General features: G+C 62.4%; 91 protein-coding genes and 1 pseudogene (2 of these 92 running past the window's edge). 60 read left to right on the top strand and 32 right to left on the bottom strand.

All coding sequences use genetic code 11. The features are described from left to right. Both C8J98_RS10015 and glpK read left to right on the top strand, forming a co-directional pair. On the top strand, positions 1–607 hold the 3' portion of the coding sequence (locus C8J98_RS10015; protein ID WP_107913072.1) for an MIP/aquaporin family protein. Its footprint begins 242 nt before the window's first position; 607 of the gene's 849 nt are visible here — the last part of the coding sequence; the start codon falls outside the window, past its left edge; its stop codon occupies positions 605–607. An 8-nt stretch (positions 608–615) separates the two neighbouring features. Next, positions 616–2,130 (top strand): glycerol kinase GlpK, encoded by a 1,515-nt coding sequence (gene glpK, locus C8J98_RS10010; RefSeq protein WP_107913036.1) that lies wholly within the window; start codon positions 616–618, stop codon positions 2,128–2,130. A gap of 205 nt (positions 2,131–2,335) precedes the next feature. Here the strand turns inward: glpK and C8J98_RS10005 are convergent, their stop codons facing one another. Then, complete coding sequence (locus tag C8J98_RS10005) at positions 2,336–3,271, bottom strand: carbohydrate kinase family protein (RefSeq protein WP_107913035.1); 936 nt, start codon at positions 3,269–3,271, stop codon at positions 2,336–2,338. A gap of 269 nt (positions 3,272–3,540) precedes the next feature. Here C8J98_RS10005 and C8J98_RS10000 point away from each other — a divergent pair, with 269 nt between their 5' ends. The 19 genes from C8J98_RS10000 (at position 3,541) to C8J98_RS09905 (ending at position 28,635) form a co-directional block, all read left to right on the top strand. Then, a complete protein-coding gene (locus tag C8J98_RS10000; RefSeq protein ID WP_107913034.1) occupies positions 3,541–4,587 on the top strand; it encodes a rod shape-determining protein in 1,047 nt (348 codons plus the stop codon). A 41-nt stretch (positions 4,588–4,628) separates the two neighbouring features. Beyond that, positions 4,629–5,648, top strand: a complete 1,020-nt coding sequence (gene mreC / locus C8J98_RS09995; RefSeq protein WP_107913033.1) for a rod shape-determining protein MreC — start codon at positions 4,629–4,631, stop codon at positions 5,646–5,648. Continuing rightward, a complete protein-coding gene (gene mreD / locus C8J98_RS09990) occupies positions 5,645–6,136 on the top strand; it encodes a rod shape-determining protein MreD (RefSeq protein WP_107913032.1) in 492 nt (163 codons plus the stop codon). Before mreC ends, mreD begins: the two co-directional genes overlap by 4 nt. Continuing rightward, the gene (mrdA, locus tag C8J98_RS09985) at positions 6,133–8,148 is read left to right on the top strand and encodes a penicillin-binding protein 2 (RefSeq protein WP_107913031.1); all 2,016 of its coding nucleotides are present in this window, start codon (positions 6,133–6,135) and stop codon (positions 8,146–8,148) included. Before mreD ends, mrdA begins: the two co-directional genes overlap by 4 nt. Positions 8,149–8,150: 2 nt before the next feature. Continuing rightward, complete coding sequence (gene rodA, locus C8J98_RS09980; RefSeq protein WP_107913030.1) at positions 8,151–9,266, top strand: rod shape-determining protein RodA; 1,116 nt, start codon at positions 8,151–8,153, stop codon at positions 9,264–9,266. A 45-nt stretch (positions 9,267–9,311) separates the two neighbouring features. Continuing rightward, the gene (locus C8J98_RS09975; protein ID WP_107913029.1) at positions 9,312–10,919 is read left to right on the top strand and encodes a hypothetical protein; all 1,608 of its coding nucleotides are present in this window, start codon (positions 9,312–9,314) and stop codon (positions 10,917–10,919) included. A 150-nt stretch (positions 10,920–11,069) separates the two neighbouring features. Beyond that, a complete protein-coding gene (gene mltB / locus C8J98_RS09970) occupies positions 11,070–12,017 on the top strand; it encodes a lytic murein transglycosylase B (RefSeq protein ID WP_107913071.1) in 948 nt (315 codons plus the stop codon). Between the two features lie 316 nt (positions 12,018–12,333). Then, positions 12,334–13,431: a septal ring lytic transglycosylase RlpA family protein gene (locus tag C8J98_RS22290; RefSeq protein WP_233260180.1), complete on the top strand. Its 1,098-nt coding sequence runs from the start codon at positions 12,334–12,336 to the stop codon at positions 13,429–13,431. 37 nt (positions 13,432–13,468) lie between these two features. Beyond that, positions 13,469–14,692, top strand: coding sequence for a D-alanyl-D-alanine carboxypeptidase family protein (locus C8J98_RS09955; protein ID WP_107913028.1), 1,224 nt, complete (start codon positions 13,469–13,471; stop codon positions 14,690–14,692). 12 nt (positions 14,693–14,704) lie between these two features. Beyond that, a complete protein-coding gene (locus C8J98_RS09950) occupies positions 14,705–14,995 on the top strand; it encodes a DUF493 family protein (RefSeq protein ID WP_107913027.1) in 291 nt (96 codons plus the stop codon). Between the two features lie 246 nt (positions 14,996–15,241). Beyond that, entirely contained in the window at positions 15,242–15,910 is a 669-nt protein-coding gene (gene lipB / locus C8J98_RS09945; protein ID WP_107913026.1) for a lipoyl(octanoyl) transferase LipB, read from the top strand. A 13-nt stretch (positions 15,911–15,923) separates the two neighbouring features. Next, the gene (gene lipA, locus C8J98_RS09940; protein WP_107913025.1) at positions 15,924–16,922 is read left to right on the top strand and encodes a lipoyl synthase; all 999 of its coding nucleotides are present in this window, start codon (positions 15,924–15,926) and stop codon (positions 16,920–16,922) included. Between the two features lie 31 nt (positions 16,923–16,953). Beyond that, positions 16,954–19,281 carry a carboxy terminal-processing peptidase gene (locus tag C8J98_RS09935; RefSeq protein ID WP_107913024.1) on the top strand — a complete coding sequence of 776 codons (2,328 nt, stop codon included), beginning with the start codon at positions 16,954–16,956 and terminating at the stop codon, positions 19,279–19,281. A gap of 304 nt (positions 19,282–19,585) precedes the next feature. Beyond that, on the top strand, positions 19,586–20,434 hold the full coding sequence (locus tag C8J98_RS09930) for a mechanosensitive ion channel domain-containing protein (RefSeq protein ID WP_107913023.1): 849 nt from the start codon (positions 19,586–19,588) through the stop codon (positions 20,432–20,434). 373 nt (positions 20,435–20,807) lie between these two features. Further along, positions 20,808–22,514 (top strand): dihydrolipoyllysine-residue acetyltransferase, encoded by a 1,707-nt coding sequence (gene aceF / locus C8J98_RS09925; protein WP_107913022.1) that lies wholly within the window; start codon positions 20,808–20,810, stop codon positions 22,512–22,514. Between the two features lie 15 nt (positions 22,515–22,529). Next, positions 22,530–24,380: a dihydrolipoyl dehydrogenase gene (gene lpdA, locus C8J98_RS09920; RefSeq protein WP_107913021.1), complete on the top strand. Its 1,851-nt coding sequence runs from the start codon at positions 22,530–22,532 to the stop codon at positions 24,378–24,380. Positions 24,381–24,442: 62 nt separating this feature from the next. Next, positions 24,443–24,901 (top strand): transposase, encoded by a 459-nt coding sequence (locus C8J98_RS09915; RefSeq protein ID WP_107913020.1) that lies wholly within the window; start codon positions 24,443–24,445, stop codon positions 24,899–24,901. A 231-nt stretch (positions 24,902–25,132) separates the two neighbouring features. Further along, entirely contained in the window at positions 25,133–26,461 is a 1,329-nt protein-coding gene (locus C8J98_RS09910) for an amino acid permease (protein ID WP_107913019.1), read from the top strand. 68 nt (positions 26,462–26,529) lie between these two features. Next, positions 26,530–28,635, top strand: a complete 2,106-nt coding sequence (locus tag C8J98_RS09905; protein ID WP_107913018.1) for a beta-agarase — start codon at positions 26,530–26,532, stop codon at positions 28,633–28,635. Here the strand turns inward: C8J98_RS09905 and C8J98_RS09900 are convergent. The 4 genes from C8J98_RS09900 to C8J98_RS09885 form a co-directional block, all read right to left on the bottom strand. Next, positions 28,618–28,800 carry a DUF2061 domain-containing protein gene (locus tag C8J98_RS09900; RefSeq protein WP_107913017.1) on the bottom strand — a complete coding sequence of 61 codons (183 nt, stop codon included), beginning with the start codon at positions 28,798–28,800 and terminating at the stop codon, positions 28,618–28,620. The two genes, C8J98_RS09905 and C8J98_RS09900, sit on opposite strands and share 18 nt — an antisense overlap. A gap of 99 nt (positions 28,801–28,899) precedes the next feature. Next, positions 28,900–29,310 (bottom strand): hypothetical protein, encoded by a 411-nt coding sequence (locus C8J98_RS09895; protein ID WP_107913016.1) that lies wholly within the window; start codon positions 29,308–29,310, stop codon positions 28,900–28,902. Positions 29,311–29,320: 10 nt separating this feature from the next. Beyond that, positions 29,321–29,788 carry an Mpo1-like protein gene (locus C8J98_RS09890; RefSeq protein WP_107913015.1) on the bottom strand — a complete coding sequence of 156 codons (468 nt, stop codon included), beginning with the start codon at positions 29,786–29,788 and terminating at the stop codon, positions 29,321–29,323. A 34-nt stretch (positions 29,789–29,822) separates the two neighbouring features. Next, complete coding sequence (locus C8J98_RS09885; RefSeq protein ID WP_107913014.1) at positions 29,823–30,719, bottom strand: phosphoribosylaminoimidazolesuccinocarboxamide synthase; 897 nt, start codon at positions 30,717–30,719, stop codon at positions 29,823–29,825. A 290-nt stretch (positions 30,720–31,009) separates the two neighbouring features. Between C8J98_RS09885 and C8J98_RS09880 the strand changes: the two genes are divergently transcribed. The 10 genes from C8J98_RS09880 to C8J98_RS09835 all read left to right on the top strand — a co-directional run bounded on the left by C8J98_RS09880 (position 31,010) and on the right by C8J98_RS09835 (position 41,534). Next, on the top strand, positions 31,010–31,321 hold the full coding sequence (locus C8J98_RS09880) for a c-type cytochrome (RefSeq protein ID WP_107913013.1): 312 nt from the start codon (positions 31,010–31,012) through the stop codon (positions 31,319–31,321). Beyond that, entirely contained in the window at positions 31,318–32,133 is an 816-nt protein-coding gene (djlA, locus tag C8J98_RS09875) for a co-chaperone DjlA (protein ID WP_107913012.1), read from the top strand. Before C8J98_RS09880 ends, djlA begins: the two co-directional genes overlap by 4 nt. Positions 32,134–32,411: 278 nt before the next feature. Beyond that, on the top strand, positions 32,412–33,086 hold the full coding sequence (rpe, locus tag C8J98_RS09870; RefSeq protein WP_063573953.1) for a ribulose-phosphate 3-epimerase: 675 nt from the start codon (positions 32,412–32,414) through the stop codon (positions 33,084–33,086). Between the two features lie 88 nt (positions 33,087–33,174). Continuing rightward, positions 33,175–33,918 carry a hypothetical protein gene (locus C8J98_RS09865; RefSeq protein ID WP_107913011.1) on the top strand — a complete coding sequence of 248 codons (744 nt, stop codon included), beginning with the start codon at positions 33,175–33,177 and terminating at the stop codon, positions 33,916–33,918. 48 nt (positions 33,919–33,966) lie between these two features. Then, complete coding sequence (locus C8J98_RS09860) at positions 33,967–34,752, top strand: hypothetical protein (protein ID WP_107913010.1); 786 nt, start codon at positions 33,967–33,969, stop codon at positions 34,750–34,752. A gap of 639 nt (positions 34,753–35,391) precedes the next feature. Next, on the top strand, positions 35,392–36,081 hold the full coding sequence (pdsR, locus tag C8J98_RS09855) for a proteobacterial dedicated sortase system response regulator (RefSeq protein WP_107913009.1): 690 nt from the start codon (positions 35,392–35,394) through the stop codon (positions 36,079–36,081). Positions 36,082–36,211: 130 nt separating this feature from the next. Further along, positions 36,212–38,209: an ATP-binding protein gene (locus C8J98_RS09850; protein WP_107913008.1), complete on the top strand. Its 1,998-nt coding sequence runs from the start codon at positions 36,212–36,214 to the stop codon at positions 38,207–38,209. Positions 38,210–38,418: 209 nt separating this feature from the next. After that, the gene (gene trpE / locus C8J98_RS09845; protein ID WP_107913007.1) at positions 38,419–39,894 is read left to right on the top strand and encodes an anthranilate synthase component I; all 1,476 of its coding nucleotides are present in this window, start codon (positions 38,419–38,421) and stop codon (positions 39,892–39,894) included. Between the two features lie 163 nt (positions 39,895–40,057). After that, on the top strand, positions 40,058–40,732 hold the full coding sequence (locus C8J98_RS09840) for a hypothetical protein (protein WP_107913006.1): 675 nt from the start codon (positions 40,058–40,060) through the stop codon (positions 40,730–40,732). Positions 40,733–41,048: 316 nt separating this feature from the next. Then, a complete protein-coding gene (locus C8J98_RS09835) occupies positions 41,049–41,534 on the top strand; it encodes a DUF4019 domain-containing protein (RefSeq protein WP_107913005.1) in 486 nt (161 codons plus the stop codon). A gap of 140 nt (positions 41,535–41,674) precedes the next feature. On the opposite strand, the gene C8J98_RS09830 is transcribed toward C8J98_RS09835, so the two are convergent. Beyond that, positions 41,675–42,679: an alpha/beta hydrolase gene (locus tag C8J98_RS09830; RefSeq protein WP_107913004.1), complete on the bottom strand. Its 1,005-nt coding sequence runs from the start codon at positions 42,677–42,679 to the stop codon at positions 41,675–41,677. Positions 42,680–42,883: 204 nt separating this feature from the next. Between C8J98_RS09830 and C8J98_RS09825 the strand changes: the two genes are divergently transcribed. Then, positions 42,884–43,216: a hypothetical protein gene (locus tag C8J98_RS09825; RefSeq protein ID WP_107913003.1), complete on the top strand. Its 333-nt coding sequence runs from the start codon at positions 42,884–42,886 to the stop codon at positions 43,214–43,216. A 433-nt stretch (positions 43,217–43,649) separates the two neighbouring features. Here the strand turns inward: C8J98_RS09825 and C8J98_RS09820 are convergent, their stop codons facing one another. From C8J98_RS09820 to C8J98_RS09795, 4 genes are all read right to left on the bottom strand, one after another. After that, positions 43,650–45,026, bottom strand: coding sequence for a leucyl aminopeptidase family protein (locus C8J98_RS09820; protein WP_107913002.1), 1,377 nt, complete (start codon positions 45,024–45,026; stop codon positions 43,650–43,652). Positions 45,027–45,095: 69 nt separating this feature from the next. Further along, a complete protein-coding gene (locus C8J98_RS09815) occupies positions 45,096–45,794 on the bottom strand; it encodes an HAD family hydrolase (protein ID WP_107913001.1) in 699 nt (232 codons plus the stop codon). A gap of 5 nt (positions 45,795–45,799) precedes the next feature. Then, positions 45,800–47,326, bottom strand: a complete 1,527-nt coding sequence (locus tag C8J98_RS21955; protein ID WP_233260179.1) for a substrate-binding domain-containing protein — start codon at positions 47,324–47,326, stop codon at positions 45,800–45,802. A gap of 368 nt (positions 47,327–47,694) precedes the next feature. Further along, a complete protein-coding gene (locus C8J98_RS09795) occupies positions 47,695–49,047 on the bottom strand; it encodes a Do family serine endopeptidase (RefSeq protein ID WP_107913000.1) in 1,353 nt (450 codons plus the stop codon). A 362-nt stretch (positions 49,048–49,409) separates the two neighbouring features. Here C8J98_RS09795 and C8J98_RS09790 point away from each other — a divergent pair, with 362 nt between their 5' ends. The 4 genes from C8J98_RS09790 to C8J98_RS09775 all read left to right on the top strand — a co-directional run bounded on the left by C8J98_RS09790 (position 49,410) and on the right by C8J98_RS09775 (position 54,959). Then, the gene (locus tag C8J98_RS09790) at positions 49,410–51,557 is read left to right on the top strand and encodes an adenosylcobalamin-dependent ribonucleoside-diphosphate reductase (RefSeq protein WP_107912999.1); all 2,148 of its coding nucleotides are present in this window, start codon (positions 49,410–49,412) and stop codon (positions 51,555–51,557) included. 119 nt (positions 51,558–51,676) lie between these two features. Then, positions 51,677–52,750, top strand: a complete 1,074-nt coding sequence (locus tag C8J98_RS21950) for a hypothetical protein (RefSeq protein ID WP_199229868.1) — start codon at positions 51,677–51,679, stop codon at positions 52,748–52,750. A gap of 59 nt (positions 52,751–52,809) precedes the next feature. Then, positions 52,810–53,595 (top strand): NrdJb, encoded by a 786-nt coding sequence (locus C8J98_RS09780; RefSeq protein WP_107912998.1) that lies wholly within the window; start codon positions 52,810–52,812, stop codon positions 53,593–53,595. 389 nt (positions 53,596–53,984) lie between these two features. Further along, positions 53,985–54,959 carry a site-specific DNA-methyltransferase gene (locus tag C8J98_RS09775; protein ID WP_199229867.1) on the top strand — a complete coding sequence of 325 codons (975 nt, stop codon included), beginning with the start codon at positions 53,985–53,987 and terminating at the stop codon, positions 54,957–54,959. On the opposite strand, the gene C8J98_RS09770 is transcribed toward C8J98_RS09775, so the two are convergent. The 3 genes from C8J98_RS09770 to C8J98_RS09760 are packed head-to-tail and all read right to left on the bottom strand — an operon-like array spanning position 54,956 to position 58,463. Beyond that, positions 54,956–55,738 (bottom strand): hypothetical protein, encoded by a 783-nt coding sequence (locus C8J98_RS09770; protein ID WP_107912997.1) that lies wholly within the window; start codon positions 55,736–55,738, stop codon positions 54,956–54,958. The two genes, C8J98_RS09775 and C8J98_RS09770, sit on opposite strands and share 4 nt — an antisense overlap. Beyond that, entirely contained in the window at positions 55,735–56,892 is a 1,158-nt protein-coding gene (locus tag C8J98_RS09765; protein ID WP_107912996.1) for a DEAD/DEAH box helicase, read from the bottom strand. Before C8J98_RS09765 ends, C8J98_RS09770 begins: the two co-directional genes overlap by 4 nt. After that, positions 56,889–58,463 carry an ATP-binding protein gene (locus C8J98_RS09760; RefSeq protein ID WP_107912995.1) on the bottom strand — a complete coding sequence of 525 codons (1,575 nt, stop codon included), beginning with the start codon at positions 58,461–58,463 and terminating at the stop codon, positions 56,889–56,891. The genes C8J98_RS09765 and C8J98_RS09760 overlap by 4 nt, the downstream gene beginning before the upstream one ends. Before the next feature lie 1,192 nt (positions 58,464–59,655). Between C8J98_RS09760 and C8J98_RS09755 the strand changes: the two genes are divergently transcribed. Continuing rightward, complete coding sequence (locus tag C8J98_RS09755; RefSeq protein ID WP_107912994.1) at positions 59,656–61,101, top strand: hypothetical protein; 1,446 nt, start codon at positions 59,656–59,658, stop codon at positions 61,099–61,101. 3 nt (positions 61,102–61,104) lie between these two features. Next, positions 61,105–62,856, top strand: coding sequence for a hypothetical protein (locus tag C8J98_RS09750; RefSeq protein WP_146171618.1), 1,752 nt, complete (start codon positions 61,105–61,107; stop codon positions 62,854–62,856). Between the two features lie 545 nt (positions 62,857–63,401). Here C8J98_RS09750 and C8J98_RS09745 read toward each other — a convergent pair. Together C8J98_RS09745 and C8J98_RS09735 are read right to left on the bottom strand one after the other, a co-directional pair. Further along, complete coding sequence (locus tag C8J98_RS09745) at positions 63,402–64,343, bottom strand: DUF3427 domain-containing protein (protein ID WP_107912992.1); 942 nt, start codon at positions 64,341–64,343, stop codon at positions 63,402–63,404. A 1,032-nt stretch (positions 64,344–65,375) separates the two neighbouring features. Then, positions 65,376–66,230, bottom strand: a complete 855-nt coding sequence (locus C8J98_RS09735) for an alpha/beta hydrolase (protein WP_107912990.1) — start codon at positions 66,228–66,230, stop codon at positions 65,376–65,378. 568 nt (positions 66,231–66,798) lie between these two features. Between C8J98_RS09735 and C8J98_RS09730 the strand changes: the two genes are divergently transcribed. The 9 genes and pseudogenes from C8J98_RS09730 (at position 66,799) to C8J98_RS09690 (ending at position 77,592) form a co-directional block, all read left to right on the top strand. Further along, entirely contained in the window at positions 66,799–67,041 is a 243-nt protein-coding gene (locus tag C8J98_RS09730) for a hypothetical protein (protein ID WP_107912989.1), read from the top strand. 154 nt (positions 67,042–67,195) lie between these two features. Next, positions 67,196–68,515: a hypothetical protein gene (locus tag C8J98_RS09725; RefSeq protein WP_107912988.1), complete on the top strand. Its 1,320-nt coding sequence runs from the start codon at positions 67,196–67,198 to the stop codon at positions 68,513–68,515. A 17-nt stretch (positions 68,516–68,532) separates the two neighbouring features. Further along, positions 68,533–70,710 carry an XVIPCD domain-containing protein gene (locus C8J98_RS09720; protein ID WP_107912987.1) on the top strand — a complete coding sequence of 726 codons (2,178 nt, stop codon included), beginning with the start codon at positions 68,533–68,535 and terminating at the stop codon, positions 70,708–70,710. A 23-nt stretch (positions 70,711–70,733) separates the two neighbouring features. Next, positions 70,734–71,324, top strand: coding sequence for a hypothetical protein (locus C8J98_RS09715; protein ID WP_146171617.1), 591 nt, complete (start codon positions 70,734–70,736; stop codon positions 71,322–71,324). Between the two features lie 117 nt (positions 71,325–71,441). Continuing rightward, positions 71,442–73,091, top strand: a pseudogene (locus C8J98_RS09710) (type IV secretory system conjugative DNA transfer family protein); the annotation flags it as partial. A gap of 658 nt (positions 73,092–73,749) precedes the next feature. After that, positions 73,750–75,456 (top strand): hypothetical protein, encoded by a 1,707-nt coding sequence (locus C8J98_RS22150; protein WP_199229866.1) that lies wholly within the window; start codon positions 73,750–73,752, stop codon positions 75,454–75,456. A 527-nt stretch (positions 75,457–75,983) separates the two neighbouring features. Next, the gene (locus C8J98_RS09700; RefSeq protein WP_107912984.1) at positions 75,984–76,271 is read left to right on the top strand and encodes a hypothetical protein; all 288 of its coding nucleotides are present in this window, start codon (positions 75,984–75,986) and stop codon (positions 76,269–76,271) included. Positions 76,272–76,293: 22 nt separating this feature from the next. Beyond that, complete coding sequence (locus C8J98_RS09695; RefSeq protein ID WP_107912983.1) at positions 76,294–76,965, top strand: hypothetical protein; 672 nt, start codon at positions 76,294–76,296, stop codon at positions 76,963–76,965. 159 nt (positions 76,966–77,124) lie between these two features. Next, complete coding sequence (locus C8J98_RS09690) at positions 77,125–77,592, top strand: lysozyme inhibitor LprI family protein (protein ID WP_158272668.1); 468 nt, start codon at positions 77,125–77,127, stop codon at positions 77,590–77,592. 25 nt (positions 77,593–77,617) lie between these two features. Here C8J98_RS09690 and C8J98_RS09685 read toward each other — a convergent pair whose 3' ends face one another. Further along, complete coding sequence (locus tag C8J98_RS09685; RefSeq protein ID WP_107912981.1) at positions 77,618–78,277, bottom strand: hypothetical protein; 660 nt, start codon at positions 78,275–78,277, stop codon at positions 77,618–77,620. Between the two features lie 145 nt (positions 78,278–78,422). On the opposite strand from C8J98_RS09685, the gene C8J98_RS09680 reads away from it, so the two are divergent. Then, entirely contained in the window at positions 78,423–79,067 is a 645-nt protein-coding gene (locus C8J98_RS09680) for a hypothetical protein (protein ID WP_107912980.1), read from the top strand. 116 nt (positions 79,068–79,183) lie between these two features. Here C8J98_RS09680 and C8J98_RS09675 read toward each other — a convergent pair whose 3' ends face one another. The 4 genes from C8J98_RS09675 to C8J98_RS09665 form a co-directional block, all read right to left on the bottom strand. Next, positions 79,184–80,014 (bottom strand): OmpA family protein, encoded by an 831-nt coding sequence (locus C8J98_RS09675; protein ID WP_158272667.1) that lies wholly within the window; start codon positions 80,012–80,014, stop codon positions 79,184–79,186. A 41-nt stretch (positions 80,015–80,055) separates the two neighbouring features. Then, positions 80,056–84,093 (bottom strand): YadA-like family protein, encoded by a 4,038-nt coding sequence (locus C8J98_RS09670; protein WP_107912978.1) that lies wholly within the window; start codon positions 84,091–84,093, stop codon positions 80,056–80,058. Next, the gene (locus tag C8J98_RS21945) at positions 84,062–84,331 is read right to left on the bottom strand and encodes a hypothetical protein (RefSeq protein ID WP_146171615.1); all 270 of its coding nucleotides are present in this window, start codon (positions 84,329–84,331) and stop codon (positions 84,062–84,064) included. Before C8J98_RS21945 ends, C8J98_RS09670 begins: the two co-directional genes overlap by 32 nt. A gap of 494 nt (positions 84,332–84,825) precedes the next feature. Next, on the bottom strand, positions 84,826–85,461 hold the full coding sequence (locus C8J98_RS09665) for an AraC family transcriptional regulator (protein WP_107912977.1): 636 nt from the start codon (positions 85,459–85,461) through the stop codon (positions 84,826–84,828). 678 nt (positions 85,462–86,139) lie between these two features. Between C8J98_RS09665 and C8J98_RS09660 the strand changes: the two genes are divergently transcribed. Both C8J98_RS09660 and C8J98_RS09655 read left to right on the top strand, forming a co-directional pair. Next, positions 86,140–87,075: a hypothetical protein gene (locus tag C8J98_RS09660; RefSeq protein ID WP_107912976.1), complete on the top strand. Its 936-nt coding sequence runs from the start codon at positions 86,140–86,142 to the stop codon at positions 87,073–87,075. Positions 87,076–87,283: 208 nt separating this feature from the next. Continuing rightward, the gene (locus tag C8J98_RS09655) at positions 87,284–87,709 is read left to right on the top strand and encodes a YetF domain-containing protein (protein WP_158272666.1); all 426 of its coding nucleotides are present in this window, start codon (positions 87,284–87,286) and stop codon (positions 87,707–87,709) included. 118 nt (positions 87,710–87,827) lie between these two features. On the opposite strand, the gene C8J98_RS22565 is transcribed toward C8J98_RS09655, so the two are convergent. From C8J98_RS22565 to C8J98_RS09625, 5 genes are all read right to left on the bottom strand, one after another. Further along, positions 87,828–88,169 (bottom strand): copper-binding protein, encoded by a 342-nt coding sequence (locus tag C8J98_RS22565; protein WP_107912974.1) that lies wholly within the window; start codon positions 88,167–88,169, stop codon positions 87,828–87,830. A gap of 11 nt (positions 88,170–88,180) precedes the next feature. Beyond that, positions 88,181–91,339 (bottom strand): CusA/CzcA family heavy metal efflux RND transporter, encoded by a 3,159-nt coding sequence (locus C8J98_RS09640; RefSeq protein ID WP_107912973.1) that lies wholly within the window; start codon positions 91,337–91,339, stop codon positions 88,181–88,183. Then, the gene (locus C8J98_RS09635; RefSeq protein WP_107912972.1) at positions 91,336–92,637 is read right to left on the bottom strand and encodes an efflux RND transporter periplasmic adaptor subunit; all 1,302 of its coding nucleotides are present in this window, start codon (positions 92,635–92,637) and stop codon (positions 91,336–91,338) included. Before C8J98_RS09635 ends, C8J98_RS09640 begins: the two co-directional genes overlap by 4 nt. Continuing rightward, complete coding sequence (locus tag C8J98_RS09630) at positions 92,634–93,890, bottom strand: TolC family protein (protein ID WP_107912971.1); 1,257 nt, start codon at positions 93,888–93,890, stop codon at positions 92,634–92,636. Before C8J98_RS09630 ends, C8J98_RS09635 begins: the two co-directional genes overlap by 4 nt. 67 nt (positions 93,891–93,957) lie before the next feature. Next, positions 93,958–94,371 carry a hypothetical protein gene (locus C8J98_RS09625; protein WP_146171614.1) on the bottom strand — a complete coding sequence of 138 codons (414 nt, stop codon included), beginning with the start codon at positions 94,369–94,371 and terminating at the stop codon, positions 93,958–93,960. 441 nt (positions 94,372–94,812) lie between these two features. Here C8J98_RS09625 and C8J98_RS09620 point away from each other — a divergent pair, with 441 nt between their 5' ends. The 3 genes from C8J98_RS09620 to C8J98_RS21940 are packed head-to-tail and all read left to right on the top strand — an operon-like array spanning position 94,813 to position 101,526. After that, on the top strand, positions 94,813–100,041 hold the full coding sequence (locus tag C8J98_RS09620) for a hypothetical protein (protein WP_158272665.1): 5,229 nt from the start codon (positions 94,813–94,815) through the stop codon (positions 100,039–100,041). After that, positions 100,031–100,951, top strand: coding sequence for an RHS repeat-associated core domain-containing protein (locus C8J98_RS09615; RefSeq protein WP_158272664.1), 921 nt, complete (start codon positions 100,031–100,033; stop codon positions 100,949–100,951). Before C8J98_RS09620 ends, C8J98_RS09615 begins: the two co-directional genes overlap by 11 nt. Continuing rightward, positions 100,948–101,526 (top strand): hypothetical protein, encoded by a 579-nt coding sequence (locus C8J98_RS21940; RefSeq protein WP_146171613.1) that lies wholly within the window; start codon positions 100,948–100,950, stop codon positions 101,524–101,526. The genes C8J98_RS09615 and C8J98_RS21940 overlap by 4 nt, the downstream gene beginning before the upstream one ends. Positions 101,527–101,979: 453 nt before the next feature. On the opposite strand, the gene arsC is transcribed toward C8J98_RS21940, so the two are convergent. Both arsC and arsH read right to left on the bottom strand, forming a co-directional pair. Further along, entirely contained in the window at positions 101,980–102,378 is a 399-nt protein-coding gene (gene arsC / locus C8J98_RS09610; protein ID WP_107913067.1) for an arsenate reductase (glutaredoxin), read from the bottom strand. Between the two features lie 2 nt (positions 102,379–102,380). Continuing rightward, complete coding sequence (gene arsH / locus C8J98_RS09605; RefSeq protein ID WP_233260186.1) at positions 102,381–103,070, bottom strand: arsenical resistance protein ArsH; 690 nt, start codon at positions 103,068–103,070, stop codon at positions 102,381–102,383. 109 nt (positions 103,071–103,179) lie between these two features. Between arsH and C8J98_RS09600 the strand changes: the two genes are divergently transcribed. Together C8J98_RS09600 and C8J98_RS09595 are read left to right on the top strand one after the other, a co-directional pair. Beyond that, the gene (locus C8J98_RS09600; protein ID WP_107912966.1) at positions 103,180–103,548 is read left to right on the top strand and encodes a metalloregulator ArsR/SmtB family transcription factor; all 369 of its coding nucleotides are present in this window, start codon (positions 103,180–103,182) and stop codon (positions 103,546–103,548) included. 80 nt (positions 103,549–103,628) lie between these two features. Beyond that, complete coding sequence (locus tag C8J98_RS09595; RefSeq protein ID WP_107912965.1) at positions 103,629–105,587, top strand: M61 family metallopeptidase; 1,959 nt, start codon at positions 103,629–103,631, stop codon at positions 105,585–105,587. Positions 105,588–105,674: 87 nt separating this feature from the next. Here the strand turns inward: C8J98_RS09595 and C8J98_RS22480 are convergent, their stop codons facing one another. Further along, the gene (locus tag C8J98_RS22480) at positions 105,675–105,803 is read right to left on the bottom strand and encodes a hypothetical protein (RefSeq protein WP_255417733.1); all 129 of its coding nucleotides are present in this window, start codon (positions 105,801–105,803) and stop codon (positions 105,675–105,677) included. A 220-nt stretch (positions 105,804–106,023) separates the two neighbouring features. Between C8J98_RS22480 and C8J98_RS09590 the strand changes: the two genes are divergently transcribed. Next, entirely contained in the window at positions 106,024–107,310 is a 1,287-nt protein-coding gene (locus C8J98_RS09590; protein ID WP_158272663.1) for a retropepsin-like aspartic protease, read from the top strand. A 6-nt stretch (positions 107,311–107,316) separates the two neighbouring features. Here C8J98_RS09590 and C8J98_RS09585 read toward each other — a convergent pair whose 3' ends face one another. Continuing rightward, on the bottom strand, positions 107,317–108,189 hold the full coding sequence (locus tag C8J98_RS09585; RefSeq protein WP_107912963.1) for a DMT family transporter: 873 nt from the start codon (positions 108,187–108,189) through the stop codon (positions 107,317–107,319). A gap of 150 nt (positions 108,190–108,339) precedes the next feature. Here C8J98_RS09585 and C8J98_RS09580 point away from each other — a divergent pair, with 150 nt between their 5' ends. Next, complete coding sequence (locus C8J98_RS09580) at positions 108,340–109,698, top strand: PLP-dependent aminotransferase family protein (protein ID WP_199229865.1); 1,359 nt, start codon at positions 108,340–108,342, stop codon at positions 109,696–109,698. Between the two features lie 33 nt (positions 109,699–109,731). Here C8J98_RS09580 and C8J98_RS09575 read toward each other — a convergent pair whose 3' ends face one another. The 3 genes from C8J98_RS09575 to C8J98_RS09565 all read right to left on the bottom strand — a co-directional run bounded on the left by C8J98_RS09575 (position 109,732) and on the right by C8J98_RS09565 (position 112,407). Continuing rightward, on the bottom strand, positions 109,732–110,238 hold the full coding sequence (locus C8J98_RS09575; protein ID WP_107912961.1) for a hypothetical protein: 507 nt from the start codon (positions 110,236–110,238) through the stop codon (positions 109,732–109,734). Positions 110,239–110,376: 138 nt separating this feature from the next. Continuing rightward, a complete protein-coding gene (locus tag C8J98_RS09570; RefSeq protein ID WP_107912960.1) occupies positions 110,377–111,936 on the bottom strand; it encodes an XVIPCD domain-containing protein in 1,560 nt (519 codons plus the stop codon). A 24-nt stretch (positions 111,937–111,960) separates the two neighbouring features. Further along, positions 111,961–112,407, bottom strand: a complete 447-nt coding sequence (locus tag C8J98_RS09565) for a lysozyme inhibitor LprI family protein (protein ID WP_233260178.1) — start codon at positions 112,405–112,407, stop codon at positions 111,961–111,963. 258 nt (positions 112,408–112,665) lie between these two features. On the opposite strand from C8J98_RS09565, the gene C8J98_RS09560 reads away from it, so the two are divergent. The 3 genes from C8J98_RS09560 to C8J98_RS09550 all read left to right on the top strand — a co-directional run. After that, complete coding sequence (locus C8J98_RS09560) at positions 112,666–114,180, top strand: FAD-dependent oxidoreductase (RefSeq protein ID WP_107912958.1); 1,515 nt, start codon at positions 112,666–112,668, stop codon at positions 114,178–114,180. A gap of 257 nt (positions 114,181–114,437) precedes the next feature. Then, entirely contained in the window at positions 114,438–114,623 is a 186-nt protein-coding gene (locus C8J98_RS09555; protein WP_107912957.1) for a hypothetical protein, read from the top strand. Between the two features lie 15 nt (positions 114,624–114,638). Then, positions 114,639–115,343 carry the 5' portion of a HEAT repeat domain-containing protein gene (locus tag C8J98_RS09550; protein WP_107912956.1) on the top strand. Its footprint extends 177 nt past the window's final position, so only the first 705 of its 882 coding nucleotides appear in the window; it begins with the start codon at positions 114,639–114,641; its stop codon lies beyond the right edge, outside the window.

Genomic DNA, 115,343 nt, shown 5'->3' with positions numbered 1-115,343 from the left:
CTTCTCATGGAAGAAGGTGGTCCCGTACTGGATCGCCCAGGTTATCGGCGCCTTCCTGGGTGCGGCCATCGTCTACGTCCTGTTCGGACCGGTCATCGACCATTTCAATGCAACGCATAACCTCACCCGTGAGGCCGGCGGTGCGGCCGGCGTGTTCTTCACGCATCCGGGCCTGGCCATCACGCCGATGCACGCGCTGCTGGATCAGGTCATCCTGACCGCGTTCCTGCTGTTCGGCATCTTTGCGATCACCGAGCAGTACAACGAGACGGCACCGGGCGCCAACAGCGGCGCACTGATCATCGGCCTGCTGGTGGCGACCATCGGCGCGTCGATGGGTTACCTCGAAGCGTGGGCGATCAATCCTGCGCGCGACTTCGGCCCGCGTCTGTTCGCGTTCTTCGCGGGCTGGGGTTCCTCGGCCCTGCCTTCGCCGGACAACTACTGGTGGGTACCGATTGTCGGCCCGCTGATCGGTGGTGTCGTCGGTGGTGGCGCGTACCAGCTGCTCGTGCATCCCTTCCTGCCGGCACGCCAGCGTGCGCTTGAAGAAGCGCGCCAGGCCGCGGCCGTCAATCGCAATTCTCCCAACCAAACCACTCGGTGAGGCCAGCAATGGACAAGTCCAAGGACAAGCGTTACATCCTGGCGATCGACCAGGGAACCACCAGCTCGCGCACGATGCTCTTCGACCACGACGGCAACATTGCCGGCACCGCCCAGCGCGAGTTCCCGCAGATCTTTCCGCAGCCGGGCTGGGTCGAACACAACCCGCGCGAGATCATGACCAGCGTGCTGTCGACGATGACCGAGGTCATCAGCAGCTCGGGCATCGACGCCAGCGCCATCGAAGGTATCGGCATCACCAACCAGCGCGAGACCGCGGTGGTATGGGAGAAGAGCACCGGGCAGCCCATCTACAACGCGATCGTGTGGCAGTCACGGCAGACGATGGATATCTGCGACAAGCTCAAGGCCGACGGTTTCGACCCGATGGTGCGCGAGAAGACCGGCCTGCTCATCGACGCGTATTTCGCCGGTACCAAGGTGCGCTGGATCCTCGACCACGTGGAAGGCGCTCAGGAGCGGGCGGAGAAGGGCGAACTGCTCTTCGGCACGATCGACACCTGGGTCATCTGGAACCTCACTGGCGGCAAGGTACACGTCACTGACTACACCAACGCCTCGCGCACGCTGATGTACGACATCTTCAAGCGCGAGTGGGACGACGAGCTGCTCAAGATGCTCAACGTGCCGCGCGCCATGCTGCCGGAAGTGAAGTCGTCCAGCGAGGTGTACGGCAACACGTTGGCCAAGCACTTCTTCGGCCGCGAAGTACCGATCGCCGGTATCGCCGGCGACCAGCAGGCAGCGCTGTTCGGACAGGCCTGCTTCGAGCCGGGCCTGGCCAAGAATACGTACGGCACGGGCTGTTTCATGCTGATGAACACCGGCGAGAAGGCCGTGCGTTCGAAGAACGGCCTGCTGACCACGATCGCGTGGGGCCTTAACGGCAAGGTGGAGTATGCGCTGGAAGGCAGCATCTTCGTTGCCGGTTCGGTGATCCAGTGGTTGCGCGATGGTCTGCGCATGTTGGGCAAAGCGTCGGATTCTCAGTCGTATGCGGAGCGCGCGAAGGACAACGACGGCGTGTACTTCGTGCCTGCGTTCGTCGGTCTGGGTGCGCCGTACTGGCGAAGCGATGTACGCGGCGCCGTCTTCGGTCTCACACGCGGCACGACGAAGGAACAGTTCATCCGCGCCGCGCTCGAGTCGATGGCTTACCAGACACGCGACGTTCTCGAAGCAATGCAGATCGATTCCGGCATCGAACTGAAGGAGCTGCGCGCCGATGGTGGTGCGATCGCCAACGACTTCATGGCGCAGTTCCAGGCAGACATCCTCGGTGTGCCTCTGCTGCGTCCGAAGGTGCAGGAAACCACCGCGCAGGGTGCGGCGTACCTCGCCGGTCTCGCGGTCGGGTTCTGGAAGGACCAGACGGATATCACCAAGCGCTGGGCGGTGGATCGCGAGTTCAAGCCGTCGATGACGAAGGAAACGCGCGACGATCTGTACGAAGGCTGGCAGCAGGCGGTCAACGCGACGATGGGCTTCAAGCCGCGCAAGTAGTGTGCTTTGTGCGGGAGCCGATTCATCGGCGACTGGGTGCTTGCGGCAAGATTGCCCGCTGTCGCGGGCTTCGCCGCTGAAGCGGCTCCTACAATCGCCGGCATAGCCGGCTCCCACACGTGGTGGCACAAAAAAAGGGGCGGCGCAGTGATGCGCCGCCCCTTTTTTTGTGCCTTTCGCCGATGAATCGGCTCCTACAAGAAACTTAGGCCAGCTCGTAACCGAACTGATCCTTGAACTCCGTGGCGAACTGCTCGTACGTGAAGTACTGGTTCTGCGTGCCGGGATGTTCGACCTTCAGTGCGCCCATGAGCGAGGCCATGTTGCCGATGGTCTTCCAGTCGTAGTTCTTCATGATGCCGAAGATCAGGCCGGCGCGATAAGCGTCGCCGCAACCGGTCGGGTCGACGACCTTGCGCTCGCGTGCCGGCGGCACCGTGATGATCTCGCCACCGACGTGGATGAGCGAGCCGCGCGGGCCCTGCGTGATGATGTACGCGGTGACCTTCGACGCGATGTCGTCCGCGCTCCAGCCCGTGCGCTGCTGCAGCAGCTGCGACTCGTAATCGTTGACGATGACGTACGTCGACTTTTCGATCATCGAGCGGAATTCGTCGCCATTGAACAGCGGCATCGCCTGGCCCGGATCGAAAATGAAGGGCACGCCACGCGCGGCGAATTCGTCCACGTGCTGCAGCATCGCTTCGCGACCGTCCGGTGCGACGATGCCGAACGAGTAGTCCGGGATGTCACGCACGTGGTTCTCGTGTGCGCTGGACATCGCACCGGGATGGAAAGCGGTGATCTGGTTGTTGTCCAGGTCGGTGGTGATGAAGCACTGCGGGGTGAACTGGTCGTCGAACTGGCGAACGCCGTCGAGGCGGATGCCGAACTTCTCCAGGTGCGCGCGATACGGCGCGAAATCCTGGCCGACGGTGGCCACCGGCATCGGCGCGCCGCCGAGCAGCTTCAGGTTGTACGCGATATTGCCGGCGCAGCCGCCGAATTCACGGCGCATGGCCGGCACCAGGAACGACACATTCAGGATATGGACCTGGTCCGGAATGATGTGATTCTTGAACTGGTCCTGGAACACCATGATGGTGTCGTAGGCGAGCGATCCGCAGATAACGGCAGTCATGGTTGGTGACCCTGGAAGAGATAGTGGTGCGACCGTGACCCGGTCGCAGCGGGCGCCGGACGCGACGGGTCCGGCAAACCGACGGATCGTACCCAAAATCGGGCGCGGAGGCGACTACCGGAGTCGTACAGAATTACGGGAATGGAACAGAATCCCTTCGCATCACCCGGACTTACAAGGCTTTCTTAACTTCTCCGCCCTTGCGTGGGGGATAAGGCCAATCTAGACTCGCACGCTAACTTTTTCTTGCTAATGGCGTCCGCCGCATCATGTTTAAGAAGTTCCGCGGTCTCTTTTCGAACGACATTTCCATCGATCTCGGCACGGCCAACACGCTCATTTATGTGCGCGGCCAGGGAATCGTCCTCAATGAACCGTCGGTCGTCGCGATCCGCCAGGATCGTGGCCCGGGCGGCCCGCGCGCTGTTGCCGCCGTCGGTACCGACGCCAAGCGCATGCTGGGTCGTACCCCGGGCAATATCGCCACGGTACGCCCCATGAAGGACGGCGTCATCGCCGACTTCACCATGACCGAAGCGATGCTGCAGCACTTCATCAAGCAGGTGCACCGTTCGCGCATGCTCCGCCCGAGCCCGCGCGTGCTGGTCTGCGTGCCCTGCGGTTCCACCCAGGTGGAACGCCGTGCGATCAAGGAATCGGCCGAGGGCGCAGGCGCCCGCGACGTCTTCCTGATCGAGGAACCCATGGCAGCGGCCATCGGCGCCGGTATTCCGGTGCACGAGGCGCGTGGCTCGATGGTCCTGGACATCGGCGGCGGTACCTCCGAAGTCGCGGTCATCTCGCTGAACGGCATCGTCTACTCGCAGTCGGTCCGCGTCGGCGGCGATCGCTTCGACGAAGCCATCATCAACTACGTGCGCCGTAACCACGGCACGCTGATCGGCGAATCCACCGCCGAGCGCATCAAGATCGAAGTCGGCTGCGCCTTCCCGCAGAGCGAAGTCCGTGAGATGGAAATCTCCGGCCGTAACCTCGCCGAGGGCGTGCCGCGCATGTTCACGATCAACTCCAACGAAGTGCTGGAAGCCCTCCACGAGCCGCTGTCGGGCATCGTGGCGGCGGTCAAGGCCGCGCTGGAGCAGACCCCGCCGGAGCTCTGCTCCGACGTGGCCGAGCGCGGCATCGTACTTACCGGTGGCGGCGCGTTGCTGCGCGATCTGGATCGTCTCATCTCCGAGGAAACCGGCCTGCACGTCCAGGTGGCCGATGACCCGCTCACCTGCGTCGCCCGTGGTGGCGGCAAGGCGCTGGAGATGATCGACCAGCACGGCAGCGACTTCTTCGCGTTCGAATGATGGCCGCGCGCGACGGCGCGCTGGCCGGAACGCGCTGAGCCATGGCCCTCAATCGCGACGAGCAGTCGCCGCTGTTCGCGCCCGGTGTGGCGGGGACCCTGCGTCTTATCGTCTATCTCGTGCTCGCCTGCGTGCTCATGGTGCTCGATCACCGCGGCGGCTGGCTCAGTAACGTCCGTTACGGGCTGTCCATCGTGGTCGAACCGATCTACCGGATCGCCGGTCTGCCGTCGCAGGGCTTCCAGGCGGCGACGGTGGCGTTCGCCGATCGCCAGCGCCTCACCGAGGCCAACCAGCGCCTGCGTGAAGACCTGCTGCTGGCCAATGCCAAGCTCAACCGCATGGCCTCGGTGGCCGAGCAGAACCAGCGCCTCAAGGAACTGCTCGATACCCAGCATAGCCTCTCGCTCAACGTGCAGCTCGCGCGCCTCATCGGAGTGGACGTGGGGGCCTTCCGGCACCGGATCGTGCTCAACGTCGGTGCGCGCGACAAGGTGCAGGCCGGCCAGGTGGTGATCGACGCGCGTGGCGTGATGGGCCAGGTCGTCGAAGTGATGCCGACCACCTCGGTGGCCATGCTGATCACCGACCCGAACCATGCCATCCCCGTGACCGTGGAACGCACCGGCCTGCGCACGGTGGCCTATGGCTCACGTGGCGGCGACATGCTGGTGCTGCCCAATATTCCCGTCTCCGCCGATGTGCAGGCAGGCGACAAACTGGTCACCTCCGGCCTGGGCGGGCGTTTCCCGCCGGGATTCCCCGTGGGTGAGGTTCGCGACGTGGCGCAGACCCCGTCAGGCACCTTCCTGTCCGCACAGGCCAAACCCGCCGCCGATCTCGATCGCAGCGAGGACGTCCTTCTCCTGCACGACCTGGCCGAGCAGGACGGTCCGCCGCCGCTCGCCCCGAATGCGGGACCGCCGGCCGGCCTGGCGCCGGATCCGAACGCGCCGACGGTGCCCGTCGCCCCGACTTTGCCAAAGGTGACCTCGCCGACCGCGACACCGGTGCCCGCACGCGCTACGTCGTCGACACCCGCCGCGGGGACGAAGCCATGAACAAGCTGCGTGTCCGCCAGCTGTGGTTCGCCGCGACGTTGTTGCTGTCGCTGTTCCTGATGCTGATCCCGCTGCCGGGGCCGCTCACGCCGTTCAAGCCGTACTGGCCGGCGCTGATCCTGTTGTACTGGTGCCTGCAGTCGGGCGACCGCGTCACCCTCGGCCTGGCGTTCTGCCTTGGCGTGGGCGCGGATCTGTTCGACGGCGTGCTGCTGGGTGAGCAGGCGCTGCGCCTCACGGCGATGGTCTTCATCGCGCTGCGTTTCCGCTCGCGGCTGCGCTTCTTCCCCATGTGGCAGCAGTCGCTGGCCGTGCTTGCCCTGCTGCTGAACGACCGCGTGCTCCTTCTGCTCATCCGGATATTCGGCGGCGATCCGCTGCCGCCGCCGGAGTACTGGATCTCGCCGCTGGTCGGCGCGGCGCTGTGGCCGTTCGTCTTCCTGATCCTCGACGACCTGCGCGCCCGCCTGCGCATCCACGACACATGAGCCGGCGGCGCGCCTCGATCAAGGAGGTCCGTGGCGAGGTGGCGCTGTTCCGTCGGCGCGCCCTGGCCGGCTTCTTCCTGCTCCTGCTCGGCCTCATCGCCGTGTGCAGCCGCTACGTTTACCTGCAGGTGTTCCATCACGACGAGTTCGCGACGCGCTCCGAACAGAACCGCGTGAAGCCGCGTTCGATCCCACCCGCGCGCGGGCTTATCTACGATCGCAACGGCGTCCTGCTCGCCGACAACGTGCCCGCCTTCCGCCTCGAAGTGACGCCCGAGCAGGTCGCCAACATGGACGACATGTTGCAGAAACTCGGCGCGGTGGTGCCGATCAGCGACGACGACATCGTGACGTTCAAGAAGCAGGTGAAGCTCGGTCGTCGCTTCGAAGGCATTCCGCTCAAGCTCAAGCTCACCGAGGACGAGATCGGTCGCTTCGCCGTGAATCGCTGGCGTTTCCCTGGTGTCGATGTCGTGCCTTACCTCACGCGGCGCTATCCGCTGGGAGCCGCACTCGCGCATGTCATCGGCTACGTGAGCCGCATCGACGTGGACGATCTGGACAACATGGACGATGACGAGGAGGCCAGCTACAAGGGCACCACGCACATCGGCCGCATCGGTATCGAGAAGTCGTACGAAAAGCTGCTGCACGGCGAGCCGGGCTACGAGCTGGTCGAGGTGAATGCGGACGGGCGCACCCAGGCCGTGCTCGACACCACGCCACCGACGCCGGGCAAAAACATCTACCTCAGCATCGACGTGCGCCTGCAGAAGGCCGCGCTGGACGCGATGGCCGGTCGCTCCGGCGCGGCGATCGCCATCGACCCGCGCAATGGCCAGGTGCTCGCCTTCGCCAGCGTCCCCGACTTCGACCCCAACCTGTTCGTCAACGGGATCAGCTCGGTCGACTACAAGAACCTGATGACGGCGCCGGACAAGCCGCTGTACAACCGCGCCTTGCGCGGCGTCTACCCGCCGGGCTCCACGGTGAAGCCGTTCCTCGCGCTGGGTGGCCTAACCATGGGTATCCGCCGCCCATCGGATACGGTGCTGTCCACGGGTGAGTTCTGCATTCCGGGACAGAGTCGCTGCTACCGCGACGACGTTCGCGGCGGCAACGGCACGGTGAACATGGTTCGCGCGATCGAACTGTCCACCAATACCTATTTTTACCGGCTCGCGCTCGACATGGGCATCGACCGCCTTGCGCACTGGATGGGTAGCCTGGGCTTCGGCAGTAAGACCGGTATCGACCTCACCGGCGAAGTCGAGGGCGTGCTGCCCTCGCGCGAATGGAAGGCGAAGCACAGCAAGGCGGGCTGGTACCCGGGCGAAACGATTATCTCCGGCATCGGCCAGGGCTACTGGGCGGTGACACCGATCCAGCTGGCCCATGCCGTCGCGACCTTTGCTGGCCATGGCGTGCCTTATGCGCCGCATTTGCTGATGGATACGCAGGACGGCGTGGATGCCGCGCGTGTGCCGCAGTCGTTCCCGCCGACGGGACCTTCGGTCATCCGCAAACCGCAAGATTGGGACACCGTGAACGAGGGCATGATCGCGGTGATCAACTCAGGCGCCGGTACGGGCAAGAAGCTGGGCATCGGCTTCCCTTTCGTCATCGCCGGCAAGAGCGGCACGGCCGAGCGCTTCTCGCGTAAATCGGACGCGTACGACACCAACAAGAACACCGCCTACCTGGCGACCCGCCATCGCGCGCTGTTCATCGCCTATACGCCGGCGGAAGATCCGAAAATCGCCGTGGCCGTGGTGCTCGAGGCGGGTGCCTGGGGTGCCGCCGACTCCGGCCCGATCGCCCGCAAGATCCTCGACCAGTGGGTCGTCGACTCGGGCGGCGCCCGTCCCACCGCACTTCCGCCGGGGCCGATTACCCTGTCCGACGCACCGGCCGAGGCCGCGCCGCCGAGCGCAAGCTCCGTGCAGGGCGTGCAGCCTGCCGCGCCGTCGAGCAGCGAGCTGCCGCCGGACGATAACGGCGAGGACCAGTAATCATGTTCGCCAACTTCTCCGTCCGCCTCAAACGCTTCGGCATGCGCCTGCTCACGCGGCCGCGCCTGGACCTGCCACTGCTGCTGGCGCTGTTCCTGCTGGCCTGCGCGGGACTGGCCACGCTCTACAGCGCCGGCAACGCCAATCTGTCGTTGGTCGGAGGGCAGGCGGCGCGCTTCGTGCTCGGCGCGGTGCTGCTCGTGGTGATTTCGCGTATTCCGCCGCCCGTGCTGCGCTCGTGGACGCCGTGGCTCTACATGGGCAGCACCGCCTTGCTCGTGGTCGTCGCGGCGCTAGGCGAAGGGCGCGGCGCGTATCGCTGGCTGGATCTCGGCTTCATGCGCTTCCAGCCGTCCGAGCTGCTCAAGCTCACCATGCCGATGATGGTCGCCTGGTACCTGCATCCGCGGCAGCTGCCGCCGGGCTGGAAGGACATCATCGTGGTCGGCCTGATGATCGCCGTGCCGGCGGCACTCATCGCCGAGCAGCCCGACCTGGGCACCGCCCTGCTGGTCGCGGCCGCAGGCGCCTTCGCCTTGTTCCTTTCGGGCATGGCCTGGTGGCGCATCGGCCTGCTCGTCGGCGGCGCCGGTGGGGCGATCCCGGTGGCCTGGCAGTTCCTTCACGAATACCAGCGCAACCGCGTGCGCACGCTGCTCGATCCCGAGTCGGATCCCCTGGGTAACGGCTGGCACATCATCCAGTCGAAGATCGCGGTGGGTTCGGGCGGTGTATTCGGCAAGGGCTGGCAGCACGGGACGCAGTCGCGCCTGGAATTCCTGCCCGAGCACACCACCGACTTCATCTTCGCGGTTTTCTCGGAAGAGTTCGGCCTGGTCGGCGTTATCACCATCATGCTGCTCTACGCCTTCATCATCGGTCGTTGCCTGTGGATCGCGATGAACGCGCGCGATACCTATTCACGCCTGCTCGCCGGTGCGATCGGCATGAGCTTCTTCGTCTACGTGGCGGTGAATGGCGGCATGGTCGCGGGCATCCTGCCGGTGGTGGGCGTGCCGATGCCGCTGATCAGTTATGGCGGTACGTCGGCGGTGTCGCTGCTCACCGGCTTCGGTGTGCTGATGTCGATCCATGCCAACCGTAAACTGCACGATTAGGAAGGCTGTTTAGGATTTCCAGCAACGCAAAAAGGAGATTGCCGCATGAAATTCAAGGGATTCACAAAGCTACTCCAGTACTCAGTCGCCGTCGTAGTGATAGGCGTTGCCACGGTGATTCCCGTGGCGGTCGCGGGCACCCAGGTTTCCTCGCCGGTTATCGTCGCGACATCCGCCGACCTGACGCAGGGGATGCTGGCCAATTCGCAGCCGGATGCACCGCTGTCCTCGTACACGGTGGCGGGAACGCGCTACTGGATCGGTTCTCAGTGGAATTATTCGGGGAAGATTACGCAGTCGCTCATGCAGGGCGACATCGAGCATCCGTTCACTTCGATCGCGTGGACCAAGGAAACGTGCAATCTCAGCGCCGCCACGGGCTACTGCATCGACGGTCCCAATACGGCCTTCACAAAGGTGGTGCCCGGTGACGTGCACAGCCTCTGGTTCGTGGGTCTTTACCAGCCGCAGCCGAGCGATGGCGGCTTGCTGGGTATCATTCATGAGGAAAAAGTCGGCACGTCCAGTCGCAATCGCATAGGTCTTGCATGGTCGGCGGACAACGGTAATACGTGGACTTATCTGGGGCGCATCCTCAGCGCATACGGTGATCCCGATGGCGGCAACATCCAGGGCGCGCCTTATCTGGTTAAGGACGGCTTCCTCTATGTCTATTACACGGATCTGGGAGACGGCACCCTGCCAGCAGGCTCGAATGGCCTTTCGGTGGCGCGTGCCAATCTTTCCGACGTGCTGACCGCGGCACGCGCCGGCAGCGTGGGATCCAATCTTTGGCACAAGTACTACGTCGGCGGATTCGTCGAGCCCGGCCTGGGTGGCCGTTCGACCTTGCTGGGGCCTTATGGCATCACTCATACCCAGGCCGTGCATAGCCAGTACACCGGCAAGTACTACGTGCTGCTGACCGTGATGGCGTGGGGTGATTCGGATTCGTTCGTGAAGCTATATGAATCGATCGATGCGATCAACTGGACGCCGACAGTGACCCTGGCCGATGAGGCTGCTTCGAACCTTCGGCCAGACGGTGGCTACCAGTACTGCAGCATTGTCGATCCGGAAGGCCGGCCCAATGCGGAGGCCGGCGCGTATCTGAATGTGTATTGCGTCAAGGATCCGCTCTCCGCAACGACGCCACATGTCGGTGTATACCGGTGGTGGGTGGACCTCTCCGGCACGACGCAAATGTATCGTCAGTCCACCGATTACTCCGCCCAGCAGGGCCCTTACTGGTGGTATCAGTCGGGCCACAACTCGGTCATCTACGATATGACCTACGAGGGTTTCTGGCACGGCACCGATCGCTGGTCTGCTATTTACGGCGATGCGATGCATCCCGCGGCGGATGAGATTCCCGTTCTGAAGTGGGTTGCCCCCAGGGCAGGCACTATCAGGATCGAAGGGACGGTGAGGGACGCGGACATCGGCTGCGGCAATGGTGTCAACACGTCCATCGTGCATAACGGAACCCAGATATTTGCTGCAGATATCGACAATGGGGATACCGTCGGGCGGAGCATTGATACCGTTCGCCAGGTGGCGGCGGGCGATGGGATCTTTTTCATGGTCGCGGCCCGTGGAACGGATTACTACTGCGACAGCACCCGCTGGGATCCGTCGATCCGGTATCAATGATTCCTGCCTGAATTCGGCCCGGAACACGCCATGGCTCACGCCATGGCGCGTGTTACGCTTCGGCGCATGGATGAAGTTCTCGCCGCGCGCCGCGCACGTAACGCACGTTTATTCCCGCGCCTCGCCAGCGCGATGATCGCCTTCCCCCTGATGTTCGCCCCCGCGGTGTTCGCCGAGACCCATCCGGGTCAGGCAGAGCTCGTTCGCGAAGTGGCGAAGGACACCGGCAAGAGCAAGGCGTCGCTCAATGCGATCCTCGACGGCGCGAAGATGCAGCAGTCGATCATCGACGCGATGAACCGCCCGGCGGAAGGCAAGCCCTGGCGCGACTACCGGCCGATCTTCCTGACCGAGCAGCGGATCCAGGCCGGTGCCGACTTCTACCAGACACATCGCGCGTTGCTCGACGCGATCGGCAAGAAGTACGGCGTGCCGCCGGAATACATCGTGGCCATCGTCGGTGTGGAGACCTTCTACGGGAAGAACACCGGCAAGTACAAGGTGCTCGATGCGCTGACCACGCTGGCGTTTTACTACCCCAAGCGTGCGCCGTTCTTCCGCGAGCAGCTGAAAACCCTGCTGGAACTGCCGCCGAATCACCTCGCCGGTCCGCTGGATACGCTCACCGGTTCGTATGCCGGTGCGCAGGGCTGGGGCCAGTTCATGCCCTCGTCCGTTCGCGACTGGGGCGTGGATTACGACGGCGACGGCAAGATCGACATGAAGGGCTCGATGGGCGACATCTTCGCCAGCGTGGCAAACTATTTCTCCGAGCACGGCTGGGAAACCGGCGGTCCGCTCGCCGTGCGCGCCCAGCCGGATGCGCGCGTCCGTGATCCTGACGTGCCGAAAGACTGGCGCCCCGTGGCGCCGGTGGAATCGTTCGTGGCCGAGGGTTTCGCACCGCTGCAGCATTTGAATCCGGGGCGTGATGCGCAACTGGTCCGTCTGGATGGCCCGTCGGGGCCGGAATACTGGTTTGTTTTCCAGAATTTCTATGTGATTACGACGTACAACCGCAGCCCGATGTATGCGATGGCCGTGAATCAGCTGGCGCAGGCGATTCGGGAGCGGACGCATGGGTCGGCGGCGCAATGAGCTGGGTGGCCGGGGGGCATGTCACTGATTTGACCTTCGCGCTTCGCAGGGATCGCCGATGAATCGGCTCCTACATAGAGCCGGTGCACGGCAGGCTATGGCGCGCTCTGTGTGGGAGCCGCTTCAGCGGCGAAGGGTGCTCGCGACACAACTCACCTTTATCTGCCTCATCGCCATGCTCCTGGCCGCCTGCGGCGGCTCAAAGAACTCCCGCCCCTCATCACGCAGCGGCGGTGGCTCATCGTCCTCTTCGCGAGGCGGCCACGACGACATCAGCCGTTCCCAATCCTCCCGCTATCGCTCCAGCTCCGACAGCGTGCCGACTGAAATCCCGGATGTCAGCAAGCTGCCGGAGCCGGTGCCGAAGGTCGAGCCGCGCGCCCTCTACGGCAACAAGTCGCCGTACTCGGTGCTCGGCCAGACCTACAACGTGCTGCCCACGCCGCGCGGCTACGTGGAGCGTGGCATCGCCTCGTTCTACGGCAACAAGTTCCACGGTTACAAGACCTCGAGCCTCGAGGAATACGACATGTACCAGTTCTCGGCCGCGCACAAGACGCTGCCGTTGCCGAGCTACGCGCGTGTCACCAACCTTGAGAACGGCAAGAGCGTCATTGTCCGCATCAACGACCGTGGTCCCTTTCACGAGAACCGTATCATCGACCTGTCGTTCGCGGCGGCGGTGAAGCTGGGTGTGTGGCCGAAGGGCACCGGACTGGTCGAAGTCCGCGCTATCGACCCGAGTGAAGCGAACAGCGATCGCGGCGCCCCTTACGTGAACACCGCGCCCAAACCGGCCCCCGTGACCGCGCCGTCACCGCCGCCGCGTCCGGCCTATGCCGCCGCGTCGCCGGCCGCACGCACGGCGCCGACGCCGGACATGGCGACCTCGTCGCCGCCGTCGTCGTCACGCTTCGTTGGGGCCGGAGCCGTCGCCACGGCGCCGATCGTCGTTTCCGGTACGCGCGCGCCGAGCGCCGCCATATCTGCGCCTGTCGGAACGGCCCCGGTGCGCGCAACGCCGAGTGGAACACCGCCCGCGAGCGCCGTGGCCGACGGCGACGGCGATGACGGCCCCGTACCCGGCATGACCGGTGTTTCCGCCGCTGAGGCATTGCCGCCAATGCCGCGCCCCGCAACGTCCGCACAGGGCCCGACGGTCGCTTCGGTGCCGGGTAAACCCACGATTTATCTCCAGGTCGGCGCGTTTTCCGACGTGGCCAATGCCAACCGTGTGGCCGACCAGCTGAACAAAGCGGGTCTGGGCCCTGTCAGTGTTATCGAGACCTCCGTGGGCGGTCGCAGCGTGCGCCGCGTGCGCGTGGGCCCCCTGGCCGACGTGGACACCGCGGACCGCGTGACCGACCAGATATCCGGCATGGGCCTGCCCCGGCCGTCGGTCGCGGTAGACTGACCTCCTTTTTTGTTGCTTTGACTGGATCGCTGAAACGATGAAGCTCTTCCCACGCTCCCTGTTCGCTTTCGCCGCCGCTGCGCTCGTCGCCGGCGTCACCATGGCGCAGCAGACCCCGCCGCATCCCGCACCCGTTCCGCGCCCGGTTGTTCCCGAAGCGCCGGTGCCGCCGCCGCCGGACGTGGAAGGCAAGAGCTGGGTGCTGATGGATTACAACACCGGGCAGATCATCGCCTCGAAGGATCCGGACGTGCAGCTGGAGCCGGCCTCGATCACCAAGATCATGACCGACTACGTGGTTTCGGCCGAACTGGGCAACGGCAAGATCCACAACGCCGATCCGGTCACGATCAGCGAGAACGCGTGGCGCGGCGGCGGTGCGAGCACCGACGGCTCGACCAGCTTCCTCAAGCTCAACAGCCAGGTGCCGCTGAAAGACCTGCTCTACGGCATGATCATCCAGTCCGGTAACGACGCCGCCATCGCGCTGGCCGAACACACCGCGGGCTCCGAGCCGGCGTTCGCCAACCTGATGAACGCGTACGCCAAGCAGCTGGGCATGACGCATTCGCAGTTCCAGAATGCTTCCGGTTACCCGGTAGCCAACCACTACACGACCGCCCGCGACATCGCGATCCTGTCGCGCGCGCTGATCCACGACTTCCCCGAGGATTACGCGATCTCGGCCGTGAAGGAGTTCGAGTGGAACGGCATCAAGCAGCACAACCGTAACCTGCTGCTCTGGCGCGACAACACCGTCGACGGCATCAAGACCGGCCATACCGCGGCCGCCGGCTACTGCCTCGCCGCTTCGGCCAAGCAGGGCGATGCCCGCATGATCGCCATCATCATGGGTGCCAACAGCGAGAAGGGCCGTGCCGACGCCGCGCTGGCGCTGCTCAACTACGGCTTCCGTTTCTACGAATCGCACAAGCTCTACGAAGCCAACAAGCCGCTCGCCACGCCCAAGCTGTGGAAGGGTGCCGAGAACACCATTCCGCTCGGTGTCGCCGAAGACGCGCTGGTTTCGGTCAAGCGCGGCGATTACGACAAGCTCAAGGCCAACCTCGACATCCCGGCCACGCTGATCGCCCCGTTCAAGAAGGGCCAGCAGGTCGGCACGCTGCGCGTGACGCTCGACGGCCAGCCGGTGCTTACCACCCCGTTGGTGGCCCTGAACGATGCGCCGGAAGGCGGCTTCTTCTCGCGCCTCTGGGACACGATCATGCTGTGGTTCCACAGCGACAGCGACAAGAAGTAAGAGGGCTTCACCATGCGTGAAATCGACTTCGGCGATGCGCAGAAAGACGGCAAGGGCTTCCAGTTCCCGGGCGAGTTCGAGATAACGGCCATCGGCAGCGCCGCGGCCGACCTCGACAAGCACGTCCCTGCGCTGCTCCACGCCATCGGCCTGGAAGTGCTCCACGAGACGCTGTCGACCAAGCTCACCCCGGCGGGTAATTACCAGTCGGTCACGGTGAGCTTCGTCGCACCGAGCCGTGAGAAGTACCTGGAGGCGCACAGCGCGCTGCGGGCTGACGAGAACATCCGCTTCACGATGTGATCGGATGGGCTCCTGCCGGGGGGCTCTTTGTGGGAGCCGATTCATCGGCGACTGGGTGTTCGCGGCAGGCTTGCCCGCTGCCGCGGGATCGCCGCTGAAGCGGCTCCCACAATCGCCGGCGTAGCCGGCTCCCACAGTGGGCATCCCACAGTGGCATCCCACAGTGGCATCCCACAGTGGCGTCCCACACTTGTATCGTTGCGCCGACGCCCACAACTCCTCGACATCCCCTCCGACCCGATCCCGATGACCCTCCCGCTCAACGTCCGCCGGCTGGGGCGCGTCCCCTACGAATCCACCTGGAAGGCCATGAGCGCCTTCACCGACAACCGCACCGACGACACCGTCGACGAGCTGTGGCTGCTGGAGCATGACCCGGTGTTCACCCTGGGCCAGGCGGGTAAGGAAGAGCACGTGCTGGCGGCGGGGGATATCCCCGTGGTGCGCGTGGACCGAGGCGGCCAGGTGACCTATCACGGTCCCGGCCAGATCGTGGCCTACCCGATGATCGACCTGCGCCGCGTGGGCGTTGGCGTGCGCGAGCTGGTCAACCGGATCGAGCAGGCCATCATCGACACCATGGGCGAATGGAATATCGGCGCCGAACGGCTCGAGGGCGCCCCGGGCGTCTACGTGGCCGGGGCCAAGGTCGCGGCCCTCGGGCTGCGTATTCGCCGGGGCTGCAGCTTCCACGGGCTGGCCTTCAACGTGGACATGGACCTCGAGCCCTATCACCGCATCAATCCCTGCGGCTACAAGGGTTTGGAGGTCACCCAGGTGTTAGACTTGGGCGGTCCGTCACGGTTGGCGGACGTGGAAGACGTCCTGGTACAGGAATTCTGTAAGCAGTTTGGCTTCCACGCCGTGCCAGCCGAACCCTCCCTCCCCGAACTCCCCGCCCGCATTGCGGTCTGAGGTCGTAGCCGTTATGAGCCAAACCTCCACTTCCCCCTCCCGCAGCATTCCCATCGCCGTCGTCGACAAGCCCGGCGAGAAGATGCTCGGTAACGACAAGATCGCGCTCAACCGCGCGAACTTCGATACCGACGTGCCCACGCTGCGCAAGCCCAGCTGGATCCGCGTGCGCCTGCCCCAGGGCAATGCCGTGCAGCAGCTGAAGGCGCGCCTGCGCGAGAATTCGCTGGTCACGGTGTGCGAAGAAGCGTCCTGCCCGAATATCCACGAGTGCTTCTCCAAGGGCACCGCCACCTTCATGATCCTCGGCGAGGTCTGCACCCGCCGTTGCTCGTTCTGCGACGTGGCCCACGGTCGCCCGCAGCCGCCGGATCCGCTCGAGCCGGCACGCCTGGCCGAGACCATCCGCGACATGCGCCTGAAGTACGTGGTGATCACCTCGGTCGATCGCGACGATCTCCGCGACGGTGGTGCCGAGCATTTCGCCTCGTGCATCCGCGCGGTGCGCCACGCCAGCCCGAACATCCGCATCGAGATCCTCACCCCGGATTTCCGCGGCAAGGGCCGTATGGAGCGCGCGCTGGAAGTCATGAAGGACTTCCCGCCGGACGTCTTCAACCACAACCTCGAAACGGTCCCGCACCTGTACCGCGAAGTCCGTCCGGGCGCCGACTACCAGTGGTCGCTCGACCTGCTCAAGCGCTTCAAGGCGCAGCATCCGGAAGTCCCGACCAAGTCCGGCATCATGCTGGGCCTGGGCGAGACCCTGGAGCAGGTGCTCGAGACGATGCGGGATCTACGCGCCCATGACGTCGACATGATCACCATCGGCCAGTACCTGCAGCCGACGGCGCATCACCATCCGGTGGTCCGTTACTGGACGCCGGACGAATTCGAGGCGCTGCGCGTCGCCGGTGAAGAGATGGGCTTCGGCCATGTCGCTTCCGGCCCGTTGGTGCGATCCTCCTACCATGCCGACCTGATGGCTCACGCCGCCGGCGTCGTCGAATAAACGCCCCAAAGCAATCCGAGGCTTCGACTACATGACCCTTCGCCCCGCGTTCGCCCTCCTGCTGGCCCTTGCCGCCGCGGGTGCCCAGGCACAGACAGCCGCCCCGCAGCAGCCGGGTGCGGCTGCGCCGGCGACCAAGCCCGCGGCGCCCCAGCCGAAGGACGCCTCCGAAGCGGCGACCTCGCCGGAGCCGCAGCGCAAGGAGTCGAGCCTGCCGTTGAAGCCCACGGCAGCCGAGGCCCAGGCCTCGCAGCTGTCGGCGCGTTTCCTCACGCGTTTTCACTACCAGGCCCAGCCGCTCGACGACGCCATGTCGGCGAAAATCTACAAGGCCTACTTCGACGCGCTCGATAGCGAGAAAGTCTTCTTCACCCAGGAAGACATGGACAAGTTCGCGCCACTGAAGTCGCAGTTCGACGACGCGATCTGGAACCAGGACCTCACCGGTCCGTTCTCGGTGTTCAACCTGTACGTGTCGCGCGCCGTCGACCGCATGAACTATGCGCGCGGCCTGCTCAAGAAGGGCTTCGACTTCAGCGGCAACGACAGCTTCAACTTCGACCGCAAGAAAGCCGCGATCCCGAAGAACCAGGCCGAGCTCGACGACGTCTGGCGCAAGCGCACCATGAACGACTGGCTGCGCCTGAAGCTGGCCGGCAAGAGCGACGACGACATCCGCAAGACGCTCGACAAGCGCTACGCCACCTACATCAGTCGCGTGCGCCAGCTCGACGACGAAGACGCGACGCAGGCCTTCATGACCGCGTACGCCAACTCCACCGACCCGCACACCGATTACCTCGGCCCCCGTGCTGCGGACGCCTTCGATATCGCCATGCGCCTGTCGCTGGAAGGTATCGGCGCCGTGCTGCAGGCGCGCGACGACTACACCACCATCCGCGAACTCGTTCCGGGCGGTCCGGCGATCAAGTCCGGCAAGATGAAGGCGGGCGACCGCATCGTCGCGATCGGCCAGGGCGAAACCGGCCCGATGGTCGACGTCGTCGGCTGGCGCCAGGACGACGTGGTCAAGCTGATCCGCGGCAAGAAAGACACCACGGTTCGCATCGAGATTCTTCCGGCCGATGCCGGCGTGGACGGCAAGCACGACGTCGTCACGCTGGTCCGCAAGAAGGTCACGATGGAAGAGCAGGCCGCCAAGTCCAAGGTCATCGATGTGAAAGACGGCGATGTCACGCGCAAGATCGGCGTGATCGACCTGCCCACCTTCTACCAGGACTTCGGCGCCCGTCGTAACGGCGACGCCAACTTCAAGAGCGCCACCCGCGACGTCTCCAAGCTGCTCACCGAGCTGAAGGCGCAGAAGGTCGAAGGCGTGGTCATCGACCTGCGCAACAACGGCGGCGGCTCGCTGTCCGAAGCCACCGAGCTCACCGGTCTGTTCATCGACACCGGTCCGGTCGTGCAGGTGCGTGACGCGCGCGGCCAGATCGACGCGCAGGGCGACGATGCCCCGGGCATGGCCTGGGACGGCCCCATGGCCGTGCTGGTCAATCGTGGCTCGGCCTCGGCGTCGGAGATCTTCGCCGCCGCGATCCAGGACTACGGCCGCGGCCTCATCATCGGCGAACCGACCTTCGGCAAGGGCACCGTGCAGAACCTGGTCGACCTCGACAAGTTCGGCAAGTCCGTTACGGGCGAGACCGCCAAGTACGGCGAGCTGAAGATGACCATCGCCGAGTTCATCCGCATCAACGGCGACAGCACGCAGCTGAAGGGTGTCACGCCGGACGTCATGTTCCCGCAGAACGGCGACGCGAAAGAATTCGGCGAGTCCACCTACGACAACGCGCTGCCGTGGCGTCACATCGATCCGGCCGACTACAAGCCGGTCGCCGACCTGAAGCCCATCGTCGGTCCGCTCAACGCCAGGCACGACGCGCGCGTGGCGAATTCGCCGGCATGGAAACTCATGCTCGACGAAATGGCCGAGTACAAGAAGCTGCGCGACAAGACCGACATCTCGCTGAACTTCGCCGCACGCCAGGCCGAGCGCAAGCAGTACGACGCACTGCAGACCGACTTCCGTAACCGTCGCAAGGCGATCTTCGGTGGCGACGGCAGCGCGGCGGATGCCGCCGACGACGCCAACAACGGCGACGACGGCCTCAACGCGAACGAGCGCAGCCTGAAGACCGAGATCAAGGCGGAAGCCGATGCGAAGAAGGCCAAGGACACGCCGCTCGACGAAGCCGCCCACATCGTTGGCGACGAAGTCGCGCTGATCAAGGCGGACCCGAAGGTCGCTACGCAGGTGCTGCCGTACGGCGGCCGCAAGATCGACGCCCCGCAAACCGCGCAGGTGCCGCAGAGCCCTCCGGCCTCGACCACCCCGTAACAAAAAGCCCGCCACTGGCGGGCTTTTTTTTGCATGCTTTCTGTGCATGCTTTCTGTGCAGGTTTTCTGTGCAGGTTTTCTGTGGGAGCCGCTTCAGCGGCGAAGCTTTTTTTGTAGGAGCCGATTCATCGGCGATCCCGCGGCAGCGGGCAACGTCGCCGCGATCCCACATCGCCGCTGAAGCGGCTCCCACAAAGGAATCGCCGCTGAGCCGGCTCCCACAAGAGGAATCGCCGCTGAAGCGGCTCCCACACAAAGCGATCCCTGCTAGCCTCGTTCCCGAATAAAAAAGGCAGGAGGCACCATGAATGATTTTCTGAACCACCTCGGCATCGACGCCGCCATGCGCGCGCTGATCGTCACGTATTCCATCCGCATCGGCCTCGCCGCGCTGCTGCTGCTCATCGGCTTCTGGATATCCGCGCGGCTCGCCAACCTCGGTCGTCGCGCGCTCGAGCGCGCCCGTGTCGACGTCACGCTGGCGATGTTCCTGCGCAATATCATCTACGGCATTCTTATCGCATTGCTGGTGATCCAGGTGCTCGGCATGGCGGGCATTCCCACCGCCTCGTTCATCGCCGCGATCGGTGCTGCCGGCCTGGCCATCGGCCTGGCCCTCAACAGCTCGCTATCCAATCTCGCCTGGGGCGTGTTGCTGATCCTGTTTCGTCCGTTCCGCGTGGGTGACCACGTCACCATCGGTGGTGTCGAAGGCGACGTGCAGAGCATCAACCTCATGCACACCTACCTGATCACGCCTGACAACCGCCAGGCCGTGCTGCCGAACGCCAAGGTCGGTGGTGAGGCGATCATCAACTTCAACGTCCGCGGCACGCGCCGTTTCGAGATCAAGGTCGGCATCGGCTACAACGACGACATCGGCAAGGCCATGCAGACCGTGCGTGATCTCTTCGCCGCCGACGAGCGCATCCTCAAGGACCCGGTGCCGGGTGTGTGGACCGAAGCCCTCGGCGATTCCAGCGTGAACCTCGTCATCCGCGGCTGGACCCAGACCGGCGACCTGTGGGAAACCCAGACCATGCTGATCCGCAGCATCAAGGAGCGCTTCGACGAGGCCGGCATCACGATTCCGTACCCGCAGAGCGAAATCCGGCTGGTGCAAAGCCCGGCGGCAGAGCCGAAAGCGGAATAACCCTCGGGAGGTGCGCTCCGTGTGGGAGCCGCTTCAGCGGCGATAAGGCCGCGAGACAACCTTCCCCCTGTGGGAGCCGCTTCAGCGGCGATAGGGCGCTTGCGGGAACCTGGCCCGCTGCCGCGGGATCGCCGATGAATCGGCTCCCACATCGCCGGCATAGCCGGCTCCCACATCGCCGGCATAGCCGGCTCCCACAGGGGGCGGCGTCGGTTAGCACATTGGTTCTAGCTGAAATACAGCCAAACAATCGTTTGAATCGTGGGAAACGTCGCCCAAGGGATTACAATCGACCGGTTGCGCCGTACAGCGGCGCCCGTCCTTCCCCCGCCGGTGGGTTTGCCGCCCGCCGACGCCTGCTCCAGGAGTTCCTATGGCCGACGTCAAAGAAGCCCGTGTCCCCGATATCGGTGGCAGCGCGGTCCCCGTCATCGAAATCATGGTCAAGGTCGGCGATCGCGTCGAGAAAGACCAGAGTCTGGTGACGCTCGAGTCCGACAAAGCCACGATGGAAGTGCCGGCGCCGTTCGCTGGCGTGATCAAGGAATTGAAGGTCAAGGTTGGCGACGAAGTCGACGAAGGCCACGTGATCGCGCTGGTCGAAGCCGACAGCGACGCTCCGGCCGCCGCCGCACCGAAGGCCGAAGCGCCCAAGGCTGAGGCTGCCAAGGCCGACGCACCCAAGGCCGCCGCTCCGGCACCGGCTCCGGCTCCGGCCGCCGCCAAGGCGCGGTCCGCGTCGAAGTCCTCCGGCCCGGTCAACGTCACCGTGCCCGACATCGGTGGCAAGCCGGTGCCGATCATCGAACTCATGGTCAAGGTCGGCGACACCGTCACCAAGGACCAGAGCCTGATGACGCTGGAGTCCGACAAGGCCACGATGGATATCCCCGCGCCGTCCGCCGGCGTGATCAAGGAACTCAAGGTCAAGGTCGGTGACGAGGTCAACGACGGCGATCTGATCGCGGTGCTGGAAGGCGAGGGTGGCGATGCCGCTGCCGAGGCACCGCCTGCGCCGGCTGCCGAGAAGGCGTCCGCCGCCGCACCCGCCGCGGAAGCACCCAGGAGCGAAGCCGCGACGACGCCTGCTGCCGACGTGCCGGTCGGTGGCGCACCGCGCACGCCGCCGGTGTCGTTCGACGCCAGCGTCGTGATGCCGGGCTCCGTGCCTTACGCCAGCCCCACCGTGCGCGCATACGCTCGCGAGCTCGGCGTGGACGTGGCGCAGGTCAAGGGTAGTGGCCGTGGCGGCCGCATCCAGCGTGAAGACATCTCCGGTTACGTGAAGCAGGTGATGACCGCTGGCGTGCCGACCTCTGCCGGTGGCGCTGTTGCCGGTGGCAGTGGCCTCACGCTGCTGCCGTGGCCGAAGATCGACTTCTCCAAGTTCGGCGAAGTCGAAGAGAAGCCGCTCGGTCGCATCCCGAAGATCTCCGCCGCGAACCTCGCCCGCAACTGGGCGATGATCCCGCACGTCACGCAGTTCGAAGATGCGGACATCACCGAGCTGGAAGCCTTCCGCAAGAAGCTCGGCGAAGAGAACAAAGACCTCAAGGTCAGCCCGCTGGTCTTCCAGATCAAGGCTGTCGTTGCGGCACTGAAGAAATTCCCGCAGTTCAACGCATCGCTCGACGCGTCGGGCGAGACGCTCACGCTGAAGAAGTACTTCAACGTCGGCATCGCCGTGGACACGCCGGACGGCCTCGTCGTCCCGGTCATCCGCGACGCCGACAAGAAGGGCCTGCTCGAGCTCGCCGCTGAACTCAGCGAGATCTCGAAGAAGGCGCGCGACAAGAAGCTCACCGCTGCCGATATGCAGGGCGGCTGCTTCTCGATCTCCTCGCTCGGCGGTATCGGTGGCACGGCGTTCACGCCGATCGTCAACGCACCGGAAGTGGCGATCCTCGGCGTCTCCAAGGCCGCGATGAAGCCCGTCTGGAACGGCAAGGAATTCGCCCCGCGGCTGATCCTGCCGTTGTCGCTGTCGTACGACCATCGCGTCATCGACGGCGCGCTCGCCGCACGCTTCGCCGTGTTCCTGGCCAACCAGCTCGGCGATATCCGCCGCCTGCTGCTCTGACGGGGACTCACGCACATGGCTAATACCATCGAACTGAAAGTCCCGGACCTCGGCGGTTCGCACGACGTCCCGGTCATCGAAATCCTGGTGAAGGTGGGCGACATCGTCGCCAAGGACCAGAGCCTGGTCACGCTGGAATCCGACAAGGCCACGATGGATATCCCGGCCTCGCAGGGCGGCAAGATCGTCGAGATCAAGGTCAAGATCGGCGATGCGCTCAATGACGGTAGCGTTATTGCGCTGATCGAGGCTGAGGCGGGTGGTTCGGCTTCGGCTGAGAAGCCCGCGGACAAGGCTGCCGGTGAGTCGGCTGCGAAGCCGGCCGCAGCTGCTGCGCCTGCTGCGTCGGCCGCAGCACCTGCGACGCCGTCCACGACGGTATCGGAAGCCCCGGCTCCCGCTCCCGTCGCGACGTCCGCTGCGCCCAAGGCTGCCGCCGACTCCGGTCGCAAGGCCGACATCGAATGCCAGCTGGTCGTCCTCGGCTCCGGTCCGGGCGGCTACACCGCCGCGTTCCGTGGTGCCGACATCGGCCTGGATACCGTCCTCGTCGAGCGTTACGCCATCCTCGGTGGTGTCTGCCTCAACGTCGGCTGCATCCCGTCGAAGGCGCTGCTGCACGCCGCCGCCGTGATCGACGAGGCCGAAGCCATCGCCGCGCACGGCATCACCTTCGGCAAGCCGACCATCGACCTGGACAAGCTGCGCTCGTTCAAGGAAAAGGTCGTCGGCAAGCTCACCGGTGGTCTCGCCCAGATGGCGAAGGCCCGCAAGGTGCGTACCGTCACCGGCGTGGGTACCTTCATCTCGCCGAACGAAATGGAAGTCCAGACGGCCGAAGGCACCAAGCTCATCCGTTTCGAGAACGCCATCATCGCCGCAGGCTCGCAGTCGGTGAAGCTGCCGTCGTTCCCGTGGGACGACGAGCGCGTGATCGACTCGACCGGCGCGCTCGAACTGCGCGACGTGCCGAAGACGATGCTCGTCGTCGGCGGCGGCATCATCGGCCTGGAAATGGCCACGGTGTACGCCCGTTTGGGTTCCGAGGTCACGGTGGTCGAGCTCGCCGACCAGCTCATGCCCGGTGCCGATCTGGACCTGGTCAAGCCGCTGCAGGCGCGTATCGCCAAGCGCTACAAGGGCATCCACCTCAAGACCAAGGTCGTCGAGGCGAAGGCCACCAAGAAAGGCATCGAAGTCAGCTTCGAAGGCGAAAGCATTCCCGATACCAGGGTGTTCGACCGCGTGCTCGTTTCCGTCGGCCGCTCGCCGAACGGTAACAAGGTCGGTGCGGACAAGGCCGGCGTGGAAGTGACCGATCGCGGTTTCATTCCGGTCGATCGCCAGATGCGCACCAATGTGAAGAATATCTTCGCCATCGGCGACCTCGTCGGCCAGCCGATGCTGGCGCACAAGGCCACGCACGAAGCCAAGGTGGCCGCGGAAGCGGCAGCGGGCCAGAAGAGCTTCTTCGATGCACGCGTGATCCCGTCGGTGGCCTATACCGATCCGGAAATCGCCTGGGTCGGTGTGACCGAGCGCGAGGCGAAGGAAAAGGGCCTGAAGATCGGCGTCGGCAAATTCCCCTGGGCAGCCTCCGGCCGCGCCATCGGCATCGACCGCACCGAAGGCTTCACCAAGCTGCTGTTCGATGAAGAGACCCACCGCATCGTCGGTGCCGGCATCGTTGGCGTCCACGCCGGCGATCTCATCTCCGAGCTCGCGCTCGCCATCGAAATGGGCGCCGAAGCCGGCGACATCGGCCGCACCGTCCACCCGCACCCCACGCTCGGCGAATCCGTCGGCATGGCTGCCGAGGTGTACGAAGGCACGATTACGGATCTGTATATTCCGAAGAAGAAGTAACCCACCGACAACCGCGGTGCCGGACGGCATCGCGATTGATCGTGGAGCGGCATGGTGGGGTGATGAATACGTCACCTCACTCGCGCGACCTTCGTCGCGGTCGCGTGTCCGAACCCGGGCGCATCTACATCATCACCACCGTCGCCTGGAACCGCGCGCCGCTTTTCCGCGACGTGGCCCTGGCACGTCGTGCCTCTCGTATCTGCCATTCGGCCGCCACCTGGAAAGACGCTACCTGTCTTGCCTGGGTCTTGATGCCCGATCACTGGCACGGCCTGATCGAACTTCACGACGGCGATCTTTCGCGTGTCGTCGCGCGATACAAGGCGATGGTCTCGAGTTCGATCAAGCGGTCGACAGGGAGGAAGTCACCCGTCTGGCAGAAGTCGTTCCACGACAGGGCGCTTCGTAAGCAGGATGACGTCAAAGCTGCGGCGCGATACCTCGTCGCGAATCCTTTGCGAGCCGGCCTCGTCACACGCATCGGTGACTACCCCTACTGGAACGCCACCTGGCTGTAGCGCTGGTTGTAGTGCTTCTTGTGGGAGCCGCCTCTTGTGGCAGCAGCTTCTTGTGGGAGCCGCTTCAGCGGCGATGGGTGCTCGAGACAACCCTCCCAAAGACCGCTCCGCAGGAATCGCCGGCATAGCCGGCTCCCACAAGAAGCATCGCCGGCATAGCCGGCTCCCACAGGAAGCATCGCCGGCATAGCCGGCTCCCACAAAGTGTCGCTCTTATGGCATCGTCCGGGGATGTCTGCCTCTCAGCCTGCTCACTACCTCCGTCGCCTGGGCATCTGGGATGCCGCGATGATCGTCATCGGCGGTGTCATCGGTGCGGGTATTTTCCGCACGCCCGCCACCGTCGCGCAGCTGACCAGTTCGGGTGGGGAAGTCATCCTGCTCTGGACACTCGGCGGCTTGCTCACTCTGGCGGGAGTGCTGTGTTACGCCGAGCTCGGCGCGCGGCGGCCGCAGGCGGGTGGCACCTACGTGTACCTGCGCGAGGCCTTCGGTCAGTTGCCGGCCTTCCTGTTCGGCTGGACCATGGCGCTGATCAATTACCCCGGCAGTGTCGCCGCGGTGGCGACGACCTTCGCCGACTACGCCTGTCGTGCGATGGGCCTGCCGCATGAGTGGGTGAAGCCGCTGGCCGTGGGTGCGATCAGCTTCATCGTGGCGGTGAACCTGTTCGGTATCCGCGCCGGTGCCTGGGTGCAGAACATCTTCACCGTGCTGAAGCTTGGCGCCGTGGCCTTGCTGATCGTGGTCGGACTCTTCCTTGCGAAGGGTCACCTCGGCGCCGCCTTCGCGGCCGATCCGACACACGATGTGCCGGCGGGCACGATTATCGGTGCGCTCCTTCCCGCCATGTTCGCCTACGGTGGCTTCCACTACCTCAACGACCTCGCCGGTGAAGTGCGCAATCCGCAGCGAACCTTGCCGCGTGCGCTTGGGCTGGGCATGGCCAGCGTGGTCGTCTGCTACGTGCTGGTGAATATCGCCTACATGGCCGGCCTCGGTCATGCCGGGCTGGCTGCCAGCACCGCACCCGCGGCAGACCTCATGCGCCGCGTGTTCGGTGAATCCGGCGCGACCATCATCGCGATCGGTATCGCGTGCTCCACGTTCGGCTATTGCAGCATCGCCATTGCCGGTGGTGCACGCGTGTTGCAGGTGATGAGCGCCGACGGGATGTTCTTCAAGCCGATCGCGCGAATCGAACCGCGCACGGGCGCGCCGCAGTTTGCGCTGGTCGCGCTGGGTGGCTGGGCGATCGTGTTGCTTGTTTCCGGCAGCTTCAATGCGCTGCTCAATTACACGACCGTGGGCGAGTGGTTGTCGCATGCGTTCGGGATCGCGACGATCTTCTGGTATCGCAAGAAATTGAAGTCGGAGCCGTCGCCGTACCTGGTGCCGGGGTATCCGGTGTTGCCGTTGGTGTTTACGGTGACGGTGTTGTGTGTGATCGGCGCGACGGCGATTACGGAACCGGGCGATGCGGGGATGAGCCTTGTCATCATCGCGATTGGCGTGCCGGTGTATTACATGTGGCGGAAGAAGTTGGGGCGTCCGGTTTAAAGCATCGCCGCTGAAGCGGCTCCCACAGGAGTATCGCCGCTGAATCGGCTCGCACAGGAGCATCGCCGATGAATCGGCTCCTACATTTTTCGTGGTTGCTGGCGGGCGCCGTTTTTTCGGTGCAGGCCGCTTCGGTGGATCTGGTTCATCCGGATGGGATGCGTGTGACGGGTAAGGGCGCGACCCTGGATCCGACGGTGCGCAAGGCGGCGGATGGGGGTGAGATGGTTGCGGTGACGTTCCAGCCTTCGGCAGCGCCGTCGCTGGTGATCGCGCCGCAGCAGGGCACCTGGAACTGGCCGGTGGATGGCGCGATGCGACTGCGCGTGCAGAACGGCATGCCCTGGCCGGTGACGCTCATGGTCGACATCGCCTCGAACGGCAAGCACACCACGAGTACGGTAGGCGTTCCTCCGGGGCCGCCGCAGACGCTGTCCGTTTCGCTGAAACCGACCTCGCCACGCGCGTTCGGCATGCAGGTGGGTCCGCCGATGCCGTATGACGAAGGCAAGGAAAAGTGGCTGGTTGCCACCGCCGTGGAAGGCAACGTCGACGCCGGCGCCATCACCTCGGTGACGCTGTCGATGCCGCAGCCAGGTGCTGCGCAGACACTGCTGTTCGGCAAGCTCGATACCACGGCCAACGACGACGACCTGCGTCACGCCTATACGGCTATCGTCGATCGCTACGGTCAGTACACACGAAGCACATGGCCGGAGAAGATCGACAGCGACGCCGCGCTGAAGCAGCGTGCGGACGCCTTGCCGGCCGCAGCCAACATCAAAGGTCTCGACAAGTTCGGCGGTCGCACGGACCTACCCGCATTACAAACAACCGGCTGGTTCCACACCCAGAAGCAGGGCGATCGCTGGTGGCTGGTCACGCCGGAAGGCCACGCCTTCTTCTCGCTCGGCGTGAACGCCGTGAACATGACCGACGGCCGCACCTATGTGCAGGGCCGTGAGTTCATGTTCGCCGACCCGGCAGCGGCGAACGGCAAATTCGGCGGGACGTCGGATAGCCGCAGCGACGCGGGCTCACAGCGCGACAACGGCATGAACCACGGTCGCTGGTGGGATGTCTACGCGAACAACGTGTCGCGTACGCTGGGCAACAACCCCGAAGCTGCGTGGCGCAAGCGCAGCGTCGATCGCCTGAAGGCCTGGCGCTTCAACACGCTGGGTAACTGGAGCGACCCCGGTTTCGCGAACGACCACCGCATGGCCTACACCGTGCCGATGCTTATCCACGGTGACTTCAACACGGTCAGCACCGGCTACGACTACTGGGGTCGCATGCCCGATCCCTTCGATCCCCGGTTCCTCAAGGCGACCGAAGCCGCTGTCGCCGCGGCGACGAAGGGCGTTCGCGACGATCCCTGGCTGCTCGGTTACTTCGCTGACAACGAACTGGCGTGGGCAGGGCAGGGACCGCAAGGGCGCTGGGCCCTCGCCGTCGGCAGCCTCGCGCAAGGGCCGGAGAGCCCGGCGAAGCAGGCCTTCGTCGCGTACCTGAAAAAAGCGCACGGTGACGCGGGCGCGTTCGCCAAAGCGTGGGGCGTCGAAGCGGCGTCCTGGGACCAGGTCGCCGCGAAAGGCTTCAAGGCACCCGATCCGAGCGAAGCGCATCCCGCCGTCGCGGCGGACTACATCGCCTTCCTCAAGCTTTACGCTGGACAGTATTTCCGCAGCGTGGCGCAGACGCTGAAGAAGGCCGATCCGCATCACCTCTTCCTCGGCGGCCGGCTCGCCGTGCGCACGCCGGAGACCGAAGAGGCGAGCGCCACTTATGCCGACGTGACCAGCATCAACACCTACACCGACCTTCCCGAGCACGGCTTCGACGTGGCCGCGTTCCGCAAGCTCGACAAACCCGTGATGATTACCGAGTTCCACTTCGGCTCGGCGGACCGTGGGCCTTTCGGCAATGGTGTCGCCGCCGTGGGCAGCGAGGAGGAGCGGGGCAAGGCCTACGCGCGCTTCGTCGATGCCGCCGTGGCATCGGGCGTCATCGTCGGCACGCATTGGTTCCAGTACGTCGATCAGCCGGTCACCGGTCGCGTCCTCGACGGCGAGAACAGCCATATCGGGCTGGTCGGCATCACCGACATCCCGTTCGAGGGTTTTACCCGCGCCGTCACCGACGCGAATGCGCGCTCAGGTGGCGGGCGCTAGCTGCAGGCCGTTACGGGTTTCGCGGGCCACTTCCCGGCCGAAGGCAAAGGCCAGCGGCTCGGCGATACCGACGATGGCGCTGAGGGCCACGTTCTGGTTAACCGCGTAACTCATCGAAAAGGCGATGCTGAAGTGCGTCGCCGCATATTTGATCTTCCTGGCCATGGCCGGACGCTCCCAATAAGAATGACTCTCATTATGGGGATGGCGAGTCCCGCGTCCAACTGATGGTTCGCATCGAATCGATAGGGATTCCCTATCGATTTACCGATGAATCGTCGTTCCGATCACCATCGCCACCACCATGACCAGCGCCACGGCCATGCAGGCGCTGGTCGGCTTGACCCGGCGCGCATCGATCCGCGGCACCAGCCGCCAGATCAGGAAGGCACCGATCAGCATGTCCAGCACCAGCGAGGCACGCATCCAGGGCAGGACGAAGACCGACTGGCCTGGCGCCTGGCCGTGCTGGGCGGCGATCACCAGGCCGCCGGTAAGCACCGCTATGAGTGCCCAGAGCAGGCTGGCCATGTAGGCGCGGTTGAACACCACCGGCGTCTTCTCGAGGAAGCGCAGGGCGCCCCAGACAATAAGGGCAGGGATCACGGCGGCGGCGCTGGAGTAGATCACCCACCAGATGAGGGCGGAGAGGAAGGTCAGGAGGGGTTGGGTCACGTTGCTTCCGTCAGTACGCCGCGCCGAAGCGGCTGAGCGCCTTGCTCATCAGCCACGCCGGACCGATCAGCAGGTATTGCAGGTCGGTCAGGAACGAGGGGCGCTTGCCTTCGATCTTGTGCCCGATGAACTGGCCGATCCAGGCCACCACGAAGACGCCGACGGCCAGCCAGAGCAGGCCGCTGCTACCGATGCTGCGGTAGAGCGAATCGGTGATCAGCGCCAGCGAGAGGAAGGCGCCGGCCATGGCCAGTCCGATCTTCCGCGACAGCCGGTAGTAGTAGAAGCAGAAGGCCAGGAACATCGCCAGTACGGCCCACAGGCCCGGACGCCCGAGCCAGCCCGGCACGGGAATCAGCCAGATCAGCGCGACGACCGTCCAGGTGATCGCCGGCACGCAGATCCAGTGGATCAGCCGATTCGTCGGATTCTGGTGATCCGCCGCGTAGTTGTCGAACCAGGTGGCTGCGTCGCGCATGGTCGTACCCCCGTAAGAACCGTCTGACGAGAGCTTAGTCCAGTCGGATGCCCGCGAGCTTATCCAGCGCCTCGGCGTACTTCGCCGCGGTGCCGTCGATAACGTTCTCCGGCACCTTCGGTGCGGGCGGCGTCTTGTTCCAGCCGATCTGCTCGAGATAGTCGCGGACGAACTGCTTGTCGTAGCTGGGCGGGCTGATGCCCACCTTGTATTCGTCGGCCGGCCAGAAGCGCGAGGAATCCGGGGTGAGCATCTCGTCCATGATGTGCAGCACGCCGTTCTCGTCCGTGCCGAACTCGAACTTGGTGTCGGCGATGATCACGCCGCGCTCGGCAGCGTAGGCCGCGGCCCAGGCGTAGATCTCGAGCGTAGCCTTGCGTACGGCGTTGGCCATGTCCTCGCCCACGAGCGCGACGACGGCGTCGAAGCTGACGTTCTCGTCGTGATCGCCGACGGCGGCCTTGGTCGACGGGGTGAAGATCGGCTCCGGGAGTTTCGCGGCCATCTGCAAGCCTTCGGGCAGCTTGATGCCGCAGATGTCGCCGGTGGCCTTATACGACTTCCAGCCCGAGCCGATGATGTAGCCGCGGGCGATGGCTTCGACCGGCACTGGCTTCAGCCGCTTGGTCACCACGGCGCGCTTCGCGTACAGCGCGGCATCGACGCCGGCCGGCAGCACCGAGGCGACGTCTTCGCCGGTGAGGTGATTCGGAATGATGTGCGCGGTCTTGCCGAACCAGAAGTTGGAGATCTGCGTGAGCATCTCGCCCTTGCCCGGAATCGGGTCGGGCAGCACCACGTCGAACGCCGAGAGCCGGTCCGTCGCCACCATGAGCAGGCGGTTGCCCGGCAGGGCATAGACGTCGCGGACCTTGCCGCGATGGATGAGGTCCAGGCCGGGCAGGTCGGATTGGCTCAGGGTCGTAGGCACGGCGGGGACTCCGGTAAGGCGGTTCGAGCCGTCTATTGTAACTGCTGTAGCTATGGGAGCCGATTCATCGGCGATTGTGGGAGCCGCTTCAGCGGCGATCCCGCGGCAGCGGGGCAGGCCGAGGCAAGCACCCAATCGCCGCTGAAGCGGCTCCCACACAAAGCAGGGCCCAGCACAGGGCCCAGCATCAACAGGCCCCAGCATCAACAGGCCCCAGCATCGACGGGGCTCACAGGGCCTGTGGCGATTGGCCTGCTAGAATTTACGGTTACTGCCCCCATTGCCCTGCCATGCGAATCCTGACGACCGCGGCGCTTGCCCTGGCCCTATCCGCCCCTGTCCTTGCGACGCCGCCCACGAAGCCGGCGCGCCTCGGGCTGTGCGCGGCGTGCCATGGTGAAGACGGCATGGCACGGATTCCCGGCGCGCCCAACCTGGCCGGGCAGAAACTCGATTACCTGCGCGAAGCATTGCGCCAGTACCGTGACGGCCGCCGCGACATCCCCGTGATGCGCGCGGCTACCGGCCCCCTTACCGACGCGGAACTGGACCAGCTGGCCCAGTGGTTCTCCGTGCAGATCCCTTCCAGAGCGGCTCCATGAATTTCTTCGCTACGTTCATCGGCCTCTTCGGGGGCTTCTGGTTAACCCACAACCTGCTCGGCGCCCTCATTGGCGGCGCGCTCGGCTTCATGTTCGACGCCAGCCGCCAGCAGAGCCAGCGCCGGCGTGCCCCTGCGCAAGGCGGCTACATCTCGCCGCTGTTCGCGCTGATCGGCGCGGTGGCCAAGGCCGATGGACGCATCTCCGAAGCCGAGATCGCCATTGCCGAACGCCTCATGGCGCGCATGGGCCTGGACCAGGACCAGCGCGCGATCGCGGTCGGCGCGTTCAACGAGGGCAAGCAGCCCGAGTTCAACGCCGCCGAAGTGATCGACGAGCTGCGCCAGTGGGTCGGCCATCGCCGCGACCATGCCTTCCCGGTGATCGACGTCGTGATCGAGACGGTGCTCGCCGAGGGCAGCCCGTCGCCGGAGAAGATGGCCATCCTGCGCCAGCTCGCCTTCGCCCTGCGCGTGAGCGACATGGAGCTGATGGCGCTCATGGCGATGAAGGGCTACGCCTGGAACGCCAACACCAGCGGCCGCTCGTACGGCGGTGGTCAGGGTCGCCCCGGTGGCGGCTACGTGCCGCCACAGCGCAGTGCGCAGGGGCCGGATCCGTATGCCGTGCTCGGCATCCAGCGTGATAGCGACGACCGCGCGATCAAGCGCGCGTATCGAAAGCTGATTTCGGAGCACCATCCGGACCGGCTTGGCGACCTGCCGGAAGATATGCGCCGGCGTGCGGAGTCGCGGGCGAGCGAGATCAATGCGGCTTATGAGCGGATCAAGGCGGAGCGGGGCTTTAAATAAGAGCATCGCCGCTGAAGCGGCTCCCACAGGGGGGGGCGGTGCTTCTACCGGAAATACACGTGCTTCTGCTGGAAATACACGGCCCACTGGATCACGCTTCGGTTGGCCCCCATCTTCTGTCGGTTGGCCCCCATCTCCTGTGGGAGCCGATTCATCGGCGATCCCGCGGCAGCGGGCCAGTACATGGCAAGAGCATCGCCGCTGAAGCGGCTCCCACATTAGTCTCTAGTCCTCCGAAGTCTCTAGTCCTCCGAATCCTCCTAGAAACGGTATCGATCATGTCCAAGCAGAGCCCCGTTATCGCCCCGTCCATCCTCTCGGCTGACTTTGCCCGCCTGGGTGAGGACACGCGCAAGGTGCTCGACGCCGGTGCGCAGTGGGTGCATTTCGACGTGATGGACAACCACTACGTGCCCAACCTCACCATCGGCCCGATGGTGCTCAAGGCGCTGCGTGACTACGGCATTACCGAGCACATCGACGTGCACCTCATGGTCAAGCCGGTGGACCGCATCGTGCCGGACTTCGCCAAGGCCGGCGCGCGCAGCATCAGCTTCCATCCCGAAGCCAGCGAGCATGTCGACCGCACCATCCAGCTGATCCAGGGCGAAGGCTGCGAGGCCGGCCTCGTGTTCAACCCGGCCACGCCGCTGTCCTGGCTGGATTTCGTCATGGACAAGATCGACATGGTCCTGATCATGTCGGTGAATCCGGGCTTCGGCGGGCAGAAGTTCATCCCCTCGGCCCTGGAGAAGATCCGCCAGGTGCGTGAGCGCATCGATGCCAGCGGTCGCAAGATCCGCCTGGAAGTGGACGGCGGCGTCACCCCTGACAACATCGGCGCCATTTCGGCGGCCGGTGCCGACACCTTCGTCGCTGGCTCGGCCATCTTCAACGCCCCGGACTACGCCGACGTGATCCGCCGCATGCACGCGGCCATCGACGGCAAGTAAGCGCCTAAACAAGATTTCACGAATAAAAAGCGAACCGGGTGGTATGGTAATGGTGACTCGGGGTGGGTCACAGACCAAGGATCTACGTATGAAAGCGTTGTCCGTTCTGAGTCTTGCCGCAGCACTCACCGTCACGGCCTTTGCCGCCCAGGCCGGCCAGCGCCCCTTGCCCCTGCCCAATCAGGAAGCCAAGGTTGCCGACTCGCTGCAGCCCTGCCCGGGTGGGCTGGAACGCTTCCTTCCCGGTGAATACTATTTCTGCGCCGCCGCCCGGGATTACTGGAGCGGCCACATGGGCCTGGCGCGCGAGAACCTGAAAGACGCCGCCCGCTGGGCCAGCAAGCCGGCGCAGTACGCGCTCGGCGTCATGTATTTCAATGGCGACCACGCCGAGAAGAACCGCCCGCTCGGCCTGGCGTGGCTGGCGCTCGCCGCCGAACGCCACGACCCCGCCTACGAGCCCGGCTTCATTTCCGCCTACCAGCACGCGACGCCGCAGGAGCTGGCCCAGGCCGACGCCTATTGGCGCGACATGAAAACCACCTACGCCGATGCCGTGGCGGCACCGCGCGCGGGGCGTCAGTTCGATCGTGCGTACAAAGAGCTCGAATGGGCGGCGAACTTCGGCGGCAGTGTCTTCATCGACGGCGTGTTCATGCCCACCACCGCGGCCGCCTCGGCGGACAACCTGCCGTTGCAGAGTGGCTTCAGCGTCGCGCGCCTGCTGCAGGCGCAGAAGGCCATGTACTTCTACGGCTACGATAGCCACGTATTCGTCGGCGATGCCGAACTGGTGCCGGTCAGCCAGGTGAACGCACGCCCGTCCGATTGACGTTGATGCACACAGGAAGTTCCCTCGAAACCTGCTTTGGAGAAGGTCATGCACTCACTTCGTAACGTCGCGCTCGCCTTGCTTTGCACCGTCGCCGGTGCCGTATCGGCTACCGATGCGGCATCGCCCGCCCGGACACCGTCCGATGCCAAGGCGGAGATCCGCAAGACCATCCAGGGCTGCGCCCAGGGCCTCGAGCGCCTGCTTCCGGGTGACTACTATTTCTGCGCAGCCGCGCGCGACCTGGGCCGGGGACATAACGCGTCCTCGCGCGAACGCCTGCGCGACGCCGCCCACTGGGCGAGCAAGCCGGCGCAGTACTCACTCGGCCTCATGTACTTCAATGGCGACGAAGGTCCGGCCAACCGCCCGCTCGGTCTCGCCTGGCTGGCGATAGCCGACGAACGCCACGACCCGCGCTTCGAACCTGCCTTCATCCAGGCCTACACACAGTCCACGCCGGCTGAGCGCGTGCAAGCCAACCAGTACTGGCTGACGCTGAAAGAAGATTTCAGCGACGCCGTGGCCGGCCAGCGCGCACGTCGTCGATACAACAACGAGATGCGCGATATCGTTGCCGCGTCGATGTTCGGCGGCTCGGTCTTCATCGACGGAATCACGCCGCCGGATGGCCCTGGATTTGGCCAGTTCAACAACGGCGAAAGCTCGCGGGTCTCAGGCTCGCACGGCTTTGCCGCCTTCCGCACGCTGAACAAGGCCGGCGACGACTTCTTCCGTGGCATGGCCGGCACGGTCACCGTCGGTGAGGCAACGCCCGCCAACCTGGTGCCGATCGGCCAGGTCGTCGCGCAAACGGCAAAAGCCCCCGACTGATAAGGGGGCTGTTAAGGGGTGCGCTGCGCGCCCCTGGTGGGAGCCGATTCATCGGCGATAGGGTGCTAGCGCCACCCTATTCCGCTGCCGCGTGGGCCCGCTGCCGCGGGATCGCCGATGAATCGGCTCCCACAGAATTTAGAGGGGCAGCCATTCGGGGTCGGGCTCCGCCACCCCGGCGGCTGGCGCACTTCCATGCGCGCCAGCCGCGCCAAGGCCTTCCATAGCCGGTTCCACGAAGTCGTCGAAAAGATCCATGAGGAGTCTCCCGTCTTTAGTGCATGCCGAACAGGACGCCAAGGACGAGGGCGCCAATGGCCAGGGCCACGCGGAGCGGCTCGAAGTCGCGTTCCAGTTCGGTGTTGTCGGCGTCGGGTTTGGTTTTCATGGTCTGAACATCCTCGGCGCCGGATTGACGCGCCGTTATGGCTAGTTGAACGCCACGGGCGGCGGGCGGAACGTCCGCATTGAGGCAATCCGCAGACTGTTTGTGGCAAATCCCGGGCAAACAAAACGTGTAGGCCGGGGCCGGGCCTGAGTGCGAGAAGAGGCAAGACGCGGGCAATCATGACCAAGGCCTTGCGGCCGGGGCGTCCGCATAGGAACCTTCGCTCGCCGATTCACCTCAACGGAATGCCCATGGCCCGCAGCATCGCCATCGTCGAAGACGAACCCCTCATCCGCGCCAACTACGTCGAAGCGCTCAATCGCTTCGGCTACGAGGCCCGCGGCTACGGCTCGCGTGGGGATGCCTCCATGGCCTTCGCCATGCGCCTGCCGGAGCTGGTCATCATCGACATCGGTCTGGGTGACGAGCCCGAAGGCGGCTTCGATCTGTGCCGCGAACTGCGCGCCAAGTCAGCCACGCTGCCGATCATCTTCCTCACGGCGAGGGATTCGGATTTCGACGTCATCTCCGGCCTGCGCCTGGGCGCCGACGATTACCTGTCCAAGGACACCAGCCTGCACCAGCTCGCGGCGCGCATCGCGGCGCTGTTTCGTCGCATCGAATCGCTGAAGGCCCCGGCCTCGAGCGAGACGGTGATCGAGCACGGTCCGTTGAAGCTCGAGTCCGAGCGCATGCGTATTTTGTGGAACGGTATCGAGATTCCGCTCACCGTCACCGAATTCTGGATGGTGCACACGCTGGTGCGTTTTCCCGGTCACGTGAAGAATCGCGACCAGCTGATGCGCGAAGCGGAGCTGGTGGTGGACGACGCCACCATCACCTCGCACATCAAGCGCATCCGCAAGAAGTTCATCGCGCTGGCGCCGGAGTTCGATGCGATCGAGACGGTGCATGGTGTGGGGTACCGTTGGACCTCTTGAGGGTGCCCTTTGTGGGAGCCGCTTCAGCGGCGATGGGTGCTGGCGGCAACCTTGCCCGCTGCCGCGGGATCGCCGATGAATCGGCTCCCACATCGGCGATGAGTCGGCTCCTACAACGGCGCGTTTGTGTATGACTCTTCGGCAGAAACTTCTCCTTGTCGCGCTTTGCACGCTGGCACTCCCCGTGGCTGGGTGGCTTTACGTGCGGCAGATGGAAACGCTGCTGCGCGAAGGCCAGGCGCAGGCGCTGGTGGCTTCCGGGCGAGCGCTGGCGCGCAGTCTCGTGGTGGTCGACGCACCGCTGCCGCCGGCGGGTAATGCCTGGTACGTGCAGCACACGCCCACCGCCATCACCATGGATGGCTATGCCGATGACTGGGCTTCGCTGAGTCCCTGGGCGCAGAACTTCGGCAAGAACACTCGCGTGATGCTCGCCGAAGATGATCGCTGGCTGTATTTCTACATCGACGTGCGCGCCACGCATCGCCGCCGTGCGGATGCGGACGATCGCCTCGCGCTCAACGCCGACCACCTCATCATCTCCATCGCCAGCGCGGACGACGCGCAGCGTTACCTCATGGCCAGTGCCGCGCCCGGCGCGACCACCGCCATCGCGCTTGATCCTGAGGCCGGTGTGCTGCCCGATCGGATCAATGCGCAGTGGCAGGAAGACGGCAGCGGCTTCCGCGCGGAGTTCCGCCTGCCGCGTGGACTGCGCCTGGATCGTTTCGGCCTCGGCGTGCATCTGGCCGCCGATGGCGACAGCGAGCCGCTCACCGCCGAAGCGCGCCCGTTGCTCGACTTCTCCGCACCGCTTTCGCAGGAGCTGGCGCGGCTGGCGCCGGACGGCGTGCGTGTGCGCGTGCTCTCACCCGACGCCTGGCTGATGGCGCAGAGCGGCAAGCTCGATCTGCCGGATCTTCCCGCCTCCGAGAGGCCGGGTTGGTTCGCTTCGCTGGTATATCGCTCGTTGCTGGCGACGCGGCTGGATGACGAAGGTGGTTGGGCGGAAGACGCGCCGCGTCTCGACCTGCCGGAAGTGCGCGAAGCGCTTCAAGGTAAGCCTGCCACTGCCTGGCGCGCGGGTGAATCGCGCGGCAGCGTGGTGCTCGCCGCGGCGTTGCCGATCCAGAGCGGCGGCAAGCTGCATGGCGTGGTGCTACTTGAGCAGCCCAGTCGTTCCGTGCCCCTGCTCGCCAACCGCGCGCTGTTCGGCCTGCTGCTGACCAGTTTCGCCGTGCTGCTGATCGCCGGCGGCGTGCTGTTGTTGTTCGCCACGCGACTGACCTTCCGCCTGCGTCGCCTGCGCAATGCCGCCGAGCGTGCGCAGGACAACGACGGCCGTCTGGATGGCCCGTTCCCGCTGATCGATGCCACGGACGAGCTCGGCGACCTTGCACGCAGTTTCGCGCGGTTGTTCGAAGTGGTCGGCGGTTACACGGACTACCTGCGCACGCTGGCGTCCAAGCTTTCGCACGAACTGAATACGCCGCTGGCGATCGTGAAATCCTCGCTGGATAACCTCGACCACGCCGGTCTTCCTCCGGAAGCCGAGCCCTACCTTGCCCGTGCCCGCGATGGCGTGGCCCGTCTCGGTGCCCTGGTTCGCGCCATGAGCGAAGCCAGCCGCATGGAACGCGCGATCGCGTCGGCGGAAGCGGAGGACGTGAACCTCGCGGACATCGTGCGCGGTTGCGCTGATGGGTATCGCGGCCTGGCCGGCGATCGCACGCTCGAAGCGGTGCTGCCGCCGGGGGCGGTGCCGATGCACGTTTCCCCGGAGCTGATCGCGCAGGCGCTGGACAAGCTGTTCGACAACGCCTTGTCTTTCACGCCACCGGGCGGCTGGCTGCGCATCACGCTCGTGCTGACCGCCGAGGGTGCCGATGTCGAGTTGGCCAACGAGGGGCCGTCGCTGCCGGCCGCCATGCAGGGGCGCCTGTTCGACTCGCTGGTGAGCCTGCGCGACAAGGCCACGCCAGGGGATGCGCCGCATCTTGGCCTGGGGCTCTACGTGGTCCGCCTGGTTGCCGAGCGGCACCAGGGCAGTGCCAGCGCAAGAAATATCGAGGGTGGCGTGGCGTTTACGCTGCACCTCAAAGGCCTGCCAAGGCAGCGCCTCGCCTAGCCCTCTGTGGGAGCCGCTTCAGCGGCGATAGCCAGGTTGCGGCGAACCCCATTCGCCGCTGAAGCGGCTCCCACAGAGGGCATCGCCGCTGAAGCGGCTCCCACAGAGGGCATCGCCGGTGAAGCGGCTCCCACAGGGAGCATCGCCGATGAATCGGCTTCCACAGAAGGCTACAATCCCCGGTCACCCCACCCGATTCGACGCCCCGAATGATCTCCCGCGAACAATTCGATGCTTACGCCGCGCAGGGCCATACGCGCATTCCGCTGGTGCGCGAGGTCTTTTCCGACCTCGATACGCCGCTGTCGGTGTATCTGAAGCTGGCCGATGGCCCGTATACCTTCCTCTTCGAATCGGTCGAGGGCGGTGCTACCTGGGGGCGCCATTCCATCATCGGTTTGCCGGCGCGGCGGGTGTATCGCCTGCGTGGGCATGAGCTGGAAGTGGAGGAGAGTGGGGAAGTCGTCGAGCGTCGTCATCTCGACGATCCGCTTGCCGAGATCGAAGTGCTGCGCAAACAGTACGACGTGCCCAAGTTGCCGGGCCTGCCCGACTTCACCGGCGGTCTCGTTGGCTACTTCGGTTTCGAAACCATCGGCTATATCGAAAAGCGCCTCGCCCAGTGGGACAAGCGCGACGAGATCGGCACGCCCGATGTGCTGCTGATGCTCGCCGATGAAGTGGCGGTGTTCGATAACCTCAAGGGTCGCCTGTTCCTCATCGTGCATGCGGATCCGTCGAAGCCGCAGGCCTATGCCGATGCCTCGCGCCGTCTGGATGCGCTCGCGTTTCGCCTGCGCCAGGGTGGCGTGTCGTACCCGCAGATGCTGCAGCCGGCGGCGATCGACGAATCCGATTTTAAATCCTCGTTCACCCGCGAGGAGTACGAGGCCGTGGTGCGCAAGGCGCAGGAATACATCCGCGCCGGCGACATCTTCCAGGTCGTGCCATCGCAGCGTCTCAGCGTCGGTTTCAACGCGCGGCCCGTGGACGTCTATCGTGCGTTGCGCGCGATGAATCCGTCGCCGTACATGTTCTTCATCGACATGGGCCCGACCCAGATCGTCGGTTCGTCGCCGGAGATCCTGGTGCGCTTGAAGGGCGGTCGCGTCGTGTTGCGTCCGATCGCCGGCACGCGCCGTCGCGGTGCCGACGAAGCGGAAGACGTGGCGCTGGAAACCGAGCTGCTCGCCGATCCGAAGGAACGTGCCGAGCATCTCATGCTGATCGACCTCGGTCGCAACGACGTCGGTCGCGTGAGCAAGACGGGCACGGTGGAGCTGTCCGAGTCCTTCGTGGTCGAGCGCTACTCGCACGTCATGCACATCGTGTCCCAGGTCGAAGGCGATATTCGCGACGACCTTTCGTATATGGATGTCATCAAGGCGACGTTCCCGGCCGGTACCGTGAGCGGTGCACCGAAGATTCGCGCGCTGGAAATCATCCAGGAGCTGGAGCCGTTCAAGCGCAACATCTACGCCGGCGCCATCGGCTGGCTCGGCTGGTGGGGCGACGCGGATACCGCCATCGCCATCCGCACCGCCGTGATCCAGGACGGCCGCCTGCACGTGCAGGCCGGCGGCGGCGTCGTCTACGACTCCGACCCGGCCGCCGAGTGGGAAGAAACCATGAACAAAGGCCGCGCACTGTTCCGCGCCGTCGCCCAAGCCGCCAAAGGCCTGTAAATGCCTGTGCCCTTGTAGGAGCCGATTCATCGGCGAAAAGGTGCTAGCGGTATCCTTAAACCCCGCTACCGCGGGGATCGCCGATGAATCGGCTCCTACAGAAAGTCACCTCGCAACCGCTTCAGACTTTTTCTGCACCAACGTCATGGACCGAATGAAACTCATGAGCAGCACGCGCACCTTTATCGCCGCCGGAAGTCTTGCCGTCATGGCCGCCACCTCGGCGCCGTCGGTACAGGCACGCGAGCCATTCAGTGACGACGTCACCTCGCGCACGCAGGCGCTGGCGCTGCTGGAAACGTTGAACGCCGATCTGCTCAGCCACCCGAGCGCCACGCTCACGCTGGAGCGCTGGTGCAGCGATCACGCCCTGGCCGGTGACGCCAAGATCCTCGCCCGTCGCGTGAAAGGGCAGGACAAGCCACTCCCGGACGCCGACCGGCAAACCCTCGGGATCGGCCCGGACGAACCGGTGAAGTACCGCCGGGTCCAGCTGGCCTGCGGTGAGCACATCCTTTCCGAAGCGGACAACTGGTACGTCCCGTCCCGCCTCACCCCGGAAATGAACCAGATCCTCGACAGCACTGACCAGCCGTTCGGTAAGGTCGTCCAGCCGCTGCATTTCCGCCGCCAGACCATCAGCGCGGACCTGCTCTGGTCACCCCTGCCCCAGGGCTGGGAGATGGAAGCGGCGCTGCCCCCGTCGGTTAAAGGCCCCCTCGCGATCCCCCACGAGCTGCTGCGGCACCGCGCGGTCCTCTTCAACGAGGCCAGTCAGCCGTTCAGCCTCGTCGTCGAGACCTACACCTCCGAAGTCCTGGCCTTCGGCCGCCGCTAAGGCCAGGTGCTCCAGACCGGCTCCGCACCTTGTGGGAGCCCCTGTGAGAGCCCCCCGTGGGAGCCCCCTGTGAGAGGCCCCATATGAGAGGCCCCTGTGAGAGGCCCCCTGTGGGAGCCGCTTCAGCGGCGATAGGGTGCTCGCCAAAGCCCAGCCCGCTGCCGCGGGATCGCCGCTGAAGCGGCTCCCACACACAGCTATGGCGATGCGCACCCCCACCATGCGCACCCCCACCATGCGCGGTACTCCATCCGGCTGACTTGGCAGGGCCGCCCGAGCGCCGGAAGCTGGACTCCACATAAGGTGGAGGCATCCCATGGCCCCGGCGAGCGCAGTTGCACGAAAAGTCCCGGCGCCCCGGCTGACGGGCACGAACGCCTTCGGCGCGATGCTCACCGTCGCCCACGAACCGCGCCTTGGCCCCCAGCCGAACTCGCTCGACAACGCCGTCGCCAACGCCACCCACTGGGTGCAGCTATCCAACGCCCGCCGTCCCGACGCCATGTGGCTCGAAGCCGGCGCGATGATGCAGCGGCTGGTGCCGCGTTCGGACTGGGTCCGGTATTTGCGGAAGATTCGTCTCGACCGCGGAGCGCTGACCGGGCGGGAGTGGTTTGAAGTCACCCGTGTGCGTGATCCCGTGGGATTGCCCGCCGGCGATTACCTCAACGTGATCTTCGTTGCGCAGTTCACCCGCGCGGTGCTTTTCGAAACCGTTTCGCTGGCGCCCGGCAGTGCAGGGTGGATGCCCGTCGGCTATGTCATCCGCCCTGTGCAGCGCGAAATCTCGTTCGTCCAGTAACGGTGAGAGCCGCTTCAGCGGCGATGCTTCCCGCTCCCTGTGGGAGCCGCTTCAGCGGCGATGCCTCCCGCTCCATGTGGGAGCCGCTTCAGCGGCGATGCCTTTCGCCGCTGAAGCGGCTCCCACACAAAGAAAGAGCGTTACAGCGCTTTATCCATCGCCTGATAGAACCGCTCCGGCGCCTCGATCATCGGCGCGTGCCCCAACCCCTCAAGCGGAATCAACTTCGCTCCGGGAATCTTCGCGGCCGCCTCCTTGCCTAGCTTTGCGTAATCGCCCAGCGTTGCCTGCACCGACGCTGGCGCGGCGTCCTTACCGATAGCCGTACGATCCGCCTGCCCGATGATCAACACCGTCGGTACACGGATATCGGGAAACTCGTAGACCACAGGCTGCGAGAAAATCATGTCGTAGGTGAGCGCGCCAGCCCACGCGACCGCCTCACGGCCGCTGCCTTCGTACATGCCGGCCTGCATCACCGCCCAACGGTCGTAGTCGGACTTCCACTTACCGTCGTAATAGCTCTTCAACTGGTACGCGCGGATGCTGGCGTACGAGGTCTTCATCTCGCTCGTATACCAGTCATCGACGCTACGCCACGGCACGCCCTTGGCCTTCCAGTCTTCCAGGCCGAGCGGGTCGACCAGCACCAGCTTCTCCACTCCCTGCGGGTACATCAGCGCATAGCGCGCGCCGATCATGCCGCCCATCGAATGGGCGACGACGGTGACCTTGTCCACGCCGAGGCTCGCCAATAGCGCGTGCGTGTTCGCGGCGAGCTGGGCGATGCCGTACTGGTAGCCGCGTGGCTTCGACGATTTGCAGAAGCCGATCTGATCGGGAATGACGACGCGATAGCCCGCGACACGGAGATGCTCGGCGGTCGCCTGCCAATACGGGCCGCAGAAATTCTTGCCATGCAGGAGAACGGCGGTGCGCCCGTTCGGCTTATCCGGTTTGATGTCCATGTAGGCCATCTCGAGGGACTGTCCCTGGCTTTTCACGTTGAACATCGTGACCGGATAGGGGTAGTCGACGTGCTCGAGGCGCGGGCCGAGATCCTTGATCGCCGGCGTGTCGTCGGCGAGGAGCGGCGTGGCGGTGCAGAGCAGGGCGAGGGCGAGGGCGAGGAGCGTGCGACGCATGGCGGGGAGTCCTGTGCAGTCCAACCCCCACGATACCGCAGTGCCCGTTGTAGGAGCCGATTCATCGGCGACTTGGGTGCTTGCCGAAACCTGGCCCGCTGCCGCGGGATCGCCGATGAATCGGCTCCCACATCGCCGATGAATCGGCTTCTACATTATTTTTGTCATACTCCCGGCCGTACGGGCCAAAAGCGGGGACATCTCATGAGCGATTTCGAAGCGCCTTCGCGCGAATACACGCGCCCGCCGATGACGCGGGGTGTCGATCCGCAGCGCATGAACTGGCTTTGGCAGCTGATTCTGCAGGCGACGGATCTGGATCCGGATGAGGTGCGCGTGGCATTGGTGGCCTGCGGTGTGGCGGCTTCAACGAAGCGACTGCATAGCTGGGAGGTGAGCGATCAAGACGACGCTTATTTCCCACTGTCGCTCGCCGAGCTGGAGCGGAATCTACGCGCGGTGATCGCGATGAAGAAGCAGCGCGCTGAGGCGATCGACGCAGCGGCAGACGCTGTCAAAAGCGAACCCGAAGAATAATCGCCGCGCCGCTCTCTGTAGGAGCCGATTCATCGGCGATAGCCAGATTGCGAGAATCTGGCCCGCTGGCGCGGGATCGCCGGCGTAGCCGGCTCCTGCAAGGTGCGATACGCCTGCTTCGTGTGGGAGCCGATTCATCGGCGATAGCCAGGTTGCGAGAATCTGGCCCGCTGGCGCGGGATCGCCGGCATAGCCGGCTCCCACAATCGCCGGCGTAGCCGGCTCCTACAAGGTGCGATACGCCTGCTTCGTGTGGGAGCCGCTTCAGCGGCGATAGCCAAGTTGCGTGAACCTTGCCCGCTGTCGCGGGATCGCCGGCATAGCCGGCTCCCACAATCGCCGGCGTAGCCGGCTCCCACAATCGCCGGCGTAGCCGGCTCCCACAGTCGCCGGCAATAGCCGGCTCCCACAAGGGGCTCCCCAAAGGGGCTTTTTAGGAATAACGCTCGGAGAGGAACCGGTAGAAGGCACGCAGGCCCTGCGCTTCACCACCGCGCGGATGCGCCGGGCGGTCGGTGTCGTTCCACGAGTACGTGTCCAGGTGCATCCAGTTCTGGCTCTCGGGCACGAAGCGTTCGAGGTACAACGCAGCCGTAATCGCTCCGGCGTGACGCGACGGACCGGCGTTGGCGAAGTCCGCGACGTACGATTCCAGCATGCGACGGTACGGGCGCCACAGCGGCAAACGCCACAGGGGATCGCCGACGAGTTCCGCTGCGCCGATCACGTGGTCGGCGAGCTGGTCGCGGTTGGTGAACAGGGCGGGCAGCTCGGGGCCGAGTGCCACGCGTGCGGCGCCGGTGAGCGTTGCGAAATCGACGATGAGGTCCGGTGCCTGCTCCACCGCATAGGCGATAGCGTCGCAGAGCACCAGGCGACCTTCGGCGTCGGTGTTGTCCACTTCCACCGTGTGGCCTGCGCGCGTCTTGATGACATCGCCCGGGCGCATCGAGTTACCGGCGATGGCGTTCTCGACGGCAGGAACCAGCAGGGTGAGGCGCACCGGCAGGCGCGCTTTCATCACCAGGCCGGCGAGTGCGATCGCGTGCGCCGCGCCGCCCATGTCCTTCTTCATCCAGCGCATGCCGTCCGCCGGCTTGATGTCGAGACCGCCGGTGTCGAAGCACACGCCCTTGCCGATGATCACCAGCTTCGGGTTGGAGTTCTTGCCCCAGGTGAGCTCGATCATGCGCGGCGCGCGATGGCTGGCGCGGCCTACGGCATGAATGGTCGGGAAGTTCGCGGCGAGGAGTTCGTCGCCTACCCATTCCTGCACCTTTGCCTTGTGTTCTTCGGCATGAGCGCGGATGGCGGCGGAAAGGTGTTCCGGGCCCATGTCTTCGGTGGGCGTGTTGACCAGGTCGCGCACTTCGGTGGTGGCATCGATCGCCGGCTGCACCGAGCGCAGCGTGGCGGCGTCGACGACCAGCTGTGCGATCGGACGTGTGCGGCCACGGTAACGGTCGAAACGATAAGCGCCGAGCGCCCAGCCGAGCGCGAGCAGGTCGCGGTCTTCGATCACGCCCTCTTCGGCGAGCTCGTACAGGCCTTCGGGAAGACGGGTGGGCAGGGAGCCCAGTGCGCCGATGGCATCGGTGCGATCGACGCCGACAAGAATGCGGGAGATGGTGCCCTTGACGTCGGGCAGCACGAGCACGGCGCCCGGCGTCGGACGAAAGGCCGTCGATACCAGCCACTGTTTGTGCACAGCCCCGAGCCGCTCTTCGGCCGCAGCCATGCCGGCCATGTCGACCGTCTCGATAGCGATGGCAGTACGTTTCCCGGTCTTGCGTTCGATCAGCGGCGACATCAGGCCTCCCGTGCCTCGCGGTCGTTGGCAACCGCGTCGATGGATTGTTGCAATCAGTGAGTCGCTATTCTAACTGTCCGTAAGCGCCGACGCTTCAACCCAATCGGCTAAATGCGTCATATCGGGAAATTCCAGGTCGGGCGCAGGTCCATGCGACCACACCTCACCCGTGCGATTGAGCCAGACGGTGCGCAGTCCAGCCTCACGTGCGCCGAGTACGTCCAGCAGCGGATCGTCACCGACGTGAACAATCTCGCCCGGCTCGATACCCAGCGCTTCGGCCGCAGCAAGAAAAATGCGGGGATCCGGCTTGGCCACGCCCAGCCCGCCCGCGCTGATGCGCGTATGGAAGAGATGGTGCAGGCCGATGATCTCGAGATCCGCATTGCCGTTGGAGATGCTGACGATAGGCACGCAGTGCGCGATACGCTCCAGGGCCGCCAGGCTGTCGGGGTAGAGCTCCACGTTGTTGCGGGCGGCGAAGTAGAGCCGCCACAGCTCGTCCACCGGGGCATCGTCGATGCCGCAGTGTGCGAAGGCGGCGCGGATGGTCATCCGGCGCTGTTCGCTGAAGTCGTGGGAAAGATGGGTGTTGTCGCGGGCGATCTTTTCGCGAAGCTCACGCATGGCCTCGATGGGCCATGCGTTGGCGACGTCGGGATGGTGTTGCCTGAGCCAGCGGTCGACGACGTGCTCGGCCTCGATAAGGGCCGGTAGAACCGGCCACAGGGTATCGTCGAGGTCGAGTGAGACGGCGCGGACGGCCATAGGGCTCAGCGTGCGCTCACCTTGAGCACCTGGCCTGCATGGACGTTGTTGTCCTTCAGGCCGTTCATGGCGCGCAGCTGGTTCACGTCCACGGCGTTCTTCTTGGCGATGGAGTAGAGCGTGTCACCGGCCGACACCTTATAAGTGTGCGACGCAGCGGCAGCGGCCGGCTTCTTCGCTTCCCGGGTCATGGCCGTCATGGAAGCCTTGGCTTCCGGCCTGGCGGCAGCAACCGCAGCCTTCGCCGCGGCCGGCTTCGCCTCGCTCACCTTCGGCGTCGCGATGCTGTTGGACTTCTCCGAGCTGTCGATCGGAGCAGCCGGCTTCGCAGCCAGCTTGCCCTTCACCGTGACGGCGTCAGCCAGAACCTTGGCGAACTTGCCGCCGACCTTGGCGTTATCGGAGACCGAGAAGGCTTCCGCGTGGACGCCGGCGAAGCCCATGTGCGCCGAGGTGCTGACGCTGGCGACGACCTTGGCGAACTGCGACGGCTCGGCGGTGGTAGCGACCGAGCCCTTGGCCTCTTTCGCGACCTTGGCGCCCTTGCCCTTGGTCTCGGCCTTGGCGACAGCGACTTCCTTCGCGGCTTCCGCCGGAGCGGCAGCAGCGACGGTCGGCGCGGTGGTCATTGCCTGACCCACGTTGGCACGCGTGCCGACAGTGGAAGCGATCGTTGCGCGACGGGCGGCATCGCCCGAAGCGAGCGAGGCGCCATCGGCGTAAGGCACGAGGCTATGCGAGCGGAGCAGGGAGCTGCCCGTGCCCGAGGTGACGAAGGAAAGGAATTCCTTGATCTCGGCGGACTTCGGGTTGGTGTCGTTGGTGACCAGGTAGATCTCGGTGTACAGCACGTACGCGCCGCTGGCGACCGTCGAGGCCGACGGCGTGACGCCATCGATCTGCAGGATCTTCACCTTCTTGTTCGAGGCCACGCCCGCGAGCGTCGTCGCGCCAAGGCCCTGCTTGTCGAGGGTCACGCCCTCTTCGAGCTTGGCCACGTTGACGTAGAGACGCGGTGCGGCGACGGGCTGGTTGCCGCGTCCGAACAGCAGGCGACGCATGCTGTATTCCACGCCATCGGCCGGGCTGGCCACGGCGTAGAGGTTGATCGGGGCATCGGCGCCGCCCAGGTCCTTCCAGTTCGTGATGTGCCCCATGTAGATCTCATGGAGCTGCTTGAGCGTGATGTTGCTCACCGGGTTGGACGGGTAGGTCACCATGACCAGGGCGTCCCATGCCACCGGCGTGAAGGTGAGCGACTGCTCGGCAGCGCCGACCGCCGGACGCGCGGAGCCGGCGATATCGGCCGAGCCCTTGACGACAGCGTCGATACCGGAGGCCGTATTGAAGGGCTGCAGCTCGAACTTGCCCTTTCCGGATTTCTCCCAGGCCTTGGCGACGTCGATGACCACGCCGCGCGCGGTGGTGATATCGCCACGCCACACGAGGGCGGTATCGGCGGCGAAAAGGGTTGCAGAGGCGCTAAGGCCGATCAGCGTGGCGGTAAACAGTCGCGCAAGACGGAGAGACATGGACGGCAAGAACCTCGGGACGGAAGCGGGGTTGGGCATTGGGGCGCAATTGTGGGCTATTGAAGGCCCGGGCGCATCCTTTGACGTCAATCCGCATCCTGCCGGGGGGAAACAGAACGTAGGCTGTCGGGGGATTGTGGCGGTGCGGCAGAGGAGCATCGCCGCTGAAGCGGCTCCCACAGTAAGACCTGCCTGGCCTTTGGGATTGCCGGCTTTTGTGTGGGAGCTGCTTCAGCGGCGATGCTCTCAGGCCGGAAAGCATCGCCGCTGAAGCGGCTCCCACAAAGGGCGATGAGGTGCTCCCACAAAGAGCGATGAGGTGCTCCCACAAAGAGCGATGAGGTGCTCCCACAAAGAGCGATCAGGCGCTACAGGACGGCGTAATACACAGATCCCTCACGAACCACCGTCAACAACAGCTGCCCGCCACCCAACCCACGCCCCACCGGCAACGCCTTCACCGACCCCACCCGCCGCTGCTGGATCCCCACCACCACATCCCCATCCTTCAACCCCGCGGCCGCCGCCACTGACCCACGGCTCACCCCACTCAACACCACCCCAAACAACCCACCCACTTTCTGATCCGCCGTGAGATCGCTCAAGGTCACCCCAGCCAGCCGCGGATCCACCTTCCCACCATCGACGGAAGTGATGGCAACCGCAGCAATCGTCGCCTCCACATCCCGCGACGCACCCTCACGCTGCACCGAGAGCTTCACCTTCGCGCCCAGCGGCAGCAGGCCTTCGGTATTGCGTACGTCCTGCGCCGAGCGCACGGCCTTGCCGTCGATCGCGGTGAGCACATCACCGGTCTGCAGCCCCGCGCCCTCCGCCGGTGAGCCGTCGTTGATACGCGTGACCACCGCCCCGTTAGCGTCCTTCAACCGAAGCGCCTGGGCGATGCGTGGCGTGATGTCCTGCACCTCCACGCCGAGATTCCCGCGTCGCACCTTGCCGTAAGACAGCAACTGCTTCATCACGCCGCTGGCCAGGTCGGTCGGAATGGCGAAGCCGATGCCGACGTTGCCGCCGGAGGGGCTGAAGATCATCGAGTTGATGCCGACCAGCTCGCCGCGCAGGTTCACCAGCGCGCCACCGGAATTGCCGGGATTGATCGAGGCATCGGTCTGGATGAAGTTCTGGAAGCCCTTGCCCAGCCCCGAACGACCCAGCGCCGAGACCATGCCCGATGTCGCCGTCTGCCCGAGACCGAAGGGATCGCCCACAGCCACCACGAAGTCACCGACACGCAGCTGCGCGGAATCCGCGATCGGCAGCGCCTGCAACCGCTCAGCCGGAATCTGCAGCACCGCCACGTCCGTTTCCGGGTCGCTGCCGAGCAACTTCGCCTTGAAGTCGCGACCATCCTGCAGCGTCACCGTGATATCGTCCGCGCCCCCCACGACATGGTGATTGGTCAGCACATAGCCTTTATCGGCATCGATGACCACGCCCGAGCCCAGGCTCTGCTCCACGCGCTGGCGCGGTACACCCTGATTGCCGAACAGCTCGAAGTACGGATCGCGTGCATGCACGCGGGTCTTCGTCGAGATATTCACCACCGCCGGCGTTACTTTGGCCAGCATGGGTGCCAGTGAAGGCATCGGCTCACCGTTGATGGACGGTGGCAGGCCGGCAAAAGCGGGCGAGGCCAGGGCAAAACCCAGGGCCCCGAGCACGGAAAAAATCCTGGTTCGCCGATAAGCGCTGGCGGTCATACAAGAACTCCTTGTTTAGGTCGTTGGAACAGGCAACCGAGGCCTTCGACCCCCGCGTCGGCGACGAGTTTCAATCCGTGCGACACCGATCACTGACACTTTACTTCGACCCCTTCCGGGTTTAATGTTCACTCCGGTCGTAACCACAACATCTTGTGTTCCCAGGTTCCCTTGTTACCTAGCGCTGGTGCTGCGGTTACTCAGGTCCAATCTATAAACCATCGTCGGTAAAGGCTTTACGGGGCCGGCGAAGGGAGCACGGATGGTCGGCAGAGGCTCCGGGGGGAGAGCTGTCGAGGTGGTTGCGTCGACGCATACCAATAAGAGGCCTACAAAGGCCGCGACTCGAGGACGACACATACATGAGCACTGCACGTGCGCAAGCCATGGGGCTTGAGACCGCGGCCATTCCGCTTCAGCCTGCCTCGTATGACATCTGGGACAAGAAGTACCGCCTGAAGGCCAAGTCCGGTAACCCCGTCGACGGCTCGGTGGACGAGACCTACCAGCGTGTCGCCCGCGCACTGTCCGATACGGAAGCCACCGACGAGCTGCGCGCGCACTGGTTCGAGCGTTTCCTCTGGGCCCTGCGCCGCGGTGCCATTCCCGCTGGCCGCATCACCTCCAACGCTGGCGCGCTCGAGCACAAGCCGGCCACCTCCACGATCAACTGCACCGTCTCGGGCACCATCCACGACTCGATGGACGACATCCTGGAGAAGGTGCACGAAGCCGGTCTCACGCTGAAGGCCGGCTGCGGCATTGGCTACGAGTTCTCGACGCTGCGCCCGCGCGGCGCTTACGTCTCCGGCGCCGGCGCCCACACGTCGGGCCCGCTGTCGTTCATGGATATCTACGACAAGATGTGTTTCACCGTCTCCTCCGCCGGCGGTCGCCGCGGTGCGCAGATGGGTACCTTCGACATCGCGCATCCTGACGCCAAGGAATTCATCCGCGCCAAGCGCGAAGACGGTCGCCTGCGCCAGTTCAACCTGTCGCTGCTGATCACCGACGGCTTCATGGAAGCGGTCGAGAACGACCAGGACTGGCCGACGGTCTTCCCGGTGCATATCAAGGAAGAGCACGAGATCGACCTCGCCGACGCCACCAAGGTGCTCTGGCGCGAATGGCCGACCTCGCAGAACTACGTCACGCGCGAAGACGGCCTGGTCGCCTGCAAGATCTACGGTCACATCCGCGCGCGGCACCTGTGGGACATGATCATGGTCTCGACGTATGACTACGCCGAGCCGGGTTTCATCCTCATCGACCGCGTCAACGAGATGAACAACAACTGGTGGTGCGAGCACATCCGCGCTACCAACCCCTGCGGCGAGCAGCCGCTGCCGCCGTACGGCTCCTGCCTGCTGGGCTCGATCAACCTCACCGTGTTCGTGCGCGATCCGTTCGGCCCCAAGGCCCGGTTCGACTGGGAGGAATACCGCGAGGTGGTCCGCGTGTTCACCCGCATGCTCGACAACGTGGTCGAGATCAACGGCCTGCCGCTGGCGCAGCAGCGCGAAGAGATCATCTCCAAGCGCCGCCACGGCATGGGCTTCCTGGGCCTGGGCTCCACGGTCACCATGCTGAAGATGCGCTACGGCAACGCCGATGCGGTCGCCTTCACCGAGGAAGTCTCGCGTGAGATGGCCATCGCCGGCTGGGAAGTCGCCCTTGAGCTGGCCAAGGAAAAGGGCAGTGCGCCCGTCCTGGTCCGCGAGTACGAGGTCACCGCCGAGATGCTGCGCAAGCGCCCGGAGATGGTCAAGGACGGCTGGAAGGTCGGCCAGGCTATCCGTGGCAGCGTGCTGCACGCGAAGTATTCCCGCTACATGCAGCGCGTGGCTGAAGTGGCCCCGGAGCTGATCGAGGCCCTGGCCGAGACCGGCGCGCGCTTCACCCACCACTCGTCCATCGCGCCCACCGGCACGATTTCGCTCAGCCTGGCCAACAATGCCTCCAACGGCATCGAGCCCAGCTTTGCGCACCACTATTCCCGCAATGTGATCCGCGAAGGGAAGAAGTCGAAAGAGAAGGTCGAGGTCTTCAGCTACGAGCTGCTGGCCTACCGCGCCCTCATCAATTCCGAGGCGCTGCCGTTCTCCGACGACCCGAAGACCCGCCTGCCGGATTACTTCGTCTCCGCCGATGACATCAGCCCGAAAGAACACGTAGACATCCAGGCGGCCTCGCAGAAGTGGATCGATTCTTCCATTTCCAAGACCGCGAACGTCCCGACGGATTATCCGTATGAGGACTTCAAGGACATCTATATGTACGCCCATAAGCAGGGTCTGAAGGGCTGCACAACCTTCCGTTTTAACCCCGCCGCGTTCCAGGGCGTGCTCGTAAAAGAAACCGACCTGGAGAACACCCTCTATCGCTTCGAATTGGAAGACGGTAGCGTTGTCGAACTGAAGGGTAACGAAGAAGTCGAATACGACGGTGAAATGCACACCGCCGCGAACCTCTTTGATGCTTTGAAGGAAGGCTATTACGGTAAGTTCTGACCCCGCGGAGAGGGAAAAACATGTCCAACGAAAACCAGGTTGTCGAGGGTGAGCTGCCCGATATCGACACCAATGACACCGTCGAGACGCCCGAAGCGGAGACGAATGTCGCCGCTGAAGTGACGCCGTCGCCGGTCGTCGCAAAGAAAGTCGTCAAGCGTAAGCCGGTCGCCATCAAGACCATCGAGCCGACCCCGGCTCCGGTCGAAGCAGCTCCGGTTGAACGTGATCTGGGCGAGCCCGACTTCGTGTCGGAGCCGGCTCCGGTCGTCGTCAAGAAGGCTCGCAAGCCGGCAGTGAAGAAGGCGGCTGTTGTCGAGGTTGCCCCGGTGGAGACGCCGGCTCCGGCTAAGAAGGCTGCGAAGAAGGCAACTCGCAAGGCTCCGGCTAAGGCTGCACCTGCTGAAGCGGCGCCGAAGAAGGCCGCTGCTAAGAAGGCTGCGCCGAAGAAGGCTGCTGCGGCTGCCAAGAAGGCTCCGGCCAAGAAGGCGGCGGTGAAGGCTGCTCCGAAGAAGGCGGCTGGTAAGAAGGCTGCTTCGAAGAAGGCTGCGCCGACCAAGGTTGCTGCCAAGAAGGCTTCGGCTAAGAAGGCGGTCAAGAAGGCCGCTGTGAAGAAGGTTGCTGCTAAGAAGGCTCCGGCCAAGAAAGCAGTAGCCAAGAAGGCACCGGCCAAGAAGACTGCCGTTAAGAAGGCTGCGGTCAAGAAGGTTGCCGCCAAGAAGGTTGCCAAGAAGGCCGTGAAGAAAGTCGCGGTCAAGAAGGCAGCGGTGAAGAAGGCCGTCAAGAAGGCACCGGTTCGCAAGGTAGCCTCGAAGAAGGTTGCCAAGGTCGCCAAGAAGGTCGCTTCCAAGAAGGCCGCCGCCAAGAAGGGTTCGACCCGTAAGGCAGCAGCAGTCAAGAAGGTTGTCCGCAAGGCAGCCGGTCGCGTCGTGAAGAAGGCCGCCGCCGTCCGCAAGACGGTCAAGAAGGCTGCCGGTCGCGTTGCGAAGAAGGTCTCGACGGCTCGTAAGGCCGTCAAGAAGGGCGTGGCCAAGGTAGCTCGCAAGAGCGCCGGTCGCGTCGCAGCTGTAAAGAAGACGGTCCGCAAGGCCGCCAGCAAGAAGACCGCCCCCAAGGCGGTCAAGAGGTCCACTGCCAGCAAGACCGGTCGTACGGCGGCACGCAAGAGCGCCGTTCGTGGCCGTCGTAAGTAAGTAGCACCCATCCCACCCGGCGCCAGGCGCCGGGTGGGATACCTAATAAGAGAAGAGTCATGGCGATCAAGATCGAAAAGAAGATCAAGGGCTATAACGTCGTTAAGCCCGAAGACAAGGCCGCTCCGGCCCCCGCGCCCGTGCCGGTGAAAGAAGCCGCGCCCGTGGCCGAAGTCATCCAGATGCACGAAAGCCTGGAACGACCGGAGACCCTCGTCGGCAGCACGTACAAGATCAAGTCGCCGCTCTTCGAGCATGCGCTGTACGTGACGGTTAACGATATCGTCCTGAACGCCGGTACCAAACACGAAATGCGCCGTCCCTTCGAGCTGTTCATCAACTCGAAGAACATGGACCACTTCCAGTGGATCGTGGCGCTCACCCGAATTTTGTCCGCCGTCTTCCGCAAGGGTGGCGACGTGACGTTTATTGTTGAAGAGCTCAAGGCCGTTTTCGATCCGCGAGGCGGCTACTTCAAGGCCGGCGGCGTCTACATGCCGAGCATCGTCGCCGAGATCGGCGCCGTGGTCGAGCAGCACATGAAGTCGATCGGCCTGATCCACGACCCGGAAATGAGCGACGCGACCCGCGCACTCATCGCCGAGAAGCGTGCCGCCTACGAAAAAGCCGCCAAGCCCGCAACGCCGGCCGCCGCTACCGCAGCAGCCCCTGTAGGAGCCGGCTCCGCCGGCGATGCTTCTCAGGCCGCCGCAGAAGCGGCCCACATGAACGCATCAGGCTTCCCAGCTGGCGCCACCCTCTGCGCTAAGTGCAATACGCAGGCGTTGGTGCTGATGGACGGGTGTCAGACTTGTTTGAATTGTGGGTATTCGAAGTGCGGGTGATGGTACGCTGCTAATAGCGGTTGCTGGTCGCGTGCAGCGACTGGTTTGTCTTTACCTCTTAGCTTGCTCCTCACTAAACTTTGGCCTGGGGAGCTATGCGTCGTGCCCGTTTGCGGGTAAACGCGGTAACTATGCCGCCTCTAACTCGCATCTGGTACGTGATGAGCAAAAAGGAATCAGGTAGAACGCGGGCTGTGAGCCTTCGCCTTTCGTCGGAGGAGGTTCGTCGCCTAAAGCTCATGGCGTCCAACAACGGATTTTCGGACGTTGAAGCGTTGCTTCAGAGTTGGGTATCCGAGCACACAGAGAGCGCCCCGGCTGCTGTTCCCTCGTGGCAGGCAGAGGGCTGTGATCCACCCGATTTATGGTGGCACGAAGGACGCGGTCGGATGTACCTGGGCGACAGTCGGATGCTGATGCAATCGACGCTAAAGAAGCAGTCTGTCGACTTGATCATGACGTCTCCGCCCTTCGGCTTGATTCGTAAGAAGAAGTACGGAAACGAGCCTGCTCACAGATATCTGGAATGGTTCAGGCCATTCGCAGAGGGGATGAAGCGAGTACTCAAGCCAACAGGTAGCCTGGTAATTGATATTGGCCCGGCATGGCTCGAGGGGATGCCGGCGAAGAGTCTCTATCAGTTTGAACTGCTCGCTATGCTTTGCGAGGAGTACGGCTTTTATCTCGCTCAGGACTTCTACTGGTGGAACCCTGCCCGAATGCCGGCCCCCGCTGAATGGGTGAATATTAGACGTCTCCGAGTGAAAGACGCGGTGAACCCAGTGTGGTGGTTATCGCCTACGCCATGGCCTAAGGCGAGCAATCGAAGGGTGCTAACGCCATACGGCAAGTCTCAACAGGCTCTATTCAAAAATGGGTACAACTCAGGTCCTCGCCCGTCTGGTCATGTCGTCTCCGAGACCTGGGGTAGGGACAACGGCGGTGCAATCCCGCCTAACTTGATTGCGGCGCCCAATACTGTATCGGATGACTCCTATCAGCAGTTCTGCAGAGAGATGGGCATCAAAGCGCACCCAGCGCGCTTTCCTAGGACGCTCCCCGATTTCTTTATTCGAATGCTGACCGATCGAGGAGATACCGTTCTAGACCCGTTCGGTGGTTCCTGCGTGACTGGCGAGGCAGCCGAGAGCCTGGGTCGGAAATGGATCTGCGGTGAGATTGTCGAGGACTATCTGCTCGGAGCGCTGGGCAGGTTTCAGGCGGCGGCAGGTGACAAGGCGGTGTCTAAGGAAAGCGGTGTTTACACCGTTCCGACAATCTTGCCGGTTAGCAAGGAAGCTGAGGCGGTCAAACTGGACTCATTCGGTGGAAAGCCGCCGCCGAAGAGCTATGTGCCAGGCTAGGGAATCCGAAGAATGAAGCGATTAGACACGTCGCGAACGATTTGAATGTGGCTATTGTCCGGAATGTCGGGCGTGCCCTCCAATTTTGACAGCCATAGATGATTTGCAGTTTGCCTCGATACCCACATCGCAGGAAATCCACGATTGTCAATGATCTGAATTGTTCCAATCGACAACTTCACTGATTTGCTGAGTCGTATCGATTTGTCCTTCGCGTTGTAAATGCCAAAGCCGATGCTGTATTCAAAGCAGCTCAAGCTTCCACTGATCTCGAGATGAGGCGCCGCGGGGCTACTACCGAACACATTGACAGCTAGCATTTGGCACGTGAGAGCTTTGAGCGACGTCGCCCACGACCGACTCCACCGGTTGGAAACTACAGCAGCCGCCCGCGGAACCAATGACACAATCGTCTCAGCTTGGGCTCGTTCAATGCCTAGGCCGGCAGCCATCGAAGTTGCACAGGACGCCTCCGGTTCACCTAGGGCGAAGCATCTAGCTTGAGGCAGTACGTGGTTCTGGAATGAGTGCGAATGAAGTTCAACCTCGATCACAAACCAGTGCGAATAATCCTTGGCGACTAATGCTAGGTCTGGTCGGCGGCGATCTCCCTGATAGATGAACGTGGCTCCTCCAAAAGTCATGCAGTGATAGTCTGAGTACGCAGCACACAGTGCAGTTACTACATAATGCTCGAACTGGTCTTCCGCGAAGCGGTCAGGATCAATCTGCGCTACGACCTCCCGACCTTGCGGGTTGCACAGTACAAGGGTCTTCATGCGCGGCTCCAGCTGACGTTTGCTATGTCGCTTAGGTCTTGCTCCTCGAGCTTGAGCCGATCTATCTCGCCCCGCGTTGCCGCCAGCGTGTAGATAACGGCGCTGCTTTTCCCTTCTGCAGGCCGAAGTACGCGCCCCAATCGTTGTATCCGCTGTCTGCGTGTCGCGGTGCTCGCTGCGATAATGCCAATCTCGGTGTCCGGGACATTGAAGCCCTCATCGAGGGCCCGACAAGTTACCAGCGACGTTATAGAGCCGGTACGATAGTGATGAAGCACCGAACCTCGGTCGCCCAAGGGCAGGCGCGAGTGGTATATCCCCGAGCGGATGCCATTTGCTCGAAGAACTTCATCAATGACCCCGCATGCCTCGATGTCTTCATGGAATACGAGGATCTTATTGAGTCTGTGCGACGCCGCAATGCGCAGTGCCAACTCCACCCGACGAGGGCTTTGATTGACCACTCGTGCTCGCTTGAGCATCAGAGCAACGGATGCCTCGGCATCCGGCCCGTTCTTGGATATGGACGTAGCGATCGCGCGGCTGAGCCGCCTAAACTCAACCTCCCTATCGTCCTCAAGATCGAATACGACGTTTTGAAGAGTGAACGGGACGATAACTTCGTCCCTCATCGCGTCTCGATAGTCGTATGTATAAACAATCGGGCCAAGTTTTGGAATTAGTATGTCAAGTAGCCCGTCGTCGTACTGCCGCTCTGGCGTTGCGGAAAGGCCCAGCGAAGCATTGTTCGGGATCTCGAGAGCGTTTTTAAACAGCGGGCTCGCCGCTTTGTGACACTCGTCGACCACAAGCATGAGGGTCCCCGCGTTCGTCGTCGTAGGGAGCTTAGCCGCGGTGTTGAGAACGGCGATATTCACGGTGCCGCGCTGAATGCCGTTCCTTCCAGTGAGGATCTTTATGTCATCTCGCGGTATCTCGAGGAAGGCGGCGCACTCTTCCCACCATTGTTCGGCGAGAGCAATGGTGGGAACAAGAATCAGGGCTGTCTCACAATGTGATCTGCGGAGGCATGCGAGCGCAAAAATTGTCTTGCCTCCGCCTGTCACCACGCTGGCAATTCCCCGATTGCCGTTTGCGGTCCATCTAGCGATTGCCTCGGTCTGCCATCTCCTTAGGCGGAACTCATCAGTCATGGCTCGTCCGACAGGACGTCACCGAGATCTACGTGCCCTGAGCGGACGGCATCTGCCAAATTCGCCCCGCGAACGGACTTCGCCCTAAGTAGGCTGTCTTTCTTCTTTCTCATCGACTCAGGCGAGACCTTGCCGGTCTGCTTCGAAACCAAGTACTCAGCGATGGCATCGTAAATGAACTGGCGTATGCACTCCTCGTTTGCGTCGGGTGAGTCGATGTCGGCGTAATACGGGTGTAGATTATTAATAATGACAAAGATCTTTCCGGGCGCGGCCGCAGTCGTAATCGTGAGGTAAGGATCATTCTCACTTCGCTCTTGCAGTGCGACGACTACTCTTAATCCCGGAACAACCTCAACCTCGATGACCGATTCATCTGTGGTTACAGAATCAGCTTGCTTCCGGTTGTTCTCCAGAATCGTAGCAAGCGGGGGTAAGACATCTTGTGCGGCGTCCTTAAACTCATCCGTGGAGAATTCGTCGCGCATACCGTTGATGAGGTCGCGTACCTTGTCACGGTTCCACTGCTTGCCGGTCGTTCCCCTTCGCCTACTTGCGTAGTCGCAATAGTCCTTCGTCTGCTGCTCGAGAAACTCCTCAAGTGCTTCTTGCTCACCATCACGAAAAAGAATTGCATCTTTGGTGTGGCTCACGTCGAAGCCGTCGAGTTCAATTACACCGATTAGCCTCTGAGATATGAGGTTATTTGCCCCTTCCTCGTCGACTCCTCCGAAGATGTTTCGTGGCTTCCAAGCGTTGGGGAAGCCCTGAATCTGTCGCTTGTTCTGGAACATGGAAAATCCGCCGTATTTTCGGCCACCGCGTTTCAGGACTCCAACCCAGCCCTTGACGTGGTGCTCTCCGATCTTCTTTGCTGGGAGATCGCGCTTATAGGGCGCTCCCGCCGCATCGGTATCGAACTCCAACTCGTCCGGAGGATTAATTGGATCGCCGTTGTAGAGAAGCTTAAGTTGATCATCCTTAAGATCGAACCTGTACATGGACCCGAGGTAGCTTCGTATGTTTTCCTCGGTACGTCCTTGAATGGTTCTGTTCAATTCGCCGATTTCGATGCGCGTGTAGTGAGTGCCGGGATCAATCGGTCGCGCCTTTATTAGGATTTTCTCTCCTCGACTTACTGCCTCGACATCGATGGTGGCCGTGTATTCCATGCCGTCGGTAAGTTCGGTCGTGACGACTACCCATCGCTTGCCGATCCAGCAAGCGGCGGTTTTTAAGCCCATCCCGTATTTTGATCGACCTTTACTGTCTGCAGTTGGATGAGCAATTCGAAGGGCATTGATCAGGTCTTCACGCGACATTCCTATCGAATTGTCTTCAATGATGATGGTCCGCAAGAGCTTCGAATAAGTTATCTGTACGACGAGAGGACTCCCCTCATCCTTCAACGCTTCGTCGACGATTCCATCGTAATTCTTCCGACTCTGCGTGGAGTTATCTATGAACTCCGCGAGCGCGTGCCACATCGTGTAACTCAGTCTTGCATACGCACCAATTGCACTGGGGCCAACCGCAAAGTCGGTTTGAAACTCGGTCTCCTGCGCTTGCATACGTTTCTTCCTATTGGACTGTCTAGACCATTACGTTTTGGATTGCGCAACGAGCGTGCGTAATCTACGAGTCGACCTGAAGCAAAATCGCCAGGGCAATTCTCGGGCATCGGCAGGATGATCAAGAACTTTAGGCCCCTTTCTCATCGTAAGCTTGGCGTATCGTCGTGGTACCCGGGCGCGACTGAGTGACTCGCGATCTCGGCGCCAGTTCCTCCATCGAAGCCCCTCAACCCGCACATGTTGACATGGTAGGTCTTCGGACCATCACGTTAACGCCTTCTGTCTCAGAGAGAAGTATCTCAACATTCAAAGCTCGAGCAAGAGCAATTGTTGGGAAAACGTCCAGCGATCTCAAAACCCCATCCAAATCAGGCAGCTAATTAATCTCGGCGCCGCGATAGGGGCGTTTCGCAGCGGACCAAGCCGCAGTTATTCGGATTCGTCCGCCGGTGAAACTGCCTTGTAGCCCCGACAAGCTCCCGGGCGTAGGGTTTAGCCCTTGCCTCTGCCGCAACCTACAAACTTCGTGCCTTTGAGGCGGCGCCGATTACGTGTTCGGACTGCAAACGCGGGCTTCCCGCGAGGTCGAGATGCATATGAACTGAGCTCGCATGCCTCCGCAGCAGCACTTAACTACCCCGCCGTTCGCGAGCGGGCGCCACGCAGCGTTCTAAGGCGGTTGGACAATCTGCAAAAAGTCCTGCAACTATTTGTAGGTGAATTCGGCATGGAAGTGTCGTCTACATCCGCTGCGAGTCACGGGCGGATGGGTCTTCGCCCGCTTGTCTCTCGTGGAATACGCCATGACCTTTGCGGCGGGGTCAGAGGCGCTTAGGGAGCACGCGTGGCGCGCGTCCAGGTCCGGTCGAGCCGGGTAGGCCAAAACAGAGAGAAGTATGAGATGAATTCGTCTACGTTCGGCACGGATCTGGCGGCCCAACTAGCGTCCGCGCGAGCGCCCGATTTCGGTCGAGGGCGACGATGAGGCGATAGCTTGATTGCCACAGGGGCTCGCCGAACGGAACTCGGCAAGGTGGCCCCTGTCGCTTAGACGAAGCAGATACAGTATCCCAGCATCCTAGGCTGGTCGCAATTGAAGGGGCGCGCCAGTCAGGGCTATGTATGGGAAAATCGTCCGAGATGGTCGCCTACGACGCATCTTTTGCACCGACGCTACTGGGGATAGCAAATGACGAAAGCTGCGGCAGTGAGCCTCCGGCGGATTAGTGAAGCGGATGACCTGCAATCGCTCAACGATCTGCTCACAGAGTCCATGAAGCAAATGCAGATCCAACAGCTCATTAAGGGCGACGACCTCGCTTCCGTAGTGGGGGTGATCATAGATCTCGCGTCAGCAGCGCCAGCGGAGGAAGAGCTCTTCGCCGCAGCTATGTTAGGCCGCTTGGCAGCAGTTGCTCGCGGGCGTGAGATTGAGGTCTTTCGCGCGGCTTCCGGGTTGTTCACTGACGAGCCTCCCTCTGTAGAGACTCTTGGTGACGGCGAGGCGAAAGAGTACGCCGCTAGGGTCTTGGCGCACGTGGATGAGGAGTGGATCATCCCCTACTGCGCGCGCGAGGCGCTGACAATCGAAACGGCGAACAATGCCCGAAAGGAGTTGCTTCGAGTTCTTCTTTATCGAACTGGAAATGTCTCTGATTGTCTTCGGTGTGTTATCGACGCACAGGCTGCGCTAAGCGCAATCGACCAGCCAGACACGCGCATTCGGAGACTCCGGCGGGTGTATGAATCGCTATCCGAAGCGGTACGCACGTTCGACGGCGAAGTCGGAGAGGAGCCAGGAGTCTCCCTCGCCCTGAGCCTGTCGAGCTTGGCTGGAGGTGCAGTTTCGGCGGCCGATAGCGACGTTCTGCATCCGAGCCTCGACGCGGCAGTGAGCATTCTCGTCCGCATGGTTGAGCTGCGATTCTCTCATGCTCTCCAGTCTGAGACGTACCGGCTATTACTTGATGGAAAGAGGCTTCTTGCTCCCGGCCCGTGGGCGCGCTTTCTGGAAGCATCAGTCATGATTCCGAAGGTGCAGATGAACTTGTTAGAGACGGCGCTTGTGCTTGCGAGGCAGAATCGTACTGATAGAGAGATTCTGCGGGCGATGGAGGCATGTTGGACGTCCACCGGCCAAATATCGGCGGCGGTCAAGAGACATTTTTCTGGGGCGGCCGACATCGACCCTGAGGTCGCGGACTACTGGCTGAAGGTAGGTCGTGTCTCCCAAAGTGAGCGGGCTGCAGAGCATAAGTTAGGTAACACTGAGGATCAGCAGATCGGTGAGTTGCTCATTCAGCTGGACGCAAATAGGGACAGCATGGGTAAGTTGAATAGCGCTGTTGTTCCGGTGCTCAAGACCTTCGATGCCTGCCAAGCTGCGACTGTACAGCGAGCTGCGGTCGGCTACGAGAGCATTGCGCAAGTCGCCGAGAGGCTGGCACGAATGAGGCGGCTTAGTAAAACGGACTTAGTTGGTAGCATCGTCGAATACAACCCGATCGAGCATGACATGGAAGGAGGTCATCGATCCGGAATTAGGAGTGTTAGGGTGATTCGCGACGGGATTAGGAAGGAGTTCGGAGGGAAGATTAAAATGCTTGTTAGGCCGCGTGTTGAACCGGAGATATGAGCGATGGATTTCGCAACTGCACGAGTTATTCTCTCTAATTTTCGCGACCGTATCGAGGTGGACAGCGAAGGCCGTTTCCGATTAGAGGGCAGGATTACGGAGAAAGAGTTAGCCGCGCTCGATCTGTTGATACGAGGCGTTGCAACTTCCGTGGATACATCTGATGCATTACTACCAAGTGTCGCGGAACGAGATGCATCCGTACGATCTGATGGAATCGGCGTTGCTCCGGTTCTTGTTGCGGATCCGGCTCGGCCGGAAACAGTAGTCGATGTAGAGGTTGACCTCTCCACGCTGGCTCTTCCCGAAGCTAAGAGCGAGTACAGAGTGTGTCTTGACTTCGGGACCGCCATGTCTAAGGCAACATTTGTCAACGACAACGAAGAAGCCAATTTTGAGGAAATTCGCGTACTTCGCCTCGGTATTCCAGGGAACCAAGAAGAGATTGACGAGGTAATGTTGGTTTCCTCGCTATTTGTGGACGATTCGAGCCGAATCTGGTTCGGGCAGAACGCTGTAGAACAGGCTGAGAGCTCTCCTGACGGTCCTCGGTCTCGCCTAGATAACATAAAGCGCTGGCTTTCTGAGGGTAACTTGGGGACGCCAGTCGATAGAGACCACAATCCGACAGGATGTGAGATCACCTACGAGCATCTTGTTCTTGCATACCTCACTTTTTTTACTTGGACCGTGAATCGTGCCCTGCTGAGCGACGCCGCGGACTTGACAGTTCCCCGCAACTTTAATCGGCGCTTCGCGATGCCCTGCTTCCCGCGCGCAAATGCAAAGGTCGTCGAGCAGAAATTGAAGAGCCTCCTGGGCGAGGCGCAAGTACTTGCGGACACCTTCGACCAAGAAGTGGACAAAGGTCTTGACCTTGGTCGATTCATCGCGGCAGTTAATCAGCTTCGTGCTACAAAGCGCGACTATCCGTTCATCACGGCGAGTTTGACTGAGCCGCTAGGGGTCGCGGGTTCGATGCTCAGTTGGCGAAGTACGTACGATGCTCTCGCACTAGTGGTTGACGTTGGCGCCGGAACGAGCGACTTCAGCCTGTATAGACTATCGGTGGTCTTGGACGACGAGGGTGATGTCGACACCGCCCGGGCAACTGCAATGGAGGTGGACAAGTCGGCGAGAGGAATTACTGAGGCAGGAAATCACCTCGATAAGATCCTCAAAGGGCTTGTTCTTCGTCGCTCGGGTGTGACGTCGGAGCATCCGAAGTTCATTAATATTTCCTATGATCTTGAGCGCAACATCAGAAGCTACAAAGAATCGTTGTTTACGACAGGATCGGCTTATATCGTTCTCTATAGCGGCGAAGCGATCGAAGTGACGCTGGAGGAGTTCTTGGATCAGGGGGCAGTAAGGGAGTTTGAGACTTCGCTGCAGCGCACGATGGTTGAACTTCTTGAGGCAGTTAATCCTGAGTTTATGACCTGGATTCGGGTGAATCCACGGCGTAACTTGACGGTCGTTCTTACAGGAGGCGGTGCGGGACTGCCCATGGCAAGGAAGCTCGCTCGTGGAAGTGTGATGGTGAACGGCTCGTTGATTCCAGTCGCCGCGGCTCAAGCTTTTCCTGCTTGGCTTCAACAGGACTACCCAGACCTGGAAGATCATTACGGGCGTATTGCCGTTTCCCTTGGCGGTGCACGGAAGAATGTCATTCAGGCTAGAGGGGTGGCCACCACGACAGGCAGTGGTCTCGGCGGACATAGGCTTGAGAGCTTTCCCACGAGAGGTGTTTGAAAATCCGGCCGGTGGGGTCCCCGTATGGGTCTCTGCAGTTCGCGTGGACTTGGTCGCCGGTGCGCTAGAGCAAGCGATGACCGTTTGCTTTGGTGCGCTGGGAAGGGTCGATACGCCGACTGTTTCGGCCGGACAGCGGCTTGGTACTACTCAGTCCAACGTACACCGGCTTGGTCCGTAGGTTGGACTGCGTAAGGCATTTATGATGCGTCCACTGGCCGTACCGAAATGGCATGGTGGTGCGAGTCATCGACGTGCTGAATGAGCGAAGCGCGCATCGCCATCGGCTCGATGGCCTGATCCATGCAATGCGTACGATGGGAGACCAGATTCACTTCTGCGACCACCAGTGGTCGCATCAGGCGCTATAGGCGAAAACCCCGCTTAGGTATATGCAATAGCGGCGTAAACGGTGCATCCCCGATGAGTCATTCCATTCTCTCGTCGTGTTATTCGATCTGATGAACGACGGAATTCAAACGATTGGTCTGCGCATCCATAGTCCTTCATCTCCTCAAAGGTTCTCATAGATCGTACGACACGCTTTAGATCCGTTCGACCTCATAACGAAAAGTCATGGTTTTCAGACGCGCATCCATCGGGAACCAGTCGCTAATCTTGTGAATGGTCCCGCCGTTCGCGTGGATCGAATCACCCGCCCCTGTGAGACGGATCGAATGGACGACGAACAGGTCGGTTGCATAGCCTAGCTTTTCTCCGCAACGCGCTGACTCGACTTCAGCGACGGTCACATCGACCGTAGAGCCGGTCGTCTGCGTACCCTTTACCTCCACACGTGTGACCCGATCGTTCTTCAAGCAACTTAAGTCGTAAGGATGTGTGCTCGATGTGTCAGTCACCTTAAAGCCGAGTGCAGCATAGTGTTTCTTCGCAAGGTCCATAGCGTACATCTCAACAACCCTGCGTCGTTGATAGTCTCTGACGCGCCCCTGGCCACGGGCCCGCGGCTTACTTAGTTCGTTTTCGAGGAGCAACTGCCTGCGGTCAGTTTCGGCGGCCTCCATAGATTTGCCTGGACGCCATTCGTAGACGCGAGCAAGTTCTCCTTTGGCGTCCTCAACGATATCGAGTGCTTCAAATAAACACGTGACCGGCTTCTCGCCGTCCATTAAGGGAGCTGAGAGACGACCACAGTAGACAAAAGGGAATGTCGCGGATTGCTTTGCTCGAACTCGACAGAAGATATGGGCTTCGCGTTCACCTGAAGTGAGGCTCTGAAGAATTCGGTCTGTCTGAGTTTGGCGAGTCTGGCTCTGCCACCAGAACAGGCCTCCGTCGAATTGGTCGCGATAGTGGTAGTCAGTCTTCTCAAGCGTCACGAAAAGAAGAACGGCATTCTCGAACTCACCGATGCCAGTACCCCAGGTGGCGTTCTTCGGAGACACTAGGCCGATCCTGGTGATGTCTGCGCGGCTGTAGGTCTCGCCTACTACAAAACCGGAAAGATCGAGAACCTCTCCTTTCATGGCCTTTCGCCGGCGTACTGGAGAACGAGAGCGCGGCGCTCTCGTTGTGGCTCCTCTTTTGCTTTGTACTCGCCCCCAGTCACAACGACCCCTTCGCCTAGATCAACTCACTACCGTTAGGCCGAAGCCCCCTTGGGTTTGAGCATAATCTGAAAGCACAGTCGGGGAAAGTAACGGGGTCGGGACAAATGTGTGAGTGAGGCAACGATCATATGCATGTCGTAGTAGCAACGGGAACGCGCAGCGCTGTCGCATTCGCTGACATTGGATCGTCGCCCGAATTCGATCGGCATTTGTGTCCGCTTATTCAGTAGGCGCCTGCTATCCGCTGACATGGATCTGAACCCGGTACAGAAGGCTCAGCTGGCCGTGTCGAAAGACGCAACGGGCCCCGCGGCTTGCTTTGGACGCAACGATAGGTATCGTGATTCCTCCATTAGGAAGGAAATAGGCATGTCAGGACAACGAATCCTGCTAGCCGCCGCACTCCTTGTCCTGTCGGCCTCCGGCGACTCCGGTCGAGCTGCCGAAAACGCGCATCCGGCTTTCGCGAAGACCTGCGGCCGGTCGACAATGATCGTCCGCTGCAGCGAAGCCTCGCCGTCTTGCGAGCGAAACGAACTCGTTCTGCGCGCCGGCACTGCGCAACCCGTTGTTCTGCCGGCACCGCAGGGCTTGGAACAATAAGACCGTGTTGGGCTGTCCTGCATGCGCAGTGCGGAAGCGTGCGAGTGGCATCATATTTACGCCCCGGGTGGGCGGTTGCTGACAAAGAGCGACCCCGCCTTCGTTTCTGACCCATCCCTACCGGGTGCCCAAAGCCTGCGCCCGAATTCAGCGGACTTTACGCGCGTATCGAAAGATCTGGGTCTATCGAAGGTCCCGGTCGTTTACGGACACCCATAAACGGATTGGGATATCGCTGATGTCCCGTGCCCAGGCGCGTGGTGCCAACAGCGGTCGTGGCGAAGCTGCCAGGGTCAAACGCGGATTTCGCCCCTATCGCCAAGAGGTGGGCCGACGTCTGTGGCTCTATCGATCTGAAAGATCAAGAAGTGCAGCTCGGTAGGCTGGTCCCGCGATAAGAAAGGTATCTTCGTGATTGCCGCCGGGCACGGCTTCGAACCTCACGCCCGGACGGTTCAACATGAGTGCCTTCGCCGCATCAAAGGGTGCGACGTTATCGTCGGTGCCCTGGAAAACGATCATGGGCGGACCCTGCCAACGGCTTACCGGCGGCTCCAGCTCCCCTGTCATCGGTACGAGGGCTCGGATGGGTAACGACTGCCAGGCCCATGTTGCGATGTGCCGACGCATCCAGGCTCGAATGGCCGTTGCCAGGTCCGGAGATACGCCTTCCACCAATACGCCTTTAGGTCGGAACTTCGCAGCTTCCAGGACAGCGATGCTTGCGCCCAAGGAGCGTCCGACAAAAAGGCTTTGCCCCATCGTGCAAAGGCCGTCGTCTGTAAGGAATCTCAGCGTACGTTCCACGTCCTCGGAGAGGTGGTTGAGCGAGCCTTGCCCTGGAGCGCCATCCTGGCCGGGATACGAGATCGTATAGAGGGCGACGCCGTCGACTCGAATCAAGGGCAGGAGGTCTCGTTCGTATCTCGCCATTCCGCCTTGCTGGCCGGGGAAGAAGATCACGCACTTACCGTTGAGGCCATTGCTGTAGCGGCGGAGAGCTACGCCGCGTCCTTCGTTCGTGGTTACGACGTGTCGCCATTGCTCATGGGTCGCCTCCGAGTGCGAGGGACTGAGTACCCGCTGATCCAGCATAAAGGCAAGTATCAGCACAGGGGTCAAGAAGTACGCCACGAGGCAGGCGAGGCCTGTCCAGGCGAGACGAAGGCGATGCTGCTTTGCCCAGTGACGTATCGTCATATCCGCGCTGTTCCCGAAAGCATTGACGAGAGCCCGTGAGGTTGGGCGAATGAGCGCTTCATCGCGTAGGACTACAGACAACCGAATGTTGTTTTGCTACGGTCTTTCTGTTGTCTGCGTCGTCGCCATCATTGCCGCGCAGACAACCATCGCTTAAAGCGGTGAGAAGCGCGAGCCGAGAGTGCACTAACACTCCCGACTCGCTGACCATTCCAACTTACGTGGAGTCACAATGGCTACCCCCGATCATACGGCACCCGCTCGCCCGCCGAACCCCCTCGGCGACACCCCCAACGGTCACCGGCCTGTCTGCATACCGCGCAGACACGGTTGAAGAACCGCGGCGGCGGCCGCTTTTTCTAAGATTTTTCTTGGCCGTCCTACCCGGCACGTAGCCGCTTGGGTCGGTGGTCAGGGCTGACGCCGCGATCCACTTCGTCAATTACGCCGCCGGCGCCCGGACACGGGCAGTCGTTGAAACCGCGAGTCCTATGGTCCGCGGCACGTCGCGCTTTGCACGGCGTGCCGCAACTTGGACGTGCGGTGGCCATCCGAAAGGAAGAAGACCATGACTGACATCAACGAAGCCGAAACCTCCACACACGATCTCTTGAACCAGGCCACCGAGTGGCTGCAATACGCCCGAGGCCTTACCGAGCTATTGGCCGAACTCGTGCACGAGTCCGATACGGTCGATTGCAACCGTATGGCGATGGGACTTGAAGCCATCAGTGCGCTGACGCGTCTGGGTGTGCGCTGCACGGCGGAGGCGCATGCGCGCTTGACGTGGGAGCGGGCAGGGCGGGCCTGAGAATCGCGGTCACGGTTAATAGAAGATTTCTGAAAATTGCCCCGAACGCGTTTCGCGCACTCAAATTCGTCAACCCCTTGTTGCATCCTTGGCCGCGCTCGCTAGTCAGCGTCACACGTAACGAGGCCCCAGTTTGGCAAAGGAAAGACACACCGTGAAACTGATGCTCGTACTGATAGCAGCCGCTCTGAGCATGGCAGCGGCGCCCGCCCGCAGCTCTACGGGACCGGCGTGGCCAAACACAGGGATTGCGGAGCGTCAGCTTGTCGGAGGTGGCGATGCGTGGCCGGAGAGCATGTTCGTGGAACATAGGAATGGCAAGCGGATTGCCTGGGTTCTCGCATCGCCGGGACATGGTCACACGAAGGCATTGGATTTCTTCTCGGGAAGGATCGAGAACGTCACGGTCCAAAATCCGGGCGGGTACGCAGACGCCTTCGTTGACTCCCTAGGCATCACCCATCGGGGCACGTTGCATCCCGTCTCTTATTTCAAGGATCCAAGGCCTGACGGTGCCATCGGGAACAACGTGCATGTCAACGTTTCCTCACTCCAGTTCGGTAACAGTGTTTCTTGCAAGCCCGAACTCAACGTGTCAGAGCGATTGTCTGACGACTTCAAGTCGACTATCTGGCGAAAGGTGCTTCTTTACCCTCGATCTTCGGCATCGGGCTGCCCGAGCGTCCCCTGGGATTCAATCATTGGTACTGGCATGGGGCTGGGGGATGGGACCATGCTTGTGTCTGCAGGGCACTATGTTTTCCGCGTAAGCGTCGACGATCTCTCGCCGGTAGGGGCTGCTCCCGACCTCCACGTCGTTGATGAGTCAGATCTAAAGAAGGCGATCGAGCGGGCGAAGGGAATGAAGATCGAAGATGGGAGCGCGTACCTTACGGCGAGCCTCGGTCTGAACCAAGCGGCGTCGTCCTACGCGTCATCCCCGCAGAATTCGGAGCGACCTCCGCGACCCGATTACGGCGCTCACCCGTCGACGGCCGCTCTATCCACCAAAGACCCGAGTCAACTCGTAGACGGCTATCTCGGATATATCTACACCCTCAGTAGCGGATCGGACGTGTCCTTCGACAGGATCCAAACTGCGGTAGGGGGCCAACTGCGGCACGGAGAGGCCGGTAGCGGCGACGCGAGCGCCGCTTATCCCGAGGGTGATTGGGTAACGCTCAGCTTCGCGGATGGAGGGGTCGCCTCTGAGCGCTCAGCTTTCCTGCACTTCGGAAGTAGCCGTGACCCTAACGATCCACTGCCGTACTGTCGCCTGCCTTTCGACAAACTGCGAGACAGGCTCTTGCGGGCCGGCTATGCCGAAGGTCGGGAATGGGGCGAATTGGGAGAGGTGCTGCTCTGGACGTTTTCCAAGACAAACGACGCCTGGGTCGAGGTAAGTACGCGATGGGCTAGGCCGAACGACGATCTTATGTGCGCCTGGACGATCTATGTGCGTGGAAACGTTTAACCAAGGAATGGATCTACATGAAAAGGATTAACGCCCAGCTTGAGGCGATGCTTGGAGACTTCCAAGTGCGATCGTCGACCGGTCCCCAAAGAGCCGTGCAGCTACGCGCCGCGGTCGAGGCCAGTGAGCTGACCCTGCGTGCGTTCAACGCAGCGGCTGCGGCAGGAACCATGCGTTCGTTCCAGATCGACACTGAAGGGAGTCGGGCGAATCACGTTGGTCGCTTCGATTCTGAGCGAGGCTCGGTGAGTCTGCCATCCAGCGCGTTCCGAGATTCCGGGGCGGCTCCGACCCCGGATCTCATAGCGACCTGTAGGGTTCAGTCGATGCTTGTAGCGTTCGCCTCGGGTGTGGTGACGAACGGAGGCAAGCCGGTAGGTGGTGCATCGCCCGAGATGGTAAGGAATCTTCAGAACACGCTGAACGGGTCGCCTTATCTCGCCAGCGAGTTCAAGCGTGCAGCCACGACCAGAGACCCCACGAGTCCTCACAAGTTTGGCTTGGAGAGGTTCGAACTGCTGCCGCCCAACGCCAACATCGGCGGTGCCTATGTCGGTGAAACACACACGATGTTGCTTCCTGCCGGTGCCCTCGTCGCACGCCCGGGCAGGACGTTCAATGCCGCGGCCCTCACCTTCGTTGTCGGTCACGAGGTTCAACATGCCTTCAACCGGGCGGACGCTTTGCAGGCGACTGTGGCATTGAGGGACGGCGTTAATCATATCTCCCAGAGTTCCTCACCCATCCACGACTACACACCGGTGCTTGCTGCGTATCTCGGAGAGGTCCGTAAAGACGAAGCCAGGGGGCAGATCGCGGGGTGGAATGCTGTGCAGAGCTGGATGGAGGCGTCCGGCAAGCCCGTGACCCTCAAAGCCATGGGCGAGGCAGATGATCGGATGCGTGACTTCGTGCCGTTTCAGGTCTCGGGCGGCCCCGCCACCGTTCACCCAGACATTGTGCTCAATGCAGATATGACGTTAAGCCCGACCGCCGGGAACATCGAAGCCCTGGGCAAGCACTACTTCGACCGCCCGACCAGGGACCACTTTCCTTTGGGGAGCAAAGAGCGGGTCATGGGCCTCAACCACGACCACGTATCTAACTACCCGAACCATTACGGGAAGCAAGCCATCGAGCAGATTCTCGCAGCGGAGAAAAAGGCGCCCTTGTTTCAAGGGAGGAAGCCGGAGCCCACCTTCGACATGGCCAGGCTCGGCCTGTTTGAGGACGTGCTGGAGCGCCAGGGCCTCGACTTGACCAAGAGCCATGGGAACGGCGAGTACTTCGATAGCACCCAGCTACCGTCAGCCCCGCGTACCTTCAACCACACGGTACAAGGCAAGAATGCACACCAGTACGTTCCCGTCGCGCCCGATAACGCCCCTCCGCTGCCAACGCGTCTCGATCTTCCCGCACACCCAGACCATGAATTCTTCAGGCAGGTCAGGCGGCACGTCGTCGAACTGGATAGGAGCCTCGGCCGGGCGCCGGATCACTACACCGACAACATCTCGTCCGCACTGACCGTGCAGGCCCGCGCTGATGGCCTGGAGCGCGTCGATCACATCGAGCTGTCGGAGCGTGGTGACGCCTTGCGGGCGATGCAGATACCGAAGGGGCGGACGAATGAACAGTTCACCCTAAGGAGTGCAGTGGCAACGTCCGAGGCGAGTACGCCCATGGAGGAAAGCGCGTCGAAGTGGCCTGATGCGATGCGGCGGTTTGAGGTGCATGAGCAGGCAAGGGCCGAGCGTCAGGAGAGCGTGCTCGGACGCGGACACACGGTTCCGAACAGCGTTTCCCGAGTAGGCCCGACCCCGGAACATCGGCAGCACTCGCTGGATGATCCCCGGAATCCGAACAGTCGGGATCACGACCTCTACAACAAACTTGAGCGTTGCTTGCCCAATGCGTCGGAGGAGCGCTTGGTGCAGTTCACTGCCGCGTGCCACAGGCATCGAATCACCGCCAAGAACCTGAGCGGTCTACATGTGGACTACGACAGCATGACCTTGAGCATGAACTCCGACGGCCTGATATCTACGACGGCTGTGGTCGACCTGAGCACACCTCCGCCAGAGCCTCAGCAGGCGATCCAGCAGATTCAGCAGTTCGATCAGCAGATGGAGCAGATCCGTCAGCAGAGTCAGGAACAGGCTGCCCAGATGTCTCAGCAAGGGCCGGTGATGTGATCAGGGCAAAGCTTGGAAGCCTGGTGATCGTATTGGCCACAGCCATGGCGACGGCGGCGAGTACGATCGTGATCGGCGCGGAGCTTGGCTCGGCGGGTGCTGGTGGCCGTACCGTTTCGGGCGCAAGGATCCCCAAGGACTTTCATCGCAAGGCTTCGCTTCCGGTCGGGGAGGGTAGGAACTGTGTTGTGGGCTACGTGCAGGACGAGGACTGGACGTATTCCCACCCGTACGTCTACCTCACGAGCGCGACGGGTGGACGGCCCGTTTGGGTAAAGAAGCTAAAGATACCGGAGGACTTCTTCGGCGGTCGCGCCACGCACTGTCTCCGCAGTGGCGACTTTCTCTATGTGCTCCTTCAACTCGATACCTACGCTTCTGCTTCGCTCAACCAAGGCATCGTGCACGTAGTCAAGCTGGACCTGGAAAGCGGCTCGGTCGTTGCTGAAACCCCGATCGTGATTCCGGAGGCGAAGCACAACTACTCCGCATGGGTTTGGGGAAAAGACGCCTTTCGGCAAGAAGCGGGCAAGATCCGTGTCGTAGGCATGTATCGCTATATGCATACGAATGACGACGATGACCTTCCGTTTTCAGTTGTAGTGAGAATGTGATCGGAGTGACCTCCATCTTGCGTCGCAGCGGAGGCGCACGCGCATCTGTCGTGGAAACGGACAGGGCGCTCGCGAGGTGTGTAGACTCCGCCGGTCATTATGCATGGAGCACAGTTGATGGATTGGAAGATAAGGCTCGGCTTGGGATCCGCTCTCTTTGCCGCCGCGTTGGTCGGTGGCTTGTACCTCGCGGGCTACCTGACCCTCACGCTCATCGGCGTCACGGCAGATCTCTCTTGGCACACGTGGTGGCCCTACTGGCAAGCCACCACGCTCCCGCAGTTCGCCCCCTACGTCTGGAAGATCAAGCTAGCGACCGCGATCGGGTTCGTCGCCCCGCTGGGCGTCTGGCTAGCTGCGTGCATTCCGCTACTCCGCACCAAACAACGCTCCCTACACGGCGAATCCCGCTTCGCCCAAAAATCCGACCTGGCCAAAGCCGGCCTGCTCAAAGATTCCCCCAAAGGAATAGTTGTAGGTAAATTCGGCAAGGAACTCATTCGCCTTTCGGGCCAGCAATTCGTCATCCTCGCCGCACCCACCCGTTCGGGTAAGGGCGTTGGCGTAGTCATCCCGAATCTTCTCGAATACCAGGAATCCATGGTCGTCCTGGACATCAAGCAGGAGAACTTCGATCTGACCAGCGGATGGCGTGCGTCGCAGGGTCACGATATCTACCTGTTCAACCCGTTCGCCGAAGACCGGCGCACGCATCGCTGGAATCCACTGAGCTATATCTCAGCGGATCCGGCATTCCGGATCTCAGACATCCAGTCGATCGCAGCGATGCTGTACCCGGATGGCTCTGACGGTCAGAAATTCTGGGTCAGCCAGGCGCGGAATGCCTTTACAGCGTTCACCCTCTACCTGTTCGAGAGCTTCGACACGGAGCGGAAGCTCCAGCTGCCCTTCGGCGCGCAGCGCTTTCCGACCCTGGGCGAGGTCTACCGGCTTTCCTCGGGCGATGGCAGGGATCTGCGGGCGTACCTGCAAGGCCTGACCACGAGGCCGTTCCTGAGCAAGGACGCGAAGACGGCCTTTGCCAACCTCCTGTCGCAGGCGGACGAGACCTTCGCCTCGATCATGGGCACGTTCAAGGAACCCCTCAACGCCTGGATCAACCCGGTGCTGGACGAGGCGACCAGCCGGAACGACTTCCTGCTCACGGACGTGCGCAAGAAGAAGATGACCATCTACATCGGGATCCAGCCCAACAAGCTGGCCGAGAGCCGCCTGATCATCAACCTGTTCTTCAGCCAGCTGATCAACGTCAACACGCGGGAGCTCCCACAGAACAACCCGGAGCTCAAGCACCAGTGCCTGCTGCTGATGGATGAGTTCACGTCGATCGGGAAGGTGGACATCCTGGCCTCGTCCGTCTCGTACATGGCCGGCTACAACATCCGCCTGTTGCCGATCATCCAGAGCATGGCCCAGCTGGATGCGACCTACGGAAAAGACATTTCCCGGACGATCATCACCAATCACGCCCTGCAGATCATCTACGCTCCCCGTGAACAGCAGGATGCGAACGACTATTCGGACATGCTCGGCTACACCACCGTACGCAAGGAGAGCGTGACTCGAGGACGCGACACATCCCGGAGTCACTCCGACGAGCGCCGTGCGCTGATGCTTCCCCAGGAGCTGAAGGCCATGGGGACGGATAAGGAAGTGATCCTGTTTGAGGGTATCCCTCATCCGGTGAAGTGCGACAAGATCAGGTATTACGAGGACAAGCGGTTTACGGCGCGCCTGCTACCTAAGGTTGGGGTCCCGGTGCTGCAACTGGAGGGGAGTGTGCCCATGGGTAAGAAGACTATTGCCATTGCTGCTGTTACGAGCCTGGCGCTTGCTGGATTCGCGCAGTCGTCCGCCGAACCAGCCGCGACGAAGAAGGAGGGTGCCCCGATGACATCTGAAACGACAGGACCCCAGGCGACCAAGACAGCAAGAGATGCACTTGCCCGCTTCTTTGGTTATGTCTCGACGCTTCGGTCCACGTCCGAGCTCACAAAAGCGAGTGTCGAGCAGGGGATGGGCATTGCATTCGGAAAGGATGAGGAAGGAGATTTCTACAGAAGCCCTGGCCTCGGTGGCGGGTGGACCTACGTCATCAGGCATCATGACCCCCGCGGGCGTTTGAAATCCGGAGTTACGTTCGGCTTCTTCAATCCGGACCCATCGGCCGACCCGGCGCCGATTTGTGTGGCTACCTTAGATCAGATTCGTGCTTCGTTCGCATCGAGAGGATTTCCCGAGGCGATCACGCCGGGTGAAATCGGCCAAGTCGTCGCTTGGAACTTCGTCAAGAACGACCTGGTATTCACCGTAACGCCCCTCGACGTAACTACTTGGCCAGATGGAACGGAATGTGTTCGGGTGATTCAAACGACCGACGGTTGAAATAACAAGGAAGTTAATGATGCAGAACGCAACTCAGGCGTTGAACGCCGCCATCGCCCATTTCGCGACTCAGCCAGGTGTAACTCAGGGCCAGGTCGACCAACTCCGCTCTGCGTTGTACGCCGACCCCGGGCTGCTCACGTCTTTCAATAATGCTGCCGCATCGGGGACCGTGAAAAGCTTCGCGCTCGAGACTTCACCCGCCCAGCAGATTCCGGCTGGACGGTACGACATGATGGGTGGCGTCGTATCCCTCCCGGCGTCGTCATTTGCATCTGCGGGGCCTACGCCAGCCGCGGACCTGCACTCGGTTCTCCACGTTCAGGCAATGGTGGTTGAGTTCGCGGCGAAGTCTTATGTGGATGGGCCAGGGCCGCAGACGCAGGTCTCCTCCGACATGGTCGTCAACCTACAAGATACGTTGAACGGATCTCCCGTCTTGTCGACGGAAATTAAGCGAGCGGCGATGACACCGGATCCTGCGGATCCGAAACACCGGGTGCTTGAGGCCTTCGACATCGTCCCTTCGGGATCCGGTTTGGGCGGGAGCTATAGCCCAGAAAAACACACTATGAATTTGCCTGCAGCTTCCCTCCAAGCACAGGTGCCGGGCTCGCGTGTCATGGGATACAACCCTTATGAATTGAGCTTCGTCATAGGTCATGAGGTGCAGCACGGATTCAATAGCCTTGACGCAGCGAGGGGACGAAGTGATTTCATCCATGACGCCCAGGCTATCGCTGCAACACGCAGTCCAGTGCATGACTACACCCTGGCGATAGAGAAGTACGTCCAATCCGGTCGCAACGATGAGGCCCGGGCTGAGATATCGGGGTGGAACGCACTGCAGAGTCGTGTGCACCAAGAGAATCCCAGCGCGACGCTCTACGACATGTATAACCTCGCCCCTGGGCGGGTAGACGATTTTGCGCATCGTGTGAACGGCCAGCCACTTTCCCCACGTCCAAATGTGCAGCTCAACGCCGATCTGACCATGAGTCCGACTAGCTCCAACGTCGCCGCGATGGGCCACAACTACTTCGACCGGCCCAATTCCGCACACATGCCGCCTGGCGACACGCGGGCGTCCATGAATCTGGGTGGGGTCAGCGATTATCCCAACTACTACGCGAGATGGGCGGTCGCGACGGCGTCCTGGGCTGAGCAGAACGCGCCGACGATTCACGGGCAAAAGCCTCAGATCGTCATCGATATGGCGCACGCCGGTCTATACGAAGACATGATGGAGCGATCCGGCATGAATCTCGGCCCATCAAAGCAGCCTGTTCCTTACCTAGACAGCAGCCACGTTCCAGCTACAGCACACCAGTTCGATCACACGTTCGACGGAGCCAACAAGAACAAGTTCGTTCCTTCGTCCCCGTCAGCTCCATCGGTTGCGGCGGATTCGGCGCTTCACCGAGAGCTCCGTAACGCGCTTCCTTCAGAAACCTCTCAGGATCGCCTCGCACAGATTGCCCTTGCGGCAAAAGAGGGTGGTATCGAGGCGGGGCGCATTAGAACGATGGACGTCGTTGGCACGAACCTGATGCTTACGGGTGTCACGCCGGGAACGAACGCATCCATCGATCTCGCATCACCCCCGCCACCAGTCGATGTGAGCAATAACCAGTTCAATGCGTTGAGCGAACAGCAACGAAGTCAGGTTCAGCAGATGCATGTAACTCAGCAGCAAGCTGGCCCCACGATGTCGATGCACCAGTAAATGAAACACTCGGTTGTGCTGTCGGTGCTCTCGCCTACATACAACCGGATGTTGTTTTGATACGGTCGTTCCCGTTATCTGCGTCGTCGCTATGAATGCTGCGCAGGTAACCATCGCTAGATGCGGTGATAAGCGCGGGCCAGGAGTGCTGTAACACTCCCGACCCGCTGACCTAACCAACTAAAGGACAGTTGCTTTGGCTACCCCCGATCATACGGCACCCGCCCGCCCGCCGAACCCCCTCGGCGACACCCTCAACGGTTACCGGTCTGCCTGCAGTCGTCGCAGACGCGGTTGAGGAACGCGGCGGAAGCCGTTTCAGTGCGATATTTCTTGGTTGCCTAAAGCGGCACGTGCCCCTGTGGGCCACCAAGACAGGCTGAAGCCGCAACCACTTCACCAACTAAGCCGCCGGCGCCCGGTCTCGGGCAGCCGTTGAACCCGCGAGTCCGTTGATCCGCGGTCCGCCGTGCAGTGCACGGCGGCCGCACCTTGACCCGAGGGCTGGCCCACGTAAGGAGCAGGCAATGAGTGAGCGCAGAGAGAGTTATACGAATGCCGATGCGGTTCAGTACGTAGGCACGGATGCGTCGGTCCACGAACTGCTGAACGAGGCAACCGAGTGGATGCAATACGCCACCGGTGTGACTGAGCTTCTTTCAGATCTCGTCCATGAAGCGGACGTCGTGAACTGTCGACGGATGGCGTTGGCACTCGAGGCGGTGGGTGCGATTACCCGATTGGGCGCGCAACGCGTCGCGCAGGCCCATGCGATGTTGCACTGGGAACAAGCGAAAGCAGCAGCACAAGCATGATGGATCACATAAGGACATGGGTATGAAGAAATGGACGCCGGCCGCGATTGGCATTGGCTTGCTGGTGACGTTTGGTGTTGCTACGGCAGAGGGGCTTATGACGTTCCCGACACCTCAGAGGGGTATTCCTTGGGGATCGGCGATCCTTTCGGGCCTGGGCGGGTCCGCCCTTGCCTTGTACCTCCGGATAAGAAGGCGCCGTCGTAGAGGGAGGGAGCTTCCCGCTGGCGAGTACATGTTGGCCGTCAAAGGCGCGCCTGGTGTTCGCTATACGGTCGGCTTCGATGACGAGACAGAAGTCATCTGGCGGTCGGTCGAGGCTACCGACGGCGACCCCTGGTATACCTCAGTGCATCGATCGTCCGGTGAGCCTGCGGGTCTTGATGTCATCGTTTACGACGAAGACGGGATGCCCGTTCGCGAATGGTTCTATCTCGCCTCCTGGATTCGTAATGACTGCGCGCTCGACGCCATCATGGCCCGGGCGGGACGAAATCCTAGCGCGCTCAACTTCCGGGTGCTTCTGGATATCGGGGAGTCTGCCGTGCGGCTGGCGGTTTTCCCCGGGGCAGAACCTCCTCCTCGTAACGACGAATGGACCTCGCATCCGGAGTTTCGTAAAAGCGGCACAACTGTGTGGCTTGGGAAGCGTGACGAGTTCGGGCGTTGGGTTGAGAAGAGACAGTGGAAGTGAGAAAGCGCATGACCTTGGTTTGCTTTACGGGATCACGGCGGACGCACTCAAGCGCCCTGAACGGCGTAACACCCCTCAGACGTTTCGGCAGGGACCGGTGATGTGATGAGACCTAGACTTGGAAGCCTTGCACTAGCAGCGGTCTTGGGTGTCACGGCCATGCCCTCTGCGTTTTCATATACAGAAGGCCTCGACTGCGACGACGACCTTTTTCCGCCGAAGATCTATCACCTCGACCTTGTGAATCGGGACTACGATCCGGATGACCCCGATGCAAAGCTCCGTCCTTCTCACGACCAGTGCATTGACGACGCCAGAGCGAACGGACCTGCCATATATGATTGTTACGGCGAGGAGATGGATTTCCAGAACAAGCGGCTGCACGCGGCTTATTCGAAGCTGGTGAGCGCACTCGGCGAACACGATAAGCAGGCGCTCCGAAAGGAGCAGCGCCAATGGCTCAGGGAGATGGATCTGCTATGTGGCTGGGGATTCACTGAAGGTTCGCGAGGCCGCATGGTGTCCGACACCTGCGATGTCATTCATCGTGGCCTTCGCGCCACGGAGCTGGAGCGTCGTTTGACACGGTTAGGCACTCGCGACAAGGTGGCGGGACTAACGCGGTGACACGCGTGCGCCGAGTTTTAGGTGATCAGGACGTGCTCGAGGCCAGATCGGGCCCGAGCTGTTCGAGCCCAAACTCCAGGATCAGCTTCATCCGATCACGCCGTGTGCGCTGAAAGGAAACCCTCCAGCCCGTTACGTACATCGCCGCTATGAGCGTCGCAATGAACGCCCGCAAGGCGATGCTAAGCATCGAAAGGTGGCTCGATAGGATGGCATCTGCCTGGGTGTAGAGGATGCCCAGTCCTGCAATCAATCCGAGACCCGCTGCAGGTCCGAAGACCATGCCGAAGGCCATCTCTTCGGTAAGCGCTCGCTCTTTCAACGTTTGAATTGATCGCAGAATGCTGGCTCTTTCAAAAGTGGCGACCCAACTAACTGTCTCGCCATCCTCGGTGGCAAGCCTGTCGTACTCCATCAACCACTCTTTGTCATCTCCCGCTCTTGTTCGACGCATGTCTCGGTAGAAGGCCGCACCGGCGAGGAACTCGATGGCGAGCGTAACCAGGCCAATCCAGCGAAGATCTTGCCGGAATGTGAAGCTGGCTACGGTGGTTGCGACGTAAGAGACCGCCATAATGATGAGTAGTACACGGCGCTTCGGCGACATCCCTTGATCATGGAACACCCTTTCGCGAGAGGCAGAAAGTCTCTCTTGAAGCTCGCGCAACGATACGTGGCTTGGCATTCCCGCTCCTTTGGCTTCTTGTACACGGGTATTGAATCACTCGCGGTGGTCCTCCGTTACGCATTTCGGCGCAGCACCAATAATCTTTAGCAAGTCGCGTATGCTCAGCCTCGAGCCCCCGGAAAGGTGGCCATAGGGGAAGTCCATGAGCCACCCGATCGCTCGCACCTCTGGCCTCCATGCCCGTTGGCCGGCGCTGGCCCTCGCGGTCTTCATCGCCGCTCCCGCCCTTGCCAACGACTCCCCCATCCTTTCTCAGATGCAGGCCATCGACCTTAGTAGTCGCGTAGCCCGCCAGGTGCCAGGGGTGACCGATCTGGTTATCGCCCCCATGCCCTACGAAGCGGCCAATGAGCTCGCCGCCAAGACGAGCGAAGAAGCAAAGCTGCATCCGCCACCGGATCTTGAAGACCTCTGGCTCACGGTCCTGCTTAAGATTTCTCCAAGCACGACGCCTCCTGCGGGCTACGGCAGCACCTGGTACGTCAGCGTCAGCACGGGTGCTGACAAACCTGTCGATCTCCCGGCAACCGCAATCGCCAAGGCACAGATCCCGGGAATCAAGATCCTTCCGGCGAGTGCTGCGCCAGGCGTCACCGCGGGAAACGGTGCGACGCAGGGGGACTATCACATTGGCATCGGCATTCCGCTAAAGCGACCAGACGGGAATTATGACGTCACGTATGGATACTACTGCGGCGTGGTTTGCGGAACTTCGGTTACGGCGGTTATGTCTCACGACCATTGGGGCTGGCATATCGTTTCGAGCCGTAGGAACTGGGTCTCTTGACGCAAACGCCGAGTGTGACGGCGGATGCGACGTATAGCGGTTACTTTGCAAACGAACGGCCGATAACGGCGAAGGTTTGAGCCTTCGCCACGATCTCACGCCGTGACCACGGGGAATCACTGCAACGATTTTGCCTTGATCTCCACGCTAACCCGACGATCTGGCGCCAGGCAGCCGATCAGATCGTTATGCTGGTGCTGTTCGCACTGTGTGCCGGGCTGGCTCTTACCGCGGCCTTCTGCGTGAATGCGCTCACGTGTCACGCCGTGATCGGCCAGGTAGTCGCTCACCGCCTCCGCGCGCCGTTGCGACAGCGAACGATTGTAATCATCGCTGCCCAGTCGATCGGTGTAGCCGGTCACCTGCACGGCCTCGATGGTTCCATCACGCCGTTTCAGTTCGTCTGCGATCTTGTCCAGTGGCTGGCGGCCTTGCGGCAGGATATCGGCCTTGTCGAAAGGGAACAGGGTGTCTGCGGAAAGATCGTAGTGGGTCACCGTCGGTTGCGCGGGTGCCTTGATTGCCTCGGCTGGGACTCCGTCACCCAGGTACGAAGCGCAGCTCTCCGGTTGCCAGTAGAAACTTTGCGTGAGCTTCTTGTCATCGAACAGCACTTTGTACTGACATGTGGTCAGCTCATCGCTGTTGGGTTTGCGAAAGTTGAACACGTAGTTCCACTCGCGCACGCCCCATACGCCTTCGGAGAAATGCGGATAGCCGATCAAGTCGGAAAGTTGTTGTTTATTCAGTCCCGCTCGTACCTGTCGAAGATTGGCCAGGTTCGGGAACGTACCTCCCCTGTGCATCGGGGTGGCGTTATCCGGTGCTGGCCACACCAGTTCACCAGCGTTGTGGCCATCCTTCGCCACGTCGTGACTGACATTGCCGCAAGCGGACAGGGTGAGCGCCATAGAGAGGGCGATGATGCCTGTGACATGAGCGCGCATGAATTGGACTCCTTGAATGCTATGCATGAATACGTCCGCTCTTACCAGACCATGGTGGCGCCCATGGCGACGCCGGCATCGCCACGCGAGTTGGTGGAGGTATTGAGCTTGAGTATGTAGCGCCCGCTTTCGGTGACGGTCGAGACGCCCACGGCAATGCCAGACTCCCCGTGAAAGCCACCCAGCGCCACGCCAGCAGAACTCTGGTTGGGTTGGTAGGCCTGGCCCAGGCCCGTCATTGCCATCGCCGAGGCGATACCGGCGTTGGCGCGATTGCCCAGTCGGTTAAGGTCCTGGTTCACGCTGTTGAAGCGCTGGTCCGTGTAGTCCTTTGACCAGTTCTGCGCAGTCTGAATGGCTTGGTTCACCTGGCCTACGTTTGCCGCGTCGGTGGTATTCACACCGGGCGCCACGTTGGTGACGGTTCGCTCGTTGCCAGCCGACCCCACCGATACGGTATTGGCCTGGGAGGCCACTGAACCCGCGCCGATCGCCACGCTATTGTTACCGCTGGCTGTCGAGCCGGCACCCACGGCGGTCGAGTTGTTGCCCGTTGCTGACGCTGGCGTGGTGTTGTCGGGACTGGTCTGAACCGTGTTGTTCACCGTGGTGTTGCCACCGCCCGGCGGCTGGTTATTCACCACATTGGAGAGATTGTTGAATTGCGTGTACAGCGAGCTCAGCGACTGGTTGGTGGCGAACAACTGCGACCCGTTGATCGCATTCGTGCTGGTTGCGCTTATCCGGCCGGCCGCGACATTGGTGGCCGTGCGTTCGGCGCCTGGTGCGCCGAGACTGACGGTCGAGCCCGGTGTGGTCCCGGCAAACGCGTAGTTGGTGCCGTTAAGCGTGATGCTTGTGGTTCCAACCGGTGCGTCGGTGACCGAGCCCGCGCCCAGGGCGACGCTGCCCGCAAAGGCCGCCTGCGTGCCTGCGCCCAATGCGAGGGCCTGGATGCCGTTGGATGTGGCGTTGGTGCCCAATGCCACGCCGTCGGCGAGATTCACCGTGGCATTCTGGCCGATGGCCGTGCCGCCCGGCGCCGTCTGTTGCACGATCGCGCCATTGCCCAAGCCGATGCCGTTGTCGCCGTTGACCGTCGTCTGCGGGCCGATGGCGACCGACTCCGCGCCTGCCGCCAGCGAGTCGGCCGCGGTAGAGTTGGCGTGGAAGTACTTGATCGGTGTCACCGAGAACGAGCTCATCGCGCCTTTGAGCTGGCGCAACGTCACCGCGTCCTGGTCCAGCGTACCGTCCGCCACGTTGGTGATCTGGCGGAAATCGGTGGCGTTGCCGACCGAGACCGCGCCGAGCAAGTTGCGGTCGGTGGTGTTGTACGGGATCGTGTTGGTGCCGACGGTGATGGTGCCGGACGCCGGTGCGATAGCCCGGTCGGACACGGCACCCGAGCCCAGGCCCACGCCGCCGAGAACCGAAACGTTCGCGTTCTGGCCTAGCGCCGTACCGCTGTCCGCGGTCGCCGCAGCGCCCACGCCCGCGGCCAGCGAATTGACCCCGGTGGCGCCATTATTGGTGTAGTTGCCACCCTGCACGCCGTTGTCGTTGACGCTGTAATAGTGCGTGGTATTGGCGACGACGCTGTTATTGAGGGTTTCCAGCGCCTGATCGGTAGCGAATAGCTGCGAGCCGTTGATCGCATCCGTGCTGGCTGCGTTGACCTGGCCCGCTGCCACGTTGGTGATTGTGCGTTCGCTGCCCGCGCTGCCCACACTCACCGTGCTTGTCGGTGTGGTGCCGGCGTAGGTGTAGCTGTTGCCTGCGATGGTCGTCCCAGCAGTCGCTACGACGGCGCCCGTGCTGCTACCCGCGCCGAGCGCGACATCGCCCGCGTTGGTCCCGGCAGACGCACCGTTGCCGATCGACACCGCGTTGGTCGTGCTGGCCGTAGACACCGGGCCGATGGCCACGCTGTCGGTGCCGGTAGCCTGCGAGTCGGCCAGGGTGGAGTTGGCGTGGAAGTATTTGATGCCGCCACCACCCACCGCGTTGCCCACTTGATCCAATACGTTCTGTACGGAGTTGTACGTGTTGCCGCCGTAGGTGAGATTGGTGTTCACCGCACCCGTCGCGGGGTCGTAGGTAGTGCCGCCACCGATGCTGGTGGCGATGGTATTACCGAGGTTGGTCACCGTGGTACCCACCGTGGTCACCGCCTGGTTGGTGGCAAACAACTGCGAGCCGTTGATCGCATCCGTGCTGGTGTTGCCGAGGCGTCCCGCCGCCACGTTGGTGATGGTACGTTCCGCGCCGGATGCGCCGACGCTCACCGTGCTGCCGGGTGTCGTGCCGGCGAAGGTGTAGGTCGTGCCGTTGATGGTGGCATTGGCGGTACCCACAGCGGCGGCCGTCGTCGCGCCGGAGCCCAGCGCCACATCGTTCGCGTTATTGGCGGTGGCGGCATTTCCCAGGGCTACCGCACCGGCAGCGAGCGCACTGCTCGTGTTGCCGAGTGCCACTGAGCCAACGCCTTGTGCGTTGTTACCATTACCTAACGCGACGGTGCCATCACCGTTGGCTGTGTTGTTCGCACCCACGGCGACAGCGCCATTGCCGGTGGCCGAATTCGGATCGCCGATCGCCACCGCGCCGTTGCCGTTTGCAGTCTGGCCCTGACCCAGGGCGACAGCACCGGTGCCACCGAGCACTTGTGACTGATTTCCTCCCGCGATCGAGCCGGTGCCGGACGCTGCCGCCACGGTATTGGTATCGCCCAACGCAATCGTGGAAGCGGCAAGTGCCTGCGAGCCATTGCCGATAGCCGTCGCATGGGTGGCCGAAGCGTTGGCGGTAGCACCAATGGCAATGGACTGGGCGCCGCTGGCGGTGGAACCGTTCATCAGCGCAAGCGCGGTCAGTCCGCTCGCCTTGGCGCCTGCGCCTAGTGCCACTGCATTTTGTGCCGAAGCAGAGGCCACAGTACCCGCTGCCAGCGACGAGAGGCCCGAAGCGGTCACATCCGTACCAACGGCAACCGCTCCGTCTGCAGTCGCGCCGGTGCCCGCAGTAGTGCGTGCGCCTAGATAAATCGAGTTGAGAGAAGATGCGATGGCCCCGGATCCAACCGCAACACCACCTTGTCCGGAAGAGTTGGATTGATAACCCACCGCAATGCCGGCGGTCTGACTCGCCTGGGCGTTGGCACCCGAGGCGATTGAATTAGTACCGGAGGCCCCGTCGTTGATGTAGTTGGTACCCTGCGTGCCACCGTCGTTCACGCTGTAGTAGTGCAGTGTCGAGCTGGCGGCGATGGATGAGATCGCCTGGTTGGTGGCATAGAGCTGGCTGCCATTGATGGCGTCGGTCGAGCTCGCCGAGATCCGCCCTGCCGCGACATTGGTGACCGTGCGTTCGGCACCTGCAGCGCCAACGCTGACCGTGCTGCCCGGAGTCGTGCCGGCGAAGGTGTAGGGCGTGCCACCGATCGTGACGCCGGTAGTCGCAATAGCAGCGGCGGTGGCGCTGCCGGACCCCAGCGCGACCGCGCCTACATTACTCGCCGCTGCGCCCGGACCGATGGCAATAGCATTCTGTTGGCTCGCGGCCGAATTCGCGCCGATGGCAATAGCCTGGACGCCACTAGCGCTTGAGACGCTACCGAGCGCCGTTGCGTAGGTGTTCGTGGCCTGCGACCCGCTTCCGAGGGCAGTCGCACTATCCTGGGTGGCGGCGGCGGTTGGACCGATGGCGGTCGCGTAGTTGGCGGCTGCATTCGAGAAGTAGCCGAAGGCACTGGAATACGTGCCGTTCGCCACCGATTGAATCCCGACGGTGGTGGCGAAACTGCCTCCTGCCGCAGCGGCGCAGCCGATGGCTATGGCCCCAGACGCCGCCGTGGGATTCACGCCACAATCGGCCGAATTTACGAGCTGTCCGTTGCCTATGGCGAGCTGTGCCTGGGCGGGTGTCGAGAACTGCCCCATCAGTGCCGCCACGGAAATGCAGACGAATGTCCTGCTTGCCCACTTATCGCCGAGACCCGGTGATTTATTCTTCAGTTTTGAAGCCACGACGAGATGACCCGGGGATTCATTCCGCAATTTGCTGTCTTTCTTGCTCATAGCCGCCTCTCAATGGATAGCCACGAATAGGCGCGTCGCTCCCTGACTGCGCAAGAGAACTTGCGCAAAGAGCCGCGAATGCCTGAAGGAACATCGTTAAAATGAAGGCTCGAAGCCTATGGACGATCAGATTGAGATCGTTCTCGGTAATGATTTTGAAAATGACATCTGAAGCGTCGACAAATCCTTTATGGACAAAAACTGCCGATGGGTGACCATCGGCGACCGAAGTCGACATGCCAGTCGTCGGTACGAATAACCGACAACAGCAGCCAGGTATTTTGTTGTGAGCGTGCAGCGATGGCACCTACGCGCTGCCCGCGCGTAGTTTATGAAACGAGCCGTGGCTGACGGGTTCCTTCGATCAAATGCTTTCGTAACCCCTGCAGTGACAGCCGAACTTTTTACGACGCTATTCTTCGCCTAAATCGCCGCTAAGCTCTTGCTTCATCGGGACAGGTCTTTGTTGAATCAGGACATCTCATGCCAAGCACGGACACCTGCCGGCGAAGAATCTCGGCGAGGCCAAGTTCTGCGTCTGCAGCAAGAAGCGCGAGACTCTTCGCAAGCATCGCCAGCGGTCTCAGTTGTAGACAGAAAGGGATAATCTCGAGCGGATGGTGGCCGATTTTGCGCTAGGCAGGCAGCTTGTCTCAGAGTCCGCGTGAGAATACTCGGCGTCCATTTCGTTCAAGAGATCACGCACGGCATCCGACCTGGTCCGCTTTCTTTCTAGGCGATCTCGCGCCGGAATGCGCCAGGGGAGAGGCCAGTCATGCCGGTGAATGTTCTGGTGAAGTGGCTCTGATCGGCAAATCCGCAATTTTGCGCGACCTCACTCAAGGTCAGTGACGTTTGTTCCAGAAGAAGTTTCGCTCGGACAATTCGTCGGCCGAGGAGGTACCGATGAGGTGGCTGGCCCATGAAACGCATAAATAGGCGTGTAAGGTGTCGGCTCGACACGTTACAAACCTGCGCAAGCTCTGCGAGCGATATATCTGAGCCGAGCGAATCCTCGATCAGGTCCAGTCCCCTCTGCAGTTGATGTCGCGAGAGGGAGCTAAGTCTTTTGCTGGCGGGATCGTTATAAGTGAAGAACAGATGCGTCGTCAGCGCCGTTGCAACATGATCAATGAATAGGGCGCTGGCCTCGTGGGGCCGAGCAATGGCCGGCTGAAGAGATCGTAGCAACGACTCTACGGAAGCATCGAATGTGCGCATGCCACGTGCTGCCGGAAAATCCTTGAACACCTGATCGTGCTGTTCGGCATAAGCAACGAGGAAAGTTCGAGGTAGGTACGCAGTCAGGACGTGGAACGCATCCCAGACCTCTGCCTGGGTCTGGCGACGTAGATCATGAATGTTCACCGCGCCACGTTGAATGCCATAGTTTTTATCTTCCTTGCCATCCTAAGAACACTCGGGCATACCGACCTTCTACAAGGCGAACGGATACAAGGTAAGCGTCATCGGTGGGTAGCGGCTCTGTCATGCCGAGGCCCGGCCCTCCGATGATCTCACTGAAGACCGCTGCCGACTTGAAGATCTTGCGCGAAGAAACCTTTGGCGCGTTGTAAACCCGGAATGCGCGAAAATACTCCTCATGGAACTTGTCCGTCATCTCACATGATAGTCACATATGTGAACGCACCAACTGTGATTCAATTCTCGAATTGCTGGCGCGCCAGTTCGTAAAGCGCCACATCAATTAGCAAGGCAGCAAGAGGCGCAGCCATCGAAAGGCACCGACCGCTCGACCGCCCGAGCTTCGATGGGTCGCCCTCAAACGCGCTAATGAAATGTGACCCAAGGCACCTTCCTTTTGCGTTGCAGCGTGCGTCATCGAGCTGACCGTTATAGTGTGTGCAACGTCGGTTTAGATCGATCTAAACCGGCACGGGGCGCTGCTGCGCTCCGCATCCACTCCAGCAAGAAAATACGACACGCCATCAAAGGGGTAACGCGGAACATCGCTCCGATAGCGAAGGATTCGGAGTGCGCGTTGGGTAGTGGCGTCAGCTCATACACAACCATCGGAGCAGGTTAATGAGTCCCAAGTCTCGGTTTAAGCGCACGCGCGTCACAGCTGCTTTGCTTCTCTCGATCGCCGGATTGACCGTTTCCTCAGCATCGCTCGCCGATACCACTGGCTACATAGGCATTTTCGGCGGCGGACCGATCTACAAGAACCTCAACAACAACATTACGGAGCTCAGTCAGTCCGGTTTTACCGAGGTCATTGTGTGGAGTGTCGAGGTCAAGGCGAATGGTGACCTGAATCTCAACGGTGAATTCCCCATCGTTTCCAACGGTGCCTATATCGGCAACCAGACGTATCCGAACTTCGTGTCCAACCTCGCCAGCCTGAAAACGGCCGGCGTCAAACGCATCACCTTCAGCATCGGCTCGTCGAACTTCGGCGACTTCCAGGACATCAAGGCCCTCGTGAACAGCACGGCCACGGGCGGCGGCACCGGCACCAAGAGCACGCTCTACAAGAACTTCCAGGCGCTGAAGAAGGCCGTCCCTTCGATCGATGCCATCGACCTGGATGACGAGAACGGCTACGACGCCGCATCGACCGTCGCGTTCTCCGTGATGCTTGGCAAGCTCGGCTACCACGTCATGCCAGATGCCTACACGAATGCCTCCTACTGGACATCCGTGGTCAAGCAGATCAATACCCAGCGCGCCGGTACGGTCGATGGTGTGCACCTTCAGGCCTACGCCGGTGGCTCGGGCAACAACCCGTGTTCGGGCTGGGACTTCGGTGGGGTGCCTGTCTATCCCGGGCTCGGCGATTCGTCGATTGGCGGTAGCTCGGTACCCAGTGCGCAGAGCACGGTTGCTGCCTGGACGGACCAGTGCAACATTACTGGGGCCTTCCTTTGGCTGTACGACGACGTGGCTGGGAAGACGTACAACGGTAAGACGCTCTCTGCGGCGTATGCCGGGGCGATCGATGCGGGTTTGACTCCCTGAGTGACGGCAAGGACGCCCAACCCAATAGGTGTGCGTCCTTGCGATTCCCCGGCCGATCAGGCCAAAAATCCAGCCGATCAATACCTCCTCTTTACGCACCCTACGCACCGCAACCTGTAAGACGGCTTGGCCCCTTCGCGTGGAGAGAGTCATGCCCAGCCTTCTTGAGATGTCGGCGCCCTGGTGGACCTACGTGGTCCGTGGTGTCATGACGTACGCCGGACTATTGATTCTTCTTCGTTTGGCAGGGAAGCGCGCGTTCGGGGAAATGTCAGCGTTCGACGTGATCCTGCTGGTCCTTGTCGGCGGCGTGCTGCGCACGGCGATCATCGGTGATGACAAAGGTTTCGCTGGTCCCTTCATTGGTGTGGCCAGCATTCTTGCCGCCGACAAACTACTCGCATGGGCATGCACACGATCAGCCACGTTCAACCGGATCATGGAAGGATTTCCCTCCCTGTTGATTTCGGCTGGTCGCCGCGACAGGGACGAGCTGCTGTCCCAGAACATTCCGGACGCCGCTCTGGATCGCGCGCTCCATGCGGCAGGCGTTGAGTCGGATGGAAGCGTGTTCGCGGCCAGGCTCGAACCGAATGGAAAGATCACGGTGGTAAAGCAGGGCGGGAACAACTGATCACAGCATGGACCGTGCACCGAACAAGAGCGATCGGACGCACAGTCGATCTCACGTTCGAGAAGCAACAAGCCCGTACGGTCTTCGTCGATTGAGAACTGCTGTGCGTCCTTGAGACTCAGTTCGCCGGGGTAACCGACGTCACCGTGCCACCCATGCCATTCGGCTTCAAACCAAACCGCACCCGATCACCCACCTTCGCAGCCGTGAGCAACTCCGGTGAAGCGGCCTTGAACCTCATCGTCATGGCTGGCCAGCCAATCGCCTTGATCGCCTCATGCTGCAGCGTAATCGTGCCCTTGGCCGTGTCGATCGCCTTGATCACGCCAACGCCCTGGGCATCCGCCGGCTGCGCGGCGTGTTCCATGCCAGGCATGTTCGGATCCATAGCTTGCTGGGCGTTAGCCGCAGTCACGGTGCCGAGGCTGGCAAGAGCGAAAAGAGCAAACAGCGTTTTCATAGAAGTGTTCCTTAGTGAGGGGAGGGGAGAACTCCAGCCCGCCGACGCAAGCGTCGACGCACCAGAAGGTGAAACGCAGCAGGAAGAACCAACATGGAAAGGAGCGGCGCGGTCAGCATTCCGCCGACCATCGGCGCCGCAATGCGTTGCATGACTTCGGAGCCGGCGCCGTGTCCCAGCAAGATCGGCAACAGGCCGGCAAGAATCACAGCCACCGTCATCGCCTTAGGCCGCACACGCTGCACGGCACCCTCGCGGATAGCCTCATCCAGCTCGGCCTCGCCGGCATCGGGATGCGCCGCCAACGTGCGATCCCAGGCATGCCGCAGATACAGCAGCATCACCACGCCGAATTCCGCGGCCACGCCACCTAGCGCGATAAACCCGATGATCGTCGCCACTGACACCGCATGGCCCATCGTCCAGATAAGCCACAGCCCACCGACCAGCGCGAGCGGCACACTAGCCATGATCACCAGCGCTTCGCTGACACGACGGAACACCGCGTAGATGAGCCCGAAGATAATCACCAGCGCAGCAGGCACGACCCAGACCAATCGCGACATCGCACGGGCGAGATACTCGAACTGACCCGACCAGGCGAGCGTCGTACCCGGGGGCAGCACCACTTGCGCGCCAACGGTACGTTGCAGGTCAGCAACTACCGACCCTAGATCACGCCCCGCGGTATCGATATACACATACGTCGCCAGCGACCCGTTCTCACTCTTGAGCATCGGCGGTCCGGCCACCACGGTGATGTCGGCCACTTGCGCCAACGTCACCTGCGCACCGCCGCTGGCGACCAACGGCAGCTGCCGCAACGCCGCCAACGAATCCCGATCCACCCGTGGATAGCGCACCACGATCGGATAGCGCTCACGCCCTTCGACGGTCTGCCCGATCGGATCACCGCCAACGACGGTAGCGATCGTGCCCTGCACCTGGGCCTGCGTGAGCCCGTAGCGCGCTGCATCGTCCCGGCGCACCCGCACATCCACATAGCGCCCACTCGCGCTGCGTTCTGCCACTGCGGAGGCCACGCCAGGCACCCCACGCGCCACCGCTTCGATCCGATCATCCACCTGCTGCAAGCTCGACGGATCGCTCCCCAGCACCTTGATCCCGATCGGACTCTTGATGCCGGTGGCCAGCATGTCGATGCGATTGCGGATGGGCGGCACGAAAAGGTTGGTCAGTCCGGGTACGTGCACGGCCTGGTTCAACTCATCCTTGAGCTTCGCTATGGTCATGCCGGGACGCCACTGGTCCTTCGGCTTGAAGGTGATCGTGGTCTCGAACATCTCCAGTGGCGCGGGATCGGTCGCGGTGTCGGCGCGGCCGGCCTTGCCGAAGACATGATCGACCTCCGGTACCGTCTTGATCATCCGGTCGGTCAGCTGCAGCAGTTGCGCTGCCTTCCCGGCGGACAAGCCCGGCAAGGCGGTGGGCATGTACAGCAGCGTGCCTTCGTCCATCGGCGGCATGAACTCGCTGCCGAGCCGACTCCACGGGAACAGCGCGCTCAGCAGTAGCAGTCCGGCCAGCGCGAGCGTCGTCTTCGGAAAGCGCAACACCGCATCGAGAATCGGCCGATACACGGCGATGAGCACGCGGTTGAGCGGGTTGTCACGCTCGGCGCGGATACGACCTCGCACGAGATAACCCATCAATACCGGCACGAGCGTCACGGCGAGCCCGGCCGCCGCAGCCATCGCATAAGTCTTGGTGAAGGCCAGCGGTTTGAACAGCCGACCTTCCTGCGCCTCCAACGCAAACACCGGCACGAACGACAGCGCGATGATGAGCAGGCTGACGAACAGCGCCGGCCCGACTTCGGCCGAGGCCTCGGCGATCAGCGTCCAGCGCTCGGCGGTGGAGGGTTCCGCGCCATCGTGTCGATCCCGCCAGTGTTCCAGGTGCTTGTGCGCGTTCTCGATCATCACCACGGCGGCGTCGACCATCGCGCCGATGGCAATGGCGATACCACCCAGCGACATGAGATTGGCCGACACGCCCTGCAAGTGCATCACCACGAAGGCAGCCAGCACGCCCAGCGGTAGGGTGATCACCGCGACCAGGGCGGAGCGCAGGTGGCCAAGAAACAGCACGCAGACCAGCGCGACCACGAGAAACTCTTCGATCAGCTTGCCGGTGAGGTTGTCCACGGCCGCGTCGATCAGCTCCGAGCGGTCGTACGTCGGCACGATCTGCACCCCGGCGGGCAGGCTGCGTTGCAGGGTTGCCAGTTTCGCCTTCACGGCGGCGATGGCGGCCTTGGCGTTCTTGCCCGAGCGCAGCACGATCACGCCTCCGGCTACCTCGCCCTGTCCGTCGAGCTCGGCGATACCGCGACGGAAAACCGGGCCGCGTTGCACGGTGGCTACCTCGCGCAGAAGCACGGGTGTGCCATCGGTGGAGGTGGTGATGGGCACCGTGGCGAAGTCCTCGGCGGTACGCAGGTAGCCTTCACTGCGGACCATGAACTCGGCTTCGCCTTGCTCGATCACGGAGCCGCCGTTGGCACCGTTGGCGGCACGTACCGCGTTGACGAGGCGATCGACGGTGATACCGCGTGCGGCGAGGGCGGCGGGATCCGGCACGATCTGCCACGCGCGCTCCATGCCGCCGACGCTGGCCACCTCGGCGACGTCCGGGATGGTCTTCAGCTGGTAGCGCAGGAACCAGTCCTGCAGGCTGCGTAGTTGCCCGAGGTCGTGCTGGCCGGTGCGGTCCACCAGCGCGTACTCGTAGATCCAGCCAAGGCCCGTCGCATCCGGACCAAGTGCGGGCGAGACACCGGTGGGCAAGCGGTCGCGGACCTGGCTCAGGTACTCGAGCACACGTGAGCGCGCCCAGTACAGATCGGTCTGCTCGTCGAACAACACGGTGACGTAGGAGTCGCCGAAGAAGGAATAGCCGCGCACGCTGGTCGCGCCCGGCACCGAGAGCATGGTGGTGACGAGCGGGTAGGTGACCTGGTCCTCGACGATCTGCGGCGACTGACCGGCCCAGCTGGTGCGGATGATCACCTGGGTGTCGGAGAGGTCGGGCAGGGCGTCGATGGGTGTGCGCGCTGCGGAGTAGATGCCGGCTGCGGCAAGGACCAGGGCAGCCAGCAGCACCCAGCCTCGGTGGGCGATGGACGCACGGATCACTCGCCCGATCATGGGTGCTGCTCCATCGACATGCCGGGCATGGCCGTGGTGCTCGGTTCTGCTGGCACTGAAGTGGCGGGCGACGGAGGGTTGGATTCGTTAAGCCGATCGAGCGCGCCTGAGAGATTGGCTTCCGAGTCGATCAGGAACTGGCCGGAGACGACGATGCGTTGGCCAACCTCCAGTCCGCTGTGGATCTCCGTCATGCCGCCGCTGCTACGGCCCGGCGTCACCGTCGCCGCACGGAAATGACCCTCACCCTCGGCCACGATGACGCGTGCATTCTCGCCATCAGCGATCAAGGCCTCATCAGGCACGACGATGACTTCAGCCGCCGAGGCGGGACTCAGCGCGACATGCGCAAACATGCCCGGCGCGAGCGCGCCATCGGGATTGCCCAGCACGATCCGTGCACGCTGCGTGCGTGTGGCGTTGTCGATGTCCGGCAGCAAGGTCTCGACCTGGCCGTTAAACACGCGGCCCGGCCACGCATCGACACGCACGGTGACCGGCGTACCTGGACGAATCGCCGACGTTTGTCCCTGTGGCACGGCAGCTTCGACCCAGACCGAGCTCAGGCCGTTGATCGTCATCAGCGTCTGCCCGGCATTTACGCGCTGGCCCTCGCGGACGTCGAGCGTGGTGACGGTGCCGGTGATCGGAGCGCTTACACGAATCGCTGCGCCATCGCCACGAGAGATCACGCCGTCCGCCGCGGACAGGCCGAGCACCTGCAAGCGTGCTTGCGACGCCTCGCGCAACGACTGTGCGTCAGGCGATTGCACGTGACGCAGCGCTTCGGCTTCGGCCAGTGCACTGCGCCACTGTGGCGCGAGAAGCGCGAGTAAGGGCGCACCCTTCGTCACCGCTGTGTACGGTGCGCGCACATCCAGCCGTTGGACAATGCCGTCGACACGCGCACTCACCGTGACCGCCTGACGGATGTCCCACGTCACGTTGCCGGGCACGTCCACCGCCGACGCCAGGCTGCGTCGCTCGACGAGGGCCGTGCGCAGTCCCAGGTTCTGCACCGTTGCCGCGTCGATGCGGACGCCGCCCGATGGTGTGCCCGCGTCGTCGACCTTGGGCACCATCTCCATGCCCATGGGCGACAAGCCGGGATGGTCGAAGTGCTGCTGGGGGACCATGGGGTCGTACCAGTAGCGGACGGGCTTGGTTGGGGTCTTCGTGGTGGCGTGCATCGGAGCGGTTTCGGGTGGTGTCGCGTTGTGGCGACCGACGAGATAGGCAGCGATCGCGAGCACGGCGACGAGCACCGCGCCGAGGGTCATACGGGCAGGGCGGTTCATCGGTCAGCTCCGGCGGGAATGAGGTAAGCCAGGGCCGCCCACGCGCGGCCGTACTCGGCTTGCATGCGTGCGTAGTCGGCGTGGTGGGCGAGTTCGTCGCGGCGAGCGCTGAGTAGCGGTGCGATGTCGCCACCGCCGCGGTAGGCGGCCAGGGCCAGCGCGACACGATCGCGGGCGAGTGGCAGGAGCACGTCGCGGTGGCGTCGCACTTGCGCACCCCACGCTTCCCATTGCGACCAGGCGCGCTGGATGGCTTCGATCTGCGCGCGTCTCGCATCCGCGTGTTCGAAGCGCACCGCATCCAGATCTGCCGCGCGCGCGGCGATGCCGCGGTCCTGTCGGTTACGTGTAAACAGCGGCAGGCTGACGCCCACCTGCAAGGAGACCATGTCGGACAGGCCACGAACACGCGAGCCGTAGCTCACGCCGAGATTCCAGGCGGGGCGTTTGTCGGCTTGCGCGGCGGTGAGTGCCGCGGCCGCGGCATCCTCGCGTGCGGGCCACGCCAGTAAGGCACCTTGCGCGTCGACACGAGCGAGCAGGCTCGACTCATCGAACGGGAGCACGGTGAAGTCCGGCGGATCGGCCAGCGGCGCATCGTTCGCCGTGTCGACCCAGCGAGAAAGACTCACCCGCGCCTGCGCTTCCTGCGCTGTCGCCTCGTCGAGACGGTTGTCCAGATCCAGCGCTTCCATCCGCGCGGCAAGGACATCCGCCGCGCTACCGGATGCGCCGCGTAGCCGCGCTGTCGCAGCGTCGATGTCCTGGTTCCAGGCGGAGCGCAGGGCGCGGAGCATGGCGATTTCTTGCTGCGTACCCCACGCGGTGACCCACGCATCGGCGGCGGTTTGCCGGATGGAGGTGGAGGTCGCCACCTCGGTGGCACCCGCCTCCACGGCCTGCGCCTGGCCCATGGCGCGCTCGGCCTGGCGCTTGGCGTGTGAGGGCAACGCCTGGCTGATGCCGACCGTACGCATGGTCATGTCGTCGCCGCCGGCGGTGAATGCCCCGGGCCCTTGCGTGGCCAGGTTGTCGATGCCGAAGGTGAGTTGCGGGTCGGGCAGGGCGCCGGCCCGGGCCGCCTCCTGACGGGCGGACTCCGCCTGCGCGCGGCGCGCTTCGAGCAGCGGCGCCTGTGCCACGGCCTGGTCGGCGGCGGCTTGAAGGGTGAGCACGGGCGGCGGCGCGGCGACTGCCGCGACGGGAACTAGCGCAAGAACGAGAGCGGCCACGAGCCGCTTGGACGAAACCATGGTGATCTCCGATCGCAGACACACACGGCCGTGCGCACACGGCCGACGAGGGACGTGCGATCGGGGTCTAGATCAGGAGAGTGCAGAACCGCAGCGAGGGCGGTGGGTCCGGGCGAAGCAGCGACGCGTCCGGTAAGGTCACGCGTTCCGGACGATCGGTCATCGTGACGCTGAGGGCGGGCCAGTCGGCGGGCAGAAACAACGGCGGCAGCGTGGGTACGCGGGCGTCGGGCATGGCCGAGGCGTGGTCGGCGCAGTGTTCCGTGCAACGCGGGTCGGCGACGTGCGCCGACGGGCCATGGCTCGTTGGCGCACTCATTGCCATATCTGCACACGCGCCAGTCATCGCCATCGCGGTCGGCTGCGTCGGCAAGGTGCACACGTAGGCGGCCATCGCCAGCTGCTGGAATAGCAGGCAGAACATCACCAGCCCGATGGAGAGGGCTCGACGGCGACGGCTTAGGCGGAAGCGGGGGCGCATAGGCGGGACATTCTAGCCGAGCTGGAGTGGGGTCTGGTCAAGCGAAGGCGGGTAACGTAGGCCTACTACGCCACGGCGTGTAGGTGTCCACCTACAACGGAAGTTTGAGTCCCCGCGTCTGCCAGCGCTTACGGCAGTACATCGAAGAATGATGCGCCCTTTCCGCATAAAGCTGCGAATCGCTTTCACGCGATTCTAATTAACTGCCGTGGATTCTAGCGCCGCCGCGCTCAAGTCACGCGGCCAGGGGCGGGCGGAGCGACGCGAAGGCGTTGCCGTCCGGACAATCGGCGAGGCAGGGGACTACGGATGTCGGTGATCGATTTGCGTTGGGGGCGAGCGCGGCTTGCGCTTGCGTTGCTGGTTGTTCTTGGTGTTACCCCAAGCCACGCTCAGTCGGCGGCGGTCACCCCAGAGACCGAGTTTCAGAAGCGTATTAAGGTGTCCGAAGACATCAACCCCGTCGGTGAGCACCCGTTCGGCGAGAACATCAGCCTGTACAACGGCGGGCTCTCGTTCGAGGAAAACGACATCAAGCTCTCGGGTCAGGGCCCGGATATCGACCTGACGCGCTCCTTCCATCCGGCGGACACGCCGCCCGATTCGGTCTATTACGACTTCATCGACAATGCCTTCGTCGATTGGTCGCTGGAGACCCCACGTATCGAGACATTGTCGGCGGCGAGCAGCACGGCTAACGAAGACCCCGCTCCCGATGCGCCATGGTTTTTCATCACCGACGCGCAACGTTGCAGCGAGTCCGGTGGCCCGCCAGACGAGTTCGTCACGTTCAAGGGCACGGTGATCACCTATCCCGCAGATGATTGGTGGCACGGCTATCAGCTGATCGTTCCGGGGCAAGGAAGCCAGGATCTCCTCGCGAGGGATGCAGGCAACGGCCAGGTACCTACGATGACGGATGCCAGTGGCAACGCCATCAATTTCCCATTGCTCAGCAAGTCGCGCTGGGCCGTGGGTTGCACGGCGGCGACGACGAACGGACAACCAGGCGAGGGTTTCATTGCTGTCTCGCCAGATGGCACGAAGTACTACATGGACGTGTTGCAGTACAAGAAGACCGACGGCATCGCCGAGGGCGGTGGTGGCGCCTTGCACCGGCGCGTAGCCACGATGGTGGCCTCTCGCGTGGTCGATCGCTTTGGCAATTCGGTCAGCTACACGTACGACGCCAACGGCAATCTCACCGAGGTCGACGGTAGCGACGGCCGTCAGGTCACATTGACATACGAGTCCTGGCAGAACCCGTTCAAGAATACCGGTGGTGTCTACTACGACCCGCCGGGATATCGTGTGCATAGCATCACCGTGCAGCCGACGAGTGCGGCTGCACGGACGTGGACATACACCTATGACACGGTCACCGATCCTGTCATTCCCCGGTTGAGTAGCGTCACACTCCCCGACGGCAGTTCGTGGCAGTTCCACCTCGCGGGATTTGCACCATTGCCTGGCGATGGCTCGCTCATCAGCAACGCAGGGTGTGATTACACGTTGAGGCCGCAGGATGCCGTGACCTCGTCCGGCACGATCACGCAGCCTTCGGGTGTCACAGGCACCTTCACGCTTCAGAGCACCATCCGGGGGCGGTCGAACGTGCCCAAGGTCTGCCTGAATGCGAACATCTCGCCTCAGTTGCGCTTTCCTGCTGCGTACAAGTCGAACTCGCTCATCCAGCGGACCCTGAGCGGCGCCGGCATCGGCACGCAGACGTGGACGTACAGCTACTCGTCGCCGAATGATAGCTGGTCGCCGTGCACGGGGTGCGCCACGACCGTGTCGACCGAGATGGTCGATCCGTCCAACCGCACCACGCGCTACACGTTCAGCAATCAATTCGACGCGTCGGAAAGCCTGCTGCTGGAAACCGACTTCTACACGGCTGGCGATACGTCGGCATTGGTCCGATCTGAAGCGAGTTTGTACAGTCTGCCGCCTGCAGATGGGACGTGGAACTATCCTTGGCCGCAGATGTTGGGTCGCTCGGCGGTCCTGGCCATCAACTCGGATCAGATGGGTCAACTGACGCCGGTCAACACCAAGACGACGGTGGAAGAGGGCGACACCTATGTCTGGGCGGCACAGGCGTTCGACGCCTTCGCCAATCCCACGCAGATCACGCGCTCTAACTCGATCGCGGGCCAGACGCCGATGGTCGAGACGACAACCTATCTCGACGATCCAGCCTTCTGGGTGCTTGGCCTTCCCTTGGTGGTGACTAACATCTCGCCGACACTTCCCGCCCCGGAGACCGAATCCGTCAACACGTATGCGGGAGCCGACCAGCTGCAGAGCCGCTCACGCTTCGGTCAGCCGCTGATGAGTTACACCTACGACGCTGCGGGGCAACTCGCGACGTTCACTGATCCGCTGAACCACACCACCTCCTTGAGTGCCTACCAGCGAGGATTGCCCACGACGGTGACTCATCCGGACCAGACGACCGAGCACATCGGTGTGAACGAGTTCGGCGAAGTGGCATCGGTGACGGACCAGAATGGGAACGCTACCTCGTACACCTACGATTCAGTCGGGCGGCTGGGGCAGATCAGCTACCCCGCAGGCGATTCGGTGGCATGGGCGCCAAAAACTTTCGCCTATGCGTATGTGTCGGGTGCCGAGGCGGGCGTAGATGCCAACCACTGGCGCCGTACCATCACCCAGGGCGACAAAACGCAACTCACCTATTTCGACTCCCTGCTGCGTCCCCTGGTCAGCCAGCGGTATCGCAGCAGTGATGGCGGCCTGCCGACGACCACGGTGACCGTCCACGACTGGAAGGGCAACGTTACGTTTCAGTCTTACGCGGTCGACGGCTTGCAGCCCTACGGTGCGGTAACCACCGGCATCACCACGAACTACGATGAGCTATCGCGCCCGATTCAGGCCATTCAGCCGTCTGAAGACGGGACGGCCCTCACCACCACGACCAGTTACCTGTCGGGTGCGCGAAAGTCGGTGACGGACCCGAAGAACAACACGACAACCACCTCGTACCAGGTGTTCGACGAGCCCGAGCTTAAGAACGCAGTCCTGGTGCAGGCGCCCGAAGGCGTCTCGCAAACGATTGCCCGTGACCTGTATGGCAACCCGACCAGCATCGCCCAGGGCGGGCTCACCAAGACGTTGGTCTATGACCCCTTCAAACGCGTCTGCCGCTCGTACGAGCCGGAGACGAAGAGCACGGTGACCAGCTACGACGCTGCCAACAACGTCGCCTGGAGTGCGAAGGGCCAGGACGTCACTGAAGATGGCTGCGGTTACGACCAGGCGCTGGCGGCCGACATAGTGACGCGCACCTACGATATGGTGAATCGCCTCACCAGCGTGACCTATGGGGATGGCGTCACACCCGAGGCTGACTTCAGCTACACGCCGACGGGAAAGCCCTTGACCGAGTCGTCGGGCCCGGACCCGGCGAAGGTTCAATGGCTGTTTACCTACAACAAACGCGACCTGTCGACTGGACAAAGTCTGTCGGTGGACGGGTACATCTGGCCGGTGGGCGTGGGCTATGACATCAATGGTGTTGTGGCTGCGGTGACCTATCCCGACGGCAAGGCCGTACCGCTGAGTCCGGATGCCTTGGGTCGGCCGACGCAGGCGGGCAACTATGCGACATCGGCTTCGTATTTTCCCGACGACCAACTGCTGCACTTCACACTGGGCAACGGTGCCGATTACCTGGCCGAGCGTAACGCACGCAACCTGCTGCAGGACTTCTCGTATTCCCAGGGAAGCAACCTCACCCTCAGCGAAGGCTTCAAGTACGACGCGGATGCCAACATCGCAGAGCTCGATGACCTGATCGCGGGCGGGCAGCGCACACGTACCTTCGGGTACGACGGACTGAACCGGCTGACGACAGCCGCCAGCGGTCTTTGGGGCGCGGACACTTATAACTACGACCCGCTCAACAACCTCGTCAGCGTCGCCTCCGGGGGGCAGACGAATACTTATACCTATGACGCCACCAACAAACTCACGAGCATAGGAGGGGGCGGTGTCTCTCGCGCTTTCGTGTACGACACACACGGCAACGTCACCACGAATGGGCCCGAACACTACACGTTCGACAAAGCCGATCGTATGACGGCGATCAATGCCAGCACGGACACCTATGTCTACGACGCCGAAGGTCGTCGCGTAAAGGCCGTCGTTAGTGGCGTCACCACCTACTCGCTGTACACCCACGACGGCGAGTTGCTCTGGCAATTTGATCCGGTCGCGAACAGCGGCACGGACTACATCTACCTCGGCAAGAAGCTGGTTGCTCGCACGAATAACGTACTGGTGCCTGTCGCACCCGCGCTGACCGCGCCGGCCACAGCCGTGGCCAAGACCGCCTACACGGTTTCCTGGACGGCTACGCCGGCAACCACCGGCTACGAGCTTCAGGAAGAGCCAGACGGGAGCGCATGGACAACGATTACCACGGGGACGGCCTTGAATAAGGCCATCACACAGACCGCGGCCGCGACCTATCACTATCAGGTTCACGCCTGTAACGCCGGGGGATGCGGCGCATGGAGCGCGATAGCGACGACCGTGGTCGCGCCGCCGCCTTCCGCGCCGGTGGCACCGGCATCGGTCAGCGCATCGGTCGCCGGCAACCTGGCGTCGATCACGGTGACATGGTCGAGCCCGCCCACCGCAACGTCGTATGACCTCCAGCAGCAGCTCAACTCGGGGACCTGGACGGCGGTGTATTCGGGGACGGCGACAACTGCTTCCGTTGCGAACCCCGGGGACGGTAGCTACGTGTATCAGGTCCATGCCTGCAACGCCGTCGGCTGCAGCGTATGGGTTGCCAGCGCGGCCGTGCATGTGGCGCACGTTCCACCGGCGCCTGCCTCCATCAGTGTGCCGGCGACGAGTACCGGCGTGCTGGGGATCAGCTGGTCGGCGGCCACCTATGCGACGAGCTACTCGCTCGAGCAGAGTACCAACAACGTCAACTATGCCGCCGTCTATAACGGTGCGGCGACCAGCGCGAGCATCGGTGTGGGTGCAACCGGCGTTTATTACTACCGAGCAAGGGCTTGCGACGCCAACGGATGCGGACCTTACAGCCCGGTGGCGGCTTCGACCGTGACCATCCCGCCGTCGCAGGCGCCGAACATCGCCGCGCCTGCGACGAGTTCGAATGGCTGCTATACCGTCAATTGGGGCGGTTTCGCCGGAATGACCTCCTATGTGATGCAGGAGAACACCAATGGAGCCGGCTGGGTGACTATCGCCAACAATGGCTCCGGCGCGCTACCCATCTGCGGAAAGGGGAACGGCACCTATTACTACCGCGTGCAGGGATGTAACGCGGGCGGATGCGGCCCATTCAGTGCGACGGTGGCCGTGACCGTGGCGTTGCTTCCAGCGCCTCCGGCGAACCTGACCGCCCTCACGGCACGCGCGCCCGGGAAGATGGAAGCCATCGCGAAGTGGGATGCCTCGGCAGGTGCGACGAGCTATCAGCTAACCGCGACGTGGGTTGGGGGCGGAGGAGGTCTTGTCTACAACGGTCCCAATCTGACCGCGTTGGTATTTCCGCAGGGCGTGAACACCCAGGTCTCGTTCTACGTGAAGGCATGCAACGCGAACGGGTGCTCGGCGAACAGCAATGGAGCAGTGACGGATGTCGACAATGGCCCTTGATATGACGAGCATTGCCAGCCGCGTCCGTCGCTGGTTCGTATCCAGCTTGTTGCTTGGGCTGACTCTGCTGACGCCGCTAGCGCAGGCGGCTGAGACGGTCACCTACTACTACACGAACCAGCAGGGGACGCCGTTGGCGACGGCGGATGCGGCCGGCAACGTCCTGTCGACATCTGATTACAGGCCGTACGGCGGTCAGGTGTTGGGATCGCCGCAGACGGGGCCGGGGTACACTGGGCATGTCAACGATCCGGATTCGGGTCTGGTGTACATGCAGGCGCGCTACTACGATCCCAGTACAGGACGCTTCCTTAGTGTCGATCCGGTCGGGCCAAATGCTGGCAATCGCTACAACTTCAATCGGTACGCGTATGCCAACAACAACCCGATCGTCAATATTGATCCCGATGGGAGAAGCGTAAGTTGTGACGCAAACTCATGCACAATTGAGTATCACTCAGTTATTGAGGGCGCGGTAGATTACACGTACGTGGGTGGCGTTATTCTAGTTCGGCTTCTGCAGAATGCCACTGGTGACTCTCATGCACAGCAATCGCAAGATCACGCACCGGGTTCCGATGGACATGCCCCAGTAGCACCATCGCTTCCGAAAGGGCTCGTAGGTGATGATCCTCGTGCAACAGGTAAAAATGGAGGTGAGGCGATAGGAACGTCACTGCCTTCTGACAAATTTGCAGATACAGTCAAAAAACTCACCGGCGGTGCGACCAGCACGCCTGATAGTAAGGGTAGAAGCACTTCGCCCAATGGAGTATCAGTGCGAACCGGGGGGAAAAGTGGTCCAAGAATTGATGTTCCTGCTAATGGAACAAAGCCACCTGAAGTAATTCATTTTCCCGACGATACTCCGATTCCTGATCATCTTAAGCCCACGCCACCAACATCATGAAGATATGGAAAAACTTTTTGCCGACTGAACAGGAAATTAGACAAATTTCTGTCATTAGCCCTGGGGCCTACTTTTTTGACGGTCAAAGCGATCCGAGGTCATCAGTCATATATTTTCCTCAAGAAAACGGAACGTGGCTATCCATAAGCTGGGATTACTTTGACGTCGAATTTAAATTCGAAATATACGGAATTTCTGTAGAGCATTTGGAACGTAGCAGGGCTTTCCTGGTTGAGGCTGGAATTATTCCAGATTTTTCTGAACTAAAGTTTCTTATAAGAACTGAATGGATACGCCCTACCGAGATCGGTGAGGTACCGGACGGTTTTGAACAAATCATTGAGGAAAATGGTCCGCTATCAAAAATCCCGGGTACTGCAACGTCCATAGCAACCAGCCTTTATGGCGTCACCTTTAACGGGGGCAGCGAAGGCGCAGCTATGATGATTGCAATAGATGACGCTGCGAGCTACACCTTAAAATCAAGCACTGATCCCGTAGAAATAAATGCAATGGAAGAGAGCTGCGACTTACTGACCTTGCCCGAAATACTAGATTGGAATCCACCAAAATAACGAGCAGGACAGTCGCGGCGGTGGGTTGTCAACAACGGTCCCAACCCCACCGCCTTGGTATTCCCGCAGTGTATGAACAACGCCGGCTCGTCACCTGGTCAGTGGAGCACCACGGATGGAGCGAGCGCCGGGCTCGTGAGGCACTGGACTTCCCTCTTGCGCCGCAAATGGACGGGGCGGGTTTGGAGATTATCTACTGGGACAGCTGTGCGGTGTTCCTCATCGGTCTGCAAGATCATCATGTTGATCGTGTATCGAGTGATCGTGCTTACCACCGCTACAAGATCCGTGATGTCCACCCTGCGGACGTGCTGTATGTCCGCACGGCTATAAGTTCTTGATAGAAAGCTTGTTAACGACGATGCGTGACCGAAGAATTCAATCTATCTAAGCCTCATCAAGGCGACAGACCTGACATCTTGGAATCAGAGAGCCTGGGTATAGGCCAGGCTGTCAGTCGCCGACAATCTCGCCATCTTCCTTGGCAAACGGCCCAGGCAACGACGGAATGACCTCCAGCACTTTCTCGGACGGACGGCACAGGCGTGTGCCTCGCTCCGTAACGACGAACGGCCGCTCGATGAGGATCGGATTCGCAAGCATGGCGTCGATGATTGCCTCGTCGCTGACCGACGGGTCGCGCAACCCCAACTCGCCGAACAGCGGTTCCTTCTGACGCGCCGCCTCACGTGGCGTCAGGCCCGCGTCGACCATCAGGCGGAGCAGCGTCACCCGGTCCGGCGGCGTCGTCAGGTACTCGATCACGGTCGGTTCGATGCCGGCGTGGCGGAGGATCGCCAGCGTGTTGCGCGAGGTGCCGCACCGGGGGTTGTGATAGATCGTTGCGTTCATCGTCATGACGTAGGCTCCACTACGGCTGCCGCGGCAGCCAGTGCACGGGCTTCAGCGGCGCCTTTGCGCTCGCTGTAGCGGTCAACCAGATAATCGCTGCGACCACGGACCAGAAGGGTGAACTTCATCAGTTCCTCCATGACGTCGACCACGCGATCGTAGAACGGCGAGGGCTTCATGTGGCCGGCGGCGTCGAATTCGTTCCAGGCTTTCGCTACCGAGGACTGGTTAGGGATGGTCACCATGCGCATCCAGCGGCCGAGAACCCGCAACGCGTTGACCACGTTGAACGATTGCGAGCCACCCGATACCTGCATGACGGCCAGGGTCCTTCCCTGGGTGGGGCGCACGCTGCCGTCTTCCAGAGGCAGCCAGTCGATCTGGTTCTTGAATACGCCGGTGATGGTGCCGTGCCGCTCGGGGCTGATCCATACCTGGCCTTCCGACCACAACGAAAGCGCACGAAGTTCCTGCACCTTCGGGTGGCTGGCCGGCACGCTGTCGAGCATGGGAAGTTCGGCGGGATCGAACACGCGTGTCTCCGCGCCCAGGTGCTGGAGAACGCGCTCGGCCTCGTAGGCGAGCTTGCGACTGAAAGACTGCGGGCGCAGCGAGCCATACAGGATCAGGATGCGCGGAGCATGGCCACCGTCGCCCTGGACGGTGAGGCGTTCCCACTCGGGCAGCGGCAGGTTGCCGGTCAGGTGGGGAAGATCGACTGACGCCACGATGCTCTCCGGGGTTGCTTGATGCTGACGATTCTATCATTCTAGAGATATCGAAACAAACGATGTGCCCGCCATGCAAACCGCCGACGCCATCAAGGTGCTTTCCGCGCTCGCCCAGGAGTCTCGCCTGGGGATCTTCCGCTTGCTTATCGAGCAGGGCCCGGAAGGCTTGCCGGTGGGTGTGATCGGTGAGCGTCTGGGCTTGCCCAGCGCCACGCTCTCGTTTCATCTGAAAGAGCTGTTGCACGCGGGCCTGGTGACGAGTCGCCAGAGCGGTCGCTTCATTTACTACGCGCCGGTGATCGCCGCGGTGAATGGTCTGGTTGGTTATCTCACCGAGAACTGCTGCGCGGGCAGTGGCGATAGCTGCGCGCCAGTGGCGAAGCGCACGACGGCGGCCAGGCCGCGGGTCAAGCACCATGTGGTCAAGACACTCGGGTGAGGACATGGCGTCTGGGGCTATGATTCGCGGCGGACGCCTGGTCCGTATGCGCCCCCACTCATTCATTCGCCGAGTCCTTCATGCACCCAGTCTCTCTTGCCGGTTTGCCGGCCGCGACGCGTCGTAAGTTTTCGCGCCTCTCCCTGGCCCTTGCCGTGGCCCTCGCTTCCGGCGCCGCTGCCGCGCAACAGTTGCCTACCGACCAGGTGCCGCCGCCACAGGACACTCCCTACGTCGGACCGGTGACGCTCCAGGTCAATGCCAACGATACGGTGCAAGGCATCTTCCGCGTCCATGAATCCATTCCGGTGAAGGCGGGCGCACTGACGCTGCTGTATCCGCAGTGGATCCCCGGCGACCACTCGCCGACCGGCCCGATCGCGATGCTCGCCGGCCTCAAGCTCAGCGCCAACGGCAAGCCGCTCGCGTGGAAGCGCGATGAGTACAACGTCTACGCGTTCCATGTGGACGTGCCGGCGAACGTCTCCTCGATCGATGCGGACTTCCAGTACCTGTCGGAGCGCGCCGATGACGCGGACTTCGAGATCACCGACCGCATGATGTCCATGGAATGGAGCAAGGTGGCGCTGTATCCGGCGGGTTACTACACGCGCGGCATCACCTTCGCACCCAGCGTGACGCTGCCGCATGGCTGGCAGCTCGGCACCGCCCTGGAAACGGCTTCGAAGTCCGGCGACACCACCACCTTCAAGCCGGTGACCTTCGACAACCTGGTCGATTCGCCGGTGTACGCGGGCCAGTACTTCAAGCGCGTCGAGCTCAACCCGGGCGACAAGGCGCCGGTGTACCTGGATGTGGTCGCCGATGAGGCGAAGTACCTGGAGATGACGCCCGAGCAGGTGACGGTGCATCGCAACCTGGTGACGCAGGCGACGAAGCTGTTCGGCTCGCACCATTACGATCACTACGACTTCCTGTTCTCGCTATCAGACCAGTTGGCTGGCAACGGCACGGAGCACCACCAGTCCAGCGAAGACGGCCTGGGCGCCGATTACTTCACTGCCTGGAAAGAGAATGCATCCGAGCGCGACCTGCTGGCTCACGAGTACACGCATTCGTGGAACGGCAAGTTCCGTCGTCCGGCGGACCTGTGGACGCCTAACTTCAATGTGACGATGGGCGATTCGCTGTTGTGGGTTTACGAAGGCCAGACCCAGTACTGGGGCTTCGTACTCACCGCGCGCGCCGGCATGTGGTCGCCGCAGGAGTTCCGCGACGGGCTGGCCATGGTCGCGGCTAACTACGAGCGCAATCGCGAAGGCTTCCAGTGGCGCACGCTCGAAGACACCACCAACGACCCGACCGTCGCCCGTCGTTCACCGCTGCCGTATCGCAGCTGGCAGATGAGCGAGGACTACTACAGCGGTGGCCAGTTGATGTGGCTGTCTGTCGACGCCAAGCTGCGCAGCCTGACGCACGACAAGAGCTCGCTCGATGATTTCGCGCACGCGTTCTTCGGTGTCGACAACGGTAGCTATGTGCCGAAGACCTATACGTTCGACGACGTGGTGGCCGCCTTGAATGGCGTGGCCAAGTACGACTGGGCGAGCTTCCTGAAAGCGCACGTCGCTTCCGTCAATCCACCTCTGCAGGACGGCCTTGCGGCCACCGGCTGGAAGCTGGTCTATGACGATAAGGAGAGCGAGTACGAGAAGGCGTACGACGGCCGGCCTGAATCCTCCCGGCACCTGTTGAACTTCACTTTCTCGATCGGCCTGACGCTGACCAGCAGCGGCAAGGTGAACGACGTGCGCTGGGATGGCCCTGCGTTCAAGGCCGGCGTCAGCACCGGCGCCACCATCGTCGCGGTGAACGGGGCGGCCTATTCGAAGGACGCGCTGAACGACGCGATTACCGCGGCCAAAGGCAATAAGACGCCGATCGAGCTGACGGTGAAGTACCAGGGGCGGTTCCGTACGGTTCCCGTGGAGTATCACGGTGGTCCGCAGTATCCGCATCTGGTGCGGATCGAGGGGACGCCCGATTACTTGAGCGAGATCATCGCTGCGCACAAGTAAGTTCTCAGCCATCCGTGTTGAACCAAAGACGCCGCCGCATCTCTCGATGCGGCGGCGTCTTCACTGAAGCCGCGCTCCAGATTAATATCAAGCGGTTTCCTCTTCCTCCCCGATCAGCTCGCGTTTCTTAGTCCTGCCCGCCTTGAACTGAGCGATGGACCTGGCGAGGTGATCGCGGTTTGCCTTGTTGCTGAGCAGGTGAATGGTGTCTGCCATCGGTGGCTGGATCTGGTCTTTGGTGCGGCGTTGGCGGCGTTGTTCTTGCAGACCGGGTTGTCGGTTGTTCGTGCGGCGTTGCCGTTGGTGCAACGCCCCATCGCGGGTTCATAGATTCGAATAAGCAATGCGCGCCTGTCATATCTGAGTCATGAAGCCGCCTTGCAAAGGGTATGAGACTTACCTCAGTATCTTGCACAACCTCGAAGGGAGTCTCGTCGTGCTTAAACGGAAGTTGCTTGCCCTGGCGATACCCCTGTGTGCGGCGTTCGCCGCATCCGCATCCGCATCCGCATCCGCATCCGCCGATGATGCGCATGGTGCAACAGGGCGCGACGCGCTCATCGCCTCCATCAATCACGCCATCGTCGTTGCCGATATCGACGGGCTGACCTCGCGATACCACAGCAAGGACGCGGTCGAGCACGCCCTGGCCGCCATGGCGATTGAACGTGTCCACGGCAATTTCGAGCAGTCGAGCACCATTGCCGGAACCTGCGAGTCGAGCCTGAAGGCTAGCGAGCCCTTCGTCGCGTACTACTGCGCGCGCTTCGCTTCGGCCAACCTTCGCTTGATGGGAGAGCGCCAAAAAGCCGCGATCGAGGAAGAGAGCATCGCCGAGCGCTACAAGGGCGTGCTGCCGCCCGAGAAGCTCAACAACCCGGATCTGACGCAGGCGCCGCTGTATAAGACGCTGCCTCCGTTGAAGGTGAGCGTACCGGCCGGTGTTACAAGCATTCCGCTGAAGCGGAACCCGAAGCGCTCGAGCCTGGTCGAGGTGACGGTCAACGGCACATCCTTGCAACTCGTGATGGACACGGGCGGGTACTCCATCCTTGGCGAAGCGACGGCCAGGAGGCTTGGCGTCAAGGTGCTTCTCGAGAAAGACGGCAGCGTACACGGCGCACTCGGTGGCGCGTCCGTCAAGAAGCTGGGCCTTATCGAGAAGTTGAAGCTCGGGAACGTGGAGTTCGAGAATCTTCCCGTCTCCATCATTGACGAAGAGCGCAACATTCTCGGCATGGATGCTCTGCAGCGACTGGGTGCCTTTGAAGTCCAGAAGGATGCCGTGCTCATTTACGGCGAAGGCGCTTCGAAACCCGCCTGCGAAACACCGCTGCTCCTGGGCACGACGTTCTGGGGCTCTCCGCCGAAGGTGCTCGAGCAAGTGCGCGTGGATGGTGTCTCGCAGAATGTTATGTTCGACACAGGCACGACTTTCTATCTCACCTCGAACCAGCCGAGCACGCAGGGACCCTTGCAGCGCGGCGGCCAGCTAAAGCTTCGCGATGCCACCCACGGCAGCCAGGCGGTGCGATTCTCGCGTGTGAATTCCGACGTCGAAATGGCCGGCAAGAACTATCAGGTGACCTATGCCTCTCTCGAGGATGTGAAGATCCCTTATAAGTTCATCCTCGGCGAAGGTTCGCTTATCGATGTGTATCTTTTTGTCGACTTCACGCGGCGGGTGAGTTGTTTGCTGCCGCGGTTTCCGGAGAAGGGATAACGCGCTCTATGCTGCCCGCGTAGCAAACTTTTTCGACCCTGCCACGCAGAAGACCGCCCCGAGCGTAACGAACAACATCGTCCAGTTCACCGTTTCGCGTAGCAACAGCGACGCCAGTGCGAGACCCATGAAGGGCTGGAACAACTGCAGTTGTCCTACCGCGGCGATACCGCCCTGGGCGAGGCCCCGATACCAGAACACGAAGCCGATCAGCATGCTGAACAGCGAAACGTAGGCAAGGCCAAGCCATGCCGCCTTGCCCACGTGCTCGAACGACGCGGGCATGATGACGAGCGCCGTCGGCAACATGACGGGTAGTGCGAGCACCAACGCCCAGCTGATGACCTGCCAACCTCCCAGGATGCGCGACAGGCGAGCGCCTTCGGCATACCCCATGCCACACACGATGATGGCGGCCAGCATGAGCAGGTCGCCCTCGGCCGATCCTCCCGCGCTGCTTATCGCCGCATAGCCAGCGATAAGCGCGGCGCCGCAGAGTGAGAACACCCAGAACACCGGTTGCGGACGCTCACCGCCGCGAAGCACGCCAAAGACGGCCGTGCATAGCGGGAGGAGACCGACGAAGACGACCGAATGCGCGGAGGTGACATGCCGCAACGCCAGGGCTGTCAATAACGGAAAACCGACCACCACGCCCGAAGCAGTCAGTGCCAGGGGCCCGATGTGCACGAGGCCCGGCCGCGGTTGTCGCAACACCAACAGCAGCGCCAGTCCCAGCAGGCCAGCAATGGATGCTCGCGCACAGGTCACGAAGATGGGATCGAAGTCGCCCACCGCCGCCCGCGTTGCCGGCAGCGAGCCCGCAAAGATGGCCACCCCGATGAATCCGTTGATCCATCCGCTTGCTGTTCTTTCCATCGGTCATTCCTCGTCAGACCGGTGAAGTTGAACATTCGGAAAGGGCGCGAACGAGGCACAAAACAGTACAATCGAAAGAAACTGTAGTGTTCTCTAACCCAGTACAGTCGAGGCGTTCGCATGCGTACCGGTAGCCGGATTGAAACCGTCATGACCGAGGTCAGGTCGCGAATCTCATCGCGCAGCTACCTGCCGGGCGCGCGGTTGCCCTCGGTGCGCGCGCAGGCGCTGGCCATGCGGCTGTCGGTTTCGACTGTGGTGGAAGCCTATGAGCGGCTGGCCGCCGAGGGTGTCATCACGCCCCGGCGAGGTGCCGGTTTTTATGTGGCGGGGCCGGTGGCGCCTTTAGCCCTGGCCGGCATGGGCCCGAAGGTGGAGAGGGAAGTCGACCCGCTGTGGATCTCACGCCAGTCGCTGGAAGCGGACGCCACACTGCTGAAGCCAGGTTGCGGCTGGCTCCCGTCAGACTGGCTCTTCGAGGCGGGCATGCGTCGCGCCCTGCGCACCGTGGCGAGGGCCGACACACTGGAGCTGGTCGAATACGCGACGCCGCTGGGACACCCCGGCTTACGTCAGCTGCTCGCCCGTCGGATGCACGGCATCGGCGTCGACGCGGCGCCCGACCAGCTGATGCTTACCGAGTCGGGCATCCAGGCGATCGACCTGATCTGCCGGTTCCTCCTGGAGCCGGGTGACACCGTGATGGTGGACGACCCCTGCTACTTCAATTTCCATGCGTTGCTGAAAGCGCATCGCGTCAATGTTGTCAGTGTTCCGTACACGTGGACCGGACCCGATGTGGATCTGTTCGAAGCGGCACTGAAGGCGCATGCGCCTCGTCTCTACATCACCAATTCGGGGCTGCACAATCCGACGGGCGCGGCGTTGTCGGCAGTGGTTGCGCATCGCCTCCTGAAGCTCGCCGAGGCATCGGACCTGGTCATTGTCGAGGACGACATCTTTGCCGACTTCGAGCTAGTGCCTGCGCCACGGTTGGCGGCGTTCGACGGCCTCAACCGCGTGATCCACGTCAGCAGTTTCTCGAAGACGATCTCAGCGTCGCTTCGGTGTGGCTATGTGGCGGCGCGTCCCGACTGGATCGAAGGGCTGGCAGACCTGAAGATCGCAACGGCATTCGGCGGTGGGCGCCTGTCCGCCGAGATCCTGTTTGCAACACTGACCGACAGCGGCTACCGCAAGCACATGGAAACCGTGCGCGAGCGGTTAGCGAAAGCGATGGAGAAAGCCGTGGCAAGGCTCGGCGAGCTGGGCATCAAGCCCTGGCTCGTCCCCAGTGCCGGCATGTTTGTCTGGTGCCAGTTGCCAGCAGGCCTCGATGCGGCAACGGTGGCGCGCGCCTGCCTGAAGGAAGGCGTGGTGCTGGCGCCGGGAAATGCTTTCAGTCAGGCATCGAGCGCGACGGGATTCTTGCGCTTCAATGTGGCGCAAATGCTGGATGCGCGGGTGTTCAAGGCGCTTGGGCGGGTGCTATCCGGGCAGGGGGCGTAGCTCACTTCGCGCAAGCAGCCTCATCCTTCTCGATCACTGGCAACTGTCCAGCACGAAGACGCCGTGCTTCAGCCCGACACGCGGATTTGCGCGATACCACATGGTCTCAGCGAGGTCCGGCAGAAAGATGCGTTCGGGAGCTCTGGCGGTTGTCTGCGGATACGCTTCATTGAAGTCGTACTTCCCCGACCAGGCGAAGTAATGCATCTCCCCCAACGGGCGGACCCCCGAGTCACCTGTGGGTGGCGTCCAGTGTGGGGCTTTGACATCCGTCGTTGAGATCATGTTGATATATCGCGCACTGCCGCTGTCGAACATGAACCAGTAGGACGGGCCGCCCTTCGTGTCGATTCGCAAGGCCACGTCTGATCCCCATTCGTCGTGCTTCCCAGCAGGAACGAAGCTGATGGAGATCCTCTTGTCGGAGGAGAGTGTGTAATGAGCCTTGGCGACCAGGCACTTATCAGCGGCGTAGGCAGACGAACACGAGCCAAGCGATACCATGGCCATGGCGGCCAAGGCATGAGTACCCAGTTTCACAAAGCTCTCCCTGTCCAGCGTTGCAGACCAAACGTCCAGGTCTGTTCGAGCCGAGAGCTTACCTTGCTCCGGCGGGATCCGGAGTGCTCACGTCAGGAGCGGTGGACGCCGAGTCGCTCATCCACCGCCTTCTTCGCCTTAGGGATGCAGGCCAGGCTGTTGCGGTTGTTGAGCTTGAGTCTGCTGGGGCGGACCCGCCTGCGTCTGCGCTTGCTGCTGATCCACCTTATGGAACTCAGCACTGCTCTGCTCGAGCGGCTTGGCTACCGACGTCGCAACATCCACTTCTGCCACGCGCTTGAATGGTGAGTTGGTCTCGCCCTGCATGGCGTACGCCTGCTTTCCGTCGTCGCTGATCTCAACGTGGTCAACCCGCGTCATGGTCTCCTTTCTCGCAGCTACCGCCAACGACCCCGCCAGGTTCTCCGACATATGGTCCGAGTGGCGTCCAAGCTTTGCGTCGATGGCCTGTACGCGACCCAGCGCCTGCCTGTAGATGTCATGTCCAGGATGGCTCGCGTCTGCAAGGCTGCTGGGCGACGTATGAGTTACCTGCGGGAGATGCGCCGCCTTCTGTAAGGCCTCAAGCGTCTTCGGCCCCGCAACACCATCGGCAGCCAAACCATGCGCCCGCTGGAACGTCTCCACGGCAGCCTTCGTCCCCGGCCCGAAGTCACCATCCGGGTGCAGCACACGACCATGCGCATCGGTGAAGCCAAGTTTCGCCAGATCAGTCTGCAATGCAGTCACTTTCTCTCCGTGCGCGCCATCTTTCAGTGACCCATGGCCCGCTGGCGCATGCGCACGACCACCCTGGCCGATAGCCTTCAACGCGGCCTTGATATCCGCATCGTCGCCTGACTTCGACGGATCGAAGTTGGCATCGCCGACCTTGGTATGTGCGCGATCAAGGGCTGCCGCCTTCTCCGGATCCTTGTATGCATTCTTATACTGCTCGGCCAGCGCGGCCGCTTTCGGGCCGTCGTAGTACGAATAGGTTTCCTTGATCTGGTTGGCCTTGGCGAGCACGTCGTCGTAGTTGCCGCCGTCCTGCAGCACCTTTTCGAACTTCTTCATCTGCGACGGGATCTGGTTCTCCGTCTTCGCGAGAATGGCGACGGTTTCCAGGCGACGATCTTCCGGAATGTTCTTGCCGTACTTGTCGAGCGTATCCATGGCCGACTGGGTCGCGTTCTTGATCTGCGGGTAGTCGATGTTCTTGTGGACCCACTTCTGGCCGTCCTGCGAGCCGGCCCACGCGTTGATGCTGTCGCGGGTGTCTTTGTCGATGAAGTTGAGCGTGGTGCGGCCGTGCTCGCCATTGCCGTGCGTGAGCAGGTCGCTGCGGAGCTTGCTGGTGTCGCTCGTATACGTGAGGCCGTGATCCTTCGCGTACTGCGAGGACTGGTCGATGATGCCGTCGACGTAGGTAGTCTGGCCGGGCTTCAGCGCCGCGCCATCGGTGGCACCGAGTGCCCACGTGCCACGCTTGCCGAGATCCACCTGGATCGTGCCGAGCGAGTAGCCGCTGTCGGCGATGATCCTGTTCGCGTGGCCCCAGTTGGGGTCGGACGTGCCGCTGGTGACACCCGTGATGGACAGGTGGTACGAAGACGGGCCGCCTTCGGTGCCGCGGCCCACCACGAAGTACGTGGCGCCTGCGAGTGAGTTGACGTCGTGCGTATCGATACCGGCCATGACTTCTCTCCGTGAAGCGTTGGGTTACTGGTCGTTGGCGATGGTGAGGTATTTGTCCAGGGCATCCGCGCGTTCGGCGATGCGGAAGATTTCGTTCTGGGTGACCTGGAGGTCGGCGACCGGCTCGTCGCCATACAACGACGCTTCAAAGTCGCCGTTCTTGTTGTGGAACTCGAGCCAGGCGCGCTCGGAAGTGAGCAGGTTGGCCTTCGCGTTACCGGTGAGCTTGGCGTTGAGCGCCTTGTAGGTCGTGTTCAGGCGGGCGTCCTGCGTCTTCTTTTCGGCGCTGAGGCAGGCGCCTTGCGCCGTCGCGTCCGAGCCGGCCTTGTCGACGCACGTATAAAAGGAGGCCGTGATGCTCTTGGGCGCCTGGCGCTTGATCACCTGGCTGGTGCTGTCGGTGGCGAAGGCGCTGCTGCCGGTGACGAGAAGGGCGAGGGTGATGGCGAGCGTGTGGACCGTTCTCATCATGGAGCTCCTGATCGTGCGTTTCATCTGGGATCTTGCGACCCCGCAGCTTGCCGAACCGAGGATCAAATGCCAAGAGACCGGGGTCTCACTACGGCGTCTTCACAAAACCATCAACTTTTTCCGAAATTGCATAGCACGCGGAACGCCAGCCGCATTGATGCTGTCCACACATCACCATGTACACACAGAACCGCCTAGCCAGCGTCATATTTGGCCCATACATTCGAAGGCTAGCCAACGCCAGCACGGGAACCTGCCATGTCTACCGATTCTGACTCCGCTCCCGTTGGTCCCGATTTCAGCCAGGGCGTCTACGCCTCGACCATTCCCGACGATGGCGTCTTCGCCGGTCATGTGAACGGTGAGGCGATCATCGTGGCGCGCACCAGCGACGGTCTTGTGGCGCTGGGCGGCGCATGCAGCCACTACAGCGGTCCGCTGCATGAGGGCCTGCGCGTCGGCGACACCATCAACTGCCCGCTGCATCACGCTTGCTTCGATCTGAGGACGGGCCGGGCGCTGAAGGCGCCTGCACTGGCCCCCGTGGCGCGTTGGAAGGTGGAAGAAGAGGGCGGCAAAGTGTTCATCCGTGGAGCGCTTCCCGATGAGGCATCACCTTCACCAGCATTGATGGCGGATAAGCACTTCGTGATCGTCGGTGGCGGGGCGTCTGGTTTCGCCGCCGCACAGCGACTTCGTCAGCATGGGTTTGCCGGCGGGATCACGATGATAAGTTCCGACGTGGATGCACCGTATGACCGGCCTAACGTGTCGAAGGATTACCTGGCGGGTACGGCTGAGCCTGAGTGGATGCCGCTGAAGGACGATGCATTTTATGCGTCTTTGAAAATCGAGTTGAAGCTGGGTGTCGTGGTTCGTTCGATTGATGCGGCGTCGCGTTCCGTGGTGTTGGAGTCGGGCGGGTCGTTGTCCTATGACAAACTGCTACTGGCGACCGGCGCGGAGCCCATTCGGCCCTCGGCGCCGGGGTTCGACCAACCGCATGTGCACACGCTGCGCAGCATGAAGGACGCCGAGCGGGTGATCGCGGATGTGACCTCGGCCGATGTGGTCGCGGTGATCGGTAGCAGCTTCATCGGGCTGGAGGCAGCAGCTTCGCTTCGCCATCGTGGCGCCAGGGTACATGTGATCGGGCCGGAGCTGATTCCGCTGCGAAGCAAGTTCGGACCGTCGATCGGGACAATGATCAAGGCCTTGCATGAAGCCAATGGCGTGGTGTTTCATCTGGGCCGTCGTGCGGAAGGGTATGCGGACGGTGCCGTGCAGCTCGACGATGGCACGTCGGTGCGTGCAACGCGCGTGGTGCTCGGTATCGGCGTGAAGCCGCGCTTGCAGCTGGCCGAGGCGGCAGGTTTGCATATCGACGGTGGCGTGGTTGTGGACACGTCGATGTGCTCGTCCGATCCCGACATCTTCGCCACCGGCGACATCGCCCGCTATCCCGGCGCGCATGGCCAGCCCGCACGTGTGGAGCACTGGGTGCTCGCCGAGCGCCACGGCCAGGTCGCGGCGGCGGGGATGCTCGATATCGACGATCCGTTCGAGGAGCCGCCGTTTTTCTGGAGCGTCCATTACGACACGACCATTCGCTATGTCGGCCATGCTGAGGACTGGGATGCGATTCGTGAAGAAGGCTCGGTGGCCGACAAGGACGCCGAGGTGCGCTACGAGAAGGATGGCCGGGTGATTGCAGTGGCGACGATCAACCGCGACATGGATTCGCTCAAGGCAGCAGAACTCCTAAAGCCCTGAATGTACCGATGCTCCTCTATAGGAGCGCGTTCGCCTTCTGTAGGAGCCGATTCATCGGCGATCCCTAGGGAGCGAAAGGGCCACTGTCATCGCGAGCACCCTTTCGCCGCTGAAGCGGCTCCTACAGTACGACGGCGGAGCACCGGATGGACCGCCCCGAAGTTACCAATGTGCGAACCGCGTCCGATTAGGGAAGGGGACACGCCTAGTAGGCTGGTTTAGCGGCTGAGCCGGCCGCGATGCACGGGAACACGCCAATGCCCTGGGAAATCTCCTTCGCCAAGCTGCCCCATCCTGCCGCCGCCGTGGGAAAGGTCGACCGTATCCACGCCACTGTCGCCGCCCGCGACGAGAGCTGCACGGTCGATATCGTGACCAGCTATCCGACCCTCCGTCCCCGCATGGCGGCGGAGCAGGCCGACGTTACAGCCTCCGCGGACTAAACGGCCTCCGCACGCATGGTTCAACTGGCCAGGGCCGCCCGCGCGGTACCGGAACTCCGTCGCTTTGCCGAGCTGGCAGCCTCCATCATCGAGGTGGAGCGGCCAGCCAGCTTTTGGGAATTGCGCGATGCCTTCGACGAGTTGCTGAAGCCGTCGATATGGAGCGCCTTCCATAACGCCATGCTTCGCGACCTGGCCGATGCCGTGCCGCTGACCGAGCTGCCGGAGTGGCACTGGCATGGCGTCACCGTGTGTCAGTCGCCTGACTTCAGTCTGGTGCTGACCTCGGAAACGCATAGCGACGGTGGTCGTCCCGCTGCGCCTTCCGACACCGATACCCCTGTGGCCACCACCATGGCCGCGCCCGAGATGCTCGCGGTGCTGTCGCCGCAGCCGGTACTGGCCGAGCGCTATGGCATGGCGGCTGGATCGGACATCGAGGTCTTCGATCCATTCGCGTGGCTGATGCCCCGGGGCACGGAGATGCTGCAGCCGTGGTTGCGCTTCGACGTGGATGCGCCCCGCGAGGCGTGCCATCTGGAAGCTGGCGAGCAGCCCCTGTGCCTGCTCACGTTCGCGGCGTCGTCCGTGGTCTGGCAGCGGTGGGAGTTTGAACGTGGCACGGGCCGCCCCGTGCAACCGGTGCAGACGAGCAACCAGACACGGGCGATCCTGGTGATGCTCGACGAGCTGGCGCGAGCACGCCACGCCGAAGCGGTG

The sequence above is a fragment of the Luteibacter sp. OK325 genome (assembly GCF_003050935.1).
Taxonomy (GTDB): Bacteria; Pseudomonadota; Gammaproteobacteria; order Xanthomonadales; family Rhodanobacteraceae; genus Luteibacter.
This window is presented reverse-complemented; position numbering and strand designations above follow the sequence as displayed.

Coding starts and splice junctions, on each gene's coding strand:
- glpK (WP_107913036.1), top strand. CDS start 616: ATGGACAAGTCCAAGGACAAGCGTTACATCCTGGCGATCGACCAGGGA.
- C8J98_RS10005 (WP_107913035.1), bottom strand. CDS start 3,271: ATGACTGCCGTTATCTGCGGATCGCTCGCCTACGACACCATCATGGTG.
- C8J98_RS10000 (WP_107913034.1), top strand. CDS start 3,541: ATGTTTAAGAAGTTCCGCGGTCTCTTTTCGAACGACATTTCCATCGAT.
- mreC (WP_107913033.1), top strand. CDS start 4,629: ATGGCCCTCAATCGCGACGAGCAGTCGCCGCTGTTCGCGCCCGGTGTG.
- mreD (WP_107913032.1), top strand. CDS start 5,645: ATGAACAAGCTGCGTGTCCGCCAGCTGTGGTTCGCCGCGACGTTGTTG.
- mrdA (WP_107913031.1), top strand. CDS start 6,133: ATGAGCCGGCGGCGCGCCTCGATCAAGGAGGTCCGTGGCGAGGTGGCG.
- rodA (WP_107913030.1), top strand. CDS start 8,151: ATGTTCGCCAACTTCTCCGTCCGCCTCAAACGCTTCGGCATGCGCCTG.
- C8J98_RS09975 (WP_107913029.1), top strand. CDS start 9,312: ATGAAATTCAAGGGATTCACAAAGCTACTCCAGTACTCAGTCGCCGTC.
- mltB (WP_107913071.1), top strand. CDS start 11,070: ATGTTCGCCCCCGCGGTGTTCGCCGAGACCCATCCGGGTCAGGCAGAG.
- C8J98_RS09955 (WP_107913028.1), top strand. CDS start 13,469: ATGAAGCTCTTCCCACGCTCCCTGTTCGCTTTCGCCGCCGCTGCGCTC.
- C8J98_RS09950 (WP_107913027.1), top strand. CDS start 14,705: ATGCGTGAAATCGACTTCGGCGATGCGCAGAAAGACGGCAAGGGCTTC.
- lipB (WP_107913026.1), top strand. CDS start 15,242: ATGACCCTCCCGCTCAACGTCCGCCGGCTGGGGCGCGTCCCCTACGAA.
- lipA (WP_107913025.1), top strand. CDS start 15,924: ATGAGCCAAACCTCCACTTCCCCCTCCCGCAGCATTCCCATCGCCGTC.
- C8J98_RS09935 (WP_107913024.1), top strand. CDS start 16,954: ATGACCCTTCGCCCCGCGTTCGCCCTCCTGCTGGCCCTTGCCGCCGCG.
- C8J98_RS09930 (WP_107913023.1), top strand. CDS start 19,586: ATGAATGATTTTCTGAACCACCTCGGCATCGACGCCGCCATGCGCGCG.
- aceF (WP_107913022.1), top strand. CDS start 20,808: ATGGCCGACGTCAAAGAAGCCCGTGTCCCCGATATCGGTGGCAGCGCG.
- lpdA (WP_107913021.1), top strand. CDS start 22,530: ATGGCTAATACCATCGAACTGAAAGTCCCGGACCTCGGCGGTTCGCAC.
- C8J98_RS09915 (WP_107913020.1), top strand. CDS start 24,443: ATGAATACGTCACCTCACTCGCGCGACCTTCGTCGCGGTCGCGTGTCC.
- C8J98_RS09910 (WP_107913019.1), top strand. CDS start 25,133: ATGTCTGCCTCTCAGCCTGCTCACTACCTCCGTCGCCTGGGCATCTGG.
- C8J98_RS09905 (WP_107913018.1), top strand. CDS start 26,530: ATGAATCGGCTCCTACATTTTTCGTGGTTGCTGGCGGGCGCCGTTTTT.
- C8J98_RS09900 (WP_107913017.1), bottom strand. CDS start 28,800: ATGGCCAGGAAGATCAAATATGCGGCGACGCACTTCAGCATCGCCTTT.
- C8J98_RS09890 (WP_107913015.1), bottom strand. CDS start 29,788: ATGCGCGACGCAGCCACCTGGTTCGACAACTACGCGGCGGATCACCAG.
- C8J98_RS09880 (WP_107913013.1), top strand. CDS start 31,010: ATGCGAATCCTGACGACCGCGGCGCTTGCCCTGGCCCTATCCGCCCCT.
- djlA (WP_107913012.1), top strand. CDS start 31,318: ATGAATTTCTTCGCTACGTTCATCGGCCTCTTCGGGGGCTTCTGGTTA.
- rpe (WP_063573953.1), top strand. CDS start 32,412: ATGTCCAAGCAGAGCCCCGTTATCGCCCCGTCCATCCTCTCGGCTGAC.
- C8J98_RS09865 (WP_107913011.1), top strand. CDS start 33,175: ATGAAAGCGTTGTCCGTTCTGAGTCTTGCCGCAGCACTCACCGTCACG.
- C8J98_RS09860 (WP_107913010.1), top strand. CDS start 33,967: ATGCACTCACTTCGTAACGTCGCGCTCGCCTTGCTTTGCACCGTCGCC.
- pdsR (WP_107913009.1), top strand. CDS start 35,392: ATGGCCCGCAGCATCGCCATCGTCGAAGACGAACCCCTCATCCGCGCC.
- C8J98_RS09850 (WP_107913008.1), top strand. CDS start 36,212: ATGACTCTTCGGCAGAAACTTCTCCTTGTCGCGCTTTGCACGCTGGCA.
- trpE (WP_107913007.1), top strand. CDS start 38,419: ATGATCTCCCGCGAACAATTCGATGCTTACGCCGCGCAGGGCCATACG.
- C8J98_RS09840 (WP_107913006.1), top strand. CDS start 40,058: ATGAGCAGCACGCGCACCTTTATCGCCGCCGGAAGTCTTGCCGTCATG.
- C8J98_RS09835 (WP_107913005.1), top strand. CDS start 41,049: ATGGCCCCGGCGAGCGCAGTTGCACGAAAAGTCCCGGCGCCCCGGCTG.
- C8J98_RS09830 (WP_107913004.1), bottom strand. CDS start 42,679: ATGCGTCGCACGCTCCTCGCCCTCGCCCTCGCCCTGCTCTGCACCGCC.
- C8J98_RS09825 (WP_107913003.1), top strand. CDS start 42,884: ATGAGCGATTTCGAAGCGCCTTCGCGCGAATACACGCGCCCGCCGATG.
- C8J98_RS09820 (WP_107913002.1), bottom strand. CDS start 45,026: ATGTCGCCGCTGATCGAACGCAAGACCGGGAAACGTACTGCCATCGCT.
- C8J98_RS09815 (WP_107913001.1), bottom strand. CDS start 45,794: ATGGCCGTCCGCGCCGTCTCACTCGACCTCGACGATACCCTGTGGCCG.
- C8J98_RS21955 (WP_233260179.1), bottom strand. CDS start 47,326: ATGTCTCTCCGTCTTGCGCGACTGTTTACCGCCACGCTGATCGGCCTT.
- C8J98_RS09795 (WP_107913000.1), bottom strand. CDS start 49,047: ATGACCGCCAGCGCTTATCGGCGAACCAGGATTTTTTCCGTGCTCGGG.
- C8J98_RS09790 (WP_107912999.1), top strand. CDS start 49,410: ATGAGCACTGCACGTGCGCAAGCCATGGGGCTTGAGACCGCGGCCATT.
- C8J98_RS09780 (WP_107912998.1), top strand. CDS start 52,810: ATGGCGATCAAGATCGAAAAGAAGATCAAGGGCTATAACGTCGTTAAG.
- C8J98_RS09775 (WP_199229867.1), top strand. CDS start 53,985: ATGTACCTGGGCGACAGTCGGATGCTGATGCAATCGACGCTAAAGAAG.
- C8J98_RS09770 (WP_107912997.1), bottom strand. CDS start 55,738: ATGAAGACCCTTGTACTGTGCAACCCGCAAGGTCGGGAGGTCGTAGCG.
- C8J98_RS09765 (WP_107912996.1), bottom strand. CDS start 56,892: ATGACTGATGAGTTCCGCCTAAGGAGATGGCAGACCGAGGCAATCGCT.
- C8J98_RS09760 (WP_107912995.1), bottom strand. CDS start 58,463: ATGCAAGCGCAGGAGACCGAGTTTCAAACCGACTTTGCGGTTGGCCCC.
- C8J98_RS09755 (WP_107912994.1), top strand. CDS start 59,656: ATGACGAAAGCTGCGGCAGTGAGCCTCCGGCGGATTAGTGAAGCGGAT.
- C8J98_RS09750 (WP_146171618.1), top strand. CDS start 61,105: ATGGATTTCGCAACTGCACGAGTTATTCTCTCTAATTTTCGCGACCGT.
- C8J98_RS09745 (WP_107912992.1), bottom strand. CDS start 64,343: ATGAAAGGAGAGGTTCTCGATCTTTCCGGTTTTGTAGTAGGCGAGACC.
- C8J98_RS09735 (WP_107912990.1), bottom strand. CDS start 66,230: ATGACGATACGTCACTGGGCAAAGCAGCATCGCCTTCGTCTCGCCTGG.
- C8J98_RS09730 (WP_107912989.1), top strand. CDS start 66,799: ATGACTGACATCAACGAAGCCGAAACCTCCACACACGATCTCTTGAAC.
- C8J98_RS09720 (WP_107912987.1), top strand. CDS start 68,533: ATGAAAAGGATTAACGCCCAGCTTGAGGCGATGCTTGGAGACTTCCAA.
- C8J98_RS22150 (WP_199229866.1), top strand. CDS start 73,750: ATGCAGAACGCAACTCAGGCGTTGAACGCCGCCATCGCCCATTTCGCG.
- C8J98_RS09700 (WP_107912984.1), top strand. CDS start 75,984: ATGAGTGAGCGCAGAGAGAGTTATACGAATGCCGATGCGGTTCAGTAC.
- C8J98_RS09695 (WP_107912983.1), top strand. CDS start 76,294: ATGAAGAAATGGACGCCGGCCGCGATTGGCATTGGCTTGCTGGTGACG.
- C8J98_RS09690 (WP_158272668.1), top strand. CDS start 77,125: ATGCCCTCTGCGTTTTCATATACAGAAGGCCTCGACTGCGACGACGAC.
- C8J98_RS09685 (WP_107912981.1), bottom strand. CDS start 78,277: ATGCCAAGCCACGTATCGTTGCGCGAGCTTCAAGAGAGACTTTCTGCC.
- C8J98_RS09680 (WP_107912980.1), top strand. CDS start 78,423: ATGAGCCACCCGATCGCTCGCACCTCTGGCCTCCATGCCCGTTGGCCG.
- C8J98_RS09675 (WP_158272667.1), bottom strand. CDS start 80,014: ATGCGCGCTCATGTCACAGGCATCATCGCCCTCTCTATGGCGCTCACC.
- C8J98_RS09670 (WP_107912978.1), bottom strand. CDS start 84,093: ATGAGCAAGAAAGACAGCAAATTGCGGAATGAATCCCCGGGTCATCTC.
- C8J98_RS21945 (WP_146171615.1), bottom strand. CDS start 84,331: ATGTCGACTTCGGTCGCCGATGGTCACCCATCGGCAGTTTTTGTCCAT.
- C8J98_RS09660 (WP_107912976.1), top strand. CDS start 86,140: ATGAGTCCCAAGTCTCGGTTTAAGCGCACGCGCGTCACAGCTGCTTTG.
- C8J98_RS09655 (WP_158272666.1), top strand. CDS start 87,284: ATGACGTACGCCGGACTATTGATTCTTCTTCGTTTGGCAGGGAAGCGC.
- C8J98_RS22565 (WP_107912974.1), bottom strand. CDS start 88,169: ATGAAAACGCTGTTTGCTCTTTTCGCTCTTGCCAGCCTCGGCACCGTG.
- C8J98_RS09640 (WP_107912973.1), bottom strand. CDS start 91,339: ATGATCGGGCGAGTGATCCGTGCGTCCATCGCCCACCGAGGCTGGGTG.
- C8J98_RS09635 (WP_107912972.1), bottom strand. CDS start 92,637: ATGAACCGCCCTGCCCGTATGACCCTCGGCGCGGTGCTCGTCGCCGTG.
- C8J98_RS09630 (WP_107912971.1), bottom strand. CDS start 93,890: ATGGTTTCGTCCAAGCGGCTCGTGGCCGCTCTCGTTCTTGCGCTAGTT.
- C8J98_RS09625 (WP_146171614.1), bottom strand. CDS start 94,371: ATGCGCCCCCGCTTCCGCCTAAGCCGTCGCCGTCGAGCCCTCTCCATC.
- C8J98_RS09615 (WP_158272664.1), top strand. CDS start 100,031: ATGGCCCTTGATATGACGAGCATTGCCAGCCGCGTCCGTCGCTGGTTC.
- C8J98_RS21940 (WP_146171613.1), top strand. CDS start 100,948: ATGAAGATATGGAAAAACTTTTTGCCGACTGAACAGGAAATTAGACAA.
- arsC (WP_107913067.1), bottom strand. CDS start 102,378: ATGAACGCAACGATCTATCACAACCCCCGGTGCGGCACCTCGCGCAAC.
- C8J98_RS09600 (WP_107912966.1), top strand. CDS start 103,180: ATGCAAACCGCCGACGCCATCAAGGTGCTTTCCGCGCTCGCCCAGGAG.
- C8J98_RS09595 (WP_107912965.1), top strand. CDS start 103,629: ATGCACCCAGTCTCTCTTGCCGGTTTGCCGGCCGCGACGCGTCGTAAG.
- C8J98_RS22480 (WP_255417733.1), bottom strand. CDS start 105,803: ATGGCAGACACCATTCACCTGCTCAGCAACAAGGCAAACCGCGATCAC.
- C8J98_RS09585 (WP_107912963.1), bottom strand. CDS start 108,189: ATGGAAAGAACAGCAAGCGGATGGATCAACGGATTCATCGGGGTGGCC.
- C8J98_RS09580 (WP_199229865.1), top strand. CDS start 108,340: ATGACCGAGGTCAGGTCGCGAATCTCATCGCGCAGCTACCTGCCGGGC.
- C8J98_RS09570 (WP_107912960.1), bottom strand. CDS start 111,936: ATGGCCGGTATCGATACGCACGACGTCAACTCACTCGCAGGCGCCACG.
- C8J98_RS09565 (WP_233260178.1), bottom strand. CDS start 112,407: ATGATGAGAACGGTCCACACGCTCGCCATCACCCTCGCCCTTCTCGTC.
- C8J98_RS09560 (WP_107912958.1), top strand. CDS start 112,666: ATGTCTACCGATTCTGACTCCGCTCCCGTTGGTCCCGATTTCAGCCAG.
- C8J98_RS09555 (WP_107912957.1), top strand. CDS start 114,438: ATGCCCTGGGAAATCTCCTTCGCCAAGCTGCCCCATCCTGCCGCCGCC.